Annotated in this window: 102 protein-coding genes, 2 tRNA genes, 2 pseudogenes and 1 riboswitch (2 of these 107 cut by a window edge); of the genes and pseudogenes, 64 read left to right on the top strand and 42 right to left on the bottom strand. The window is 71.2% G+C overall.

Annotated elements, in window-relative coordinates; all coding sequences use genetic code 11:
• Positions 1-1070: the 5' portion of a DEAD/DEAH box helicase gene (locus tag BT364_RS05140; RefSeq protein ID WP_072483882.1), read on the bottom strand. The gene continues 775 nt to the left of window position 1, outside the view; the window shows 1070 of its 1845 coding nt (coding positions 1-1070); the start codon lies at positions 1068-1070; the stop codon falls past the left edge of the window.
• 484 nt (positions 1071-1554) lie between these two features.
• Between BT364_RS05140 and BT364_RS05135 the strand changes: the two genes are divergently transcribed.
• The gene (locus BT364_RS05135) at positions 1555-2289 is read left to right on the top strand and encodes a ferritin-like fold-containing protein (RefSeq protein ID WP_072484186.1); all 735 of its coding nucleotides are present in this window, start codon (positions 1555-1557) and stop codon (positions 2287-2289) included.
• Positions 2290-2324: 35 nt separating this feature from the next.
• On the opposite strand, the gene BT364_RS05130 is transcribed toward BT364_RS05135, so the two are convergent.
• The 4 genes from BT364_RS05130 to BT364_RS05115 form a co-directional block, all read right to left on the bottom strand.
• Complete coding sequence (locus BT364_RS05130) at positions 2325-2582, bottom strand: hypothetical protein (RefSeq protein WP_072483881.1); 258 nt, start codon at positions 2580-2582, stop codon at positions 2325-2327.
• A 196-nt stretch (positions 2583-2778) separates the two neighbouring features.
• A complete protein-coding gene (locus BT364_RS05125) occupies positions 2779-3006 on the bottom strand; it encodes a DUF3107 domain-containing protein (protein ID WP_218105578.1) in 228 nt (75 codons plus the stop codon).
• A 141-nt stretch (positions 3007-3147) separates the two neighbouring features.
• On the bottom strand, positions 3148-3789 hold the full coding sequence (locus BT364_RS05120) for a TetR/AcrR family transcriptional regulator (RefSeq protein ID WP_018105511.1): 642 nt from the start codon (positions 3787-3789) through the stop codon (positions 3148-3150).
• A 168-nt stretch (positions 3790-3957) separates the two neighbouring features.
• Positions 3958-4173, bottom strand: coding sequence for a hypothetical protein (locus BT364_RS05115; RefSeq protein ID WP_072483879.1), 216 nt, complete (start codon positions 4171-4173; stop codon positions 3958-3960).
• Positions 4174-4282: 109 nt separating this feature from the next.
• Between BT364_RS05115 and BT364_RS05110 the strand changes: the two genes are divergently transcribed.
• From BT364_RS05110 to moeZ, 12 genes are all read left to right on the top strand, one after another.
• Positions 4283-5248, top strand: a complete 966-nt coding sequence (locus BT364_RS05110) for an alpha/beta fold hydrolase (protein WP_072483878.1) — start codon at positions 4283-4285, stop codon at positions 5246-5248.
• Between the two features lie 8 nt (positions 5249-5256).
• Complete coding sequence (locus BT364_RS05105) at positions 5257-6504, top strand: DUF3152 domain-containing protein (protein ID WP_072483877.1); 1248 nt, start codon at positions 5257-5259, stop codon at positions 6502-6504.
• Positions 6505-6672: 168 nt separating this feature from the next.
• Positions 6673-6768 (top strand): Ms4533A family Cys-rich leader peptide, encoded by a 96-nt coding sequence (locus BT364_RS44065; RefSeq protein WP_323138501.1) that lies wholly within the window; start codon positions 6673-6675, stop codon positions 6766-6768.
• Positions 6769-6995: 227 nt separating this feature from the next.
• Positions 6996-8720: an ABC transporter substrate-binding protein gene (locus BT364_RS05100; protein WP_072483876.1), complete on the top strand. Its 1725-nt coding sequence runs from the start codon at positions 6996-6998 to the stop codon at positions 8718-8720.
• 2 nt (positions 8721-8722) lie between these two features.
• A complete protein-coding gene (locus BT364_RS05095; RefSeq protein ID WP_072483875.1) occupies positions 8723-9706 on the top strand; it encodes an ABC transporter permease in 984 nt (327 codons plus the stop codon).
• The gene (locus BT364_RS05090; protein ID WP_072483874.1) at positions 9703-10692 is read left to right on the top strand and encodes an ABC transporter permease; all 990 of its coding nucleotides are present in this window, start codon (positions 9703-9705) and stop codon (positions 10690-10692) included. The genes BT364_RS05095 and BT364_RS05090 overlap by 4 nt, the downstream gene beginning before the upstream one ends.
• Entirely contained in the window at positions 10689-12272 is a 1584-nt protein-coding gene (locus BT364_RS05085; RefSeq protein WP_072483873.1) for a dipeptide ABC transporter ATP-binding protein, read from the top strand. The genes BT364_RS05090 and BT364_RS05085 overlap by 4 nt, the downstream gene beginning before the upstream one ends.
• Before the next feature lie 190 nt (positions 12273-12462).
• A complete protein-coding gene (locus BT364_RS05080) occupies positions 12463-14280 on the top strand; it encodes a glycosyltransferase (RefSeq protein ID WP_072484185.1) in 1818 nt (605 codons plus the stop codon).
• Entirely contained in the window at positions 14273-15769 is a 1497-nt protein-coding gene (locus BT364_RS05075; RefSeq protein ID WP_256259594.1) for a hypothetical protein, read from the top strand. Before BT364_RS05080 ends, BT364_RS05075 begins: the two co-directional genes overlap by 8 nt.
• 153 nt (positions 15770-15922) lie before the next feature.
• The gene (locus BT364_RS05070) at positions 15923-16888 is read left to right on the top strand and encodes an NAD-dependent epimerase/dehydratase family protein (protein WP_072483872.1); all 966 of its coding nucleotides are present in this window, start codon (positions 15923-15925) and stop codon (positions 16886-16888) included.
• The gene (locus BT364_RS05065; protein WP_072483871.1) at positions 16876-17751 is read left to right on the top strand and encodes a spherulation-specific family 4 protein; all 876 of its coding nucleotides are present in this window, start codon (positions 16876-16878) and stop codon (positions 17749-17751) included. Before BT364_RS05070 ends, BT364_RS05065 begins: the two co-directional genes overlap by 13 nt.
• A gap of 85 nt (positions 17752-17836) precedes the next feature.
• On the top strand, positions 17837-19015 hold the full coding sequence (gene moeZ, locus BT364_RS05060; RefSeq protein ID WP_072483870.1) for an adenylyltransferase/sulfurtransferase MoeZ: 1179 nt from the start codon (positions 17837-17839) through the stop codon (positions 19013-19015).
• A 69-nt stretch (positions 19016-19084) separates the two neighbouring features.
• Here moeZ and BT364_RS05055 read toward each other — a convergent pair whose 3' ends face one another.
• From BT364_RS05055 to BT364_RS05045, 3 genes are all read right to left on the bottom strand, one after another.
• The gene (locus tag BT364_RS05055) at positions 19085-20665 is read right to left on the bottom strand and encodes an alpha/beta hydrolase (protein ID WP_072483869.1); all 1581 of its coding nucleotides are present in this window, start codon (positions 20663-20665) and stop codon (positions 19085-19087) included.
• Between the two features lie 92 nt (positions 20666-20757).
• Positions 20758-22362 carry an alpha/beta hydrolase gene (locus tag BT364_RS05050; RefSeq protein ID WP_072483868.1) on the bottom strand — a complete coding sequence of 535 codons (1605 nt, stop codon included), beginning with the start codon at positions 22360-22362 and terminating at the stop codon, positions 20758-20760.
• 121 nt (positions 22363-22483) lie between these two features.
• Positions 22484-25261 carry a lysylphosphatidylglycerol synthase transmembrane domain-containing protein gene (locus tag BT364_RS05045; RefSeq protein WP_072483867.1) on the bottom strand — a complete coding sequence of 926 codons (2778 nt, stop codon included), beginning with the start codon at positions 25259-25261 and terminating at the stop codon, positions 22484-22486.
• 221 nt (positions 25262-25482) lie between these two features.
• Between BT364_RS05045 and BT364_RS05040 the strand changes: the two genes are divergently transcribed.
• From BT364_RS05040 to BT364_RS05030, 3 genes are all read left to right on the top strand, one after another.
• A complete protein-coding gene (locus BT364_RS05040; protein ID WP_305729113.1) occupies positions 25483-25902 on the top strand; it encodes an MGMT family protein in 420 nt (139 codons plus the stop codon).
• Positions 25903-26245: 343 nt separating this feature from the next.
• A complete protein-coding gene (locus BT364_RS05035) occupies positions 26246-29635 on the top strand; it encodes an ATP-dependent helicase (RefSeq protein WP_072483866.1) in 3390 nt (1129 codons plus the stop codon).
• Between the two features lie 64 nt (positions 29636-29699).
• Positions 29700-33140 carry a UvrD-helicase domain-containing protein gene (locus BT364_RS05030; protein WP_072483865.1) on the top strand — a complete coding sequence of 1147 codons (3441 nt, stop codon included), beginning with the start codon at positions 29700-29702 and terminating at the stop codon, positions 33138-33140.
• A gap of 171 nt (positions 33141-33311) precedes the next feature.
• Here the strand turns inward: BT364_RS05030 and BT364_RS05025 are convergent, their stop codons facing one another.
• Positions 33312-34073, bottom strand: a complete 762-nt coding sequence (locus BT364_RS05025; protein ID WP_072483864.1) for a hypothetical protein — start codon at positions 34071-34073, stop codon at positions 33312-33314.
• Between the two features lie 160 nt (positions 34074-34233).
• Here BT364_RS05025 and BT364_RS05020 point away from each other — a divergent pair, with 160 nt between their 5' ends.
• Together BT364_RS05020 and nudC are read left to right on the top strand one after the other, a co-directional pair.
• Positions 34234-35628, top strand: coding sequence for a dipeptidase (locus BT364_RS05020; RefSeq protein ID WP_072483863.1), 1395 nt, complete (start codon positions 34234-34236; stop codon positions 35626-35628).
• Between the two features lie 44 nt (positions 35629-35672).
• Positions 35673-36620, top strand: coding sequence for an NAD(+) diphosphatase (gene nudC, locus BT364_RS05015; protein WP_072483862.1), 948 nt, complete (start codon positions 35673-35675; stop codon positions 36618-36620).
• A 75-nt stretch (positions 36621-36695) separates the two neighbouring features.
• Here nudC and BT364_RS05010 read toward each other — a convergent pair whose 3' ends face one another.
• On the bottom strand, positions 36696-36950 hold the full coding sequence (locus BT364_RS05010) for a mycoredoxin (protein WP_072483861.1): 255 nt from the start codon (positions 36948-36950) through the stop codon (positions 36696-36698).
• A gap of 217 nt (positions 36951-37167) precedes the next feature.
• On the opposite strand from BT364_RS05010, the gene BT364_RS05005 reads away from it, so the two are divergent.
• The 5 genes from BT364_RS05005 (at position 37168) to BT364_RS04985 (ending at position 41227) form a co-directional block, all read left to right on the top strand.
• Positions 37168-39420 (top strand): ATP-dependent DNA helicase UvrD2, encoded by a 2253-nt coding sequence (locus BT364_RS05005; RefSeq protein ID WP_256259592.1) that lies wholly within the window; start codon positions 37168-37170, stop codon positions 39418-39420.
• A gap of 165 nt (positions 39421-39585) precedes the next feature.
• Positions 39586-39921: a hypothetical protein gene (locus BT364_RS05000; protein ID WP_072483859.1), complete on the top strand. Its 336-nt coding sequence runs from the start codon at positions 39586-39588 to the stop codon at positions 39919-39921.
• Positions 39922-40094: 173 nt separating this feature from the next.
• Positions 40095-40463 carry a WhiB family transcriptional regulator gene (locus BT364_RS04995; RefSeq protein WP_072483858.1) on the top strand — a complete coding sequence of 123 codons (369 nt, stop codon included), beginning with the start codon at positions 40095-40097 and terminating at the stop codon, positions 40461-40463.
• A gap of 32 nt (positions 40464-40495) precedes the next feature.
• The gene (locus tag BT364_RS04990; RefSeq protein ID WP_072484182.1) at positions 40496-40819 is read left to right on the top strand and encodes a hypothetical protein; all 324 of its coding nucleotides are present in this window, start codon (positions 40496-40498) and stop codon (positions 40817-40819) included.
• A gap of 192 nt (positions 40820-41011) precedes the next feature.
• On the top strand, positions 41012-41227 hold the full coding sequence (locus BT364_RS04985) for a hypothetical protein (protein WP_072483857.1): 216 nt from the start codon (positions 41012-41014) through the stop codon (positions 41225-41227).
• 57 nt (positions 41228-41284) lie between these two features.
• Here BT364_RS04985 and BT364_RS04980 read toward each other — a convergent pair whose 3' ends face one another.
• The gene (locus tag BT364_RS04980; protein WP_072483856.1) at positions 41285-42679 is read right to left on the bottom strand and encodes an ABC1 kinase family protein; all 1395 of its coding nucleotides are present in this window, start codon (positions 42677-42679) and stop codon (positions 41285-41287) included.
• Between the two features lie 41 nt (positions 42680-42720).
• Positions 42721-43866: a ThiF family adenylyltransferase gene (locus BT364_RS04975; protein ID WP_072483855.1), complete on the bottom strand. Its 1146-nt coding sequence runs from the start codon at positions 43864-43866 to the stop codon at positions 42721-42723.
• A 218-nt stretch (positions 43867-44084) separates the two neighbouring features.
• Here BT364_RS04975 and BT364_RS04970 point away from each other — a divergent pair, with 218 nt between their 5' ends.
• From BT364_RS04970 to BT364_RS04955, 4 genes are all read left to right on the top strand, one after another.
• Positions 44085-44708: a M48 metallopeptidase family protein gene (locus BT364_RS04970; protein WP_072483854.1), complete on the top strand. Its 624-nt coding sequence runs from the start codon at positions 44085-44087 to the stop codon at positions 44706-44708.
• A gap of 107 nt (positions 44709-44815) precedes the next feature.
• A complete protein-coding gene (locus BT364_RS04965) occupies positions 44816-46438 on the top strand; it encodes a TerD family protein (RefSeq protein WP_072483853.1) in 1623 nt (540 codons plus the stop codon).
• A gap of 11 nt (positions 46439-46449) precedes the next feature.
• Positions 46450-47130 carry an AIM24 family protein gene (locus BT364_RS04960; protein ID WP_072483852.1) on the top strand — a complete coding sequence of 227 codons (681 nt, stop codon included), beginning with the start codon at positions 46450-46452 and terminating at the stop codon, positions 47128-47130.
• Between the two features lie 19 nt (positions 47131-47149).
• On the top strand, positions 47150-47905 hold the full coding sequence (locus BT364_RS04955; RefSeq protein WP_072483851.1) for an AIM24 family protein: 756 nt from the start codon (positions 47150-47152) through the stop codon (positions 47903-47905).
• Positions 47906-47981: 76 nt separating this feature from the next.
• Here BT364_RS04955 and BT364_RS04950 read toward each other — a convergent pair whose 3' ends face one another.
• Complete coding sequence (locus BT364_RS04950) at positions 47982-48530, bottom strand: NUDIX hydrolase (protein ID WP_072483850.1); 549 nt, start codon at positions 48528-48530, stop codon at positions 47982-47984.
• Complete coding sequence (locus tag BT364_RS04945) at positions 48527-49987, bottom strand: zinc-dependent metalloprotease (RefSeq protein ID WP_072483849.1); 1461 nt, start codon at positions 49985-49987, stop codon at positions 48527-48529. The genes BT364_RS04950 and BT364_RS04945 overlap by 4 nt, the downstream gene beginning before the upstream one ends.
• A 193-nt stretch (positions 49988-50180) precedes the next feature.
• Between BT364_RS04945 and BT364_RS04940 the strand changes: the two genes are divergently transcribed.
• From BT364_RS04940 to BT364_RS04930, 4 genes are all read left to right on the top strand, one after another.
• On the top strand, positions 50181-51323 hold the full coding sequence (locus BT364_RS04940) for an SDR family oxidoreductase (RefSeq protein WP_072483848.1): 1143 nt from the start codon (positions 50181-50183) through the stop codon (positions 51321-51323).
• Between the two features lie 118 nt (positions 51324-51441).
• Complete coding sequence (locus tag BT364_RS04935) at positions 51442-51903, top strand: molybdenum cofactor biosynthesis protein MoaE (RefSeq protein WP_072484181.1); 462 nt, start codon at positions 51442-51444, stop codon at positions 51901-51903.
• Positions 51904-52031: 128 nt separating this feature from the next.
• Positions 52032-52202, top strand: a complete 171-nt coding sequence (locus BT364_RS41335) for a hypothetical protein (RefSeq protein WP_177328022.1) — start codon at positions 52032-52034, stop codon at positions 52200-52202.
• Between the two features lie 143 nt (positions 52203-52345).
• Positions 52346-53434 (top strand): YlbL family protein, encoded by a 1089-nt coding sequence (locus BT364_RS04930; RefSeq protein ID WP_072483847.1) that lies wholly within the window; start codon positions 52346-52348, stop codon positions 53432-53434.
• A gap of 28 nt (positions 53435-53462) precedes the next feature.
• On the opposite strand, the gene BT364_RS04925 is transcribed toward BT364_RS04930, so the two are convergent.
• Complete coding sequence (locus BT364_RS04925; protein ID WP_256259591.1) at positions 53463-54023, bottom strand: PPA1309 family protein; 561 nt, start codon at positions 54021-54023, stop codon at positions 53463-53465.
• A gap of 137 nt (positions 54024-54160) precedes the next feature.
• Between BT364_RS04925 and BT364_RS04920 the strand changes: the two genes are divergently transcribed.
• From BT364_RS04920 to BT364_RS04905, 4 genes are all read left to right on the top strand, one after another.
• A complete protein-coding gene (locus BT364_RS04920; RefSeq protein ID WP_107408170.1) occupies positions 54161-57136 on the top strand; it encodes a UPF0182 family membrane protein in 2976 nt (991 codons plus the stop codon).
• Between the two features lie 52 nt (positions 57137-57188).
• Positions 57189-57262, top strand: a tRNA-Met gene (locus BT364_RS04915).
• 213 nt (positions 57263-57475) lie between these two features.
• On the top strand, positions 57476-59596 hold the full coding sequence (locus BT364_RS04910) for a tetratricopeptide repeat protein (protein WP_177328021.1): 2121 nt from the start codon (positions 57476-57478) through the stop codon (positions 59594-59596).
• A 133-nt stretch (positions 59597-59729) separates the two neighbouring features.
• Positions 59730-59803: transfer RNA gene (locus tag BT364_RS04905), tRNA-Met, on the top strand.
• Between the two features lie 62 nt (positions 59804-59865).
• On the opposite strand, the gene BT364_RS04900 is transcribed toward BT364_RS04905, so the two are convergent.
• The 4 genes from BT364_RS04900 to BT364_RS04885 all read right to left on the bottom strand — a co-directional run bounded on the left by BT364_RS04900 (position 59866) and on the right by BT364_RS04885 (position 63333).
• Positions 59866-61008 (bottom strand): ABC transporter substrate-binding protein, encoded by a 1143-nt coding sequence (locus tag BT364_RS04900; RefSeq protein WP_072483844.1) that lies wholly within the window; start codon positions 61006-61008, stop codon positions 59866-59868.
• A 32-nt stretch (positions 61009-61040) separates the two neighbouring features.
• A complete protein-coding gene (locus BT364_RS04895) occupies positions 61041-61910 on the bottom strand; it encodes an ABC transporter permease (protein ID WP_072483843.1) in 870 nt (289 codons plus the stop codon).
• Complete coding sequence (locus BT364_RS04890) at positions 61907-62716, bottom strand: ABC transporter ATP-binding protein (RefSeq protein ID WP_072483842.1); 810 nt, start codon at positions 62714-62716, stop codon at positions 61907-61909. The genes BT364_RS04895 and BT364_RS04890 overlap by 4 nt, the downstream gene beginning before the upstream one ends.
• Positions 62717-62913: 197 nt before the next feature.
• Entirely contained in the window at positions 62914-63333 is a 420-nt protein-coding gene (locus tag BT364_RS04885) for a Fur family transcriptional regulator (RefSeq protein ID WP_072483841.1), read from the bottom strand.
• A 161-nt stretch (positions 63334-63494) separates the two neighbouring features.
• Between BT364_RS04885 and BT364_RS04880 the strand changes: the two genes are divergently transcribed.
• The gene (locus BT364_RS04880; protein WP_072483840.1) at positions 63495-64946 is read left to right on the top strand and encodes a catalase; all 1452 of its coding nucleotides are present in this window, start codon (positions 63495-63497) and stop codon (positions 64944-64946) included.
• Between the two features lie 75 nt (positions 64947-65021).
• Here BT364_RS04880 and BT364_RS04875 read toward each other — a convergent pair whose 3' ends face one another.
• Together BT364_RS04875 and hisN are read right to left on the bottom strand one after the other, a co-directional pair.
• On the bottom strand, positions 65022-65426 hold the full coding sequence (locus BT364_RS04875; RefSeq protein WP_072483839.1) for a CBS domain-containing protein: 405 nt from the start codon (positions 65424-65426) through the stop codon (positions 65022-65024).
• A gap of 189 nt (positions 65427-65615) precedes the next feature.
• A complete protein-coding gene (hisN, locus tag BT364_RS04870; RefSeq protein ID WP_072483838.1) occupies positions 65616-66416 on the bottom strand; it encodes a histidinol-phosphatase in 801 nt (266 codons plus the stop codon).
• A 201-nt stretch (positions 66417-66617) separates the two neighbouring features.
• Here hisN and BT364_RS40870 point away from each other — a divergent pair, with 201 nt between their 5' ends.
• Positions 66618-66905, top strand: coding sequence for a hypothetical protein (locus tag BT364_RS40870; protein WP_143166449.1), 288 nt, complete (start codon positions 66618-66620; stop codon positions 66903-66905).
• Here BT364_RS40870 and BT364_RS04865 read toward each other — a convergent pair.
• The 4 genes from BT364_RS04865 to BT364_RS04850 all read right to left on the bottom strand — a co-directional run bounded on the left by BT364_RS04865 (position 66862) and on the right by BT364_RS04850 (position 70446).
• A complete protein-coding gene (locus tag BT364_RS04865; protein WP_072483837.1) occupies positions 66862-67185 on the bottom strand; it encodes a DMT family transporter in 324 nt (107 codons plus the stop codon). The two genes, BT364_RS40870 and BT364_RS04865, sit on opposite strands and share 44 nt — an antisense overlap.
• A gap of 90 nt (positions 67186-67275) precedes the next feature.
• Complete coding sequence (gene rsgA / locus BT364_RS04860) at positions 67276-68292, bottom strand: ribosome small subunit-dependent GTPase A (RefSeq protein ID WP_072483836.1); 1017 nt, start codon at positions 68290-68292, stop codon at positions 67276-67278.
• A 3-nt stretch (positions 68293-68295) separates the two neighbouring features.
• Positions 68296-69612: a 3-phosphoshikimate 1-carboxyvinyltransferase gene (gene aroA, locus BT364_RS04855; protein ID WP_072483835.1), complete on the bottom strand. Its 1317-nt coding sequence runs from the start codon at positions 69610-69612 to the stop codon at positions 68296-68298.
• Positions 69613-69732: 120 nt separating this feature from the next.
• Positions 69733-70446, bottom strand: coding sequence for a M50 family metallopeptidase (locus tag BT364_RS04850; RefSeq protein WP_072483834.1), 714 nt, complete (start codon positions 70444-70446; stop codon positions 69733-69735).
• 77 nt (positions 70447-70523) lie between these two features.
• On the opposite strand from BT364_RS04850, the gene BT364_RS04845 reads away from it, so the two are divergent.
• The 9 genes from BT364_RS04845 (at position 70524) to BT364_RS04805 (ending at position 78915) form a co-directional block, all read left to right on the top strand.
• The gene (locus BT364_RS04845; RefSeq protein ID WP_072483833.1) at positions 70524-71339 is read left to right on the top strand and encodes an SOS response-associated peptidase; all 816 of its coding nucleotides are present in this window, start codon (positions 70524-70526) and stop codon (positions 71337-71339) included.
• A 16-nt stretch (positions 71340-71355) separates the two neighbouring features.
• The gene (locus BT364_RS04840) at positions 71356-72042 is read left to right on the top strand and encodes an alpha/beta hydrolase family protein (RefSeq protein ID WP_072483832.1); all 687 of its coding nucleotides are present in this window, start codon (positions 71356-71358) and stop codon (positions 72040-72042) included.
• A 273-nt stretch (positions 72043-72315) separates the two neighbouring features.
• The gene (locus BT364_RS04835) at positions 72316-72972 is read left to right on the top strand and encodes a sigma-70 family RNA polymerase sigma factor (RefSeq protein ID WP_189542902.1); all 657 of its coding nucleotides are present in this window, start codon (positions 72316-72318) and stop codon (positions 72970-72972) included.
• On the top strand, positions 72969-73289 hold the full coding sequence (gene rsrA / locus BT364_RS04830) for a mycothiol system anti-sigma-R factor (RefSeq protein ID WP_072483830.1): 321 nt from the start codon (positions 72969-72971) through the stop codon (positions 73287-73289). The genes BT364_RS04835 and rsrA overlap by 4 nt, the downstream gene beginning before the upstream one ends.
• 138 nt (positions 73290-73427) lie before the next feature.
• A complete protein-coding gene (locus BT364_RS04825) occupies positions 73428-74882 on the top strand; it encodes an HD-GYP domain-containing protein (protein WP_072483829.1) in 1455 nt (484 codons plus the stop codon).
• On the top strand, positions 74879-76141 hold the full coding sequence (locus BT364_RS04820; RefSeq protein ID WP_072483828.1) for an HD-GYP domain-containing protein: 1263 nt from the start codon (positions 74879-74881) through the stop codon (positions 76139-76141). The genes BT364_RS04825 and BT364_RS04820 overlap by 4 nt, the downstream gene beginning before the upstream one ends.
• Positions 76142-76232: 91 nt before the next feature.
• A complete protein-coding gene (locus BT364_RS04815) occupies positions 76233-77225 on the top strand; it encodes a tetratricopeptide repeat protein (protein ID WP_072483827.1) in 993 nt (330 codons plus the stop codon).
• A 141-nt stretch (positions 77226-77366) separates the two neighbouring features.
• Positions 77367-78005: a peptide deformylase gene (gene def / locus BT364_RS04810; protein WP_072483826.1), complete on the top strand. Its 639-nt coding sequence runs from the start codon at positions 77367-77369 to the stop codon at positions 78003-78005.
• 172 nt (positions 78006-78177) lie between these two features.
• Entirely contained in the window at positions 78178-78915 is a 738-nt protein-coding gene (locus BT364_RS04805) for a D-Ala-D-Ala carboxypeptidase family metallohydrolase (RefSeq protein WP_072483825.1), read from the top strand.
• A 63-nt stretch (positions 78916-78978) separates the two neighbouring features.
• On the opposite strand, the gene BT364_RS04800 is transcribed toward BT364_RS04805, so the two are convergent.
• Entirely contained in the window at positions 78979-79953 is a 975-nt protein-coding gene (locus tag BT364_RS04800) for a helix-turn-helix domain-containing protein (protein WP_072483824.1), read from the bottom strand.
• An 81-nt stretch (positions 79954-80034) separates the two neighbouring features.
• On the opposite strand from BT364_RS04800, the gene BT364_RS04795 reads away from it, so the two are divergent.
• Complete coding sequence (locus tag BT364_RS04795; RefSeq protein WP_072483823.1) at positions 80035-80247, top strand: hypothetical protein; 213 nt, start codon at positions 80035-80037, stop codon at positions 80245-80247.
• Here BT364_RS04795 and BT364_RS04790 read toward each other — a convergent pair.
• From BT364_RS04790 to BT364_RS04770, 5 genes are all read right to left on the bottom strand, one after another.
• On the bottom strand, positions 80244-81263 hold the full coding sequence (locus tag BT364_RS04790; protein ID WP_072483822.1) for a ribonucleotide-diphosphate reductase subunit beta: 1020 nt from the start codon (positions 81261-81263) through the stop codon (positions 80244-80246). The two genes, BT364_RS04795 and BT364_RS04790, sit on opposite strands and share 4 nt — an antisense overlap.
• Positions 81263-83674, bottom strand: coding sequence for a ribonucleoside-diphosphate reductase subunit alpha (locus tag BT364_RS04785; protein WP_072483821.1), 2412 nt, complete (start codon positions 83672-83674; stop codon positions 81263-81265). Before BT364_RS04785 ends, BT364_RS04790 begins: the two co-directional genes overlap by 1 nt.
• A 142-nt stretch (positions 83675-83816) precedes the next feature.
• Positions 83817-83952: riboswitch (cobalamin riboswitch) on the bottom strand.
• 171 nt (positions 83953-84123) lie between these two features.
• Positions 84124-85758: a monocarboxylate uptake permease MctP gene (gene mctP / locus BT364_RS04780; RefSeq protein WP_072483820.1), complete on the bottom strand. Its 1635-nt coding sequence runs from the start codon at positions 85756-85758 to the stop codon at positions 84124-84126.
• A complete protein-coding gene (locus BT364_RS04775; protein ID WP_072483819.1) occupies positions 85755-86009 on the bottom strand; it encodes a DUF3311 domain-containing protein in 255 nt (84 codons plus the stop codon). Before BT364_RS04775 ends, mctP begins: the two co-directional genes overlap by 4 nt.
• Positions 86010-86235: 226 nt before the next feature.
• On the bottom strand, positions 86236-87000 hold the full coding sequence (locus BT364_RS04770) for a GntR family transcriptional regulator (RefSeq protein ID WP_072483818.1): 765 nt from the start codon (positions 86998-87000) through the stop codon (positions 86236-86238).
• A gap of 279 nt (positions 87001-87279) precedes the next feature.
• Between BT364_RS04770 and BT364_RS04765 the strand changes: the two genes are divergently transcribed.
• The 4 genes from BT364_RS04765 to BT364_RS04750 all read left to right on the top strand — a co-directional run bounded on the left by BT364_RS04765 (position 87280) and on the right by BT364_RS04750 (position 92033).
• Positions 87280-88563, top strand: coding sequence for an extracellular solute-binding protein (locus tag BT364_RS04765; RefSeq protein WP_072483817.1), 1284 nt, complete (start codon positions 87280-87282; stop codon positions 88561-88563).
• A gap of 100 nt (positions 88564-88663) precedes the next feature.
• Entirely contained in the window at positions 88664-89656 is a 993-nt protein-coding gene (locus tag BT364_RS04760) for a carbohydrate ABC transporter permease (protein WP_072483816.1), read from the top strand.
• Positions 89653-90483, top strand: a complete 831-nt coding sequence (locus BT364_RS04755; RefSeq protein WP_072483815.1) for a carbohydrate ABC transporter permease — start codon at positions 89653-89655, stop codon at positions 90481-90483. The genes BT364_RS04760 and BT364_RS04755 overlap by 4 nt, the downstream gene beginning before the upstream one ends.
• 8 nt (positions 90484-90491) lie before the next feature.
• The gene (locus tag BT364_RS04750) at positions 90492-92033 is read left to right on the top strand and encodes a glycoside hydrolase family 3 protein (protein ID WP_072483814.1); all 1542 of its coding nucleotides are present in this window, start codon (positions 90492-90494) and stop codon (positions 92031-92033) included.
• 142 nt (positions 92034-92175) lie between these two features.
• On the opposite strand, the gene nagB is transcribed toward BT364_RS04750, so the two are convergent.
• Positions 92176-92961, bottom strand: a complete 786-nt coding sequence (gene nagB / locus BT364_RS04745; protein WP_072483813.1) for a glucosamine-6-phosphate deaminase — start codon at positions 92959-92961, stop codon at positions 92176-92178.
• A gap of 118 nt (positions 92962-93079) precedes the next feature.
• On the opposite strand from nagB, the pseudogene BT364_RS04740 reads away from it, so the two are divergent.
• Together BT364_RS04740 and BT364_RS04735 are read left to right on the top strand one after the other, a co-directional pair.
• Positions 93080-93342 (top strand): annotated as a pseudogene (locus BT364_RS04740) (SIS domain-containing protein); the annotation flags it as partial.
• 524 nt (positions 93343-93866) lie between these two features.
• The gene (locus BT364_RS04735; protein WP_072483812.1) at positions 93867-95333 is read left to right on the top strand and encodes a PAS domain-containing sensor histidine kinase; all 1467 of its coding nucleotides are present in this window, start codon (positions 93867-93869) and stop codon (positions 95331-95333) included.
• Between the two features lie 198 nt (positions 95334-95531).
• On the opposite strand, the gene BT364_RS04730 is transcribed toward BT364_RS04735, so the two are convergent.
• Together BT364_RS04730 and BT364_RS04725 are read right to left on the bottom strand one after the other, a co-directional pair.
• Entirely contained in the window at positions 95532-95789 is a 258-nt protein-coding gene (locus BT364_RS04730) for a WhiB family transcriptional regulator (RefSeq protein WP_003953983.1), read from the bottom strand.
• Between the two features lie 320 nt (positions 95790-96109).
• Positions 96110-97078, bottom strand: coding sequence for a diacylglycerol/lipid kinase family protein (locus BT364_RS04725; protein ID WP_072483811.1), 969 nt, complete (start codon positions 97076-97078; stop codon positions 96110-96112).
• Between the two features lie 186 nt (positions 97079-97264).
• Between BT364_RS04725 and BT364_RS04720 the strand changes: the two genes are divergently transcribed.
• Positions 97265-97720 (top strand): hypothetical protein, encoded by a 456-nt coding sequence (locus tag BT364_RS04720; RefSeq protein ID WP_177328020.1) that lies wholly within the window; start codon positions 97265-97267, stop codon positions 97718-97720.
• 92 nt (positions 97721-97812) lie between these two features.
• Here BT364_RS04720 and BT364_RS04715 read toward each other — a convergent pair whose 3' ends face one another.
• From BT364_RS04715 to BT364_RS04705, 3 genes are all read right to left on the bottom strand, one after another.
• Positions 97813-98766 carry an RNA polymerase sigma factor SigF gene (locus BT364_RS04715; RefSeq protein WP_371268129.1) on the bottom strand — a complete coding sequence of 318 codons (954 nt, stop codon included), beginning with the start codon at positions 98764-98766 and terminating at the stop codon, positions 97813-97815.
• Positions 98763-99176, bottom strand: coding sequence for an ATP-binding protein (locus BT364_RS04710; protein WP_072483809.1), 414 nt, complete (start codon positions 99174-99176; stop codon positions 98763-98765). Before BT364_RS04710 ends, BT364_RS04715 begins: the two co-directional genes overlap by 4 nt.
• Positions 99177-99406: 230 nt before the next feature.
• Positions 99407-99667 carry a UBP-type zinc finger domain-containing protein gene (locus tag BT364_RS04705; protein WP_072483808.1) on the bottom strand — a complete coding sequence of 87 codons (261 nt, stop codon included), beginning with the start codon at positions 99665-99667 and terminating at the stop codon, positions 99407-99409.
• 57 nt (positions 99668-99724) lie between these two features.
• On the opposite strand from BT364_RS04705, the gene BT364_RS04700 reads away from it, so the two are divergent.
• On the top strand, positions 99725-101329 hold the full coding sequence (locus BT364_RS04700; protein WP_072483807.1) for a Na+/H+ antiporter: 1605 nt from the start codon (positions 99725-99727) through the stop codon (positions 101327-101329).
• Here the strand turns inward: BT364_RS04700 and BT364_RS04695 are convergent.
• From BT364_RS04695 to BT364_RS04685, 3 genes are all read right to left on the bottom strand, one after another.
• Entirely contained in the window at positions 101302-102219 is a 918-nt protein-coding gene (locus tag BT364_RS04695) for a 1-aminocyclopropane-1-carboxylate deaminase/D-cysteine desulfhydrase (RefSeq protein WP_072484178.1), read from the bottom strand. The genes BT364_RS04700 and BT364_RS04695 overlap by 28 nt on opposite strands.
• A 205-nt stretch (positions 102220-102424) precedes the next feature.
• The gene (locus BT364_RS04690; protein ID WP_072483806.1) at positions 102425-103621 is read right to left on the bottom strand and encodes a globin domain-containing protein; all 1197 of its coding nucleotides are present in this window, start codon (positions 103619-103621) and stop codon (positions 102425-102427) included.
• A 123-nt stretch (positions 103622-103744) separates the two neighbouring features.
• Entirely contained in the window at positions 103745-104194 is a 450-nt protein-coding gene (locus BT364_RS04685; protein WP_072483805.1) for an RrF2 family transcriptional regulator, read from the bottom strand.
• Positions 104195-104371: 177 nt separating this feature from the next.
• Between BT364_RS04685 and BT364_RS04680 the strand changes: the two genes are divergently transcribed.
• From BT364_RS04680 to BT364_RS04670, 3 genes are all read left to right on the top strand, one after another.
• A complete protein-coding gene (locus BT364_RS04680) occupies positions 104372-105778 on the top strand; it encodes a family 2B encapsulin nanocompartment shell protein (RefSeq protein WP_072483804.1) in 1407 nt (468 codons plus the stop codon).
• A gap of 232 nt (positions 105779-106010) precedes the next feature.
• The gene (locus BT364_RS04675) at positions 106011-107012 is read left to right on the top strand and encodes a family 2 encapsulin nanocompartment cargo protein polyprenyl transferase (protein ID WP_072484177.1); all 1002 of its coding nucleotides are present in this window, start codon (positions 106011-106013) and stop codon (positions 107010-107012) included.
• Between the two features lie 112 nt (positions 107013-107124).
• Positions 107125-107799 carry a DUF6304 family protein gene (locus BT364_RS04670; protein WP_072483803.1) on the top strand — a complete coding sequence of 225 codons (675 nt, stop codon included), beginning with the start codon at positions 107125-107127 and terminating at the stop codon, positions 107797-107799.
• Between the two features lie 52 nt (positions 107800-107851).
• Here BT364_RS04670 and BT364_RS04665 read toward each other — a convergent pair whose 3' ends face one another.
• Positions 107852-108553: a FadR/GntR family transcriptional regulator gene (locus tag BT364_RS04665; RefSeq protein ID WP_072483802.1), complete on the bottom strand. Its 702-nt coding sequence runs from the start codon at positions 108551-108553 to the stop codon at positions 107852-107854.
• A gap of 130 nt (positions 108554-108683) precedes the next feature.
• On the opposite strand from BT364_RS04665, the gene BT364_RS04660 reads away from it, so the two are divergent.
• The gene (locus BT364_RS04660; RefSeq protein ID WP_143166448.1) at positions 108684-109967 is read left to right on the top strand and encodes an MFS transporter; all 1284 of its coding nucleotides are present in this window, start codon (positions 108684-108686) and stop codon (positions 109965-109967) included.
• A gap of 67 nt (positions 109968-110034) precedes the next feature.
• On the opposite strand, the gene snpA is transcribed toward BT364_RS04660, so the two are convergent.
• Positions 110035-110709 (bottom strand): snapalysin, encoded by a 675-nt coding sequence (snpA, locus tag BT364_RS04655; protein WP_256259590.1) that lies wholly within the window; start codon positions 110707-110709, stop codon positions 110035-110037.
• 244 nt (positions 110710-110953) lie between these two features.
• On the opposite strand from snpA, the gene BT364_RS04650 reads away from it, so the two are divergent.
• The 5 genes and pseudogenes from BT364_RS04650 to BT364_RS44060 all read left to right on the top strand — a co-directional run.
• The gene (locus BT364_RS04650) at positions 110954-111907 is read left to right on the top strand and encodes a LysR family transcriptional regulator (protein WP_072483799.1); all 954 of its coding nucleotides are present in this window, start codon (positions 110954-110956) and stop codon (positions 111905-111907) included.
• Positions 111908-111992: 85 nt separating this feature from the next.
• Positions 111993-113036 carry an NAD-dependent epimerase/dehydratase family protein gene (locus tag BT364_RS04645; protein ID WP_072483798.1) on the top strand — a complete coding sequence of 348 codons (1044 nt, stop codon included), beginning with the start codon at positions 111993-111995 and terminating at the stop codon, positions 113034-113036.
• A 9-nt stretch (positions 113037-113045) separates the two neighbouring features.
• A complete protein-coding gene (locus BT364_RS04640; RefSeq protein WP_072483797.1) occupies positions 113046-113405 on the top strand; it encodes a DUF952 domain-containing protein in 360 nt (119 codons plus the stop codon).
• Positions 113402-114328, top strand: coding sequence for an NAD(P)H-binding protein (locus BT364_RS04635; protein WP_072483796.1), 927 nt, complete (start codon positions 113402-113404; stop codon positions 114326-114328). The genes BT364_RS04640 and BT364_RS04635 overlap by 4 nt, the downstream gene beginning before the upstream one ends.
• A gap of 42 nt (positions 114329-114370) precedes the next feature.
• A pseudogene (locus BT364_RS44060) lies at positions 114371-114386 on the top strand (nucleotidyltransferase domain-containing protein); its annotated part runs 107 nt beyond the window's last position; the annotation flags it as partial.

The raw sequence follows: 114386 nt of genomic DNA, 5'->3' as shown, positions 1-114386 counted from the left end.
GAGTAGGTCTCGACCGGGTCGTTGAACTTCAGGTCGAGCGCCTTGTTGATCAGCTGCCAGCGCGGGATGTCGTCCCAGTCGACCAGCGTGATCGCGATGCCGTTGGCGCCCGCGCGGCCGGTCCGGCCGATGCGGTGGAGGTAGGTCTTCTCGTCCTCCGGCGACTGGTAGTTGATGACGTGGGTCACACCCTCGACATCGATACCGCGGGCCGCGACGTCGGTGCAGACGAGCACGTCCACCTTGCCGTTGCGGAAGGCGCGCAGCGCCTGCTCGCGGGCGCCCTGGCCGAGGTCGCCGTGGACCGCGCCGGACGCGAAGCCGCGCTTCTCCAGCTGCTCGGCGATGTCGGCCGCCGTGCGCTTGGTGCGGCAGAAGATCATCGCGAGTCCGCGGCCGTTGGCCTGCAGGATGCGGGAGACCATCTCCGGCTTGTCCATCGAGTGGGCCCGGTAGACGTGCTGCGAGATGTTCGCGACGGTCGCGCCCTCATCGTCGGGCGAGGTGGCGCGGATGTGTGTCGGCTGCGACATGTAGCGGCGCGCGAGACCGATGACGGCGCCCGGCATGGTCGCCGAGAACAGCATCGTCTGCCGCTTCGCCGGAAGCATCGTGATGATCTTCTCGACGTCGGGCAGGAAGCCCAGGTCGAGCATCTCGTCGGCCTCGTCGAGCACCAGTGCGCGGACGTGCGAGAGGTCGAGCTTGCGCTGTCCGGCCAGGTCGAGCAGCCGGCCCGGGGTGCCGACGATCACGTCGACACCCTTCTTCAGGGCCTCGACCTGCGGCTCGTACGCCCGGCCGCCGTAGATCGCGAGAACGCGGACATTGCGCACCTTGCCGGCGGTGAGCAGGTCGTTGGTGACCTGCTGGCAGAGTTCACGGGTGGGGACGACGACGAGCGCCTGCGGCGCCTCGGTCAGCTCCTCGGGCCGGGCCCGGCCCGCCTCGACGTCCGCGGGGACGGTGACGCGCTCCAGCAGCGGCAGACCGAAACCGAGGGTCTTGCCGGTGCCGGTCTTGGCCTGGCCGATGACATCGGAGCCGGAGAGCGCGACGGGGAGCGTCATCTCCTGGATGGGGAACGGGGACACAATGCCGACGGCTTCAAGGGCCTCGGCCGTCTCGGGAAGAATCCCGAGTTCACGAAACGTAGTCAGGGTGCTGCCTCTTCTGTGAGACGCGGTCCGAGGCGAACGCTGGGGGTCGTACCGTGCCGGGGTTGGTCATCCGGCCGTGGATGGGCCGGGTGGCGCGGGACCACTGCCGTCGCTCGAGCGCTCGTGCCGCTGAGGGGGCCCCTCATCTGCGGTCGTACGTGTCGTACGACCCGCGTGGAGGGCTGTCGGGTCGGAGCCGATCGGGCCACCGACCGGGCATCCTCATTCGTTTTCACCATTTTCACGCCACCGGTACGTCCAAAATACTCAGTAGGCGCAATACCACTGTACCCCGGATTCGCGCATGTGTGTTGGGCGAATTCATTGGAACGGTGTGATGCCACTGGCCGGCCAGGCCCTTCCGTCCCCCGCCGGGCGGGCTATTCTGCGCTTCATGGAGACGCCTGACAACGCCACTGAAACCCCTGAACCCACCGGTATCGCCGCCCAGGACTGGGCCACCGCGTCGGTGGAGCCGCAGTACCGGGCAGCGGTCGTGGACCTGCTGGGAGCACTCGCGTACGGGGAGCTGGCAGCCTTCGAGCGGCTCGCCGAGGACGCCAAACTCGCGCCGACGCTGGCGGACAAGGCGGAGCTGGCAAAGATGGCCTCCGCCGAATTCCATCACTTCGAGCGGCTCACCGACCGGCTGACCGCGATCGAGGTGGAGCCGACCAGTGCGATGGAGCCGTTCGCCAAGGCGCTCGACGACTTCCACCGCCAGACCGCGCCGTCGGACTGGCTGGAGGGCCTGGTCAAGGCGTACGTCGGCGACTCGATCGCCAGTGACTTCTACCGCGAGGTCGCGGTCCGGCTCGACTCGGACACCCGCTCCCTGGTCCTCGCCGTGCTCGACGACACCGGGCACGGGAACTTCGCCGTCGAGAAGGTGCGCGCCGCGATCGAGGCCGACCCGCGCGTCGGCGGCCGGCTCGCGCTGTGGGCCCGCCGGCTGATGGGCGAGGCGCTCTCCCAGGCGCAGCGGGTGGTGGCCGACCGCGACGCGCTGTCGACGATGCTCGTCGGCGGTGTGGCGGACGGCTTCGACCTGGCGGAGGTCGGGCGGATGTTCTCGCGGATCACCGAGGCGCACACCAAGCGCATGGCCGCGCTGGGACTGGCCGCGTAGCAGGCTCACCGGGGGGCCGGTCCGCCGGGCCGGCCTCAGGCCGCCGCTGATCGGCTCAGCGGGCGGACCAGCAGCGAGAGCGTCACGGACCCGATCAGCGCCGCGCCGACCAGCGTGGCCACGACATGGCCCGGACCCAGCACCGAGTGCATGAGGAATGCGCCGAACAGGGCTCCCAGGGCACCGGTGGTGAAGACGACACGGCGGGACGGGAGCCGGTGCGGCAGGGAGCGGAGCGCCGCCCAGGCGAGCGCGAGTCCGAGCACGACGGAGCCGAGTGGTTCCAGGATCACAGAAGATCACCTCGCGAGTTGCGGGGCGGGTAGGGCCTGACCTGAATCGGTCGTTAGCGGTACTACCCGCCGGTCGCGGAATGCAACCCTCCTCGGCGCAGGGTTCGCACAGGAATCACCAGGAACAGCGACGGGCAGCGGCCCGGTGGGACTTCCCACCGGGCCGCTGCCACGGTCACTGCTCGGAGCGTGCTGCCTACAGCGCGCCGAACCCCACACGACGCGTGCTGGGCTCGCCGATCTCCACGTAAGCGATCCGGTCGGCCGGCACCAGGACCTTGCGGCCCTTTTCGTCCGTGAGGCTGAGCAGCTGCGCCTTACCGGTGAGAGCCTCCGCGACGGTGCTCTCGACCTCTTCGGCGGAAAGCCCGCTCTCCAGAACGATCTCCCGGGGTGTGTGCTGCACCCCGATCTTGACCTCCACGGCTATGTCCCTCCGACGGTCAGTCCCTGCGCGGTGAGCCGCGCCGTACGCAGCACACATTAGCCCGCTGAGGGGGGCCGCCAGTGGTCGGTGGGCAACGCCCGCAGCGAACACGGACGGCGGACGCGCAGGGCGGACCGGTCAGTGCTGATCGATGCCGTGCAGCGGGAAGCCCGCGATGCCCCGCCAGGCCAGGGAGGTGAGCAGCTGGACCGCCGTGTCCCGCGGAATGGCGGACCGGCTGGAGAGCCAGTAGCGGGCGACCACCTGGGAGACACCGCCCAGGCCGACCGCGAGCAGCATGGACTCGTCCTTGGACAGTCCCGTGTCACCGGCGATGACGTCGGAGATCGCCTCCGCGCACTGCAGCGACACCCGGTCGACGCGCTCGCGCACCGCGGGCTCGTTGGTCAGGTCGGACTCGAAGACCAGCCGGAAGGCGCCGCCCTCGTCCTCGACGTACGCGAAGTACGCGTCCATCGTCGCGGCGACCCGGAGCTTGTTGTCGGTGGTCGAGGCCAGGGCCGTGCGGACCGCCTGGAGAAGCGACTCGCAGTGCTGGTCGAGAAGGGCCAGGTAGAGCTCCAGCTTTCCCGGGAAGTGCTGGTAGAGCACCGGCTTGCTGACCCCGGCCCGCTCGGCGATGTCGTCCATCGCGGCGGAGTGGTAGCCCTGCGCCACAAAGACTTCCTGCGCGGCGCCCAGCAGCTGATTGCGTCGGGCGCGGCGAGGCAGGCGAGTGCCTCGCGGGCGCGCCGCCTCGGTCTGCTCGATGGCTGTCACGCCGCCTCCCAAATTTGTGATCGGACACAGCTTTTCCGTGCACGCTGCGCCATACAGCCATCGTACTTTTGGGTAACCCGGGTGTGCGCGGCGCGGACGCAGAATTTCATGGACCGGACGGCTGCGGTAGCCACTGGTTCCTCGGCCACCGGGACAAAGCAGTTTGTATCAGCGGTAATCGTCCTCATTCTGTGTCACGACGCGGGCCTGTTCCGCCGCATCGGCCTCGTTGGCGCTGTCCCGGTCTATGTCCGTGAGCGGTTCGTCGTGCTCCTGCTGGAGATCGGCCCGCTGCTCGGCGGCGTCCGCCCGGGGCGTCTCCTGGTCCGGTTCGTCCGGCTGGATGTCCTCGAAGGTCTCCGGGTCGCTGGGGTCGACCGTCATGGTGACTCCCTTCCTTGCTTCGAGCGTAGGAGCTGCGTCCGCAGGCCGCTATGCGGTCTGTGACGGCGAACACATGAATCGGGGTGTGATCGTCTCGTAACATTGCCGCATGTCTTCGACCGAGCTGCCGGGAGTCCGTGCCGTCGCCGCCGCGGTGTCCCCGGCGGTGAGCGCCGTCCGGGTCGCGGAGGGGGAGGAGCTGCGCTCCGTCGGGCTGCCCGGGCTGACGCTGAGCGTCCGCTCCCGGCCGCCGGAGCGGACCGGGCTGCCGCCCGCGCTCTATGTGCACGGGCTCGGCGGCTCCTCGCAGAACTGGTCGGCGCTCATGCCGCTGCTCCAGGACGTGGTGGACGGCGAGGCGGTCGATCTGCCCGGCTTCGGTGACTCGCCGCCGCCGGACGACGGGAATTACTCGGTCACCGGGCACGCCCGCGCCGTGATCCGTTTCCTCGATGCCGAGGAGCGCGGTCCGGTGCACCTGTTCGGCAATTCGCTCGGCGGGGCCGTGGCCACCCGGGTCGCCGCGGTCCGCCCCGACCTGGTGCGCACCCTCACCCTCGTCTCGCCCGCGCTCCCCGAGATCCGGGTGCAGCGCTCGGCCCTGCCGACGGGGCTGCTCGCCGTGCCCGGCGTCGCCGGCCTGTTCGCCCGGATGACCAGTGACTGGTCCGCGGAGGACCGCACCTGCGGCGTGATGGCGCTCTGCTACGGCGATCCGGGGCGCGTCTCCGAGGCGGGCTTCCGCGAAGCGGTGGCCGAAATGGAGCGCCGGATGGGGCTGCCGTACTTCTGGGACGCGATGGCACGCTCGGCACGTGGCATTGTCGATGCGTACACGCTCGGCGGGCAGCACGGACTGTGGCGCCAGGCCGAGCGGGTGCTCGCACCGACCCAGCTCGTGTACGGCGGACGGGACCAGCTCGTCTCGTACCGGATGGCGCGCAAGGCGTCCGCGGCCTTCCGCGATTCACGGCTGCTGACCCTGCCCGACGCGGGGCACGTGGCGATGATGGAGTACCCGGAGGCGGTCGCCCAGGCCTTCCGGGAACTGCTCGACGAACGCGGCGGGAGCTGATCCGGGGCGTGGGACGACATAGTCGAAAGGGCCCCAAACCCTCGGGGCCCGACATCGAGACCGCCACCGCGGACGCAGGCGGCGATCGCGCGGGCGCCCGGCCGGGCCCCGGCTCCGGACGGCGCCGCAGGCAGGCGGACGCACCGGCCGGTCCCGACGGGCACACGCCCTTCCAGCAGGCCGGACACGTCCGCGGCGGCCACCCCGAACAGCACGAACCCGGCGGCGGTTGGGGAACGGGCCCGCAGCCGCAGGCGGCGCCCCGGCGGCAGCAGTCCGGCACCCGGCCGCTGATACCGGGGCCGCGGCGCGATTTCGTCGAGGCATTCGACACCCCGCCCGCACCGCGCGGGCCTTCCGTCCCGCCGGCCCGCCCCGCCGATCCGCGCGCCCCGGTCGGCGAGCGGGACGAGCAGCCGCCCGGCGGCAGCGACGGCCCGGCGCCGGGCAAGGGCGCCAAGGGCCGCACCTTCACCGGGATCGCGGCCGCCGCGGTGACCACGGTCCTCGCGGTGGTGGTGGCCGGACAGGTCACTCAGGACAACGGTGGCGGGACCACCGCCGCACAGCCCTCGGGCGTCGACCGCCGCGGCCCCGACGGCGCCTCCCGTTCGGACGACCGCCCGACCCCCGAGGCGGTGCGGGCCAAGCCGCTCTCGTACGCCCAGAAGATGGCCAAGGCCTATCCGTTTGCCCCGGAACTGAAGGCGTCCGGAAAGTTCGAGACGATCCCGGGGGCGGCGAAGGCCCCGGGCCGGGGGCACAAGTACCGCTACCGGATCGATGTCGAGAAGGGGCTCGGTCTCGACACCGCGCTCTTCGCCAGGGCCGTCCAGGAGACGCTCAACGACGACCGCAGCTGGGCGCACGACGGGGCGATGACGTTCGAGCGGGTCTCCGCCGACGACCCCGATTTCGTGATCACCCTGGCCAGCCCCGGGACGACCGGCGAATGGTGCGCGAAGTCGGGGCTGGACACGACGGTGGACAACGTCAGCTGCGACTCCGCGGCGACGGAGCGCGTGATGATCAACGCCTACCGCTGGGCCCAGGGCTCGTCGACCTTCGGACCGGACAAACTCTTCGCCTACCGCCAGATGCTGATCAACCATGAGGTCGGTCACCGGCTGGGTCACGACCATGTGAGCTGCGGCACGCGCGGGGCCCTCGCTCCGGTGATGCAGCAGCAGACCAAGTCGCTGAACGTCGGCGGAATCAAGTGCCGTCCCAACGCCTGGGTGTATCCACCCAGTTGAGTCGGAACGGGGCGGGCCCACGGGTGTGACGGGCCCGCTCCTTCGGCATGCCGGGCCCCGTGGCCGTACGTGGAACCGGCGTAGGTATGCCCATACCGTGTCCGCATGGTGAGATCACTGTCTCAATTCGCGTTGACATCCCCTGGGCGGTGATCCATATTTCTCGGCATGTCACACGGCCCCGTCCTCCCCGATCGCGCAGTCATAGAACTGGCGCTCATCGGTGTGACCGGGCACAGTGTCGCCGACATCGACTGTTGCTGACGCCTGCCCGAGCGCGCGTCCGCCCGCGGTCCGATCCCTGAGGGGCCGGGGCCGCCACGCCTGACCGCCGCGCCCGGGCGTCTTCCGTCCGCAGGCGCGGCAGTCCGGTGTTTCCGGTCGACTTCTCCCACCGTCGACCGGCTGTGTGCACTCGCTCTCGCCGCTGCCCGCGCGGAAATCCTTCCGTCTCTTTTCCCCAGGCAGTACACCCGAGAGGTCACCTTCCGATGCGTCAACCGTCCGTCATATCGCGCCGCGTGGCAGCGGCCACCGCAGTACTCGTCGTGGCCGCGGGTGCCGCGGCCTGCGGGCCCAAGGACAACAAGGGCGGCGATAGCGGCTCCGGCGCTGCGGGCAAGCCGGAGAAGGGCGGCACGCTCACCGTCCTCAACAGCAAGCCGCAGGAGGACTTCGACCCCGCGCGGCTCTACACCTCCGGCGGCGGCAACGTCCCGTCCCTGGTCTTCCGCACGCTCACCACCCGCAACCGGGAGGACGGCGCCGCCGGCGCGAAGGCCGTCCCCGACCTCGCGACCGACCTGGGCACGCCCAGCAAGAACGCCACCGTGTGGACGTACACCCTCAAGGACGGGCTGAAGTACGAGGACGGCACCGCGATCACCAGTGCCGACATCAAGTACGGCATCGAGCGCTCCTTCGCCGCCGAACTCTCCGGCGGCGCCCCCTATCTGCGCGACTGGCTGATCGGCGGCGCGGACTACCAGGGCCCGTACAAGGACAAGAAGGGCCTCGACTCGATCGAGACGCCCGACGCGAAGACGATCGTCTTCCACCTCGACAAGCCGGAGGGCGAATTCCCCTTCCTGGCCACGCAGACCCAGACCACCCCGGTGCCCAAGGCCAAGGACACCGGCACCAAGTACGAGGAGCACCCGATCTCCTCGGGCCCGTACAAGGTCGTGAAGAACGAGGGCGACGGCGAGCGCCTGATCCTGGAGCGCAACCCGCACTGGTCGGCGGCGACCGACGAGGAGCGCAAGGCCTACCCCGACCGGATCGATGTGCGCTCCGGAATCGACTCCGCCGTCATCAACCAGCGGCTGTCCGCCTCGCAGGGCGCCGACGCCGCCGCCGTCACCACCGACACCAACCTGGGCCCGGCCGAGCTCGCCAAGGTCACCGGCGACAAGAAGCTCGCCGCCCGTGTCGGCACCGGACACTTCGGCTACACCAACTACATCGCCTTCAACCCGAAGGTGAAGCCGTTCGACAACCCGAAGGTGCGTCAGGCGATCTCGTACGCCGTCGACCGCTCCTCCGTGGTCAACGCGGCCGGCGGCTCCTCGCTCGCCGAGCCCGCCACCACCTTCCTCCCCGACCAGGCGGCCTTCGGCTACACGCCGTACGACCACTTCCCGGCCGGGAAGAACGGCGACCCGGCCAAGGCGAAGGAGCTGCTGAAGGAGGCCGGCTACCCCAAGGGGCTGACCGTCACCCTCACGCACTCCAACGACAAGGACTTCGCCACCAGCCCGGAGATCGCCACCGCGCTCCAGGAGGCGCTGAAGAAGGCCGGAATCACCGTCAAGCTCCAGGGCCTGGAGTCCAACGACTACTCCGACACGGTCTACAACGTGAAGAGCGAGCCCGGCTTCTTCCTCGGCGGCTGGGGCGCCGACTGGCCGTCCGGCGGCCCGTTCTTCGCGCCGGTCTTCGACGGGCGCCAGATCGTCAAGTCCGGCTACAACTTCAACTCCGGCCAGCTGAACGACCCCGCGGTCAACAAGGAGATCGACGAGATCAACAAGCTGACCGACCTGGACTCCGCCGCGAAGCGCTGGGGTGCGCTCGACAAGAAGGTCGGTGAGCAGGCACTGACCGTGCCTCTGTTCCACCCGGTCTACAAGCGCCTGTACGGCGAGGCCGTCAAGAACGTCGTGATCAGCGACTGGACCGGCGTGCTCGACATCTCGCAGGTCGCGGTCAAGTAGCCATGGCAGAAGCAATTCCGGCCGAGGAGGCGGGGGCCGTCCTGGCCCCCGCCTCCGGGGCCAGTCCGTTCTGGCGGCGGCTGCGCGCCCGGCGCGCGGCCCTCGTGGCAGCCGCGATCGTCGCCCTGCTGGTCCTGGTCGCGCTCGCCGCACCGCTGCTCGCGGGCATCGAGGGCCAGGACCCCACCACGTACCACCCCGATCTCGTCGACTCCGCCACCGGCGGGGTGCCGGTCGGCTCCTTCGGCGGGATCAGCGCCGAGCACTGGCTCGGCGTCGAACCGCTCACCGGGCGCGACCTGTTCGCCCGCGTCGTCCACGGGGCACGGGTCTCGCTCGGCGTCGCGCTCGCCGCCACCCTGCTCCAGGTGCTCATCGGCGTCGGCATCGGGCTCGCGGCCGGGCTCGGCAACCGCTTCGTCGACCAGGCGCTCAGCCGGGTCACCGATGTCGTGGTCGCGCTGCCCGTCATGGTGATCGCGCTCGGCGCGCTCGCCGTCGTACCCACGAGCTTCCCCCGCCCGGTCCTGATCGCGGTGATCATCGGCCTGGTCGGCTGGTCCGGGATCTCGAAGATCGTGCGCGCCCAGACGCTCTCGCTGAAGTCGCGCGACCACGTCGCCGCCGCCCGGCTCAGCGGCTGGGGCTCCTGGCAGATCGCCAGGCGCGAACTGCTGCCCGCGCTGGCCGCGCCCGTCATCACCTACGCGGTGCTGCTCTTCCCGTCGAACATCGTCGTCGAGGCGGCCCTGTCCTTCCTCGGCGTGGGCATCAAGCCGCCCACGCCGTCCTGGGGACAGATGCTCAGCGACGCCGACACCTGGTACCAGGCGGCGCCCACCTATCTGCTGATCCCCGCGCTGCTGCTCTTCGTCACCGTGCTGGCGCTGACCGTCCTCGGCGAGGGCGTACGCACCGCGCTCGACCCGCGCGCCGAGTCCCGGCTGCGGATCGGCACCGGCCGCAAGAAGGAGGCCGACGCGTGAAGTGGTTCCTGCTCAGACGCCTCGGCGGGGCGGTCTTCGTGCTGCTCGCCCTCAGCGTCGTCGTCTACGCCGCCTTCTACGTCGCCCCCGGCAACGTCGCGCAGATCGCCTGCGGTCCGCGCTGCTCGCCCGCGCAGGTGGCGCAGGTCAGCGAACAGCTGCACCTGGGCGACCCGTTGTACCTGCAGTACGCGCACTTCCTCCAGGGGCTCTTCACCGGCCGCGACTACTCGACCGGGACCGGCGTGCTGCACTGCCAGGCGCCCTGCCTGGGGCTCTCGTACCAGAGCGACCAGCAGGTCACCGAGCTGATCCTGGCCAAGCTCCCGGCCACCGCCTCGCTCGCCCTCGGCGCCTTCGTGCTGTGGATGCTGCTCGGGGTCGGCACCGGGCTGCTCTCGGTGTGGCGGCGCGGCCGGCCGACCGAGCGCGTGCTCACCTGGATCACCCTGGCGGGCATGGCGACACCGGTCTTCGTCATCGGACTGCTGCTGATCATCATCCTGGTCACGGCGCTCCAGATCCTGCCGTTCCCGGACTACGTACCGCTCACCGAGGACCCGGAGCAGTGGGCCTGGAACCTGCTGCTGCCCTGGATCTCACTGGCCCTGGTGTCGGCGGCGCCGTACGCCCGGATGACCCGGGCCTCGATGCTGGAGACCCTGGCCGAGGACCATGTGCGCACCTTCAGGGCGTACGGGGTCGGCGAACGGGCGCTCGTGGGACGGCACGCGCTGCGCGGCGCTCTGGCGCCGGTGATCGCGCTCGGCGCACTGGACATCGGCTCGATGTTCGGCGGCGCCGTCCTCACCGAATCGCTCTTCGGGATTCCGGGGGTCGGCCGTGAACTCGTCGACGCCGTGAAGCACGTGGACCTTCCGGTGGTCGTCGGTCTGGTGCTCGTCACCGGATTCTTCGTCGTCCTCGCCAATGCCGTCGCCGACATCCTCCAGGCGATGGCCGACCGACGGGTGGTGCTGGCATGAGCCTGGTCGAAGTCTCGGATCTCTCGATCTCGTTCGGCGGGGTACGGGCGGTGGACGGGCTGTCGTTCTCGCTGGAGGCCGGTGGCGCGCTCGGCGTGGTCGGCGAGTCCGGCTCCGGCAAGAGCGCCTCGGCGTACGCCCTGCTCGGACTGCACCGGGGGACCGGCGCGAAGGTCGGCGGCTCGATCCGGGTCGCCGGAGTGGACGTGACGGCCGCGGACGACGCGGAACTCCGGGCCCTGCGCGGCGCGAAGGCCGCGGTGGTCTTCCAGGACCCGCTGTCCTCGCTGGACCCGTACTACGCGGTGGGCGACCAGATAGCCGAGGTGTACCGGGTGCACAACCGGGCCTCCCGCCGGGCGGCGCGGGCGCGGGCGGTGGAGGTGCTGGACCGGGTCGGCATCCCCGACGCGCTGCGGCGCTCCCGGTCCAGGCCGCACGAGTTCTCCGGCGGGATGCGGCAGCGGGCGCTGATCGCGATGGCCCTGGCCTGCGAGCCCCAGCTGCTCATCGCCGACGAGCCGACGACCGCCCTGGACGTCACCGTCCAGGCCCAGATCCTGGACCTGCTGCACGATCTGCGCCGCGAGACGGGCATGGGGCTGCTGCTGGTCACGCACGACGTGGGCGTGGCGGCGGAGTCGGTCGACGAGGTGCTGGTCATGCAGTCGGGACGGGCGGTGGAACGGGGGCCGGTGAGCGAGGTGCTCGTGGCCCCGCGCGAGCCGTACACGCGGGCGCTGCTGGCGGCGGTGCCCCGGGTGGCGGAGGCGCGGACCTCCTCGGGCGCGAAGCCGGCGGACGACACGGGCGCCCCGCTCGTCGAAGCCGTCGACGTCCGGCAGGTGTTCGGCAGGGGGAAGAGCGCGCTGGCCGCCGTCGACGGGGTCTCCCTCACCGTGCGACGCGGCGAGACCCTCGGCATCGTCGGGGAGAGCGGCAGCGGCAAGACCACCCTCGGGCGGATGCTCGTCGGACTGCTGGAACCCACCTCGGGCCGGCTCACCCGCGACGCCCGGGTCCAGATGGTCTTCCAGGACCCCGTCTCCTCGCTCAACCCGCGCCGCTCGATCGGTGAGTCGGTCGCCGACCCGCTGCGGGCCTCGGGGGAGCGCGACGAGGTGGTGATCAGGGCGCGGGTACGGGATCTGCTGACCCGGGTCGGGCTCGCCCCGGAGAGTTACGACCGCTATCCGCACGAGTTCAGCGGCGGACAGCGCCAGCGCGTCGGGATCGCCCGCGCGCTGGCCGCCGAGCCGGAGCTGATCGTCTGCGACGAGGCCGTCTCCGCGCTCGATGTGACGACCCAGGCCCAGGTGACCGCCCTGCTCGCGGAGCTCCAGCGGGAACTGGGGCTCGCCCTGGTCTTCATCGCGCACGACCTCGCCGTCGTACGGCAGGTCAGCGACCGGGTCGCCGTCATGCGGCAGGGCCGGATCGTCGAGGAGGGCGAGGTGGACGAGGTGTACGGGAACCCCCGGGACCCTTACACCAAACAGCTCCTGGCGGCCGTTCCCGCACTCGACCCGGCGCTGGCGACGGTGCGCCGCGCGGCCCGCAAGGAGCTGGCCGCTGCCTGACCCTCTGTGACCGATCGCTCCCATAGCGCGACAGAACGCTGTCGGGGCGGGAAAGTTACGACGGTTCACCCCTTTCGGTGGTGTGACGGACAACCGTCCGTCGCACCACCGGCGTATCCGCTTACGGTCGTCCCGCTGTGAGCCGCCATTCCAACGGCGGCCGCCCACAAGGGAGATCGGGGGTGTGCTCGTGCGGATCGGACTTCTCACCGACGGCGGTTATCCGTATGCGACCGGTGAGTCCAGACTCTGGTGCGACCGTCTGGTGCGCGGGCTCGCGCAGCACGAGTTCGATCTCTTCGCGCTCAGCCGCTCCGCCGAACAGGAGGCGCAGGGCTGGGTCGAGCTCCCGATGCAGGTCGGCCGGGTGCGGACGGCACCGCTGTGGACGGCCGACGAGGACGTTCTGGGCACCCGGGCCCCCAAGGGACTGCTGGCCCGGATGGTGACGGGCGGGGGCACCCGCTCGTACGGGCGGCGCGAACGGCGGCGCTTCGCGGAGCACTTCGCGGCTCTCGCGGCCTCGGTCTGCGCAGCGGGCGCGGGGAGCGGTGAGGATGCGGGGAGCGGTGAGGATGCGGGTGAAAGCGGCGAAGGGCGTACGTCCGCCGCGGACGCGCAGTTCACGGACGGCCTGTACGGACTCGCCGAACTGGCCCGCGAGCACGGCGGACTCGCCGCGGCCCTCCGCTCCGAAACCGCTGTGCGGCTGCTCGAAGCGGCCTGCCGCGCCCCGGGCACCGGGCGCACCGTCCAGACCGCCGCCGTCCCCGACCTCCTCGCCTTCGCCCGGGAGCTCGACCGGGTGCTCCGCCCGCTCTCGCTCGACTGGTACGACGAGGAGGGCCTCGGCGCGGTCGATCTCTGTCATGCGACGTCCGGCGGGCCCGCCGCTCTGCCGGGGCTGCTGGCCAAACGCTTCTTCGGGGTGCCGCTGCTGGTCACCGAGCACGGCGCGCAGCTGCGGGCGCACTACCTCGCGGCGACCGGCGCCCCGCGGAACGCGCCGGTGCGCGCCCTGCTCGCCAACTTCCACGGGCGGCTCGCCACCGAGGTGTACCGGCAGGCCGCGATCGTCACCCCCGGCAACACCCATGCCCGCCGCTGGCAGGAAAGGTGCGGCGCCGAACGCGGCAAGCTGCGCACCGTCCACCCCGGCATGGAGTCCGGCCGCTTCACGGCGCTGGGGGAGAGCGGCGACAGCGGCCCCGACGACACCCTGGTCTGGGTCGGCCGGATCGAGCCCGCCAAGGACCTGATCGCACTGCTGCATGCCTTCGCGGAGGTACGGAAGGCCGAACCGGACGCCCGGCTGAGGATCATCGGAGCCCCTGCCCCGGGCCCCGAAGGCGCCACGTATCTCGCGCACTGCCAGGCCCTCGCCGCCCAGCTCTTCCCCGACGAGGCCACGGACGCCCATGCCGTCGGCGACAACCCGGTCTCCTTCGAGGAGATCGGCGGAGCCGAGGTGGCCGATCTGCCGGACGCCTACGCGGCGGGCGGGGTCGTCGTCCTGTCCAGCGTGGTCGAGGGCTTTCCGGTCGGGCTCGTCGAGGCGATGTTCTGCGGCCGGGCCACGGTGTCGACGGACGTCGGCGCGGTCGTCGAGGTCATCGGCGGCACCGGGCTCGTGGTGCCCCCGCGCAACCCCAGGGCGCTGGCCGACGCCTGTCTCGCGCTGCTGCGGGACCCCGAGCGCCGCGCACGGCTCGGAGCGGCGGCGCGCGCCCGCGCACTCGAACTCTTCACCGTCGAACAGAACCTCGCGGCATTTCGCGGCATCTACCTGGAGCTGATTTCGCACGCCCCGGCGCGCAGGGAGGCCGAAGCGGTGGACGCCGACGGCGAACCGCGCCCGTTCGCCACCCCGCCGGAGGCGCACGTCCTGGGCCCGTGGACGGCCTCGGGCCCAGGCCCGGCGGCCACGGCCGACCGCAGGCCCAGCTGGGCCGCCGGGCCCCGGGCCGTCTGCGCGGGAGCGCGGGGAGCGGGTGGCGGAGATGCGTGAACAGGGGCACGAGACGGCCGGGCCGGGCCGGGGCGGACCGGGGCGGTCCGAGACGGCCGGCGACGATCACGGAGGAATCACCATGGGCGGCCCGACCGAGGTGTCCGACGCACCCGCCACACCGACCACCGGCGGAAGCTGGGACCTCCGCTCCCGGGCCCTGGTCTCCGAGACCTCCGGCACGCACGAGCCCTCCGAGGCGCGCGAGCCCTCCGGGGTGCGCGAGCCCTCCGGGACGAGCGGGAAGCCCGGCACCCACGAACCCTCCGGCACGCACGAGCCCTCCGGCACGCACGAGCCCTCCGGCACGCACGAGCCCTCCGGTACGCACGAGCCCTCCCGCGCCCCCGAGATCACGCGCCCCACCCCGGCGCGCCGGCCCAGTGCCGCGCGCCGGGGCCCCGCCGACCCCGTGAAATCGCTGATGCACCGGCACCGCGAGCTGTGCGAGCGGGCCGTCGATCCGCTGGAGGTCGCCGCCGGGCTCGAAGCCCATGGCGTCACCGACCGCACCGCCGCCCGCTACCGGCACCGCGACGTCTTCTCGCTCGCCGAGGAACTCTTCGCCCGGGTGCCCGGTGTGGCGGCGGACTCCGCGACAGGGCCCGACGTGCCGGAGCGTGACATCGCGACCCGCGCCGCCTGGTCGCTCCGCGCGCTGCTGCCGGGCGCCGCCTGCATCGCGACCGTCGGCGCACTCGGGCTCACCGAGGGAGCGCTCGACGGCCGGGCACGGATCGCGATCGCCCTCGCCGGGGCGCTCCTCGCGCTCATCGGGCTCCTGGTCAGCCTGCGCAGCGGCCCCCTGCACGCCGAAGGCCGCTCATCGGGCGCGGCCAAGGTGTACGGCTGCTGGCTCCTCGGCTATGTCCTGTACGGCGAACCGCTGCTCGACCAGGTGCTCAGCGGCGGCCCCGAAGGCCCCTGGGCGATCACCCCCGCACCGCTGCTGGGCCTGGCCCTCTCGCTCGCCCCGGCCACCTGGTGCGCCCACCTCTTCTCCGTACACGCCCACCGCAAACTCAACGGCAGCCGCGCACTGGAGGAGTTCGCCGCAGGGGTGCGCCCCCTGCTGTTCGGGGCCGTCGCACTCCATCTGTGCGCCCTCGCCGGACTGCTGTACCTCGCGCATCTGGGGTACGGGGGCGGCGGAGCGTTCGTGGGGGCGGCCGCGCTCGGGGTACTGCTCCTGATCGCCCGGCTGCTGACCGTGCACGGGTTCCCCGAACTCGCCGCCGGAGGGCTGGCCGTCGCCTGCGTGGTCGAGGCCCTGGCGCCCGCGCTGGTCCTCGCCGGGCGGCTGCCCGGTCTGCACTTCCTCACCCGCCCCGTCGACGCCCTCGTCATGGCGTCCGGCACCGGATCCGTACCCGCCCTCGCCTGCGGTGCCTCCGCCCTGGGACTGCTGGTCGCCGCCACCGTCGTCCTCTCCAGGGCATCCGCCCACACCACCGCCCGGCCGGGCGATGAAGGCCCGGCCGCCGCGTAACCACCACAGCCGTACCACTGCCATCGCACGCCCCGCGGAGCCGACGCCGCGGGTCATTGCCCGCAACTGCACTCACTTCCTCAAGGAGACACCGGACATGACCCCCCAATCCCCTTCACCGGCAGCTCGCCGTCGGCGCCGAGGGGGCGCGCGATGAGGGTGCTGCTGCTCGGAGCCAACGGATTCCTCGGCCGGTTCGTGGCCGACCGCCTGCTCGCCGACCCCGCCGTGCACCTCACGGCGCTCGGCCGCGGCGACGACGCCGACGTACGGTTCGACCTCGCCAGCGGCAGCCCCGGCGCGCTGACCCGCTTCCTGGACGCCGTCCACCCCGGAGTCGTCGTCAACTGCGCGGGCGCCACCCGCGGCGGGGCCCGCGATCTGACCCGTCACAACACCGTCGCCGTCGCCACGGTCTGCGAGGCGATGCGGCGCAGCGGCTGTACGGCCCGGCTCGTCCAGGTCGGCTGCTCGTCGGAGTACGGGCCCTCGCAGCCCGGCTCCTCCACCGCCGAGGACGCGATCCCACGCCCCGGAGGCCCGTACGGCGTCAGCAAGCTCGCCGCCACCGAACTCGTCCTCGGCTCGGGCCTCGACGCGGTGGTGCTGCGGGTCTTCTCCCCGGTCGGTCCGGGCACCCCGGCCGGTTCCCCGCTCGGCAGGCTCGCCGAGGCGATGCGCCGGGCCATGCAGTCCGGCGACGGCGAGCTGAAGCTCAGCGGCCTCGGTGTGCAGCGCGACTTCGTGGACGTACGCGACGTCGCGCGCGCCGTGCACGCCGCCTCGCTCTCCGCCGCCCAGGGCGTCGTCAACATCGGCACCGGCCGCGCCGTGCGGCTCCGGGACGCGGCCGCCGTCCTCGCCAGGGTCGCCGGATACGCGGGCGCACTCCACGAGCTCGACGCCCCCCCGCCCCGGCTGCCCATCGGTGCCCCGCGCACCTCGACCGAGTCGGTCATCGAACACCTCTCGGCGACCCCGTCCCCCTACCCGGACGGCTGCGGCGCCTGGCAGCAGGCCGACGTCCGCACCGCCCGGGACCGGCTCGGCTGGCGCCCCCGGATCAATCTGGAGGAGTCCCTCGCCGACATCTGGATGGAGGCGGCATGCCGTATCTGACCAGCACCGGCACGGCCCGCCGGACCAGCGGCGCCGAGCAGTTCGGCTTCGGTGTACCCGGCTACGCGCACCCGCTGCTCGCGCCGGCCGAATGGGCCGAGCTGGCCCGCCCCGGCACCCCGCTGCACTGGGCCGTCCTCAACATCGACAACGGTCCCGGCGCCCGCCCCGACCCGCACTGCCTGGAAGCCGCGGGCCGGCTCCGCAACGCGCGCGAGCGGGCCCTGCACGGCGACGATCCGCAGGACTCGGTACGGGCGGCGGGCGGCCGGCTGCTCGGCCATCTCGACCTGGCCTTCGGCAGCCGCCCCTTCGGGGAACTGATCGCCGACGCACAGTCGTTCCTCGACTGGTACCGCGTCGACGGCTTCTATCTCGGCCGCTGCCCGGCCGAGCGCGCCCACCTCCCGGCGGTGCGCCGGCTCACCAGCACCCTCACGACGCTCCTCGACGGCGACGGCGACGGCGACGGCGACGGCGACGGCGACGGCGACGGCGACGGCGACCGCCCGTACGGGGAGGGGAGCGGGCCGCTGGTGCTGGGCCTGGGCACCCATCCGTACCCCGGCTACGCCGAGGCCGCCGACCAGCTGGTCACCTTCAACGGGCCATGGACCGAATACCGCTGGTCGCAGGTGGCGGAGTGGACCGCCTCCTATCCGCCGGAGCGGTTCGCGCACTTCGTCCACGGCATTCCGCGTACCCATCTCGATGAGGCCATGCGCATAGCCCGCTGGCAGGGCGCGGGCACGATCTTCTTCACGGACCGAGACGGCCAACACGGACAAACAGACCCATTCGCGGCGCTGCCCAGGTACTGGGACGAAATTGTCTCGCGGGTCGGACCTGGTATCTCGGAATGAGAGGGGGCGTGGCAGTGTTACCGGGAGAACAACCGTACGTAGATGAAGTACGTAGAAACCGACCACCTGCATTGTTGAGGTTCCTGTGTCGCTGCCACCCCTGGTCGAGCCAGCTGCTGAGCTCACCGTCGACGAGGTCCGCAGGTACTCCCGCCACCTGATCATCCCGGATGTCGGGATGGACGGTCAGAAGCGGCTGAAGAACGCGAAGGTGCTCTGTGTCGGTGCCGGCGGTCTCGGCTCGCCGGCCCTGATGTACCTGGCCGCGGCCGGTGTCGGCACGCTCGGCATCGTGGAATTCGACGAGGTCGACGAGTCGAACCTGCAACGCCAGATCATCCACAGCCAGTCCGACATCGGGCGCTCCAAGGCCGAGTCCGCCAAGGACTCGGTGCTGGGCATCAACCCGTACGTGAACGTGGTCCTTCACGAGGAGCGGCTCGAAGCCGACAACGTGATGGACATCTTCGCCCAGTACGACCTGATCGTGGACGGCACGGACAACTTCGCCACCCGCTATCTGGTCAACGACGCGGCCGTACTGCTGAACAAGCCGTACATCTGGGGCTCGATCTACCGGTTCGACGGTCAGGCGTCCGTTTTCTGGTCCGAGCACGGCCCTTGCTACCGCTGCCTCTACCCGGAGCCGCCCCCGCCGGGCATGGTCCCCTCCTGCGCCGAGGGCGGCGTGCTCGGGGTGCTCTGCGCGTCGATCGGTTCCATCCAGGTCAACGAGGCCATCAAGCTGCTCGCCGGCATCGGTGACCCGCTGGTCGGCCGACTGATGATCTACGACGCCCTGGAGATGCAGTACCGCCAGGTCAAGATCCGCAAGGACCCCGACTGCGCGGTCTGCGGCGAGAACCCCACCGTCACCGAGCTCATCGACTACGAGGCCTTCTGCGGCGTCGTGTCCGAGGAGGCCCAGGAGGCGGCGCTCGGCTCCACGATCACTCCCAAGCAGCTCAAGGAGTGGATCGACGCGGACGAGAAGATCGAGATCATCGACGTCCGTGAGCCGAACGAGTTCGAGATCGTCTCGATCCCGGGCGCGAAGCTGATCCCGAAGAACGAGTTCCTGATGGGCAGCGCCCTCCAGGACCTCCCGCAGGACAAGCGCATCGTCCTGCACTGCAAGACGGGCGTCCGCAGCGCCGAGGTCCTCGCGGTCCTCAAGTCCGCGGGCTTCGCCGACGCGGTCCACGTGGGCGGCGGTGTGATCGGCTGGGTCAACCAGATCGAGCCCGAGAAGCCGGTGTACTGAGACACCTTGTGACACGGGGAAGGGGCCGGTCCGCACGGACCGGCCCCTTCCCCGTGTCTCCGGGCCGTCCTACGAGCAGGTCTTGCCGTCCTCCGGGACCATCCCGTCGAGGAAGTACGCGTCCACGGTCGACGTCACGCAGGTGTTCCCGCCGTACGCGCCGTGCCCCTCGCCCTTGTTGGTGAGCATGATGCCCACGCCCTTGCCCAGCTCGTCCGCCATCTTCCGGGCACCCTCGTACGGCGTCGCCGGGTCACCGGTCGTGCCGACGACCAGCACCGGACCGGCGCCCGGAGCACTCGCCTCCGGGTGGTCGTGCTCACCCTGCACCGGCCACTGCGAGCACCAGCCCGCCGTGTCCCATGCCAGGAACGGGCCGAACACCGGGGACAGCTTCCGGAACTCCGGCAGCAGCGCCCTGGCCTCGTCCGCCGTCGGCCGGAGCTTGCTGTCCGCGCAGGAGATGGCGCGCTGCGAGTGGTTCTGGGTGTCGTAGTGGCCCTTCTCGTCACGGCCGTTGTACGAGTCGGCCAGCTGGAGCAGCATGTTGCCGGTGCCGCTCTTCTCGGCCTCGTCCAGCGCTTGCGTCAGGAACGGCCAGTTGCTCTTGGAGTAGAGCGGCGTGACGATGCCGGTGACGGCCAGCGATTCGTTGAGCTCGCGGCCCGAACGGGTCGGCAGCGGCTTCTTGTCGATCCGCTCCAGCAGCTTCGCGATCCGCTGCGTGCCCGCCTTCGGGTCCTGGCCGCGGTCCTTGAGGTAGTTCTCCAGCGCACGCTGGAAGCCGGTCGCCTGGTTGCGGGCGTGCCCGATGGTGTCCGCGGTCGGGTCGACGACGGCGTCCAGCACGGTCCGCCCGACGTTCGCGGGGAAGAGGTGCGCGTAGGTGCCGCCGAGCTCGGTGCCGTACGAGATGCCGAAGTAGGTGAGCTTCTTGTCGCCGAGCACCTCGCGGATCAGGTCCATGTCCCGGGCGGCGTTCGTCGTGCCGACGTGACGCAGGACCTTGCCGGAGCGGCGCTCGCAGCCGGCGCCGAAGTCCGCGCCGTCCTTGAGGAACGCCGTCTCCTCCGCCGCCGTGTCCGGAGTCATGTCGACCTTCCGGTAGGCGGTCTCCTGCTCCTTGTCGGTGCGGCAGTTCACCCCTTCGCTGCCCGCGACCCCGCGCGGGTCGAAGCCCACCAGGTCGTAGCGGGAGTTGAGGTTGCCGTACGAGCCGGCGGCACGGGGCAGTATCGAGACCCCCGAACCACCGGGGCCGCCGAAGTTGAACAGCATCGAGCCGAGGCGCCGGCTGGTGTTCTGGGCCTTCTTGCGGATCAGTGCGATCCCGATCGTCTCGCCGTCGGGCTTCGTGTAGTCCAGCGGCACCCGGACCGTCGTGCAACGCCACTCGGAGCCGGGCGCGCTCTCGCCCGCGCGGGCCTCGCAGCCCTTCCAGTCCAGCCGCTGGGAGGTGAGGGCCGCGGGCAGCCGGGGTGTGCCCGGCTGCCCGCTCGGCGCGGTGGACGGCCCGTCGGCCGAGGACGCGGTATCGCGGTCCGCCCGGTCGTCCGGCTTGTCGTCCGTACCTCCGCCGCAGCCCGCGAGCAGCCCCGTCAGCAGAAGTGCGGCGCCGGCCAGAGCCCCGGCGCGTGCGTGTGCGACCACGTGTGCGTCCTCCCCGATGTGCCTGTACTCACGTCGTACAGAAAGTCCGCCCATGCTAAGGGGCACACCGGGTGCCGGCCGGGAATGCGCCGCTACTTGCAGACGGTTCCGGCCGCCGGGACCCTGCCGTCCAGCAGGTAGCCGCTCACGGCCTTCTGTACGCAGGCGTTGCCGCTGTTGTACGCGCCGTGCCCCTGGCCCTCGTACGTCATCTCCACGCCGACACCCTTGCCCAGCGCGTCGGCCATCGCCCTGGCGCCCCCGTACGGCGTCGCCGGATCGCCGGTGTTGCCGACGACGAGGATGGGGGCCGCGCCCGGGGCGCTGACGTCCGGGGTCTTCCAGGCGCCCGGCACCGGCCAGCTGGTGCAGCCCATCAGGGACCAGCCCAGGTAGTCACCGAAGATCTTCGAGGCGGACCGGAACTGGGGGAGCTTGGCCTCGGTCTGGTCCGCGGTGAACCGCTGCTTGGAGTCGGCGCAGTTGATGGCGGTGTTGGCGGCCATCGAGTTGTCGTACTGGCCGTTGTCGGAACGGCCGTTCAGCGAGTCGGCGAGGGCGAGGAGCAGCGCGCCGTTGCCGCCGTCGGCCTCGTCGACGCCCTGCTCCAGCAGCGGCCAGGTCTGCTCGGAGTAGAGGGCGGCCGCGATACCGGTGGTCGCCAGGGTCTCCGTCAGCCTGCGCGGGCCGAGCCCCTCGATCGGCTGCTTCTCCAGCCCGTCGAGCAGACCGGAGATCCCCTGTTCGACCTCCTTCGCATTGGCACCGGGAAGCTTGCAGGCGTCGCCGCGGTCGGCGCAGTCCTTGGTGAAGTTGTCCAGCGCGAGCTGGAAGCCCTTGGCCTGGCCGAGCGAGGCCTGCTCGGAGTCCTGCGTCGGGTCGACCACCGCGTCCAGCACCGACCTGCCGACGTTTTTCGGGAACAAGTGGGCGTAGACGCCGCCCAGTTCGGTGCCGTACGAGATGCCGAAGTAGTACAGCTTCTTGTCGCCGAGTACCTGACGCATCAGATCCATGTCGCGGGCGGCGTCGGTGGTGCCGACGTAGGGGAGCTGCCTGCCGGAGTTCTGCTCGCAGGCCGCCGCGAAGGTCTTGGTGCTTCTGACGAAGGCGTTCACCTCGCCGGGGGTGTCCGGGGTGCCGTCGATCTCGCTGCGGGCGTCGAGCTGCTTGTCGGTCTCGCACTTCACGCCGTCGCTGCGGCCCACGCCGCGCGGGTCGAAGCTGACCAGGTCGTAGCGGGCGCGGAGCTTGTCGTAGTCGGTGCCGAAGGCGGGCAGGGTCGCCACGCCGGAGGCGCCGGGGCCACCGAAGTTGAAGATGAGGGAGCCGATCCGCTTGTCCTGGTTCTTGGCCCTGGCCCGGATCAGTTCCAGCCGGATCGTCTCGCCCTCGGGCTTCGCGTAGTCGAGCGGCGCCCGCATGAACGAACACTCCCAGGGGGTGCCGCCGGGCAGCGGGGACGGCGCCTTTCCGCTTCCCTGCGCCGGGGACGGGGCGGGACAGGGCTTCCACGTCAGCTTCTGGGAAGCGAGGTCGCCGGAGGTGCCGGCCTCGGCGGCGTTCGCCGCGAGAGGCGAGCTCTGCGGCCCGTCCGGGCCTTCCTTGTTGCCGCTTTCCGAGCAGGCGGTGATGGGCAGGAGCACGGTGACGGCGGCGGCCAGGGCGGCGGCGCGCAGGGCAGGGGAGGTCCTCATGGGCCCATGGTGCGGCGGGAACCCGGTCGCTGCACGGGACACCGGTCCAAGCGGGTGGCGGGCCGCCGCGCCGTCGCCCGACTGGACTCGCGGGTGGCCCCGTATGGCGGCCGAGGGGGCGTCAGAGCTCGCCCTTGCGGGTCAGGTGGTTGAAGCAGAGCCAGCCGGGAAGCACCGGCAGCCACAGCGTCAGCAGGCGGAACAGCAGTACGGCGGGTGCCGCGACCTCCTTCGGCAGGCCGACCGCGATCAGGCCCAGCGTCAGCGCGCCCTCGACCGCACCCATACCGCCCGGTGTGGGCGCCGCCGACCCCAGCGCGTTGCCCGCCAGGAAGACCACCGCGATGCTGGCGTAGCTGAGATGCGGTACGTCCGGACCGCTGAACGCCCGGACCGAGGCGTCCAGGCACATCACGAACATGCCGGTCAGCAGCAGCATTCCGCCGATGCCGGTCAGCAGCTTCTGCGGCCGCTGCACCACGTCGAGCATGCGTGGCACGACGCCGGCGAACAGTGAGCGCACCCGCGTCACCACGAACTTCCGCAGGAACGGGACCGCCGTCACCACCAGCACCAGCACGGCGACCGTCAGCAGTCCGGCGATCACCGTCCTGGACGGGGTGAGCGAGGACGGTGTCCTCTCGGTGCCGGTCAGATAGCCGAAGGCCGCCAGCAGCAGGATGTGGCAGCCGAGACCGAACAGCTGCGAGGCGCCGACGCTCGCCACGGCGAGCCCCGGACGGACCCCGGCCCGTTGCAGGAAGCGGGTGTTCAGCGCCACACCGCCGACGGCGGCCGGGGCGACGATCTTCACGAAGGACCCGGCGACCTGCGCCAGCACCGTCTTGCCGAACGACACCCGCTCCGGCACGAAGCCCAGCAGGCTCATCGCCGCCGCCACGTAGCTGAGCGCGGAGAAGGCGACCGCGGCCGCCACCCAGCCCCACTCGGCCTGCTCGACGACCGCGCCGAAATCGGCCTGGGTGACCTGCGAGATGAGGAAGTACGCGGCGATCGCACCGGCGATGCAGCTGAGCAGGGTGCGGGCCTTGATGCGTTCGAGCCGCACCGGTTCGACCGGTGCCTGCGGCCGGATCAGCAGCACCTGCCGCCGCATCTGGGAGAGCAGGTCCTCCTCGCGGGCCCCGTCCAGGGCGTCGTCCAGGGCGCGCTTCTCGGCCTGCTTCTGGTTGCGCAGCGCCTTGCGGTCGGCTCTGCGGTCGCCGACGGCCGCCCCGTGCTCGTGCGCCCTGGCCCGCTTGGCCGCGTCCGACGCCTCCAGCACCGCCTCGCGCTCCCGCTGCGAGCGCTCCCGGGCCAGCCGGCGCAGCGCCGCCCGGGTGGAGCGGCTCAGCGCGATCGGCTGGAGCAGCGGCAGACAGTCCGCGACCGCGTCGGGGCCGAGCACCTCCAGCGCACCGGCGACGGCCCGCTCGGCGCCCACCCGCAGACCCGTCGTGGTCAGCAGCTGGGCGACGTCCATCCGCAGGACCAGATCACCGGCCGCGATCTCGCCGCCGCGCAGATCGGTGACGAACACCTTGCCGGAACGATCCACCAGGATGGCGTCGCCGGTGAGCCTGCGGTGCGCGATACGCCGGGACTGGAGCGCCTTCACCTGACGCCAGGAACCGCGCAGCAGCTCGTCGGTGATCTCCGAGTCCTCCAGCGCGTCCAGCGAACGGCCGCCGATGTGCTCGTACACCAGCATCACGGCGTCGGGTCCGAGCTCGGACGTGGCGATCAGCTTGGGCGCGTTGGCCCCGGCGGCGATCGCCGCGTAGGCGAGCAGCGCCTCCTGCTCCAGGGCCTGGCGCAGCGACTGGATGGAGCGGCGCTGGGTGATGCCGCGCAGGGTGAGCCTGCGCCACAACCGGTAGAAGAAGCCCTGGGCCTGCTGCTCGCGGTCGACGACCGTGACGTCGAGCGGCGGCCCGTCCTCCAGGGTGACCAGATAGCGGCGCCCCCGGTCGCTCTGGTCGCCCGAGTCCGGGGCGTCGTCGGCGCGCATCGCGCTGACCGGGCGGAAGCCGACATGGCGCAGACCGGCCATCAGATGCTGACCGGTCGGCCGTACGTTCGGCGAGCCGACCGCGTACAGCGTGCCGTACGCGACGGTCCAGCCGATCAGCACGGTGAGGATGATCGAGAACGGGGTCGTGTAGCCGCCGACCAGCATGGCGAACGCGTCGAGCAGCAGCACCACCCACAGCACGACCCGCCAGCGCGGCCGTCTCGCCATGCCGACCGCCGTCATATAGGCGATCACCGGCGCGAGATAGCCGTGCACGGGATCGGTGAGCGCGTCACCGGGCTGCGGCTGGGTCAGGGCGTCCTGGATGGTGCCGGGGGCGGACTTGGCGACCCACAGGTCGGCGGCGAGCGTGACGCCGTGGGCCAGTACGGCGGCGAGCACCCCGTCGGCGATCCGCAGGCCGTCGCGTTTGATCAGCCGCTCGATGGCGAAGGCGACCGGGACGAGCAGCACGGCGATGCTGGAGACCAGGCCCGCCATCTTGATCAGGATGTCGGGGGCCTGGCCGGTGCCCTTGTTGATGTCCTGTTCGAGACCGGTGGTCATGCCGTGGGCGAACGCGGCGATCGTGAACAGGACGACGATCGCCAGGACCCCGATGAGGAGCCGCATGAGGTCGGAGGGGCGGTGCACCCGGGCGGGGAGCAGCGGTTCGTCCCCCGAGACGCGCTCGGCCTGCTCCTCCGCGGCGGTCGAGAGCGTCGAGCCGGCCAGAGGTCCGGGGAGCTTTTCCCGCTCGGCACCGGGCTTCCCGGGCTCGGAGACGGGCTCCGCGGGCTCGGCGCCGGGCTTTCCGGCGGGTGCGCGGGACGCGTCCGGCTGCGGCTCGGCGTCAGGGGCGTCCGCCGCCTTCGGTGGCTGCACGCCCTGCTCCTTCGTCGCCTCTGATTGGTCTTCGTGTTCTCGTATCACCGGTCACCGCCCGCACGATGGTGGCACGGCCCGGCGACACAGCGGGGCATCAGGGTGCACTGCACGGACACGGGAAGCGCAAGATACGCCCCTCCGCTTCCGCCCGCAGGCCCTGTGACCGGACGCACACGGACCGGGCCGGGATGTCGGTGGCGTACGGCAGGATGGGGCGGATGAGCCAACACCGCACGAGCGGCGACGGGACGAGCGACGACCGCACGAGCCACGAACTGCCGGAGTACGCGGAGCGCGTGCTCGATGTCGCCGAGCTGATCCCGCCCGGCCGCGTCATGACGTACGGCGATGTCGCCGAGTGGCTGGGCGAGGGCGGTCCGCGCCAGGCCGGCCGGGTCATGTCGCTGTACGGGGCCGCGGTGCCGTGGTGGCGCGTGGTGCGCGCCGACGGGGCGCTGCTCCCGGGCCACGAGCTGCGGGCGCTGGACCACTACCGCGCGGAGGGCACCCCGCTGCGCGAGGCGTCGCGCGGCGCGGAGGGCCATCTGCCGCGCCTCGACATGAAGCGGGCACGGTGGGACGGCGTCACCGCGGACGGGGGCGCGGACCGGGACAAGGGCGGAGGTGCTCACAACTGACAGCTTCCGCCATCCGGCGGCACAGCGGGCGGCACCGGGGCCGTACGACGTACCCCCGACTTCCGGGAAGTGAACCGGAGTGCACGGAAGGTGATCGCGGGTGTGCAGAAAGTGGCCGATGGCAAGGTCTGTGGCATGTGACACGACGGGACCGTGGCCGCGCGGAGTGACGGAAACCACGGCCGGGTGCGGGACCGGGCGCGCAACGGCGTCCGCGCCCCGGAACGTGACGAGGCACGCAGCGCTCCCGCCCCGTATCGCGCTCCCGCTGGCGTAGCTTCGTAAGTTCGCGGCGCGCACCGCATTCTCATCATCAGTACACCCACCAGGACCGGCGATCCACGTGAGCTCCTCCTCCTTCACCCGGCACAGTCCGCACCGTCGGACACGGCAGCGGGCCGCGGGCGCGTACCGTCTGGTGCGCACCCCGCCGGGCTCCGTGGACCCTCCTCTCCTGGACGCGGCGCAGCGCGCGGTGGTTGAGCACCCCGGCGGCCCGCTCCTGGTGCTCGCCGGACCCGGCACCGGCAAGACGACCACGCTCGTCGAGGCGGTCGCCGCCCGCATCGCACGGGGCGGCGACCCGGCCCGCGTCCTGGTGCTCACCTTCAGCCGCAAGGCCGCCGTGGAGCTGCGCGACCGGATGGCCGCCCGCCTCGGCGCCGCCCGCGGCCCGCAGGCCACCACCTTCCACTCCTTCTGCTACGCGCTGGTCCGCGCCCACCAGGACGCCGACCTCTTCGCCGAACCGATGCGGCTGCTCTCCGGACCGGAGCAGGACGTCACCGTCCGCGAGCTGCTCGCCGGCCAGCTCGAACTGGAGCGGGACGGCTTCGCGCACATCCGGTGGCCCGACGAGCTGCGGGCCTGCCTGACCACGCGCGGCTTCGCCGACGAGGTGCGGGCGGTGCTGGCCCGCAGCCGTGAGCTGGGCCTGGGGCCGGACGCGCTGGCCGCCTTCGCCCGCCGCACCGGCCGGCCGGACTGGGGCGCCGCCGCCGAGTTCCTCGCCGAGTACCTGGACGTGCTGGACGCGCAGGGGGTGCTGGACTACGCGGAGCTGGTGCACCGGGCCGTGCTGCTCGCGGAGCGCCCCGAGGTGTCGGCGCTGCTCGCGGGGCAGTACGACGCGGTGTTCGTCGACGAGTACCAGGACACGGACCCGGCGCAGGTGCGGCTGCTGCACGCGCTGGCCGGCAACCGGGGGAGCGCCCCGGGCACCGGGGGCGGCCGGGACCTGATCGCCTTCGGCGACCCCGACCAGTCGATCTACGCGTTCCGGGGCGCCGATGTGAACGGCATCCTCGACTTCCCGGAGACGTTCAGCCGGGCGGACGGCGCCCCGGCCCCGGTCGGCGTGCTCACCACCTCGCGGCGCTCCGCCGGACAGCTGCTGGCCGCCACCCGGCTGCTCACCCGCCGGATGCCGCTGACCCGGCTGCCCGCGGCGAAGGTCCGCGCCCACCGGGAACTCACCGCGGTCCGCGAGGGCGGCAGCGTGGAGGCGTACACCTACCCGACCGCGTCCACCGAGCTCGACAACATCGCCGATCTGCTGCGCCGGGCCCATCTGGAGGACGGTGTCCCGTGGAACGAGATGGCGGTGCTGGTACGGGCCGGGGGGCGCACGATTCCCTCCCTGCGCAGGGCCCTGACGGTGGCGGGCGTCCCCCTGGAGGTCGACGGGGACGACCTCCCCCTGCGCCACGAACCGGCGGTGGCCCCGCTCCTGACAGCCCTGCGCGCGGTCGCCACGGCGGCCCTGAGCGGGGGTGCGCCGGGCGCGGAGGAGACAGCGGAGGAGACAGCGGAGGCGGCGGAGGCTTCGGCAGCGGACGAGGACGCGGCGGAGACATCCTCCTGGCTGGACACCGAGACCGCCCTGACCCTGCTCGCCTCCCCCCTCGGCTCCATGGACGCGGCCGACCTGCGCCGCCTCGGCCGGGCCCTGCGCGACGAGGAGCGGGCCGCCGGGAACCGCGTACCGGCCCCCTCCGGCGAGCTGCTGGCCCGAGCGCTCGCCGAACCCGAGCGGCTCGTGGCGCACGATCCGGCGTACGCCCGCAGCGCCCAGCGCCTCGGCGCACTCCTGCGCAAGGCCCGCGAGCTCCTCGAAGGCGGCGGCACCGCGGAGGAGGCCCTGTGGGCCCTGTGGTCCGGCACCCCGTGGCCGGGCCGGCTGGAGCGCGCCGCACTGCGCGGCGGCGCGGGCGGCCGCAACGCCGACCGCGACCTCGACGCCGTCTGCGCCCTCTTCGACACCGCGGCCCGTGCCGAGGAACGCACCGGCGGGCGCGGCGCGCTCAACTTCCTGGAAGAGGTCGACGCCCAGGACATCGCCGCCGACACCCTCTCCAGACGCGTGGTGCGCCCCGACGCCGTACGGCTGATGACCGCGCACCGCTCCAAGGGCCTGGAGTGGCGCCTCGTTGTCGTCGCGGGTGTGCAGGAGGGGCTCTGGCCGGACCTGCGCCGCCGCGGCTCGCTGCTGGAGGCGGACCGGATCGGCCACGACGGCCTGGCCGAACCGCTCACCCCCGGCGCCCTCCTCGCCGAGGAGCGCCGGCTCTTCTACGTCGCGGCGACCCGCGCCCGCGAACGGCTCGTCGTCACCGCGGTGAAGGCGCCCGCCGACGACGGCGACCAGCCCTCCCGCTTCCTCACCGAACTCGGCGCCGAGCCGCGCGATGTCACCGGCCGGCCGCGCCGCCCGCTCGCCGTCGCCGCGCTGGTCGCCGAACTCCGCGCCACCACCGTCGACCCCGAAGCCTCCGAGGCCCTGCGCGAGGAGGCCGCCCGCCGCCTCGCCCGGCTCGCCGCGCTCACCGACGACGAGGGCCAGCCGCTCGTACCCGCCGCTCACCCCTACCGCTGGTGGGGCCTGTACGAACCGACCCGCTCCGCCGTCCCGCTCCGCGACCGGGACCAGCCCGTGACCCTCTCCGGCAGCGCGCTCGACCAGCTCGCCAACACCTGCGCGCTCCAGTGGTTCCTCGGCCGCGAGGTGAAGGCGGACGCCCCGGCGTCCGCGGCCCAGGGCTTCGGCAACGTCGTCCACGTACTCGCCGACGAGGTGGCCTCCGGACGTACCCCCGCCGATCTCGCCGTCCTGATGGAGCGGCTGGACTCGGTCTGGGACGGTCTCGTCTTCGACGCCCCCTGGAAGTCCCGGCAGGAGAAGGAACAGGCACGGGCCGCCCTCGAACGCTTCCTGCGCTGGCACGTCATGGACCGGGCCGGCCGCACCCCCGTCGCGAGCGAGCACGACTTCGACGTGACGCTGGAGGCGGGGGAGTACGAGGTACGCATCCGGGGCTCGATGGACCGCGTCGAACAGGACGCCGAGGGCCGGGCCTATGTCGTCGATTTCAAGACCGGCAAGCAGTCCCCGACCAAGGACGAGGTGGCCCGCCACCCCCAGCTCGCCGTGTACCAGCTGGCCGTCCGGGAGGGCGCGGTCGACGAGGTCTTCGACGGCCGCCGCCCCGAGCCCGGCGGCGCCGAACTCGTACAACTGCGCCAGGCCGCCGCCAAGAAAGAGGGCGGCGAAGCCCATCCCAAGGTGCAGGCGCAGGAACCCCTCGCCGGTGAATGGGTCCCCGAGCTGCTGGCCACCGCCGCGGGCCGGGTCCTGGACGAACGCTTCACCCCCACGACCGGCCAGCACTGCACGCACTGCGCCTTCCGGGCCTCGTGCAGCGCACAGCCGGAGGGCCGCCACGTCCTGGAGTGAGCGGGGGTGGCCGGACATCCGGTGGCCCGCACGTTTGTCGGTGCGTCCGGTTAGCCTCTCTGGGGTGTCCTCACGTATCACCGATCCCGAGCAGCTCAAGGAGCTCCTCGGGATCCCGTTCACCCCGGAGCAGACGGCCTGCATCACCGCGCCGCCCGCCCCGCAGGTGATCGTGGCCGGAGCCGGGTCCGGGAAGACCACGGTGATGGCGGCGCGCGTGGTGTGGCTGGTGGGCACCGGCCAGGTCGCCCCCGAGCAGGTCCTCGGGCTCACCTTCACCAACAAGGCGGCCGGTGAGCTCGCCGAGCGCGTCCGCAAGGCCCTGATCGCGGCCGGGGTCACCGATCCGGATGCCATCGACCCGGACAACCCCCCGGGCGAGCCCAGCATCTCCACGTACCACGCGTTCGCGGGCCGGCTCCTCACCGAGCACGGGCTGCGCATCGGACTCGAACCCACCACCCGCCTCCTCGCCGACGCCACCCGCTACCAGCTCGCCGCCCGCGTACTGCGCGAGGCCCCCGGCCCCTACCCGGCCCTGACCAGGTCCTTCCCCACCCTCGTCAGCGATCTGCTGGCCCTGGACGCCGAGCTCGCCGAACACCTCGTACGCCCCGAGCAGCTCGCCGAGCACGACACGGAGCTGCTCCGCACCCTGGAGACCGCCAGGCTCAGCAACGCCGAGCTGCGCAGGATCCCCGAGACCGCCGAGGCCCGTGGCGAGCTGCTCCAGCTGACCCGGCGCTACCGCGAGGCCAAGAAGAGCCGCGACCTCCTCGACTTCGGCGACCAGATCGCGCTCTCCGCCGAGCTGGCCCTCACCCGTCCCGAGGTCGGCACGATTCTCCGCGAGGAGTTCCGGGTCGTGCTGCTCGACGAGTACCAGGACACCTCCGTGGCCCAGCGCCTGCTGCTCTCCGCCCTCTTCGGCGACGGCCCCGGGGGGACGACCGGACACGCCGTCACCGCCGTCGGCGACCCCTGCCAGGCGATCTACGGCTGGCGCGGCGCGTCCGTCGCCAACCTCGACGACTTCCCGCTGCACTTCCCGCACGCCGACGGCGCCCCCGCCACCCGCTACTCCCTCAGCGAGAACCGCCGCAGCGGCGGTCGGCTCCTGCATCTCGCCAACGGCCTCGCCGCACCGCTGCGCGCCATGCACGAAGGGGTCGAGGCACTGCGCCCCGCTCCCGGCGCCGAGCGCGACGGCATCGTCCGCTGTGCGCTGCTGCGCACCCATGCCGAGGAGATCGACTGGCTCGCCGACTCGATCGCCCATCTGGTGCGGACCGGCAAGGCACCCGGCGAGATCGCCGTCCTGTGCCGCACCGCGGGCGACTTCCCGGAGATCCAGGCCGCGCTGGTGGCCCGCGACATCCCGGTCGAGGTCGTCGGCCTGTCCGGGCTGCTGCATCTGCCCGAGGTCGCCGACCTCGTCGCGGTCTGCGAGGTGCTCCAGGACCCCGGCGCCAACGCCTCGCTGGTCCGTCTGCTCACCGGCCCCCGTTGGCGGATCGGCCCCCGCGACCTGGCCCTGCTCGGCCGCCGCGCCCGGCTCCTCGTCCACCGCGCGGCCCACGCCGACGACGACTTCGACCCCGACCGCCGTCTCGCCGAGGCCGTCGAGGGCATCGACCCGGCCGAGGTGATCTCGCTCGCCGACGCGCTGGACACCTTCCTCGAATCGGGCAGCGAGGAGGACGACGGGCTGCCGTTCTCCACCGAGGCCCGCATCCGCTTCGCCCGCCTCGCCGCCGAGCTGCGCGACCTGCGCCGCTCGCTGGCCGATCCGCTGATGGACGTGCTGCACCGGGTCCTCGCCACCACCGGGCTGGAGGTCGAGCTCTCCGCGTCGCCGCATGCCCTGGCCGCCCGCCGCCGCGAGACCCTCGCCAACTTCCTCGACGTCGCGGCCCGCTTCGCCGCCGTCGACGGCGAGGCCACCCTCCTCGCCTTCCTCGGCTTCCTGCGCACCGCCGTCCAGTACGAGAAGGGCCTGGACAACGCCCTGCCCGGCGGCGAGAACACCGTCAAGGTCCTCACCGCCCACAAGTCCAAGGGCCTGGAGTGGGACGTCGTCGCCGTGCCCGGCCTGGTCACCGGCCAGTTCCCCAGCGGCCAGTCCCGCGACGCCTGGACCGCCCAGTCCAAGGTCCTCCCGCACGCCCTGCGCGGGGACCGGGCGACCCTCCCCGACGTGCACTCCTGGGACGCCAAGGGGCTCAAGGCGTTCAAGGAGGAGATGAAGGAGCACCAGCACACCGAGGAGCTCCGCCTGGGATACGTCACCTTCACCAGACCCCGCACCCTGCTGCTCGGCTCCGGCCACTGGTGGGGCCCGTCCCAGAAGAAGCCGCGCGGCCCCTCCGGCTTCCTGCACGCGCTGTACGAGCACTGCGCGGCCGGGCACGGCGAGATCGAGGCCTGGGCCGGCGAACCGGCCGAGGACGAGGAGAACCCGGCGCTCGACGGGGAGACCACCGACCACGCGTGGCCGCTTCCGCTGGACGACACAGCGCTGACCCGCCGCCGGGCCGCCGCGGACACGGTGATGGCCCACCTGGAGGCCCTCGCCATGACGGGGGGTGTGCCGGACGCGTACGGGGCGGTGCCCGACGAGGCTCCGGTGCCGGACGACGGCGCCTACGACGACGCTCCGTTTCCCGACGACGAGCCGTATGCCGACGAGGCGTACTTCGACGACGCCGACGACTGGGACGCGCTGTCCACGGAGCCCCCTTCGGCCCCCGCCCCCGCGCCACACGTCCCCGCGGCCCGTACCCCCGAGCCCTCCGGGGCACACCGCCTCACCCCCGAGGAGGCCCGCACCCTCGCCTCCTGGGACCGCGACCTCGACGCCCTCACCGGCGAGCTGCGCCGCGCCCGCGCCACCGTGCGCGACGTCCTCGTACCCGCCTCGCTCTCCGCCACCCAGCTGCTGCACCTCGCCGACGACCCCGACGGCTTCGCCCAGGAGCTGGCCCGCCCGATGCCGCGGCCCCCGCAGCCGGCGGCCCGCCGGGGCACCCGCTTCCACGCCTGGGTGGAGTCCCGCTTCGAGGAGCTGCCGCTGCCCATGCTCGGCCCCGACGAGCTGCCCGGCGGTGACGAGAACGACGCCGAGATCGCCGACGAGCGCGACCTCGCCGCACTCAAGGAGGCCTTCGAACGCACCCCGTACGCCCGCCGCACCCCGTACCGTGTCGAGACGCCGTTCCAGATCACCCTGGCCGGCCGGGTGATCAGGGGCCGCATCGACGCGGTGTACCGCACCGGGGACACGTACGAGATCGTCGACTGGAAGACCACCCGCACCAACACCGCCGACCCCCTCCAGCTCGCGGTCTACCGACTGGCCTGGGCGGAACTGCACGACCTGCCGCTCACCGACGTCACCGCCACGTTCCTGTACGTACGCACCGGCGAGACCGTCCACCCCACCCGCCTCCCGGGCCGGGCGGAACTGGAACGGATCCTGCTGGACGAGCCACCGCCCAGGGCCTAGGGCGTGTTTTAGAAGTAGCGTCGTCCGCCCGGAGGGCGGGCCCGCGGGGTCTGGCGCGTGCGATCGCAAGGCGCCGGGGTGCCCTTGTAGCGGAGCTACCAGGGCATTTCGGCAACGCGGCGAGCGTGCGTGTCAGACCCCGCGAGACAGGCGGGACTTCTAAAACACGCCCTAGGACGGCGCGCCCATGTCGATCAGCAGCTGGGCGCGGGCGGTCGTGAACAGCCGCCGCTGCGTGGCGAGCTTCTCGGGGTGGGCGGCGGTGTCGAAGAGCAGCTGGTAGACCTGGCCCGCCCTGCCTGCGACAAAGACTTCGACGCGCTTGCGGGGTTCGCTCTGGCCCGCCCAGTGGTAGTCGATCTCCAGCCAGAGGGCGTCGCGGCCGTTCTGCCGTGTGATGTGCGAGACGGCCTTGACATCGGCCATCGACGACTTGGCGGTGTCGCGGTACCAGGCGAGCTGCCCGGCGGAGGCCGCCCGGGCGGTCGCCCCGTACGACGTGTCCCGTTTGACGCTCATGTCATGAGCACCATCCGGGGAGGTCCAGTTGCTCTGGATGCCGTTCCTTATCTTCCGGGTCCAGCCGTCCGGCAGGGCGAAGACCACCGTGAGGCCGGGTTCGCCGACACGGTGCCAGCCCTTGGGCATGGCCGGTGGGGAGGGCTGTGGCGGCCCCGAGGGCGCGGTGTCGGGGGCGACGGTTGCGTCCGGGGAGCCGGGGGCGCTCGTCCCCGCCGGAGGCGGCGTGGGCGAGGAAGGGGCGTGCGGGGCGCCGGCATGGCCGGCGATGGTCCGATTGACCGACGAGCCGCCGACGAGCGGGACCCCGAACACCGCCAGCAGCAGACCGACGACAGCGGTGATCGCCGAGACCCACGCCGCTGTCTCCCCGGTCCGCCGACCCGGCGGCGTTCCCTCACCTGAAGCGCTCAACTCCCTCTCCCCCCTCGCAGCAGGGCACCGGGCGCTGCCCTGCGGAGCCATTCAACTGGAGGAGGAACAACATCGACAGGTATCCGGTCACAGCTGGGCGGGGAGGGCCCCGTACCGTTGGCGGGAAGACCCCGGCAGGCGAGGCACTAGGCTCAAGGCCATGAGCGACACCCCGGACAGCGCCGTCCGTACGTACACCGAGCAGCACCGCACAGCCTTCCTGGACGACCTCGCCGCCTGGCTGCGCATCCCGTCCGTATCCGCCCAGCCGGTCCACGACGGGGACGTACGGCGCAGTGCCGAGTGGCTGTCGGCCAAGCTTGAGGAGACCGGCTTCCCGGTCACCGAGATCTGGGAGACGCCCGGCGCCCCCGCGGTCTTCGCCCACTGGCCGTCCGACGACCCGGACGCCCCGACCGTCCTCGTCTACGGGCACCACGACGTGCAGCCCGCCGCCCGCGAGGACGGCTGGGACACCGACCCGTTCGAGCCGGTGATCCGCGACGGCCGCATGTACGGGCGGGGCGCCGCAGACGACAAGGGGCAGGTGTTCTTCCACACACTCGGCGTCCGGGCCCACCTCGCCGTCACCGGCCGCACCGCCCCCGCCGTCAACCTCAAGCTCCTGATCGAGGGTGAGGAGGAGTCCGGCTCGCCGAACTTCCGCGCCCTGGTCGAGGAGCGGGCCGACCGGCTCACCGCCGACGCCGTGATCGTCTCCGACACCGGCATGTGGGACGAGTCGACCCCCACGGTCTGCACCGGCATGCGCGGCCTCGCCGAGTGCGAGATCGAGCTGCACGGCCCCGAGCAGGACATCCACTCCGGTTCGTTCGGCGGCGCGGTACCCAACCCGGCGACCGCCGTCGCCCGGCTCGTCGCCGCGCTGCACGACGCGGACGGCCGGGTCGCGATCCCTGGTTTCTACGACGGTGTGGCCGAGCTCACCGACAGCGAGCGCGCGCTCTTCGCCGAGCTGCCCTTCGACGAGGCCACCTGGCTGCGCACCGCCAAGTCCCGCTCGGCATCGGGCGAGGCCGGATACTCCACGCTGGAACGCGTCTGGGCCCGCCCCACCGCCGAGGTCAACGGCATCGGAGGCGGCTACCAGGGCGCCGGAAGCAAGACGATCATTCCGTCCTCCGCCCTGGTGAAGATCAGCTTCCGGCTGGTCGCCGGCCAGGACCCCGACCGCGTCCAGCAGGTGGTCCGGGCCTGGGCCGAGGCACAGGTCCCGGCCGGTGTCGGGCACCGGATCACCTTCGCCCCGGCCACCCGCCCCTGCCTGACCCCGCTGGACCATCCCGCCCTGCAGGCCGTGGCCCGCGCCATGGGACGGGCCTTCGGCCAGAAGATCCTCTTCACCCGCGAAGGGGGCTCGGGGCCCGCCGCCGACCTCCAGGACGTGCTGGGCGCTCCCGTCCTCTTCCTGGGCATCTCCGTACCGTCCGACGGCTGGCACGCCCCCAACGAGAAGGTCGAGCTGGACCTTCTGTTCAAGGGCGTGGAGACGACCGCGCACCTCTGGGGCGAGCTGGCCGCCGCACTCCGCTGAATCCTCTGAACACCCGATCCATCCCGGGGGAGTAGGAAGCACCTGTGAGCACCTTCGACAACGCCACCGCAGACCGGCCCATCGGTCTCACCGCGCCCAGCGGCATCGACCGCGCCGCGCACCACCGCCTCGACGAGGCATGGCTGTCCGCCGCGTGGAGCCACCCGACCACCCGCGTGTTCGTCGTCTCCGGCGGCCAGGTGCTGATCGACGACACCGCCGACGGCGGTACGGAGATCGTCATGACTCCGGCCTTCGAGGCCCCGGTCACCGAGACCCACCGCTACTTCCTCGGCACCGACGAGGACGGCGTCAGCTACTTCGCGCTCCAGAAGGACTCCCTGCCCGGCCGCATGGACCAGCCGGCCCGCCCGGCCGGCCTGCGCGAGGCCGGTCTGCTGCTGGACCCGCGCGACGCGGGCCTGATGGTGCACGCGGTGGCCCTGGAGAACTGGCAGCGCCTGCACCGCTTCTGCTCCCGCTGCGGCGAGCGCACGGTCATCGCGGCGGCCGGTCACATCCGCCGCTGCCCGGCCTGCGGCGCCGAGCACTACCCGCGCACCGACCCCGCGGTGATCATGCTGGTGACCGACGACCAGGACCGCGCCCTGCTGGGCCGTCAGGTGCACTGGCCCGAGGGCCGCTTCTCGACGCTCGCGGGCTTCGTCGAGCCGGGGGAGTCGATCGAGCAGTCCGTGGTGCGCGAGGTGTTCGAGGAGGCGGGGGTCACGGTCGGCGAGGTCGAGTACATCGCCAGCCAGCCCTGGCCGTTCCCGTCGAGCCTGATGCTCGGTTTCATGGCCCGGGCCACCTCGTCCGAGATCAATGTGGACGGCGAGGAGATCGAGGAGGCCCGCTGGTTCTCCCGCGAGGACCTGAAGGCCGCCTTCGAATCGGGCGAGATCCTGCCCCCGTACGGCATCTCGATCGCGGCGCGCCTGATCGAGCTCTGGTACGGCAAGCCGCTCCCGAAGCCGGGCACCGTCGGCTGACCCCGGATCCATGCCAGGACGCCCCCTCCGGTGCTCGACCGGAGGGGGCGTCCTCGTACCGCGGGAGAGGCGGAATCAGGCGGCGAGCGCCTGCTTCACCTGCGCCAGGGACGGGTTCGTCATGACGGCCTCGGCGCCCGTGGAGCCGACCACCAGGACGGTGGGAACGGTCTGGTTGCCCCCGTTGGCCTTCTCGACGAAGGCCGCGGACTGCGGGTCCTGCTCGATGTTGATCTCGTTGTACGCGATGCCCTCGCGGTCCATCTGGCTCTTGAGCCGACGGCAGTAGCCGCACCACGTGGTGCTGTACATCGTCACAGTGCCCGACATGTCTTCGCGCTCCTTGGTCTCGTCAGTCTTCTCAGACTCGTCTGTCGCATCCGCCTCATCCGTCACGCGGAGAAGCTGGACCGTGCGTCGCCGCACGGAAAGGGAACGTACGCGAGGCAACCACCATTCCCGCAGCCGGGCCGGGGCGGCTGGGGCGATTGCGGGATCAGCCGGGGCGCACCGGTGCGGGATCAGCCGGGCCGTATTAGTACGACGGATGCGCTTCGCCTGTGGACAACTTCCGCGCCCGCCTCTCCCGACCTGGCAGCATGGCGGGGTGACAGCAGCAACGCATTCCTCCCTTTTCCCGCAGGTCCCCGAGTCGGCCGACGCCGTGCTCGACGGCCTGGACCCCGAGCAGCGCGAGGTCGCCACGGCCCTGCACGGCCCGGTGTGTGTGCTGGCCGGAGCCGGTACGGGCAAGACGCGTGCGATCACCCATCGCATCGCGTACGGGGTGCGCGCCGGGATACTCCAGCCCACGAGTGTGCTTGCCGTCACGTTCACCAACCGGGCCGCCGGTGAGATGCGCGGACGGCTGCGCCAGCTCGGCGCCGGAGGCGTCCAGGCGCGGACCTTCCACTCCGCCGCCCTGCGCCAGCTCCAGTACTTCTGGCCGAAAGCGGTCGGCGGTGACCTGCCCCGGCTGCTGGAGCGCAAGGTCCAGCTGGTCGCCGAGGCCGCCGCCCGCTGCCGCATCCGGCTCGACCGCAACGAGCTGCGGGACGTCACCAGCGAGATCGAGTGGTCCAAGGTCACCCAGACCGTGCCCGCCGACTACCCGGCCGTGGTCGCGAAGACCCAGCGCGACGCCCCGCGCGACCCGGCCGAGATCTCCCAGATCTACGCGACGTACGAGGAGCTGAAGCGCGACCGCTCGGTGATCGACTTCGAGGACGTGCTGCTGCTCACCGTCGCCATCCTCCAGGACCGCCACGACATCGCCGACCACGTCCGCCGCCAGTACCAGCACTTCGTCGTCGACGAGTACCAGGACGTCAGCCCGCTCCAGCAGCGGCTGCTCGACCTCTGGCTCGGCGACCGGGACACCCTGTGCGTCGTCGGCGACGCGAGCCAGACGATCTACTCCTTCACCGGAGCCACCCCCGACCACCTGCTGAACTTCCGCACCCGCCATCCCCGCGCGACGGTGGTCAAGCTGGTCCGGGACTACCGCTCCACCCCCCAGGTCGTCCATCTGGCCAACGGACTGCTCGGCCAGGCCCGAGGCCGCGCCGCCGAGCACCGGCTCGAACTGGTCTCGCAGCGCGAGCCCGGCCCCGAGCCCGCCTACGCGGAGTACGCGGACGAGCCCTCGGAGGCCGAGGGCACCGCCCGCCGGATCCGCGAGCTGATCGCCGCCGGGGTCCCGGCCGGCGAGATCGCCGTGCTCTACCGGGTCAACTCCCAGTCCGAGGTGTACGAGCAGGCCCTGGCGGACGCGGGCGTGCCGTACCAGCTGCGCGGCGCGGAGCGCTTCTTCGAACGGGCGGAGGTGCGGGAGGCGGGAGTCGCCCTGCGCGGCGCCGCCCGTGCCGGGGGCAACGACTCCCTGCTCGACGACGCGGAGGGGCTGCCCGCGGAGGTGCGCGCGGTGCTTTCCACCAAGGGGTGGACCTCGGAGCCCCCCACGGGCTCGGGGGCGGTGCGCGACCGCTGGGAATCCCTGGCCGCCCTGGTCCGGCTCGCCGAGGACTTCGAACGGGCCAGGCCGGGCGCGACGCTCTCCGACCTGGTGGCGGAGCTCGACGAGCGGGCCGCCGCCCAGCACGCCCCCACGGTCCAGGGCGTCACCCTCGCCTCGCTCCACTCGGCGAAGGGACTGGAGTGGGACGCCGTGTTCCTGGTCGGCCTGACCGAGGGCATGATGCCGATCACCTACGCCAAGACCGACGAGCAGATCGAGGAGGAGCGCCGGCTGCTGTACGTCGGCGTCACCCGGGCCCGCCTCCACCTCTCGCTGTCGTGGTCGCTCTCCCGCTCGCCCGGCGGCCGCGCCGGACGGCGCCCGAGCCGCTTCCTCAGCGGGCTGCGCCCGGGCTCGGCGCCCCTCGGCGCACGCGGCACAGGCGGTGGCGGCGGGATCGAACGGGGCCCGGAGCCGGTCGCCAAGCGCGGCCGCCGGGGCCCCGCCCGGTGCCGGGTCTGCGGCAAGACCCTCACCGACGCCGGTGAGATGAAGCTGATGCGCTGCGAGGACTGCCCCTCCGACATGGACGAGGCGCTGTACGAGCGGCTGCGCGACTGGCGGGCGGTCAGGGCGAAGGAGATCGGTCAGCCCGCCTACTGCGTGTTCACGGACAAGACGCTGATGGCGATCGCCGAGGCCGTACCGGGCAGCGCGGGCGAACTGGCGGTGATCCCCGGGGTCGGCGCGCGGAAGCTGGGCCGGTTCGGGACCGCGGTTCTGGCCATTTGCGCAGGTGAGATGGTGGAAGAGGTGCTCGGCGAGGCTGCTGGCGAAGTGTGAGAAAAACTCGTCGAAAAAATAGTTTGCGCCTGCCCCAGTCATCACCATAGGTTCTTAACCACGGGAACAGCGACTTCTCTGAAGCCCTGGCCCTGTGCTGTACTTATCCGAATACGTAGGACCGGCCCGCCGGTCCGCCCGAGACGCCGAGAGGAGGCGATTGAAGTGATCAGCATCATCGAGACCAACAAAATGACCGATCTTTCGGTCGTCTCCGCCTGCTCGCTCGGCCTCTCCTGCTCTTCCGATTCCTCGCTGCGTGGCACCGGTCTGTCCGGTATTTCCGTCGCCGGCCCGCTGTCTCCGGCGAGCTTCCCCGTGCGGGAGCGCAATGAGCGACCGGCTCAGGCACCGGCAGCAGCAGTAGCGAAGGGACAGGCCCAGGCCTATGCCTTTGCGGCCGTCGGTGCGGGAGCGGAATCCGGCGCCAAGAAGCAGACGATCCAGCACCACACGATGTGGGCCTTCCGTGGGCCTGAACCCTGGAGTGATCCAGCCTGATCCACCATCAGGCCGGCGCCTTCAGGGCCGCGGAACCCCACTCGGGATCCGCGGCCCTTTTGTTTTGTCCGAACGGACGAGACAGCACGAAGGAGCCTCGGGACAAGCAACACCCGGTACCAGCCGCCACCCGGCCAACAGGCCGGAACGACCAGACGAGGACACCACCCACCGTGCAACTCGAAGCGCACGCCCCGTCCGTACCGCCTTCCGACACGATCTCGCCGCCCGGCCTCACGGAGGACTCCACCTTGATCCCCCTCACCGCGCTCACCGCGCTCGACGACGCCATCGAGAACCTCGGCGTGCCCGTCCCGTGCCGCTCCTACGACCCGGAGGTCTTCTTCGCGGAGTCGCCCGCCGACGTCGAGTACGCCAAGTCCCTCTGCCGCACCTGCCCGCTCGTCGAGGCCTGTCTCGCAGGCGCCAAGGAGCGTCGCGAGCCGTGGGGCGTCTGGGGCGGTGAGCTCTTCATCCAGGGCGTCGTCGTCGCTCGCAAGCGGCCGCGTGGCCGTCCGCGCAAGAACCCGGTCGCGGCGTGATCGCCGGACTGGGGGTCACGGCCCCCAAACCCATGAAGCGCATCGGCACCATCGACCGTCCCCACACCCACGATCCCCGAAATCAGGCAGAAATGTCCGTCCCCACCAACGAGCCCGTCGGCTCCGCAACACCGAACGTCACGATCATCGGCGCGAACGACTCGCGTCAGAACAGGACCCGCGAGATGCAACTCATCCCAGAAGCCCTGGCTCGTGCTCATATGCACGACCGCCTGAGGGAGGCCGACACGCAACGGCAGGCCGTGCGCCTGGTCAATGCGCGCCGGATGCAGCGCCGGGCCGAGCGCGCCTCGATGCGCGCCCGCCGAGCGCTGGCCATGGCGGTCATGCACTAGTCAGGCCGAACACCAGCAGTACCCGCCGCCGGGCAGCCGCTCTGCCCGTCAGCGATCAGTACCCATAGTCAGCACCCCTTCCGCGGGGCCGGTCCGAACGGGCCGGCCCCGCGGTCGTGCTGTGCGGTGATGCTGCGCCGCGGCGTTGTGTGGCGCCGCGCGGCTCGGCGGAGACGGAGTTATCGTCACGAGGTGGACGAGGAGACACAGCGCCGGATTCAGCAACCCGCGCAGAGCGACACCGCGGTCGTCACCTGCGCCTTGTGCGGCACCTCCGCCGACGGTGAGGCCGCACCGCCGGCCTGGATCTGCTCCGTGGAGAACGGCAGACACCAGTACTTCTGCGAAGAGTGCGCCCGCACCCACATCAGGGCGATCGAGAGCCGCCTCGACTCCGCCTGGTGGTGACCCCGGCGGTGAACCGCCCGGCGGGGCGGGAACGCAGTCGGCCGTGACGCTCCGGTCCTATGCCCCGGCGGGCGCGTCGCCCGCCAACTCCTGCACCACTGGGCCCTGCTCGTCCTCCGGCAGAAAACCCGGCAGCCAGGATTCGAGCTCGTCGCGCAGCCGCACCGCCGCACCCAGCTGGCACAGCACCCCGATCGTGCTCAGCGTCACCCGGTGTATCAGCAGATAGGCGGGCGGCAGATTCAGCTGCTTGCCGAGCTGGTGAGCGGGGGAGCGGGGATCCGCGATCCGTGCCGCCTGATTGCGCATCCAGCTCCGGGTGAAGGTGAACTCCTCCACCTGCGCCGGTTCGATGATCGGCAGGAGATAGTCGAGCACCGCATCCGGGTCGAGGTCGACCGAGTCCTTGACGAACCCCTCCTCGCGCAGCAGCTCGTACACCACCTCCGCCTCGCCCGCCAGCGTCAGCCGCAGGGAGTGCCCGATGGTCTGCGGCAGACCGCCCGGCAGCCGGTCCACCGTCCCGAAGTCCAGCACTCCGAGCCGCCACTGCCCGTCGTCACCGGACTCCTCGCCGGGCGGCAGCAGCCGGAAGTTGCCCGGATGCGGGTCCGCGTGCAGCAGACCGGTGCGCGCGGGCCCCGAGAAGAGGAAGCGTGCCAGCAACTGACCGGCCCGGTCCCGCTGCTCCGGCGTGCCCTCCGCGATCACCTCGGCCAGCGGAACACCGTCCATCCACTCCGTCACCAGCACCTGGTCGGACTGGTGCACCACACCGGGGATCACCACATCCGGGTCGTCCGCGAACTCCTCGGCGTGATCCCGCTGCGACCGGGCCTCCTGTTCGTAGTCCAGCTCCTCCGAGACCCGGTCGCGCAGCTCCGTGATGAGCGGTTTGATGTCCATTCCGGGGACCAACGGGCCGAGCAGGCGGGCGAATCTGCTGAGCTGCGTCAGATCCGAGAGCAGCGCCTGACCGGCACCCGGATACTGCACCTTCACCGCGACGTTCCGCCCGTCGTGCCACACCGCCCGGTGCACCTGACCGATCGAGGCGGCAGCCGACGGCCTGTCCTCGAATTCGAGGAACAACTCCCGCCAGCCCTCGCCGAGCCGCTCCTCCAGCACCGCGTGGACGGTGTCGCTGGGCATGGGCGGCGCGGCTTCCTGCAGTTTGGTGAGCGCCGCCCGGTACGGTCCGGCGACCTCCTCGGGCAGCGCGGACTCGAAGACGGACAGGGCCTGACCGAGCTTCATCGCCCCGCCCTTCAACTCGCCCAGGACCTTGAACAGCTGGTCCGCGGTGCGCTGCTGTACCTCCCGGGCGACCAACTCCGCCGATCTCCCGCCGATCCGCTTGCCCAGACCCCACGTCGCCCGGCCGGCGAAGCCCAGAGGCAGGGCGGCCAGCTTGGCGGTACGGGTGACCGCTTTCCGGGGTAGATCAGACATGAGCCCCTCCAAATCCCAGACTGCCGTACCGCGTGCGGCGGTTACCCGGCCATTGTCTCCTGCCTCGCGTCGGCCCCGGAGGAGCGCTCCCTCACAGTGTGCCCAGCCGCTCCGCAGGAACATTCGAGGTGTGGTCCCATTCGCTCGGGCCGCCAGTCCAACAGCGGCAGCGCGGCCTCCCAACGAGTCCCGGTGCTCGCGGGCAGTTCCCCGTCCAGGAAGGACAGCGCGTGGGCGGCCGCCAGCCCCGCCACCGCCGTCGCCAGTCCCAGGTCACAGGCCTGCACGGCAGTTCGCCGCCCGGACCGCCACTGGGACAGTATCCTCGTCCAGTCCTCGTCCCGGGCGGCGCGCTCCAGGGCCAGGCACCCGGCGCAGGCCGTACCCCCGGGCAGGACCAGCGGCCCGACGATTCCCGTCGCCTCCATCACTCCGGCGTAGAGGTGGGGAGTCCCCGAGGCGATCCACGATTCGGCCGACCGCGGGTCGGGGGCGTACACCGAGAGGCCGTCGCGAGGGGCCACCACGATCAGCGACAGTCCCGGCTCGCCACCGCCCGGGGAACCCGCCGTCTCCGCCGCCCGGGGAGCCGCACCCGCGGCCGATCTGCGCACCAACTGCCGGGCGGCGGTGTCCCTGCGCTCCCCGACGGCCGTCGGCGGAAGCCCGCCGGGCGAGACGTCCCACGGCTCGGTGTGCCCGCCGTCCAGAACCTCCACCCGGCCCACCCCGGACCCGGACAGCACCGCCGCGATCGCTGCGCCGACCCGGCCGGCGCCCCGCACCTGGACCCGCATCGCCCGACGGGCCGCCAGCCGCCGCATCCCGCCGCCCGGTTCGGGATGGACGACGGAGAGCGACGCCAGATCGGGGCGGTGCCGGTCCAGGGCGCCGGGCCGGTTCCGTAACACATCGGTCTCCGGGCCGGCGGCCCTGACATCGTCGATCAGTCCCGCGCCGGCCAATCGGCTCACCAGGGTGTCCACCTGATGGTCCGACAGATCCAGTGTGCGGGCCTCCTCGCGCAGCAGTGGCAGGCCGCGTGTTCCGTCGAGCAGTTCCAGAAAACTGCCCGTGGCGATATCCAGCGGGCCGAACTTCACCGCATGGGCGTGAGTCACCCCGAATTGCACGGTGCCTCCGCTGCGCCATGCGCGGCGCAGTACGGGCTTCAACATCGGATGCACGGCTACCCCCGGTCTGTGTTCCTTGATCACTGCGTGCGGGCCGCGGCCCTGATCTCCGCGAGATCCGTTGCCAGAATGCAGCCGGGCGTCGAAGTGTGCAGAAAGTTATCCACAGGCATGGGTATTTGTCGTTCAAATGGTGCATGCCGTGGAGTGGATCAGGTGTGAACCCTCCCGGAGGCGGGACTTCCCCCACTGGTACCGGGTAACGTCGTGGCGTGCCCGCCGACCAGTCACCCGGATTCGCCGGGGAGACCCCCGTGCGCAGCGCCGGAACCCAGCAGCGCGGCGCGGCGGACCGTCCGCCCCGCGCCTCGGCGACGAGCGCGGTCGAGGTCCGCCGGAGCAACCGCCGCAGCAGAACGGTCTCCGCGTACCGGGAGGGCGACCGCACCATCGTGCTCATCCCGGCCCGGATGTCGGAGGCCGAGGAGCGGCGCTGGGTCGGCGTGATGCTCGACAAGCTCGCGGCACAGGAGAGCAAACGCGTCCTCGGCGACAGCGAACTCGCTGCGCGGGCCGAGCGGTTGTCCGCCCAGTACTTCGAGGGCCGGGCCCGGCCGGCGTCGGTGCGGTGGGTGACCAACCAGAACACCCGATGGGGGTCCTGCACCCCGGCGGAGGGCAGCATCCGTCTGTCGCACCGGCTGCAGGGCATGCCCGAGTACGTCGTCGACTACGTACTGGTCCACGAGCTGGCGCACCTGCTCGTGCCCGGTCACGGCCCGCGCTTCTGGCGGCTGCTGGAGGCGTATCCCCGTACCGAGCGGGCTCGCGGTTATCTGGAGGGTGTGGTGGCGGCCGACCGGCTGCCCCAGCTGCCCGCCGCCCGCGGTGAGTGACGTCCGCAGATTCTGTACCGGGTGTGTACCGACTTGGCTCGATGTCGGCGTTTGCGGTTAGCCTGGCGCGACGCATTCACATTCGGGATGGGGGACGGTCGTTACGCATGGCCAGGGAATTCCAACGCGGCCACAAGGCCAGGATCAGTGATCTCACGGCGGGGACGGATCTGTACGTAGGTGTGCAGATCGCCGGTCCGGGACTGACCTTCGATATCAGTTGCTTCGGCCTCGATGCCAATGAGCAGCTCTCCGACGACCGTTATTTCATCTTCTTCAATCAGCCTAAATCGCCCGAGGAGTCCATTCAGCTTCTCGGCGCCCAGGCCGGCGACACCGAGTCGTTCCGCGTCACCCTGGACCGCATTCCGGCGAACATCCACAAGCTGTCGTTCACCGCGACGGTCGACGGTGCCGGGCAGATGTCCCAGATCGGTCCCGGATACATCCGGATCGTCGCAGGTGGCGAGGAAGTCGTCAGGTACGCCTTCAACGGTTCGGAGTTCACCACCGAACGTGCGGTGATGCTGGGCGACTTCTATCTGAAGGACGTCTGGCGGTTCGCCGCGGTCGGCCAGGGCTTCGACGGCGGCCTCGAAGCGCTGCTGAAGAACTTCGGCGGCGAGGTCGCCGAGGAGGAGCCTGCCGCACCTCAGCCGCAGGCGGCGGCTCCGTCGTTCGCCCCGCCCGCCCAGGCGGCCGCGCCGGCGCCCGCCCCGTCCTTCGGGGCCCCGGCCGCACCGCAGGCGCCTCAGGCCCCGCAGCCCGCCCCGTCCTTCGGTGCTCCGGCCGCCCCCGCCCCGGCCCCCACGCCGCAGCAGCAGCAGCTGCATGCCGCGCCGACGATGGCCGCGCCGCTGGCACCGCACGGTGGCACGGTACCGCCGCCCGCCCCCGCCCCGGCTCCGTACGGGCAGCCGGGCCAGCCGTCCCAGCAGCCGCAGTTCGGCCAGGTCCCCGGCCAGGCGCCCCCGCCCGCCCCGTACGGCCAGCAGGCCCCGGCCCCGTACGGGCAGCAGCCCCCCGGCATGCAGCCGCCCGGTGTGCCCCAGGGCGTGCCGCAGGCCGGTGCCGGTCTCCAGGCGGCGCTCCAGCCGTACAAGGAGACGCCCACCGGTCAGCGCTGGACCCCGCAGAACCAGCAGCTCATGAGGGTCGACCTCACCATGGGCAGTACGCCGGTGCTCGCCCGCCAGGGCAGCATGGTGATGTACCAGGGCAAGGTCGACTTCGGCTACAAGGGCGCCGGTTTCGCCGGCCGCATGGTCGGCAATGCCACCGGCCAGGAAATGCAGCTGATGCGCTGCACCGGCCGCGGGCAGGTCTTCCTCGCCGAGGACGGCTCGCATCTGCACGCCATTGAGCTGCAGGGCGACGGTATCTGTGTCTCCGCGGAGAACGTCCTCGCCTTCGACGAGTCGTTGCAGCACGAGGTCCGCAGGATCGAGGGCCACGGCATCCCCGGCGGCGCCCTGTTCACCATGCAGTTCCAGGGCACCGGCACGGTCGTCGTCAAGACCCACGGCGTCCCCGTCGTCCTGCCCGTCACGCCGACCACCTTCGCCGACTGCAACGCCGTCGTGGCCTGGTCGGCCGCGTCCCAGGTGATCATCTCCAGCCAGGTCCGGCTGCGCCGCAACGCGTACCCGGGACACAGCGGGGAGACCGTGAACCTCCAGTTCCGGGGTGCCCCCGGCAACTTCATCGTCGTCCAGCCCTACGAGGTCTGAGGGAGCCCGTCATGAACCAGCAGCTCGCGGGCTACGCCCCTACCCCCGTCACGGCCCGTATGGAGAACCACGGCCGCACGATGCTCAAGGTCGCCATGGCCACCGGCCAGGACCTCTACGCACGTACCGGCTCGATGGTCGCGTACGAGGGCTTCATCCAGTACGAACCCAACCCGCCCGCCGTCCGGCAGGTCGCCTCCCAGTGGATCACCGGCGAGGGCGCACCGATCATGAAGTGCTCCGGCGACGGACTGCTCTACCTCGCCGACTACGGCGCCGATGTGGTCGTCATCAACCTCAACAACGACTCCCTCTCGGTCAACGGCAGCAACGTCCTCGCCTTCGACGGTCATCTCACCTGGGGCGTGGAGCGGGTCAAGGGCCTCGCCAAGTTCGCGGGCCAGGGCCTGTGGAACGTCTGCATCTCGGGCACCGGCTGGGTCGCCATCACCTCGCGCGGCACACCGATCGTCGTCGACTGCGGACGCGGCGAGGACGAGACCTACGTCGACCCGGACGCCCTCGTGGCCTGGTCCCCGAACCTCAAGGTGAAGGGCAAGCGCAGCTTCAAGGCCTCCTCGCTCATAGGGCGGGGCAGCGGCGAGGCGTACCAGATGGCTTTCTCCGGCCAGGGCATCGTCGTCGTGCAGCCGAGCGAGGACAGTACGGACCGCCTGCGGGTCCGGAACTGACGGGGAGGAGAGACACACCATGCAGAGTCCGCTTTTCAGCTACACGGAACAGCAGTCCCAGGACCGGTACACCGTCCAGAACCCGCAGCTCCTGCGGGTCTCGCTGACCGGCCAAGACGACGTCCTCGCCCGCAAGGGCGCCATGGTCGCGTACCAGGGGCTGATGGAGTTCGACGGCGAGTACCAGTCGCACGGACAGCGCCGCGCCCGCGCGAACACCGGTGAGGGCCTCGACCTGATGCGCTGCTCCGGGCAGGGCACCGTCTACCTCGCCAACCTCGCGCAGTACATCCACGTCGTGGACGTCGACCACGACGGCATCACGGTGGACAGCGCCTACGTCCTGGCGCTGGACTCCTCGCTGCACACCGAGGTCATCGCGGTGGACAGCCAGTACGGCATCTCGGGCACCGGGAAGTACCAGCTCAACATCTCCGGCACCGGCAAGGTCGCTCTGATGACCTCGGGCCAGCCGCTGATGATGCAGGTCACGCCGGACAAGTACGTCAACGCCGACGCCGACGCGATCGTCGCCTGGTCCAGCTCGCTGCGGGTGCAGATGCAGGCCCAGACGCACTCCTCGGGCGTCTGGCGGCGGCGCGGGAACACCGGTGAGGGCTGGGAGCTCAGCTTCCTCGGCCAGGGCTTCGCCCTGGTGCAGCCGAGCGAGGTGCTGCCCCCGCAGAACCACGGGACCGGCCAGGGCATCCGGGCCCAGTACGGCATGGGCCAGCAGGGAGCCCACGGTCAGAACCAGAACAACTCCTGGAACTGAACCACCGCGCACCGGCACGTGGAACACGGGTGAGGGGCGGTCTCCGCGGAGACCGCCCCTCACCCGTGCCGCTCTCCTACCGGCGCTGCTCCAGCGCGGCGCGGGCGAGCTCAGTCAGCCGTACGACCGATGCGTCGGCCACCGAGGCGACCTCGTCGTACGCGAACCAGCGCAGGTCCAGCGACTCGTCGCTGATCTGCTCCGTCGCACCCGAGGGCGCCAGTGCCACGTACTGCACGTCCAGATGCCAGTGGCAGGGCGCGGGGATCGGGTGGCGGTCCAGCGTCACCGGGCCGCCCGCCAGCAGCGTCAGGCCGGTGATGCCGGACTCCTCGGTCGCCTCCCGTAGCGCCGCGGCGGCGAGCGACGCGTCCTGCGGCTCGCAGTGACCGCCCATCTGGAGCCACATCCGCAGCTTGCGGTGGAGGGTGAGCAGGACCCGGCCGCGCTCGGGGTCGACGACCAGCGCGCTGGCCGTCAGGTGGCCCGCTTCGCAGGCCTTCCACATACCGTCGGGATGCCGGGCCAGATGGTCGAGATAGACCTGGCGCAGTTCGTCCTGGCCCGGGTCCGCCGGGTTCTCGTACCCCTTCAGTACGAGAACGGCGTCGTCGTACAGGCTCACCGGTCGGTGTCGCCCTTGCCGTCGCCTTCGCGGCCCTCGGCCTCCCCGGTGCCGGGCGAGTCCTTGCCGTCCGCCTCCGCGGCGGGCTTCTGCGGGCCCTTGGCGGCCTCGCCGAGCATCTTGTCCAGCTCGGAGAAGTCCAGCTGCTCGTGGTGCACAAAGCCGTCCGGATCGTCCAGGTCCTGGGCCGTCGGCAGCATGTCGGGGTGCTCCCACAGGGCGTCGCGCCCGTCCAGACCGCGTGCGTCGGTGAGGGACGCCCACAGGCGCGAGGCGTCACGCAGCCGCCGGGGGCGCAGCTGAAGGCCGATGAGCGTGGCGAAGGTCTGCTCGGCCGGACCGCCGGAGGCGCGGCGCCTGCGCATCGTCTCGCGCAGCGCGTCCGCCGAGGTCAGACGGGACTTCGCGGCCTCGTGGACCACGGCGTCCACCCAGCCCTCGACCAGCGCGAGCGCCGTCTCCAGCCGGGCCAGGGCGGCCTTCTGCTCGGGCGTGTCCTCCGGCTGGAACATGCCCTGCTGAAGAGCGTCCTGGAGCTGCTCGGGCTGCGACGGGTCGAACTGACCGACCACGTCCTCCAGCTTGCTGGTGTCGACCTTGATGCCGCGCGCATACCCCTCGACGGCGCCGAACAGATGCGACCGCAGCCACGGGACATGGGCGAAGAGGCGCTGGTGCGCGGCCTCGCGCAGGGCGAGATACAGCCGCACCTCGTCCTGCGGCACGCTGAGGTCCTTGCCGAACCGCTCCACGTTCAGCGGCAGCAGCGCGGCCTTGCCCGCGGGGCCCAGCGGCAGGCCGATATCGGTCGAACCGACCACCTCGCCCGCCAGCACGCCGACGGCCTGCCCGATCTGCTGGCCGAACATCGCGCCGCCCATCGACCGCATCATGCCGATCAGCGGGCCGGCCATCGCCTGCATCTCCTCGGGCAGCACGTCGCCCATGGCGAGACCGACACGCTCCGCCACCGGGTCGACGAGCTTCTGCCAGGCCGGAAGGGAGGCCTCGACCCACTCCGCACGGCTCCACGCCACGGTGGAGACCGAACCGGAGGGCAGTGACGTCACGCCGTCCAGCCAGAGGTCGGCGAGACGCAGCGCCTCGTCGACCGCGGACCGCTCGGTCGGGCCGACGCTGGCGTCCTTCGTGCCGTCCGGCGTGCCCTGCGAGACCGTCTGGCGGGCGATCTGCTTGGCCATGTCCCAGTTCACGGGACCGCCCTCGTAGCTCAGCATCTGGCCGAGCTGCTGGAAGGCGGCGCCCAGGTCATTGGGGTTCATCGAGCCGAACATCGCCGCGAACGGGTTGTCCCCGCCCGCGCCGGGCCCGAAGCCGAACGGGTTCGCAGGCCCGCCCGAGCCCTGCCCACCTCCGGTGGGGTCCTTCTTCTTGCCCTCGTCGCCGTTGTCCGGCTCCTCCGGCGGAAGGCCGAATCCGAATGGGGTGTCACTCACGGGGTTTCCTCGGCTCGTAGGGCCGCCGGCTCGAACCGACGGCGACTGCCCGACATCACCATCCAGCGTAGACACCAAAAGCCCGCGCAGGGCCTCAGTGCTCCGCCGGCTCCCGGCCTGCGGCAGGATGGACGCCACCTGGTACGCACGCGTCATTCGGGTACGTACTGAAGACAACCGCTGGAGACGCCCGGTGAGTTCCCCAGATCCTCAGGTTCGCGCAGCGCGAAACCTGTCCGACCCCTCGACCGAGAACAAACCAGAAAAGAACCGCTCCCGGAGCCGCGGCCCCGTCGTCGCGGTCACCGGAGCCGCCGGCGGCGTGGGCGAGCTGCTCACCGCACGCCTCGCGGCATCCGAGGAGATCAAGCAGGTCATCGCCATCGACGAACGCCGCGGAGAGGTCTCCGAGGCGACCTGGCACATCCTCGACGTCCGCGACCCCGCCATCGCGGAGAAGCTGCGCGGCGCAGATGTCGTGGTGCATCTCGCACTCGATCTCGACCTGGAGACCGACCCCGCCGCCCGCACCGCGTACAACGTGCGCGGCACCCAGACCGTGCTGACGGCCGCCGCGGCCGTCGGCGTCCACCGGGTCGTGCTGTGCACTTCGGCAATGGTCTACGGGGCGCTGCCCGACAACGACATCCCGCTCGCCGAGGACGCCGAGCTGCGCGCCACGGCCGAGGCCACCGGCGTCGGCGACCTCCTGGAGATCGAACGGCTCGGCCGCCGGGCGCCCCGCGCCCACCCCGGACTCAATGTGACCGTGGTCCGGCCCACCGTCCTGGTCGGCGGTACGGACACCGCGCTGACCCGCTACTTCGAGTCGCCGCGCCTCCTGGTCGTCGCCGGATCGCGTCCGACCTGGCAGTTCTGCCATGTCGACGACCTGGTCACGGCCCTGGAGTACGCCGCGCTCGAAAAGATCGACGGCGAGTTCGCGGTCGGCTGCGACGGCTGGCTGGAGCAGGAGGAGGTCGAGGAGCTCAGCGGCGTCCGCCGGATGGAGCTGCCCTCCGCCGTGGCCCTGGGCGCCGCCGCCCGGCTGCACCGGATCGGCCTCACCCCGTCCCCGGCGGGCGATCTGGCGTACACGATGCACCCCTGGGTGGTCAGCGTGAGCCGGCTGCACGACGTGGGATGGCGCCCGAGCTGGACCAACGAGGAAGTGCTCGCCGCCCTCCTCGAAGAGGTCGAGGGCCGGCACACCGTCGCCGGACGCCGCCTCGGCCGCAAGGACGCCACCGCGGCGGGTGCCGCCGGTGCGACCGTGGCACTGCTCGGCACCGCCGCCCTGGTCCGCCGCGCCCGCAAGGCCCGCCGCCGCATCTGAGAGCCGCCCCGGACCACCCCCTGCCGCGGACTTCTGCAGAAGGCTCCAAGGCCAGGGGCGGCCCGCCGGTGGAAAGAGCTATTCCGCGTTGTCAGTGCCGTACGGCACCATGGGCTCCATGGCACCCACCAACGACCACCCCGGCGAGCAGGCGGCGGGCGACCCCGTCCGGCTGCTGGAGATCCGCGACACCCCGCTGTCGGTCGACGAGATCTTCCGGGCCGTCGGGGACGACGCCGCGGGCGGCACGGCGCTCTTCGTCGGCACGGTGCGCAACCACGACGGCGGCCAGGACGTCGACGCTCTCGGGTACTCCTGCCATCCCTCGGCGCAGGAGGAGATGCGCCGGGTGGCCGAGAAGGTCGTCGCCGACTTCCCGGTCCGGGCGCTGGCCGCGGTCCACCGGGTGGGTGACCTCCAAGTGGGCGATATCGCCGTGGTCGTCGCCGTCTCCTGCCCGCACCGCGCCGAGGCGTTCGCGGCCTGCCGCAAGCTCATAGACGACCTCAAGCACGAGGTCCCGATCTGGAAGCACCAGCACTTCTCGGACGGCACCGAGGAATGGGTCGGCGCCTGCTGAGCGCAAGCCGGCCAGGAGGCCGTCGGGCCCGATTTGCGTAATCCCACCCCTGCCGTGAGCGTGGGTTCTCCAGACGGTTAATCTGCTGAGCGGTCAGTTGCGGTCGCTCATGGGGTAGGGAGGTCGTAATGGCAGCACTTGCCTGGTTGCTGATTCCGCTTTTCGCTGCGCTCGGCGCTGCGATATGGGGAAGCTGGGCCACCCGTAATCGCACAGCCGGCGATGTCACCGAACTCGCCGGCTATGCCAGGTTCCGTGAGGCGATGGAGAAGTCGCACTCCGGTTCCGATGTCGTCTGACGTTTCATCGCGCGTACGCAGTCGCCAATCCGCATCGCGGTTCCGGCTGCCGACGCCCTCAGGCGCGGCCCGCGCCCGGTTCCCCGCCTCGTACGGACCGGCCCCGGCGGTGCACTTACAGGCCCTTCCCGTACTGTCGTTCCATGCCACGCCGCACCGCGACGATGCTCGCCTCCACCCTGATCCTCATCGCGCTGCTCTGCGCAGGCGTGCTGATCCCTGTGCCGTATGCGGAGATGTCCCCCGGCCCGACCGTGAACACGCTGGGCAAGGTCGGCGGCGAACCCGTCCTGCAGATTTCCGGGCACAAGACGTATCCGACGTCCGGCAACCTCAATATGACGACGGTCAGGGTCACCGGTGCCGACTACAACATGAATCTCGTCGAGTCCGTCTACGGCTGGCTGGCCCACGACAGCGTTGTCGTGCCGCACGACACGCTCTACCCCGACGGCAAGACCGAGCGTGAGTCGACGCAGGAGAACGCCGAGGAGTTCAGCCAGTCCCAGGAGAGCGCCAAGGTCGCCGCGCTGACCGAACTGGGCATCCCGGTGACGTCGCGCGTCGTGGTCTCGACGGTCGTCAAGGGCAGCCCCGCCCAGGGCAAGCTGCACGCGGGCGACGTGATCAAGCAGGTCGACGGCACCCCCGTCAAGCAGCCCGAGGACGTCGCGAAGCTCGTCACCCGCCACGACCCCGGCGAGAAGGTCACGTTCACGGTCATCCCGGCCCGGACGGCCCAGGCCGCCGAGAAGGCCGGCAAGGAGCCCGAGGGCAGCCGGAAGATCGTCATCACCACCGCGAAGGCGCCCAAGGAGAACCGCGCGATCGTCGGCATCCAGGCCGGGACCGACCACACGTTCCCGTTCCGGATCGACATCAAGCTCGCCGACGTCGGCGGCCCGAGCGCCGGTCTGATGTTCTCGCTGGGCATCATCGACAGGCTGACGCCCGGCAAGCTCACCGGCGGCAAGTTCATCGCGGGCACCGGCACGATCGACGACAAGGGCAAGGTCGGCCCGATCGGCGGCATCAACATGAAGCTGGTCGGCGCGCGCAACGCCGGCGCCAGGTACTTCCTGACACCGGACGAGAACTGCAAGGCCGCCGCCTCCGACACTCCGAGCGGACTCACGCTGGTGAAGGTGAAGACGATCGACGACGCGAAGAAGTCGCTGGAGAAGATCCGGGTGGGGGACACGGCCGGGCTGCCGAGCTGCTCGGCAGGCTGACCGCGCCCCCGCGGGGGACGCGACGGGGTCAGGCCTCGAAGGTCGCGGCCAGCGCGTCGGCCAGCCCGGGCACCAGACCGGCGCCGGTCCGCACCTCGCTCGGGGTGTCCTTCGCCCGGAGCCGGACGGCCGACTCACGCGTACCGTCCCGCAGGACCGCCACGGTCATCCGCACCTCCTGGCGCTCCGGGTGCTTGGCGACCCACTTGGTCAGCTGCGCGTCGTCGAGCCCCTCGGGCACCGAGGCCTCGGCGGACGGCGGCAGCATCAGCCGCTCCACCGTCAGCGCGCACCCGATCACCGCGTCGGGCCAGGCGATCGTGGCGAGGAACTCGTCCAGGGCGGTCCCCGGCGGCAGCTCGTCCTGCTCGATGGGGGTCAGTGAGGCGGACGGGGAATCGGCGCTGTCCAGACCGAGCTGGGCGGCGAGGCCGGGCTCCTGGACCCGCAGCTTGGCGGTGTCGACCAGGGCGAAGAGCCGGGCCGGCTGGTCCCAGCCGAGGCCGGAGATGTACTCGTCGATTTCGAGCACCGCGACGGTGAGCGGGCTCGCGGCCATCGGAGGGCCTGAGGGGGAAACGTTGGGCATGGTCGATATCCTGCCTCCTTCCGCCCCGGGAACGGGAACTAGGTAAAGCCTCAGTAAGTTGCATAGATGGGCTCTACGATCGCTGGGCCCGCTTCACACGACCCGCGAACTTCGAGGTGCGCACGTTGGCTTTCCAGATGCCGGACCGCGGCGGAGGCCCGACCGGGCCACGGATCAGAGTCGGCCGCCCGTCCCGGCGTGCCCGTACCCTGCTCATGACACTGGGCGTCCTGGCGGTTCTCGCCATGGCGTTCGTCATGTTCGCCGGGTTCTGGACGGACTGGCTCTGGTACCGGTCGGTCGCGTATTCGTCCGTCTTCACCACCACCCTGTGGACCAAGATCGGCTTGTTCCTGGTCTTCGGCCTGCTGATGGCAGTCGCCGTCGGCCTGAACATCTGGCTCGCGCACCGGCTCCGGCCGCCGCTGAGCGCGATGTCTCTGGAACAGCAGAGCCTGGACCGCTACCGGATGAGCCTCGCCCCGTACAAGAAGTGGGTGCTGCTCGCGATCACCGCGCTCGTCGGGCTGATCGCCGGAGCATCCGCCTCCGGCCAGTGGCGTACCTGGCTGATGTATGTGAACGGCGTGGCGTTCGGGCAGAAGGACCCCCAGTTCCATCTGGACGTGTCCTTCTACGCCTTCGACCTGCCCTGGTACCGCTTCCTGCTGGGCTTCGGCTTCGCGGCCACGGTGCTCTCGCTGATCGCCGCCGCGATGACCCACTATCTGTACGGCGGGCTGCGCGTCACCAGCCCCGGCGCGCGGGCGACCGGCGCGGCCACCGGCCATCTGTCGGTGCTGCTCGGCGTCTTCGTCTCGCTGAAGGCCGTGGCGTACTGGCTCGACCGGTACGGCCTGGCCGTGAAGTCCAGCGACTTCAAGGCCACGGACAACTGGACGGGCCTGCGGTACGTCGACGCCAACGCCTATCTGCCGGCGAAGACCATCCTGTTCTGCATCGCCGCGATCTGCGCCGTGCTGTTCTTCGCGACGCTCTGGCGCCGCACCTGGCAGCTCCCGGTGATCGGCTTCGGCCTGATGGTGCTCTCGGCGATCCTGATCGGCGGGCTGTACCCGGCGATCGTGCAGAAGTTCCAGGTCCAGCCGAACGAGCAGGCCAAGGAAGCCCCGTTCATCCGGAAGAACATCGAAGCGACGCGTGACGCGTACGACATCGACAACGCGCAGGTCGACGACTACTCGGGCAAGAGCACGACGGACGACGACGCCAAGCTGCGCGCCAGCGCGAACGACGCCGCCAGCTACCGGGTGATGGACCCCAACGTCGTCTCCCCGGCCTTCCAGCAGCTCCAGCAGAAGAGGAACTACTACCAGTTCCCCAAGACGCTGGACGTCGACCGCTACAAGGACGCCGCCGGCAAGGACCAGGACACGGTCATCGGTCTGCGCGAGCTCAACCTCGACGGCATCCCCAAGCGCAACTGGATCAACGACCACTTCACCTACACCCACGGCTACGGCGCCATTGCGGCCAAGGGCACGACGACCGGCAAGAACCCGAAGGGTTCCCCGGACTTCACCGAGTCCGGTCTGCCGACGAGCGGCGAGTTCCCCAAGTACGAGCAGCGGATCTACTACGGCGAGAAGACCGAGCAGTACTCCATTGTCGGCGGGCCCCAGAAGGAGCTCGACTACGAGGAGGACGGCGAGAAGACCACCAGCTACCAGGGCGACAGCGGGGTCAGCCTCTCCAACGCCTTCAACCGTGCCGCGTACGCGGTGGCGTTCAGCGAGCCGCAGATCCTCTACTCGGGAGCCATCGGCGACGGTTCGCGGGTTCTCTACAACCGCACGCCCAAGGAGCGCGTCGAGGCGGTCGCCCCGTGGCTGACCATCGACGGCGACGCCTACCCGGCGGTGGTGAACGGCCGCATCCAGTGGGTCGTCGACGCGTACACCACCACCAACGGCTACCCGTACGCCTCGCGCACGACGCTCGGTGACACCACGGCCGACTCGCTGACCACCAACCAGCGCGCGGTCGTCGCCCAGCAGAACCAGGTCAACTACATCCGCAACTCGGTGAAGGCCACCGTCGACGCGTACGACGGCAAGGTCAAGCTCTACGAGTGGGACACCGAGGACCCGGTCCTCAAGACCTGGCGCAAGGCGTTCCCGGGGACCGTGGAGCCCAGGGCGGACATCCCGCAGGAGCTCGTGGACCACCTGCGGTACCCGCAGGACCTGTTCAAGGTGCAGCGCGAACTGCTCACCCGCTACCACGTCACCAACCCCGCGCAGTTCTACAGCGGCAGTGACGCGTGGCAGGTCCCGGACGACCCGACCAACAAGGAGTCCGGTGCCGTCCCGCCGTACTACCTGAGCATAAAGATGCCGGATCAGACGGCTCAGAAGTTCTCGCTGACGACGACGTTCACCCCGAAGGGGCGGCCCGACCTCGGGGCGTTCATGGCGGTGGACGCGGACGCGGCCAGCAAGGACTACGGCACGATAAGGCTGCTGAGAGTCACCACCACGGTGAAGGGTCCCGGTCAGGTACAGAGCGAGCTCAACGGCAACGACGACGTCGCCGAGTTCGTGAGAAACCTGAAGGGAACCGACTCCGACATCGAGTACGGCAACCTGCTGACCGTGCCGCTGGAGGGCGGCTTCCTCTACATCGAGCCGGTGTACACGCGCGGTGGCACGCAGAACTATCCGCTGCTGCGCAAGGTCGCCGCCTCGTACGGGTCGAAGACCGTCTTCGAGAACAGCCTCGGGGAGGCGCTCAACGCGGTCTTCGGGGTGACGGACTCCGGCACGACCCCGCCGGACACCACCAGACCCCCGGGCACCACGGAGCCGCCGGCCACCGGTGACGCGGCGCTGAAGAAGGCGATCGCGGATGCGCAGAAGGCCTACTCGGAGGGCGAAGCGGCCCTGAAGGAGCAGGACTGGGCCGCCTACGGCAAGGCCCAGGCGGATCTGCAGGATGCCTTGCAGCGTGCGGCGGCCGCCCAGCCCAAGTCGGGCAGTGCGAACGGCGCGGGCGGTGCGAAGGACAGCGCGAAGGACGGTGCGAAGGCCACGGACAGCGCGACCGGCTCGGACGAGAAGGGCAAACCGGCCGGCACTGACACCAGTGGCTGAGTAACCCGGTAAAGGCTCACCCCCGCGTCGTGGTACGGTTTCCACACAACGACGCGGGGTGGAGCAGCTCGGTAGCTCGCTGGGCTCATAACCCAGAGGTCGCAGGTTCAAATCCTGTCCCCGCTACTGAAAGACGAAGGCCCGGATCCTTTCGAGGATCCGGGCCTTCGTCGTGCCGTGGCGACTTTCTTGTGCAAGGTGCGTGAAGTGCGGTTCGCGGGGCACGAGTTGGGTCCGGACATGTTTGACTTATCTCTCTGTGGGCATGTCGACAAAACGCTGAAGTGACCTCACTGGCCGCGATATACCAGGTGTACGCGGGTTGCAGGTGGTGCGACGATGGTATTTATGGGGGACAGGGCAACTCTGTTGGAGACAGGGCGGTTTGTGCAACGTCGCGTTGATCGGCCGGACAACGCGATGAATGCGGCTTTTGGTGGTGCTGCCGCGGAGAACAACGAGACCACTGACACACCTGAGACACCCGATATACCTGAGATCATCAAGGCGACCGAGACTGCCGAGACTGCGGGGTGTGCCGCGACCGTCGAGAGCACGGAGTTCACAGAGAGCACGGGAAGCGCTGGGGCCGACGGGAGCACCGGGACCGTAGGGGTCGCGGCGCCTTCCAGGAGTGCCGAGAGCGAGGAGAGCGCCGAGAGCGAGGCGCGTCACCGTCGCGCCGCCGACGCCGGGGACACCGCATCGATGAGTGTCCTCGGCGCCCTGCTGCTGCGCCAGGGCGACCTGGACGGCGCCGAACCCTACCTGCGCGGGGCCACCGCGGACGGCGACCGGGCCGCGGCCAACAACCTGGGCGTCCTCCTCCACCAGCGCGGATACGTCGACGACGCGGCCGGCTGGTGGCGCATCGCCGCCGTCGCGGGCTCCGCAGCCGCCGCGCACGCGCTGGGCCGCCACTACCGCGAGCGCGGCGACGAGCCCGGTGCCGAGTACTGGCTGCGGCAGTCCGCCGAGCAGGGCCATGCACTGGGCGCGTACGCCCTCGCCGACCTGCTGGAACACCGCAGCGACGTCGGCGCGGAACGCTGGCTGCGGGCCGCCGCCGAGCAGGGGCACCGGGAAGCCGCGTACCGCCTCGCGCGGATGCTGGACCGCAACGCCGGCGACGACCCGCACGACGCCTTCGGCCGCCCGGGGCTGGGCCCCGGCGCGGGCGAGCGGCCCGGTGCGCCCGGCCGTTCCGTGGTGCGCAGGGACGACGGCCCGGTGGCGGGCCCGGCGACCGGGCGCGTGGGCGAGGCCGAGCAGTGGTACCGGCAGGCCGCCGCGCGTGGCCACCGGCGGGCCGCCCTGCACCTCGGTGCCATCCTCGAACAGCGCGGCGAGCCCAAGGAGGCCGGCCGCTGGTACCTCATCTCCGCGAAGGCGGGCGAGGCGCGGGCCGCCTGCGCGCTCGGCTTCCTGCTGCGTGATGCGGGCGACGAGGAGAGCGCCGCCGTGTGGTGGCTGCGCGCCGCCCAGGACGGCGACGGCAACGCCGCCAACGCCCTGGGCGCCCTGCACGCGGCCAGGGGCGAGCAGCAGACCGCCGAACGCTGGTACCGCGCCGCCATGGACGCGGGCGATGTCAACGGCGCCTACAACCTCGGCCTGCTCTGCGCGGCCCAGGACCGTACGCCGCAGGCCGAGCAGTGGTACCGCCACGCCGCGTACGCCGGCCACCGCGAGGCGGCCAACGCGCTGGCCGTGCTCCTGCTCCAGGCGGGCGACGCGACCGGCGCCGAGCCCTGGTTCTCCAAGGCGGCCGAGGCGGGCAGCGTCGACGCGGCCTTCAACCTCGGCATCCTGTACGCCGGGCGCGACGAGGACCGTGCGGCACTGGTCTGGTACGAGCGTGCCGCGGCGGCCGGCCACACCGAGGCCGCCCTCCAGGTCGGCATGGCCCTGCTGCACCGGGGCGAGGAGCAGGAGGCGGAGCGCCATCTGCGCTGCGCGGCGGGCGGCGGCAGCGCGGAGGCCGCCTTCCGGCTGGCCGGGGTGCTGGACTCGCGGCAGCCGCCGCCCGGCCCGCCCGCCCTCGGCGAGCCGATGCCGGAGAAGACCGAGTGCGAGGAGTGGTACGAGCGGGCCGCCGAGCAGGGGCACCGCCGCGCCCAGGTGCGGGTCGGGATGCTCGCGGCCGCCCGGGGCGACGTGGACAGCGCCGCCCGCTGGTACCGCGAGGCCGCCGAGTCGGGCAGCCGCAACGGCGCCTTCAACCTCGGGCTGCTGCTCGCCCGCGAGGGAAGCGAGCGCGAGGCCGCGCTGTGGTGGAGCCGGGCCGCGAACGACGGGCACGGGAGGGCCGCCCTGCGCCTCGCCCTGCTGGCCGCCCGCCGCGGCGAGCTCACCGAGGGGCAGCGCTGGTGTGCCCGGGCGGTGGAGCTGGGCCCGGCGGAGGTGGCGGAGCGGGCGGCCCGGCTGCGGGAGGCCCTGCACCAGGAGCTGACCGCGTAGGGCCCATAGGGCCGCGCAGGGGTGGATGGGGCTGCGTGGGGCCATGTATGGCCGCGCGCGGCCCGCCCGCTCGGGGAGCCGGAACGGATTTGCGCTGGTCGGCAGCGGTGACGTACAGTTCTAAACACAACGACGCGGGGTGGAGCAGCTCGGTAGCTCGCTGGGCTCATAACCCAGAGGTCGCAGGTTCAAATCCTGTCCCCGCTACTGAAGACAGAAGGCCGGATCCTTTTGAGGATCCGGCCTTCTGTGCATGCGCTGCGTGTGAGTCAGAGCTTGTGTCCCACCGCCTCCGAGTACATTGCCCGGTCGACGGCCTTCGTTTCCGGTACCGAGGTGCCCCTCGACACTCCCGAGTCGGCGTACGCCTCCTGCAGCCGGTCCGTCGTGCCCTTCCGTATCTCCCAGTCCATCCGCATCGACGGGGTCGACCGCAGCGTGGCCTCGTCGGTCTTCATCAGCTTCGCCAGCTCGGTGACGAAGCCGGGATCGGACTTGTAGTCGCCGGCGAAGTAGGTGTTCACGGTCCGGATGTAGGCGCGGAGGAAAGCGACCCCCGCGTCCGGGTCCTTGTTCAGGAGCGTCGGGCCGAAGAGCAGGCCGCCGAGCGGTTCACCGACGGGCTGGCCTCCCAGGAACGCGTACCTCTTGTCGCCGTCCACCTTGCGCCAGATCGGGTCGAGCAGCCAGGCGGAGTCCACGCCGCCGTTCTGCAGCGCGGTCAGCACATCCGCGGAACCGAGCTGCTGGAAACTGATCCTGTCGAGGCCGCCGCCGTGCTTCTTCAGGGAGGTGTCCATCGGGTACGCGATGACCGAACCCTTGCCGATCATGGTGCCCAGCTTCCGGCCCGCCATCTCGACGTGATCGGCGCTCTCGCCGTCCTTGAGACGCACCCACAGGCCGCTCTTCGAGGTGGGGTCGGGGGAGAAGTTCCCCGCGACCCACTTGATGTCGAAGCCGCCGTTGATGCCGTTCATCACGGCTGCCTCGGGAGCCGCCCACTGGGCGTCCACATCGCCCTTGGCGAGCAGCGGCAGGGCGTCCGGGGTGGGCAGCACTTTCAGTTCGACGTCCAGCCCCTCCTTCGCGAACTCGCCCTTCGCCACCGCGACCTGGAGCGGAGCGACGTACTCCGCGCTCAGGGTGCCGGTGGCGACGGTGATCTCCCGTCTCTTCGCCAGGGGCTGGGCCGCCGGGGCGCCCTTGTCGCAGCGGGCCGCCTTCCGGGCGGGGTCGAGTTCGGCCGGGTCGGTCCAGCTGCCGGCGCCACAGCCCGCGACGGGCCTGACGGTGCGCGGCGCGGCAGCGGCAGCGTCGCCGCCGGAGTCGGGCCCGGCGCAGCCCGCCGCGCCGAGCAGGGATGCCGTGACGAGCACGACGGTGCAGGTGAAGGGGGTGTGTGTACGCACAGTGCCTCCGTACGAAGAGCGTGGGGAGCTGTTCAGGAACGGCCGGGGCCGCGGTCGCGCGGGGCCCACGGCGTGAGCAGCCGCCCGGCGATCCGCACCACTTCGGAGAAGACGACACCGAGGACCGCCACACACACGATGCCGACGAACATCACGTCGTTCTGGAACAGCGCCCGGGAGTCGAAGATCAGATGGCCGAGACCATCGGCCGCGGCAATCTGCTCGGAGGCCACGATGACGAGCACGGCCACTCCTGCCGCGATCCGTGCCCCGACCAGGACCGCGGGCAGCGACGCGGGCAGCAGCACATGGCGGAACATCTGCCAGGTCGAGGCGCCGAAGACCTGACCGGCATCACGGTGGCCGGCCGGGACGGCGAGCACGGCCGCCATGGTGGAGATCCAGACGAAGAAGAAGACGGTCGCGGCGACCAGGGCGATCTGCGGGCCTTCACCGAGGCCGAACATATTGAGGAAGACCGGCAGCAGGGCCAGCTTCGGTACGACGTACAGGGCGTCGAGCAACGGCTCCAGCGCCGCCCGTACGAGGGAGAGAGAGCCCATCAGCAGGCCGAGCGCGTATCCCGCGACGGTGCCGATCGCATAGCCGCCGAGGACCCGCTTGAGCGTGGCCCATACGTCCGGCCACAGCTCACCGGCGCCCGCCCGGTCCCAGCCGTCCGCCAGGATGGTGGAGGGGGCGGGGTAGACCCGGGCGTCGATCCAGGACTGTGCGGCGGCCAGCTGCCAGAGCAGCACGAGGAGCAGCGGTACGGCGACGGCGAGCGCGATCTCCAGGGCGCGGCGCCTGCGGTGGGTGCGTGCCGGATGCAGCTCCTGCGGGCCCGGTCTGCGGACCAGGACGCCCTCGTCGGGCTTCGTGGCGTTCACGGTGACGGTCATGCCGGGACCGCCTCCCTGTGCACCTCGCCACGCAGAAGTTCCCACAACTCGCTCTTCAACGTGGTGAATTCGGGTGCCGACCGGACCGTGCCGGTGCGTGGCCGGCCGAACGGCGGGCGGCGCTCGGCGATGATCCGCCCCGGTCTGGCGGACATCACCAGCACCCTGTCCCCGAGCACGATCGCCTCTTCGAGGCTGTGGGTGATGAAGAGGGTGGTGGTACGGGTGGTCTGGGTGAGGTCGAGCAGTTCGTCCTGAAGGATGGTGCGCAGCTGGGCGTCGAGCGCCGCGAACGGCTCGTCCATCAGCAGTATCTCGGGTTCGACGGCGAGGGCGCGGGCGATCGCGACCCGTTGCCGCATTCCGCCGGAGAGGGCGGCCGGATACGCCCCCGCGAAGTCGGAGAGTCCCATCCGGGCCAGCCAGTCGCGCGCCCTGGCGTCGGCCTCCTTGCGTGGTACGCGCTGGATGTCCAGGCCGAACCGGACGTTGGCGAGCACGGTCTTCCAGTCGTAGATGCCGTAGTCCTGGAAGATCATCGCCGCCGGACGGGACGCGGCCGTACGGATGGACAGCTCGCCGGAGCTGGGGCGGAGCAGTCCGGCGGCGATCCTGAGCAGGGTGGACTTGCCGCAGCCGGACGGGCCGACGACGCAGGTGAACTCGCCCGGTGCGACGGAGAGATCGAGCGGGCCGAGGGCGGGCAGGGCCTTGGCGCCGCGTCCGAACGAGCGGGTGAGCGCGTCGGCGCGGAGTTTGGGACTGGTGGCTGCGGTGGCGGGTGGGGTCGGGTGCGGATCTCCCACGGGTCTCTCCTCGCGCGTATCGAGGTGCGGATCCGCCGCGGGGCGGACGTGATCGCCGCAGACGATATGACTACCCGTCAGATTCGGGAAGGGGGTGCGCAGGTGCCGGTGGCGGGGCGGGGTGTTGTCCGCTGCGGGGATTCACGCGGAAGGCCCCGGTGCGGATGATGCTCGCACCGGGGCCCTCGTCGTTCGAATCAGCTTGTCGCCGCGCAGTTGGGGCAGATACCTCGGTAGGTGACCTCGACATCGGACACCGTGAAGCCGAAGCGTTCGTCGCTCGGCAGGTCCGCCATCGGGTCGCCGGCCGGGTGCACGTCACGGATCGTGCCGCAGACCGCGCAGACGAGGTGGTGATGGGGACGGTGTGCGTTCGGGTCGTAGCGCTTGGCGCGGCGGTCCGTGGAGACCTCGATGACCTCGCCGAGCGACACCATCTCGCCCAGCGTGTTGTAGACGGTGGCGCGGGAGATCTCGGGCAGCTTGGCCACGGCTCGCGCGTGGACCTCGTCGGCCGTCAGGTGCACATGGTCCCCGTCGAGGACCTCGGCCACGACGCGTCGCTGCGCAGTCATGCGCCAGCCGCGTCCGCGAAGTCGTTCCAACAGGTCACTCATGGAAACAAGCCTAACAGTGAAGGGACCAGGTCCCGAACGGGTGTGACTTTGGATGTTCACTTGACTTGGACTTAGTCCATTGTAGGATCGGCACCGGCATACGCCAAGGGACAGGCTGTGCAGGACAAGACGAATGTGCAGGAACGACGCAGGAGGCGCACGTGACGCAGGGACCGCTCACCACGGAGGCCGGCGCGCCGGTCGCCGACAACCAGAACAGCCAGACCGCGGGCGTCGGCGGTCCCGTCCTGGTGCAGGACCAGTCGCTGCTGGAGAAGCTCGCGCACTTCAACCGCGAGCGCATCCCGGAGCGCATCGTGCACGCCCGCGGCGCCGGCGCGTACGGCACGTTCACGCTGACCCGCGATGTCTCGCAGTGGACCCGGGCGAAGTTCCTCTCCGAGGTCGGCAAGCAGACCGAGACCTTCCTGCGCTTCTCGACCGTGGCCGGCAACCTCGGCTCGGCCGACGCGGTGCGCGACCCCCGCGGTTTCGCGCTGAAGTTCTACACCGAGGAGGGCAACTACGACCTCGTCGGCAACAACACCCCGGTGTTCTTCATCAAGGACGCCATCAAGTTCCCGGACTTCATCCACACCCAGAAGCGCGACCCGTACACCGGCTCGCAGGAGGCGGACAACGTCTGGGACTTCTGGGGTCTGTCGCCCGAGTCCACCCACCAGGTGACCTGGCTCTTCGGCGACCGGGGCATCCCGGCCACGCTGCGCCACATGAACGGCTACGGCTCGCACACCTACCAGTGGAGCAACGAGGCCGGCGAGGTCTTCTGGGTCAAGTACCACTTCAAGACCGACCAGGGCATCAAGAACCTGACCCAGGACGAGGCCAACAAGCTCGCCGGTGAGGACCCGGACAGCCATCAGCGCGATCTGCGCGAGGCGATCGAGCGCGGCGACTTCCCGTCCTGGACGGTGCAGGTCCAGATCATGCCGGCGGCCGAGGCGGCCACGTACCGCTTCAACCCGTTCGACCTCACCAAGGTGTGGCCGCACGCGGACTACCCGCCGACCGAGATCGGGAAGCTGGAGCTCAACCGCAACCCGGAGAACATCTTCGCCGAGGTCGAGCAGTCGATCTTCAGCCCCGCGCACTTCGTGCCGGGCATCGGTCCGTCCCCCGACAAGATGCTCCAGGGCCGCCTCTTCGCCTACGGCGATGCCCACCGCTACCGCGTCGGCATCAACGCCGACCACCTGCCGGTGAACCGTCCGCACGCCACCGAGGCGCGCACCAACAGCCGGGACGGCTACCTGTACGACGGCCGCCACAAGGGCGCGAAGAACTACGAGCCGAACAGCTTCGGCGGTCCGGCCCAGACCGACCGCCCGCTGTGGGAGGCCACCACCATCTCCGGTGAGGTCGCCACGCACGTGGCCCCGAGCCACGCCGAGGACAACGACTTCGTGCAGGCCGGAAACCTCTACCGGCTCTACTCCGAGGACGAGAAGGCCCGGCTGATCGGCAACCTCGCCGGGTTCATCGCCAAGGTGTCGCGCGACGACATCGCCGAGCGCGCGATCAACAACTTCCGCCAGGCGGACGGCGACTTCGGCAAGCGTCTGGAGGCCGCGGTCCAGGCCCTTCGCGGCTGATCCGGACGACTGTCGTCGGCGGTGGGCCGGTCTCCCCTCCGGGGGAGACCGGCCCACCGGTCGTTCACCTGGGGCTCAGCCGATGAGCTCCGCGTGGTGGCGGCGCCTGGTGGGCGCCCAGCAGCGCAGGATGTCGCGGACGGAGACGATGCCCACGGGCCCGTGGTCGTCCAGCACGATCAGGTGCCGGAACCCGCCGTGTGTCATGGCCTCCGCGGCCTCGGCCAGGGTCCAGGTGGGCGCGGCGAAGACCACGTCGGTGGTGGTGTGGGTGGCTGCGGTCTCGACATCCGGGTCCTGGCCGGAGCCGACCGCGTTGAGTATGTCGCGTTCGGTGAGGATGCCGAGCCCGCTGTTGTCCTTGTCGAGGACGACCGCGGCCCCGATGTGGCGGACCGACATAAGCCGGGCGGCCTGGCGGAGCGTATGGGCGGGCCCGATGGTGAGGACCAGTGTGCTCATGGCGTCTCGGACGAGCATGAAGGGAGCCACCTCCTTGGCGAAAGGGCGCGTGAGCCGATTCACAAATTCACAAGCGGGGGGACTCCCAGAGTTGCACCGATGTGTGGACGGAACAAGAGGGGCGAACCGCCCGAAGGGTGTGCGCCGGTGCGCGACGCCCTTCGGTGACGGGGGTACGGCCGGGTGGGCCGGTTCAGTGGCGCCGGTTCAGTAACGCTGGTTCAGATAACCGAGCAGCTCGTGGTGGAGCAGCCCGTTCGAGGCCGCGGCGTTGCCGCCGCCCGGACCGGAGACCCCGTCCAGGCTGGTGAACCTCCCGCCCGCCTCCTGGACGATGATCGCGTTGGCGGCCATGTCCCAGAGCGAGAGCTCCGGCTCCGCGCAGATGTCCACCGAACCCTCGGCGACCATCATGTACGGCCAGAAGTCCCCGTACCCACGCGTGCGCCAGCAGGCCCTGGTCAGATCCAGGAACCCGTCGAGCCGGCCCTGCTCCTCCCAGCCGCTCAGCGACGCGTACGCGAACGAGGAGTCCGCGATCCGCTCCACCTTCGACACCTGCAGCCGGGTCGCGGAGGTCAGGCTGCGGCCGGAGAACGCGCCCGCCCCCTTCGCCGCCCACCAGCGCCGGTTCAGCGCGGGCGCGGAGACCACGCCGACCACCGGCTGGAAGCCGTCCTCCCCGGCCTCCATCAGTGAGATCAGCGTCGCCCAGACCGGCACGCCGCGTACGTAGTTCTTGGTGCCGTCGATCGGGTCGACGACCCAGCGCCGGGGGCCGGTGCCCTCGATCCCGAATTCCTCGCCCAGAATCGCGTCGCGCGGGCGGGCCCGATGGAGATGGCCGCGGATCAGTTCCTCGGCGGCCTTGTCGGCCTCGCTCACCGGCGTCATGTCCGGCTTGGTCTCGACCTTGAGATCGAGAGCCTTGAACCGGTCCATCGTCGCCGCGTCGGCGGCGTCCGCCAGCACATGGGCAAGGCGCAGATCATCGTGGTAATCGGGCATGCCGTCACAGTATCGACCGCAGGTGAACAGGGCCACAGGACCCCGGGGCCGCGCGGACCGTTGACAGTCCCCGGCTGGCCGCCACCGCCGACTGGACCGTCCGGGCCGTGCGTACGAACGCGCTGGTCAGGGCCTTGCTCACCGGATGCTGGAGCGAACGGTTACCTCGCCCCGCACCCTGCGGCCGGGGGCGCGTCCCCGGTGCCCGGCCGGCGCCGCGCCGATCCCGGGCCGCCGACCCCCACCGAGCTGCTCCGCCGGGCCGGTGAACGCGCGATGGCCGCCCTCGACGGGGAAGGCCGGCCGCGCGACCCGGAGACCCTGGCCGTGACCTGCGAGATCGCGCTGCGGCTCGCCCTGAGCTACGCGCTGGTGCCCGCACCCGAGGCGGAAGGAGAGGCGGCACCACTGGTGCGCCTCGTGGCGGGGCGGACGGCGGACGCGGTCAGTGGGACGAGCCCGAGAGCTGGAGCCCGATCACCCCGATGATCACCAGGGAGATCGAGATCAGCTTGAGGGTGGAGACCACGTCGTCGAGGAAGACCATGCCGTAGATCGCGGTGCCCGCCGCACCGATGCCCGTCCACACCGCGTAGGCGGGTCCCACGTCGAGCTTCTTCAGCGACATCGTCAGCAGGCCGAAGGAGCCGAGCGCGAAGACGCAGAACGCGATGGTCGGCCAGAGCCGGGTGAAGCCGTGCGAGAGTTTCAGACAGACGGCGAAGCCGGTCTCCAGAAGTCCTGCGACCACGACCAGCAGCCACGCCATCGTCAGTGCCCTCCCACGTCGGTGACCGCCTTGCCACACTGAGTGTGATTATGCATTTACCTGCGACGGTAGATCGCAAACGTGCCCCGGTCAGTCGCCTTCGCGCCGCTCCCGCGTGGACAGCAGCCGGTGCAGCGAGTCCAGCCGGGCCGGATCGGCCTGGCCGTCCGCCACCCAGGCGACCAGGGCGCATTCCGGTTCATTGCTGTCGTGGGTGCAGCCGCGCGGGCAGTCCTCGGTGCCGGGCTCCAGGTCGGGGAAGGCGTGGATCACCCGGGACGGGTCGATGTGGTTGAGTCCGAAGGAGCGGACACCGGGGGTGTCGATCACCCAGCCGCGGTAGTCCGGCAGCGGCAGCGCCAGCGCCGATGTGGTGGTGTGCCGGCCCCGGCCGGTGACGGCGTTGACCACTCCCGTCGTACGCCGCCGGTCCTTCGGCACCAGCGCGTTGACCAGCGTGGTCTTGCCGACACCGGAGTGCCCGACGAAGGCGGTGACCCGGTCGTGCAGCTGCTCGCGGACCCGCTCGGCCGCGTCGCCGTTCTCCAGCTCCTCGCGGCTGGTCACGATGAACGGGACGCCCAGCGGGGTGTACGCCTCCAGCAGCTTGTCCGGGGAGGCCAGATCCGACTTGGTGAGGACCAGGAGCGGGGAGAGCCCGCCGTCGTACGCGGCGACCAGACAGCGGTCGATCATCCGCGGCCGGGGTTCCGGATCGGCCAGCGCGGTGACGATCGCCAGCTGGTCGGCGTTGGCGACGACCACCCGCTCGAACGGATCGTCGTCGTCCGCGGTCCGGCGCAGCACCGAGCGGCGCTCACCGATGCGGACGATGCGGGCGAGGGTGTCCTTGTCACCGGAGAGATCACCGACGAGGGAGACGGTGTCGCCCACGACGGCGGCCTTCCGGCCCAGCTCACGGGCCTTCATCGCCATGACCGTACGACCGTCGACGAGACAGGTGAGACGGCCCCGGTCGACGGTGAGGACCATGCCCTCCTCGGCGTCCTCGTGCTTCGGGCGGGTATGCGTGCGAGGCCGGTTGCCCTTCGGGTTGGGGCGGACCCGGATGTCGTCCTCGTCGGGGTTCTTGCCGTAGCGGCGCATGTCTCAGGCCCCGAGCATTCCGGTCCACATCTGCGGGAAGTCCGGCAAGGTCTTGGCGGTTGTCGCCACGTTCTCGATCTCCACTCCGGGGACGGCAAGGCCGATGATCGACCCCGCGGTTGCCATCCGGTGGTCGTCGTACGTATGGAAGGTATCGCCGTGCAGAGGCCGGGGCCGGATGTGGAGGCCGTCGGCGGTCTCGGTGACATCGCCGCCCAGCTCGTTGATCTCCTTGGTGAGCGCGGCCAGCCGGTCCGTCTCGTGCAGCCGCAGGTGGGCGACACCGCTCAGGGTGGACGGGGAATCGGCCAGCGCCGCGACCGCCGCGATGCCCGGGGTCAGCTCGCCGACCTCGCCGAGGTCGACATCGATGCCGTGGATACGGCCCGAACCGGTGAAGGTGAGGCCGCGCTCGGTCAGCTCGCAGCTGCCGCCCATCGCCGTGAAGATCTCCCGCAGCGCGTCGCCCGGCTGGGTGGTGCGCTCGGGCCAGTCGGGGATCGTGACCCGGCCGCCGGTGACCAGCGCGGCCGCGAGGAACGGCTGGGCGTTGGAGAGATCGGGCTCGATGGTCAGATCACGGCCGAGCAGGGCGGAGTGGGAGACCCGCCAGACATTCGGCTCGCCGCCCGTCTCCGGCTCGTCTACCTGCGCGCCGACCGCCCGCAGCATGTCGACGGTCATCCGGATGTGCGGCATGGAGGGGAGCCTGGCGCCGGTGTGGCGCACCTCCACCCCCTGGTTGAAGCGCGGCGCCGACAGCAGCAGCGCCGAGACGAACTGGGAGGACGAGGAGGCGTCGATCGCCACCGGTCCGCCGTCCAGCGCACCGCCGCCGTGCACCGTCATCGGCAGCGAGCCGCGCCCCTCGTCGTCGATCCGGGCGCCGAGCACCCGCAGCGCGTCGATCACACCGGTCAGCGGGCGCTCGTACGAACGCGGGTCGCCGTCGAAGCGGATCGGGCCGTCGGCGAGCGCCGCGACCGGCGGCAGGAAGCGCATGACCGTGCCCGCGTTGCCGACGTCGACCGTGGTCGGGCCGTGCAGACCGGCCGGGATGACCCGCCAGGCCTCGCCGGAGCCGTCCGGGCCCACGCCCTCCTCGATGCCGACGCCCATCGCGCGCAGCGCCTCGGCCATCAGCAGGGTGTCGCGGGAACGCAGCGGGCGGCGCAGCCAGCCGGGCTCGGCGGCGAGGGCGGCGAGGACGAGCGCGCGGTTGGTGACCGACTTCGATCCGGGCACGGTGACCGTCGCGTCGACGGCCCCGGTCGCATGCGGGGCGGGCCAGAGGGCGGGGTGCACGGAACTTTCGGTCATGGCCCTTACTTTAGTGGCTCACCGCAAACCCGAATCTCGATCATATGGGTCGAAACAGGGGCGTAGCGCAAGCGTGGTAGAAGCCATCGGCCGGTACCGGCGCTCCCGTGCCGCCGGCCCTCACATGCCGAGCAGCCAGCGCCCGCCGCCGATCAGTGAGCAGAGCGACACCGCGTGGAAGAGGAAGAGCCAGAGCGCGGCCGGTACGTCCGTCAGCCGCGACAGCTGGTCCGCGTCCGAATCCGGCGCACCGCCGTACCGCCGCTTGGACTGGAGCTCGAAGGGCGGGCGCACGCCGCCGAGCAGCAGGAACCAGACCACGGTGTACGCGAACAGCGACTGCCAGGCGGGTGAGGCCAGCCAGGACACCAGCAGGAAGGCCGAGCCGGTGAGGATCACCGTCAGCGCCCCGTACACATTGCGGATCATCACCAGCATCACCGCGAGCAGCGCGGTGGCCACCCACAGCAGCAGGGTGATCCTGCCGTCGACCAGCAGCCACGCGCCGCCCAGGCCCAGCAGCGGCGCGGCGGTGTAGCCGGCGGCCGCGGTGAGGATCATGCCGATCCCGGTCGGCCTGCCGCGGCTGACGGTCAGGCCGCTGGTGTCCGAGTGCAGCCGGATGCCGGACAGCTTCCGTCCGGTGAGCAGGGCGATCAGCCCGTGCCCGCCCTCGTGCGCGATGGTGATCGCGTTCCGGGTCAGCCGCCATATCGGGTTCGGTACGACGGCGATCAGCGCGAGTGTGCCGGTCACCACCACGAGCCACTGCTCGGGGGCGGGCTGGGTACCGAACACGCGGTCCCACAGATTGCCCAGATCGGTGCTGTTCATGACGTGGGCGGCTCCTTGCGGTTCGGCTTGCGGTATCGGCGTCCGGTCGGCGTGGCGGTCGTGGCAGTCTGGCACTTATGTGCGGACGGTATGCAGCGAGTCGGCGGCCCGAGGACCTGACCGGACTCTTCCGGGTCGAGAAGTGGGAACCGGCGGAAACCCTGGCGCCCGACTGGAACGTGGCGCCCACCAAGGAGGTCTACGCCGTACTGGAGCGTCCTGTGAAAGACGCAGACGACCCGCGTCCGGTTCGCCAGATGCGCGCGCTGAAGTGGGGACTCGTACCGTCCTGGGCGAAGTCCCCGGAGGGCGCCGCGCGGATGATCAACGCCCGTGCGGAGACCGTCCATGAGAAGCCGTCCTTCCGCCGCCCCTTCGTCTCCCGGCGCTGCATCCTGCCCGCCGACGGCTACTACGAGTGGGTCACCGGCGCGGACGAACGGCAGCTGGAGGAGAAGGGGAGGAAGAAGCGCCCACGCAAGCAGCCGTACTTCGTGACACCCGCCGACGGATCGGTCTTCGCGATGGCCGGCCTGTACGAGTTCTGGCGCGACCGGACGCTGCCGGACGACCACCCGATGGCCTGGTGGGTGACCTGCTCGGTGATCACGACCGAGGCGGAGACCACTCCGCTCGCCGTAGCCCCCGCCGACGGCCCCGCCACGCTCGCCGGCATCCACCCCCGGATGCCGCTGATGCTGACCCCGGACCGCTGGGACGCCTGGCTCGACCCCTCGCGCACCGACGTCGAGGAGCTGAAGGCGCTGCTCGCACCGCCGCCGGGCGGGCTGATGCGGGCCTATCCGGTGGCCACGGCCGTCAGCAACGTCCGCAACAACGGCCCCGAACTGCTGGAAGAGCTGGCCGCGCCGGAGGTGGGCACACTCTTCTGAGCCTCCGGCGGGGAGGATGGGACACGTGAGTACTACAGAGACAGGCTGCCGGCCCGAGGCGGCCGAAACGGTCGACACCGATGCCGGGCCGGCCAGGATCAGCTGGTTCCCCGCGACGGGCACGAAGGAGACCGGGAGCGCGCGGCTGGTGCTGGCCCTCGGCCATGGCGCGGGCGGCGGCATCGAGGCCCGCGACCTCCAGGCCCTGGCCGCCGCGCTGCCCGCCCACGGGGTGACCGTGGCCCTGGTGGAGCAGCCGTGGCGGGTCGCCGGGAAGCGGCTCGCGCCCGCCCCGAAGACCCTGGACACCGGGTGGCGGGGGCTGTGGCCCGCGCTCGCCGCCGCCGGGGCGCCCGTCGTCGCGGGCGGGCGGAGCGCCGGGGCCCGGGTGGCCTGCCGGACCGCCGCGGAGCTCGGTGCCCACGCCGTTCTCGCGCTCAGCTTCCCGCTGCATCCCCCGGGCAAGCCCGAGAAGTCCCGCGAGGACGAGCTCCTCGGCGCCGGCGTACCCACGCTCGTCGTGCAGGGCGGCCACGACCCGTTCGGGCGGCCCGCCGAATTCCCGCCGGGGGAGTACGAGATCGCCGAAGTGCCGTACGGCGACCACGGGTTCGCCGTGCCGAAGAAGGCCGGTCCGGGCCAGGACGAGGCGATGGGCGTCCTGACCGCCGCCGTGACCGGCTGGCTGGCCGCCCTCGTGTGACGTACGCCCCGGGAATGTTGCGCGGGGGGCCGCTGTTGTCGGTGTCATCGGTACATCAATGTCGTACGTGGAGAGGGAGTCCGTCGCATGGGTTCGACCATCTGCCCGCGCCGCTCGAACGCCGCTGACCTGGAGTGGACGGTGCTGCATGCGGCCAAGACCACTTCCGAGCGGGCACTGGGCGGATCGGAACGACAGCCCGTCTCGAAGCAAGGTCGACTATTCTCCGATTCGAGCGGGTCCGGTTTCGGCTCCGCCACAGCGTTGGAGGAGGTGGGTCCGGTCACTGGGACCGACACAGGGACCGACGACGGCCGCGCACAGGAGACGCCCGCCGAGCGCAACGCGCGCTTCGAGCGGGACGCGCTCGGTTACCTCGACCAGATGTACTCGGCCGCGCTGCGCATGACGCGCAACCCCGCGGACGCCGAGGACCTGGTCCAGGAGACGTATGCCAAGGCGTACGGCTCCTTCCACCAGTTCCGTGAGGGCACCAATCTCAAGGCGTGGATGTACCGCATCCTCACCAACACGTTCATCAACTCGTACCGCAAGAAGCAGCGCGAACCCCAGCGCAGCGCCGCCGAGGAGATCGAGGACTGGCAGCTGGCGCGTGCCGAGTCGCACATGTCGACCGGTCTGCGCTCCGCGGAGTCGCAGGCGCTCGACCACCTGCCCGACTCCGACGTGAAGTCCGCACTGCAGGCGATCCCCGAGGAGTTCCGCATCGCCGTGTATCTCGCCGATGTCGAGGGCTTTGCCTACAAGGAGATCGCGGACATCATGGGGACTCCCATCGGTACGGTGATGTCCCGACTGCACCGGGGCCGCCGCCAGCTGCGCGGCATGCTGGAGGACTACGCCCGTGAGCGCGGGCTCGTCCCGGCCGGTGCCGGAGAGTCGGACGATCGGAAAGGCTCGGGCTCATGAGCTGCGGAGAGCCGCACGAGACGGACTGCTCGGAAGTCCTCGATCATCTCTATGAGTTCCTCGACCACGAGATGCCCGACAGCGACTGCACCAAGTTCGAGGTGCACTTCGAGGAGTGCTCCCCGTGCCTGGAGAAGTACGGCCTGGAGCAGGCGGTCAAGAAGCTGGTGAAGCGCTGCTGCGGCCAGGACGACGTGCCCAGCGATCTGCGGTCCAAGGTCATGGGCCGGATCGATCTGATCCGCTCGGGGCAGGCCGTGCCCGAGCAGGACGTGACGGCCGCGGCGAGCGAACAGCCGACCGCCGCCAAGGAGTGACACCCGGCGGCCGGGCCGTACCGGCCGCCGCCACAGGATCACCCGAATGTGCTAATCGGGCTCATTGAAGCTCGACGGGTCGCACAACTCGCTAGCGTGGCGCCTCCATTGACCATGTTGGGGGGGCGGGCCGAGCGGGTGAGAGCCACACGCGGGGCGGCGCGCGCGTACATTCCGGCGGTCGCGGTGGGCGCCCTGTGGTGCGTGCTCCCCGCCCTGCGCACCGGCGCGGGGACCCCGTGGGTCACCGTCGCACTGCTCACCGGGCTCTATCTGGTCTGTGAACTCCCCGGCCGCTGCCCCTTCTTCGGCAGCTCCGTGCCGATCCGTGCCGGATCGTTCTTTCCGCTGCTGCTCGCCGCCGCCTTCCTGCTGCCGCCCGCAGCCGCAGCCCTCGTCGCCGTGCCCGGCTCGCTCGTCGGCCGGGTGGAACAGCCGCCCGCCACCGCACGGCGCGTCTGGCGGGCCGCGCAGCTCACCGTCACGGTCTGGGCGGCCTCGTCCGTCCACGGACTCCTCGGCGGCACCGCCACGCTCGGCGGCTCCGGCCGGCTCCCCGACCTGCCCTACGCGATCCTGCCCGCCTGCGCCGCCGCCCTGGCCTTCAGCCTCGTGCTGACCGCGCTGGACGGCTCCATCCTGGTCGCGGCCGAACGGCTGCCCCTGCGGCGGGCCTGGAGCGGGCTGCTGCCCCGCTCGCTGGGAGCGCACCTGGTGCACGGACTGGCCGGGCTGATGATGGCGGTCCTGTGGCGCGGCCCGCACGGTCCGCTCTCCGCGCTGATCGTCCTGCTGCCGATGTACATCTCCTGCTGGGTCTTCGCCCAGTACCACCGCGAGCACGCCGCCCACCGCGCCACCATCAGGGCGCTGGTGCAGGCCGTCGACATCAAGGACACGTACACCCGCGGCCACAGCGAACGGGTCGGGCGGGCCTCCGTCCTCATCGCCCGTGAACTGGGCATGGACCCGGACCGCCTGGAGGTCGTCCGCTTCGCCGGCATCCTGCACGACGTCGGCAAGCTCGGTGTCCCCACCCGGGTGCTCCGCAAGGACGGGCCGCTCACGCCGGAGGAGCGACAGGTGATCGAACTGCATCCGGAGTACGGGCACGAGATCGTCCGCGGCATCGGCTTCCTCGGCGAGGCGCGGGCCGCGATCCTGCACCACCACGAACGGCTCGACGGCAGCGGCTATCCGTACGGGCTCAGCGGGCGCGAGATCCCGGAGTTCGCCCGGGTCGTCGCGGTGGCGGACGCCTTCGACGCGATGACGTCGACCCGGTCGTACCGGCGGGGGAGACCGGTGCCGGCCGCGCTGGAGGAGCTGAAGCGGTGCGCGGGCACGCAGTTCGACCCGCAGATGGTCAGGGCGCTGGTGCGCGGTCTCGAACGGCACGGCTGGTCGGCGGTGACGACGGCCGTGACGGCGGACGAGCCGGGGATCCCGGGGCCCCGGAGCGAGAGCGGGAAGGCCGTCCCGGGCCGCCCCCGGCCGTCCGGCGGACTCGACCGCGTACCCCCTCCGCAGCCACCGGCGGACGGGCTCGGCGCGGTGCCCGGTCCGCAGTCGGCCGCGGACCGTCGCGGATGACCCGGGCCAGGGCCGGGACACAGCCGCCCGCCGTCCTCACCGTCCGCGCCGCCGCGGCCCTGCTCGCCGCCGCCGGGCTCGCCCACACCCTCTGGTACGGCCTCCACGACCCCGGCCACGCCCTCGCCTTCGGGGTGCTCATCACGGTGGGCGAACTGGCCCGCTGGGGCGCGCTGCCCGGGGAGCGGGAGCCCGCACCGCTCGGAGCCGCCGGAGCGCTCGCGTACGCCCTGCTCGGCCGCAGCGGCGGCGGACCGACCTCGCACGGCGTCCTCCAGGTGATCGCCGTGCTCGTCGCGGCGCAGCTGGTCGCCTGCGTGCCCCATGTGGCGCGCGGCGCCGGACCGGCACTCGACCGGGTGGCCCGCCGCATCCTGACCGTCGCCTTCGCCGCCGTGTGCTTCCAGCCCCTGTACAACAGCGGCCGCGCCGGGAGCCGGTTCGGCGAGGGCCCGTCCTATGTGCTCGTGCTGCTCCTGATCCTCGTCCTGACCGCGCTGTGCGACGCCGTGCTCGCGGCCCTGCTGCTGCGCTCGCGCACCCGCCACCCCTACCCGCCGCTCCTGCGGGACGAGCTGCGCGGTCTCATCGGCATCGGGTCGGCGGTCTGCGCGACCGGGGTCGTGATGGCCCTCGGGGTGGCCGTCGCCGGGCTGTGGGCGCTGCCCGTCCTGTGCGTACCGCTGCTGCTGACCCAGCTCTCGTTCCGCCGGTTCGTCGCCGTGCGCACCACCTACCGGCAGACCATCGCCTCGCTCGCCAGGTCCACCGAGATCGCCGGGTACACCCCGCACGGGCACGCCCGCAGGGTCGCGGTGCTCTGCCGGGCCGTCGGCCGTGAGCTGGGGCTCTCCGGGAGCCGGCTGACCGTGCTGGAGCACGCCGCCCTGATGCACGACATCGGCCAGCTCTCGCTGGTCGACCCGGTCCCGGACGGGGCGACGGCCACCCTGCCCGCCGCCGAGCAGCGCCGCATCGCGCTGCTCGGCGGGGCCGTGGTCCGGCAGACCGGGGTGGACACCGAGATTGCCGTCGTCGTCGAACGGCAGGCCGACCCCTATCGCGAGCAGCCGTTGTCCGCCAGGATCGTCAGGGTCGTCAACGCATACGACGACCTGTGCGGGGAAAGTCTCATCGGGCCGCTGGGCGCACTGGAACAACTCAGGCTCGGGACCGCCCACGACTATCAGCCCGAAGTCGTGGAATCACTGGCCAGGGTCCTGGCCCGGGGCGGTCCGGCCCCGGTCCTGCCCGGGTAACCCATGGGTAATGAGCGGGCGTCCGGCCCGGCATGGTTGGATGCGAAGAAGAGCGGAAAACGAGGGTGTCCAGTCGGGACGGGCGGGAATCGTGAGGATCTTCGGGAAGGTACGGCATCGGCCCTCCGCCTCTTGGCGGCAGGCCACGGACCGCGCGTTCACGCTGATCGGCGACGGCCGGTACGAGGACGCGGGCGCACTGCTGACACGTGCGGCGGACCTGGAACCCTGGCTCTCGGAGTCGTGGTTCAACCTGGCGCTGCTGCACAAGTTCCGGCATGACTGGGAACAGGCGAGAGCCGCCGGCCTGCGGGCCGTCGCGCTGCTCGACAAGGAATCCGGCGCTCCCGACTGGTGGAACGTCGGGATCGCCGCCACCGCGCTGCAGGACTGGCCGCTGGCCCGCCGGGCCTGGCAGGCGTACGGCCTGAAGGTGCCGGGCGCCGGCCAGCACACCTCGGCGGCCAACAGCGAGCCGGTCGGCATGGAGCTGGGCAGCGCCGCGGTACGGCTGTCGCCGGAGGGCGAGGCCGAGGTGGTCTGGGGCCGCAGGCTCGATCCGGCCCGGATGGAGGTGCTCTCCATTCCGCTGCCGTCGTCCGGCCGCCGCTGGGGCGAGGTCGTCCTGCACGACGGGGTGCCGCACGGCGAGCGGGTCACCGCGGCCGGGCCTTCGTACCCCGTCTTCGACGAGATCGAGCTGTGGGCGCCGTCCCCCGTGCCGACCTGGGTGGTGCTGCTCGAAGCGGCCACCGAGGCGGACCGGGACGCGCTGGAGCAGCTGGCGTCCGACGCCGGGTTCGCCGCCGAGGACTGGTCGTCCTCCGTGCGGCTGCTCTGCCGGGCCTGCTCGGAGAGCCGGATGGAGAGCGACGAGGGCGACGGCGAGCACCTCGACCCGCACGACCACAGCGAGCCGGGGCATCCGGGCCCGCTGGGCCACCGCACCGCCGGTGAGCTGTGGGTGCCCGAGCGGGAGTGCGGGATAGCGGCGCCGGCCGGGCTGGTGCGCGGTCTGCTGGACGGCTGGGTGGCGGACAGCCCGGACAGCCGCGAGTGGCGGGATCTCGAAGAAGTCTGCTGACCGGTGCCCGTAGGCTGTACGGGCACCGGTCGCGGTGCTCGGGTGCCCGGGCCCCGCAACAGTCGGACGGCCGGGTTTCAGGTAGGGCCGGGCTTCAGGTCCAGGGCCCGGTTTCAGGTTTGAGGAAGGCGTACGGCGGACATGGCGCAGCAGGAGACGGACGAGCAGATCAGCGTCGACGACGAGGGTTTCGTCGTGGACACCGAGGACTGTGAGGCGCGCGAGGCGGCGCATCGCGAGCGCGGCACCTCCCGTCCGATCACGGTCGTGGGCAACCCGGTGCTCCACAGGGAGTGCAAGGACGTCACCGAGTTCGACGACGAGCTGGCCCGGCTGATCGACGACATGTTCGCGAGCCAGCGGACGGCGGAGGGCGTGGGCCTGGCCGCCAACCAGATCGGTGTCGACCTCAAGGTCTTCGTCTACGACTGCCCGGACGACGAGGGCGTGCGGCACGTGGGCGCGGTCTGCAACCCGGTGCTGGAGGAGCTGGCGCCCGAGGACCGGGTCCTGGACGACTCCAACGAGGGCTGCCTCTCCGTCCCGACGGCGTACGCCTCGCTGGCCCGCCCGGACTACGCGGTGGTCCGTGGACAGGACGCCAAGGGCAACCCGGTCAAGGTCCGGGGCAGCGGCTACTTCGCCCGCTGCCTCCAGCACGAGACGGACCATCTGTACGGCTACCTGTACATCGACCGGCTCTCGAAGCGGGACCGCAAGGACGCGCTGCGGCAGATGGCGGAGAACACCCCGCGCTACGAGACCGTGCCGAACGACTGAGCGCACACTTGGCTGTCGCCGACGGGCCCGGTCCTTCCCGCGAGGGGGACCGGGCCCGTCGGGCTTTGCTCCCGAGCGGCTGTCAACTGCCGTTTGTACGTGGGCAGTTGACGCGCGTCGACTCGTCCGACAGGCTCTCTCCCCATACCTCCTCACGGCAGGGAGCCCCCTCATGCTCAGACGTACCGCACGACTCCTGCTCGGGCTTGTCATGACCATGGCTTTCGCCTTGGGTGGTGCCGTGGTGACCGCCGGCACCGCACAGGCCGACGGCTGCTACACCTGGACCCGCACCATGTCCCCCGGCGCCACCGGCAACGACGTCGTCCAGCTCCAGATCCGGGTGGCCGGCTACCCCGGCTACAACTCCGTGCTCGCCATCGACGGCTCCTACGGGCCGGCCACCACCGCCGCCGTCAAGCGCTTCCAGGCCGCCTACGGCCTCGCCGCCGACGGCATCGCGGGCCCGGCCACCCAGGCCAAGATCTACGAGCTCCAGGACAACGACTGCACCCCGGCGCACTTCACCTACGCCGAGCACAACCAGTGCAACTCGACCTGGGCCGGTGGTGCCGTCGCGGCGGGCACGGCGAAGGCCAACGCGCTGAGCACCATGTGGAAGCTGGAGGCACTGCGGCACGCGCTCGGTGACCAGCCCATCCGGATCACCAGCGGCTTCCGCTCCGTGTCCTGCAACAGCGCGGTCGGCGGTGCGTCCAACAGCCGCCACATGTACGGCGACGCGGCCGACCTCGGCGCCGGACCGCACTCCCTGTGCACCCTCGCCAAGCAGGCCCGCAACCACGGCTTCAACGGGATCCTCGGCCCGGGCTACCCGGGCCACGGTGACCACGTCCACGTCAACCAGGGCCCCAGCCACTACTGGTCGGCGCCGAACTGCGGCGTCTGACGCGCACCGCACACGGCGAAGGGCCCCTGGAATCCGCCCGGAACAGGGGCCTTTCCTCGCGTCTCAGGCCACTTCGGCCATCGCGCCCGGGCCGCGGAAGGTGCGGCGGTACGCGTTCGGCGTGGTGCCCAGGGAGCGTACGAACTGGTGGCGCAGTGCGGCGGCGGTCCCGAAACCGGTGCGCCCGGCGATCGAGTCCACCGTGTCATCGGACGTCTCCAGCAGATGCTGGGCCAGCAGCACCCGCTGGCGCAGCAGCCAGCGGTACGGAGTGGTGCCCGTCTCCTGCTGGAAGCGGCGGGCGAAGGTGCGCGGCGACATGTGCGCCTGGGCGGCGAGCTGCTCGACGGTCATTTCTTGGTCGAGGTGGCGCTCCATCCAGACGAGCGTCTCGCCGACGGTGTCGCAGGGGGTGCGGGGCAGTGGCCGCTCGATGTACTGCGCCTGGCCGCCGTCCCGGTGCGGCGGTACCACCATGCGGCGGGCGATCGCGTTGGCGGCATCGGGGCCGTACGCCTGCCGGACCAGGTGCAGGCAGGCGTCGATCCCGGCCGCCGTGCCCGCCGAGGTGATGACCTGACCCTCGTCCACGTACAGCACATCGGGCTCGACGACGGCCCGCGGGAAGCGGCGGGCCAGCTCCGCGGCGTGGCGCCAGTGGGTGGTGCAGCGGCGCCCGTCCAGCAGTCCGGCCGCGCCGAGGACGTACGCGCCGGAGCAGACGCTCATCACCCGGGCGCCCCGGTCCACCGCCCGGCGCAGCGCGTCGAGGACCTCCTCGGGGTACTCCCGGTCCACGAAGTGGCTGCCGGCCGGCACGGCGATGAGGTCGGCCTCCTCCAGGCGGTCGAGGCCGTACGGCGTACTGATGGTGAAGCCGGCGTGGGTCCGGAGCACCGGGCCCTCGGCGGAGACCACGGCGAAGTCGTGGACCGGCAGGCCCTGGTCGCTGCGGTCGAGTCCGAAGACCTCGCACAGCACGCCCAGTTCGAAGGGGTGGACCTCGTCGAGCAGCAGAGCGGCGACATTTTTCAGCATGACGCCAGTGTGGCAGTAATTCGATGTTCCATGACAGTCCTGCCACTGCCGCGATCCGTCCGCACGGACGAGAGTAGAGCCATGAACACATTCCAGAACGTCCTGGGCATAGCCGCACTTATCGCTCTCGTCCTGCTGCCCGCCCTCGCCGGGCTCGCCCGCGAGCGCCGCATCGACCGCGAGCTGCGCGCCGCGGAACGGGCCCGGAGCGACGGGCCCCCGGAAACGGCGGGCGCCGCGCGGCCGGTCACGGCTGCGCGGCGCCCCTACCTCAGAAGCTGGGCCAGGATCTAGAAGTCGTCGTCGAAGGCGACCGAGCCCTCCACCGCCACCTGGTACGCGGACGGTCGGCGCTCGAAGAAGTTCGTCAGCTCCTGCACGCCCTGGAGTTCCATGAACGAGAACGGGTTCTCGGAGCCGTAGACCGCCGGGAAGCCCAGCCGGGTGAGCCGCTGGTCGGCGACGCACTCCAGGTACTGCCGCATCGACTCGGTGTTCATGCCGGGCAGCCCGTCGCCGCACAGATCACGGCCGAACTGCAGCTCCGCGGCCACGGCCTCCTTCAGCATGTCGGTGACCTGCTGCTGGAGCTCGTCGTCGAAGAGGTCCGGCTCCTCCTTGCGGACGGTGTCCACGACCTCGAACGCGAAGTTCATGTGCATCGTCTCGTCACGGAACACCCAGTTGGTGCCCGTGGCGAGACCGTGCAGCAGGCCCCGCGAGCGGAACCAGTAGACGTACGCGAACGCGCCGTAGAAGAACAACCCCTCGATGCACGCCGCGAAGCAGATCAGGTTCAGCAGGAACCGGCGGCGGTCGGCCTTCGTCTCCAGGCGCTCGATCTTCTCGACCGAGTCCATCCACTTGAAGCAGAACTGCGCCTTCTCCCGGATCGAGGGAATCTCCTCGACCGCGTCGAACGCCGCCGCACGGTCCTCCGGGTCGGGCAGGTACGTGTCCAGCAGCGTCAGATAGAACTGGACGTGCACGGCCTCCTCGAAGAGCTGCCGCGACAGGTACAGCCGCGCCTCGGGGGAGTTGATGTGCTTGTACAGCGTCAGCACGAGGTTGTTGGAGACGATCGAGTCCCCCGTCGCGAAGAACGCGACCAGCCGGCCGATCATGTGCTGCTCGCCGGGGGACAGCTTGGCGAGGTCGGCGACGTCGGAGTGCAGGTCGACCTCCTCCACCGTCCAGGTGTTCTTGATCGCGTCGCGGTAGCGCTCGTAGAAGTCCGGGTAGCGCATGGGCCGCAGGGTCAGTTCGAAGCCCGGGTCGAGCAGGTTCTTCTCGGAGTTGGTGGAGCTCATTACTGGCAGGCCTCGCAGGACTCGGGGTTTTCGAGGGAGCAGGCGATCGCGTCCGCGTCGGGCGCCGAAGCCTGCTGTACGGGAATGGGGGCGGCGGCCGCGGCCTGGCCGGAGGCGGCACGGGCGATCCGGGTCGCCGGGCGCGAGCGCAGGTAGTACGTCGTCTTCAGCCCCTGCTTCCAGGCGTACGCGTACATCGAGGAGAGCTTGCCGATCGTCGGCGTCTCCAGGAACAGGTTCAGCGACTGGCTCTGGTCCAGGAACGGCGTACGGGCCGCCGCCATGTCGATCAGACCGCGCTGCGGGATCTCCCACGCCGTGCGGTACAGCGCCCGCACCTCCTCCGGGATCCAGGCGAAGCCCTGCACCGAGCCACTGGCCTCGCGCAGCGCCTCACGGGTGCGCGCGTCCCACACCCCGAGCTGCTTCAGCTCATCCACCAGGTACGCGTTGACCTGGAGGAACTCGCCGCTGAGCGTCTCGCGCTTGAAGAGGTTGGAGACCTGCGGCTCGATGCACTCGTAGACCCCCGCGATCGAGGCGATCGTCGCCGTCGGCGCGATGGCGAGCAGCAGCGAGTTGCGCATCCCGCTCTTCGCGACGCGGGCGCGCAGCGCCTCCCACCGCTCGGGCCAGTTCAGCTCGGTGTCGTAGTGGTCGGGGTGCAGCACACCGCGCGCAGCCCGCGTCTGCGACCAGGCGGGCAGCGGTCCGGACCGTTCGGCGAGCTCGCAGGACGACTCGTACGCGGCGAGCATGATCCGCTCGGAGATCTTCGTGGAGAGCGCGCGGGCCTCGGGGGAGTCGAACGGCAGCCGCAGCTTGAAGAAGACGTCCTGGAGGCCCATGGCGCCCAGGCCCACCGGGCGCCACTTCGCGTTGGAGCGGCCGGCCTGCTCGGTCGGGTAGAAGTTGATGTCGACGACCCGGTCCAGGAAGGTCACGGCGGTGCGGACGGTGGCGTCCAGCCGCTCCCAGTCGATGGAGCCGTCGGCGACGAACGCGCCGAGGTTGACCGAGCCCAGGTTGCAGACCGCCGTCTCGCCGTCGTCGGTGACTTCGAGGATCTCGGTGCACAGGTTCGACGAGTGGACGACGGTGCCCGGCTCGGCGGTCTGGTTCGCGGTCCGGTTGGAGGCGTCCTTGAACGTCATCCAGCCCTGGCCGGTCTGTGCGAGGGTGCGCATCATCCGGCCGTACAGCTCGCGGGCCGGGATCGACTTGCGGGCCAGCCCCCGGGCCTCGGCGGCCCGGTACGCGGCGTCGAACTCGTCGCCCCACAGGTCGACGAGGCCGGGTACGTCGGCGGGCGAGAACAGCGACCAGTCGCCGTCCGCGTCGACCCGGCGCATGAACTCGTCCGGGATCCAGTGCGCCAGGTTGAGGTTGTGCGTACGCCGCTGGTCCTCGCCCGTGTTGTCGCGCAGCTCCAGGAACTCCTCGATGTCCGCGTGCCAGGTCTCCAGGTAGACGGCGGCGGCGCCCTTGCGGCGGCCCCCCTGGTTGACCGCGGCGACGGAGGCGTCCAGCGTCTTCAGGAACGGCACGATGCCGTTGGAGTGCCCGTTGGTGCCGCGGATCAGCGAACCGCGGGAGCGGATGCGGGAGTACGAAAGACCGATGCCGCCCGCGTGCTTGGAGAGCCGGGCCACCTGGTGGTAGCGGTCGTAGATCGAGTCGAGCTCGTCCAGCGGGGAGTCCAGCAGATAGCAGGAGGACATCTGCGGGTGCCGGGTGCCGGAGTTGAAGAGCGTGGGGGAGGAGGGGAGGTAGTCGAGCCGGCTCATCAGCCCGTACAGCGCCGCCACTTCGTCCACGGCGCGCTGCGAGTCGTCCTCGGCGAGCCCTGACGCGACCCGCAGCATGAAGTGCTGGGGCGTCTCGATGACCTGGCGGGTGTGCGGGTGGCGCAGCAGATAGCGGCTGTGCAGGGTCCGCAGCCCGAAGTAGCCGAAGCGGTCGTCCGCGCCGTCCGCGAGCGAACGCTCCACCAGCGCGTCGAGGGCGGCCGCGTGGCGGGCGACGAACTCGGCGGTACGGTCCGCGATCAGGCCCTCGCGGTGCCCGACGGCGACCGAGGCGGAGAAGGAGACCGCGCCCTGGCCGGCCGCCTCGTCCGCGATGGTGAGGGTCAGGAGCCGGGCGGCGAGCCGGGAGTAGGCGGGGTCCTCGGAGATCAGGCCCGCGGCGGCCTCGGTGGCCAGCGAACGCAGCTCCGCCTCGTCCGCCCGGGCGCTGCGGCCGCGCAGCGCGGCGGCGGCGACCCGGCCGGGGTCGGTGTCGGGCAGATCGGCGGTGAGGTCGGTCAGGGTCCGCAGCAGCGCGGTCCCCGGTCCGTCCTGTGCGGCTGCCTCGGACTCGGCTGCTGCGGACGCGGCGACTGAAGCCGGATCGGCTGGCGCGATGGTCACGTGGTGCTCTCCCTCGCTCGGCTCGGGGCCGGCGGGGAACGGGGCAGCCCTGCGGACGCGCAGACCCGGGGCAGGGCAGCGCTCCGCACGGCGTCCACCGGCCCAACCGCGAGGCCCGGACGTCTGGGCATCCGGTTCGGTCGAGCCGGATGCGCTGCCGGCAGGTCATCGGACTGACTCGGGGGTGCACAAAAGCGCACTGAATACACCGTTGCGGGACAGTTCCGGATTCTCACCGGATTCCCCTGCGGCGACAGCGAGGAAGAGCATACATGTGGGGGCTGCCCGATGAGGCAGCCCCCACATGTTGTGTCGCGCCGACCGGGCCGGGCCCACAGAATGAGCCGTACGGCCCTTTCCCGGGGCGGCTGGCCCGATCCACGCCGACGGCCCGCCGCGCCCCGCTGGAGGGGGCCAGGGCCTCTCGCCGGGCCGTGGGTGCGGGGTCGTCAGTGACCGCCCGGTGCCCCCGCCGTGGCCGGCGGGAGTTCCGTCTTGACGCCCGGGTCGCCCGCGTCGGCGGTGTAGTCGGCCGGGGAGGTCTCGTCGATCCCGGCGGGCGCCTTCACGGCGTTCAGGACGAAGGTGAGCACCACTGTCACGACCACGTTCAGCACGAACGCGGTGAGGCCGATGTAGCCGATCTCGCCGATGCCGGGGATCTCCGCGGACGAGCCGCCGAAGTGCTTCTGCGTCGGCGAGGCGACCCCGTACGCGGCCACCGTCCCGTACACCATGCCGACCGCCCAGCCCGCGAGCAGCGCCCAGCGGTGGAACCAGCGGGTGAACAGGCCGCCGACCAGGGCCGGCATCGTCTGGAGGATCCAGATGCCGCCGAGCAGCTGGAAGTTGATCGCGACCGTCTTGTCCATCGTGAGGACGAAGGCGAGCGCGCCGACCTTGACCAGCAGCGACACCAGCTTGGAGACCTTGGTCTCCTGCTCCGGGGTCGCGTCCGGCTTCAGGAAGTCCTTGTAGATGTTGCGGGTGAAGAGGTTCGCCGCGGCGATCGACATGATCGCGGCGGGCACCAGCGCGCCGATGCCGATGGCGGCGAACGCGACGCCCGCGAACCAGTCCGGGAACATGTTCTCGAACAGCTGCGGGATGGCCAGCTGCCCGTTGTCGACCTTGATTCCGGCGGCGATGGCCATGAAGCCGAGCAGTGCCAGCAGGCCCAGCATCAGTGAGTACAGCGGCAGGATCGTGGTGTTGCGCCGGATCACATTGCGGCTGCGGCTGGAGAGCGTCGCCGTGATCGAGTGCGGATACATGAACAGCGCCAGCGCCGAGCCCAGCGCCAGGGTGGCGTACCCCCACTGGCCCGCCTCGCCCGGTGCGAGCGCGCCGCGCGGCTTGCCGGTGGCCGGGTTGGTCTGCGAGAACGCCTCGCCCGCCTTGGCGAAGATGTCGTCGAAACCGCCCAGCTTGATCGGGATGTAGATGATCGCCACCGCGATGACCAGGTAGATCAGCCCGTCCTTGACGAAGGCGATCAGCGCGGGTGCCCTCAGCCCGGAGGAGTAGGTGTACGCGGCGAGCACCGCGAACGCGATCAGCAGCGGCAGGTCCTTGACGAACCAGTGGGTGGTCTCGCCGCCGCCGACGCCCATCACGTCCAGCACCGCCTGGATGCCGACGAGTTGGAGTGCGATGTACGGCATCGTGGCGAGGATGCCCGTGATGGCGACCGCCAGCGACAGGCCCTTCGAGCCGAAGCGCCCGCGCACGAAGTCCGAGGTGGTGACGTACCCGTGCTTGTGCGAGACCGACCAGAGCCGCGGCAGGAAGGTGAAGATCAGCGGGTACACCAGGATGGTGTACGGCACGGCGAAGAAGCCCGCCGCGCCCGCCGCGTAGATCGCCGCCGGCACGGCGACGAAGGTGTACGCGGTGTACAGGTCGCCGCCGAGCAGGAACCAGGTGACCCAGGTGCCGAACGACCGTCCGCCCAGGCCCCATTCGTCGAGGCTGGCCTCGTTCTCGGCCTTGCGCCAGCGCGCCGCCAGGAAGCCCATGACCGTGACGGCCGCGAAGAAGAAGATGAAGACGCCGAGCGCGACGCCGTTCACACCGTCCTTCATGCCGACCCACCTCCCTTGCGGGCGCGCTGGTCACGCTGCCACAGCTTGTACGCGATCATCGTGAGCGCGGTGGAGATCAGCACCCAGAGCATCTGGTACCAGTAGAAGAACGGGATGCCGATGAAGGTGGGGTCCACCTTCGCGTACGAACTCACCCAGAGCATCGCCACGAACGGCGCGACGAGGCAGAGGGCGATGAACACCCGCACCGGTGTGACGGTGGGCGGTTTTCCTTCTGGGCCTGCTGGCATGCGGCGACTCCGTCCCCTCGCTGATCACCTTGTAATGCGCAGGAAATCTAGGGGAGGCTTCCGGTCACCGTCACCCCCTGTCCGTATTGCGGTCCGGCAACGGCCCGCTGAGCGGGTACTTCTGTTCGTAATTCCGCCAAACGTACGGCAGTTGGTCCGTATCAGGGTGCGCGAAGGGCCCTCGCGGAGTGATGCGTTCCACGGGGGCCCGGGCGGTGTTCCGGGCTCAGTCGGTGGGCCGCTTCAGGCGTGCCACGAACTTGTACCGGTCGCCCCGGTAGACCGAGCGCACCCACTCCACCGGCTCGCCCTGTCCGTCGAGCGAGTGCCGGGAGAGCATCAGCATCGGAAGACCCACGTCCGTACCGAGCAGGCCGGCCTCGCGCGGGGTGGCCAGCGAGGTCTCGATGGTCTCCTCGGCCTCGGCCAGCCGTACGTCGTACACCTCCGCCAGTGCGGTGTAGAGGGAGGTGTACTTCACCAGCGAGCGGCGCAGCGCGGGGAAGCGTTTGGCCGAAAGGTGCGTGGTCTCGATCGCCATCGGCTCGCCGCTGGCGAGCCGCAGCCGCTCGATCCGCAGCACCCGGCCGCCGGTGGTGATGTCGAGCAGCCCCGCGAGCGTGTCGTCGGCCGTCACATAGCCGATGTCCAGCAGCTGGGAGGTCGGTTCGAGGCCCTGGGCGCGCATGTCCTCGGTGTACGAGGTGAGTTGCAGGGCCTGCGAGACCTTCGGCTTGGCGACGAAGGTGCCCTTGCCCTGGATGCGCTCCAGCCGGCCCTCGACGACCAGCTCCTGGAGCGCCTGGCGCACGGTGGTGCGCGAGGTGTCGAACTCGGCGGCCAGGGTCCGCTCCGGCGGCACGGGGGTGCCCGGCGGCATGGTGTCCGTCATGTCGAGCAGATGTCGCTTCAGCCGGTAGTACTTCGGGACGCGCGCCGTCCGCGTGGCCGCGCCCGTCTCGTTCTCCGTACTGCCCCCGTCGGCACCCATGGTCCGCCTTCCCGACGCTTGCGTTGCTGCCGTCACCGGCTCCTCCGTCTGTCGCGGCTCACATGGTGGCACGGTCCGGTCACGGCTGGTCGCCCTCTCTCAGGTGTCGGTCCTGTAACGGACGCGAGTGCACTTCTTATACACCCTTGACACCCCTAAAGGTCTAGGCCAAGCTCCCGGTGCTGGTCTAAACCATTAAAGACCAGGTCCAGCCCCAGCAGTACTCGTCGAATGTCTTCGCGGTGGGCGGGGTTGCAGTATCCCTGAGGAGGGTTTGGCGTGAAGCGCAAGCTCATCGCGGCGATCGGCGTCGCGGGCATGATGATCGGCCTCGCGGCGTGTGGGTCCGACGACGGCGGTGACAGCGGCAAGAAGGCCGGTCCGGACGCGTACAAGGGCCAGACCCTGACCGTGTGGACGATGTCCGGCTCGAACCCGGACGGGTGGACCAAGACGGTCACCGAGGAGTTCGAGAAGAAGACCAAGGCCAAGCTGAAGATCGAAGTCCAGGACTGGAACGGCATTCAGCAGAAGGTCACCACCGCCCTCTCCGAGTCCAACCCGCCGGACGTCCTGGAGATCGGAAACACCCAGACCCCGGCGTACGCCAAGACCGGCGGTCTCGCCGACCTCGGTGACCTGAAGAAGGAGATCGGCTCCGCCTGGGCCGACGGCGTCAACCAGCCCTCCATCTACGACGGCAAGCAGTACGCCCTGCCGTGGTACGTGGGCAACCGCGTCGTCATGTACAACAAGAAGGTCTTCAAGGACGCCGGTATCACCGAGACGCCGAAGACCCGTGCCGACCTCTTCAAGGCGTTCGAGGCCATCGAGAAGAAGGGCGACGCCGAGCCGATCTACCTGCCCGGCCAGAACTGGTACTTCTTCGACGGCCTGCTCGTCGGCAAGGACGTCTCGCCGGTGAAGAAGGAAGGCGACAAGTACGTCTCCAACCTGGCCGACCCGAAGGTCGCCGAGGCCATGGACGTCTACAAGCAGTACCAGGCCTTCTCCAAGGCCCCCAAGGACAAGGACGAGGCCACCCCGCAGCAGGCCGAGGTCTTCGCCAAGGGCAAGACCGGCGCCGTCATCGCGATGGGCTACGAGGCCGGCACCGCCATCAAGGCCAACCCGGAGATCAAGGACGACATCGGCTTCTTCACCATCCCCGGTGAGACGGCCGACAAGCCCGAGGGCGTCTTCCTCGGCGGCTCCAACCTCGCCGTGGCCGCGGGCAGCAAGAAGCAGGACCTGGCCAAGGAGTTCCTGAAGATCGCGCTCTCCGAGCAGAACGACGGCGCGCTCATCAAGGAGGCCGGCTGGTCCCCGAAGAACGACGCCATGCAGAAGTACACGGTCGGCCAGCCCGCCGCCGAGGCGGCCGGTCCGGCCGCCGCCAAGTCCGGTGGCACCACGCCGCTGATCCCGGAGTGGGCGCCGGTCGAGAACCCGCCGAACCCGATCAAGACCTACATGACGCTGGTTCTCCAGGGCAAGTCGCCCGCCGAGGCCGCCAAGCAGGTCGAGGGCGAGCTCAACAAGCGCCTCAGCCAGCAGCAGTAGTCGCAAGTAGCGCGTCCTGCGCCGGGGCGGCGGGTCCCGACCCGCCGCCCCGGTCGTACGCACCGTTCCGTGTAGGGCTTTGTTGGAAGAGATGGCGAGCATGGCAGTGCAGACCGAACCCTCGGATGTGGCCAAGACGGCCGCAGTCCGCGGCCAGGACGGGAAACCACCCGTCGGGCAGCACGGGGGAAACAAGCGGAAGCCGGGTATCGGCGCGGCGCCGTACCTGTTGATGATTCCCGCACTCGCGGTGACGGCGCTCCTTCTCGGGTACCCCCTGGTGAAGAACGTCATGCTGTCGTTCCAGAACCTCAATATGGGACAGCTGATCCAGCATGTCACCGAGTGGAACGGCTTCAAGAACTACCAGGAGATCCTCACCGGTGAGGACTTCTGGAGAGTCACGCTCCGCACGATCGTCTTCACCGGCGTCAACGTCGTCCTGACCATGGTCCTCGGCACCCTGATCGGACTGCTGCTCGCCCGCCTCGGCAAGAGAATGCGGTTCACCCTGATGGTCGGCCTGGTGCTCGCCTGGGCGATGCCGGTCGTGGCCGCGTCCACCGTGTTCCAGTGGCTGTTCGCCTCGCGCTTCGGCGTGGTCAACTACGTGCTGGACAAGCTCGGCTGGCACTCGATGGCCGAATTCAACTGGACCGGATCGCAGTTCTCCACCTTCTTCGTGGTCACCCTGCTGATCGTCTGGCAGTCCATCCCGTTCGTGGCGATCAACCTCTACGCGGCGACCACGACGATCGCCAAGGAGCTGTACGAGGCCGCCTCGCTCGACGGTGCCGGCGTCTGGAAGAGCTTCACCTCGGTGACGTTCCCGTTCCTGCGGCCCTTCCTCTACGCCACGACCTTCCTCGAAGTCATCTGGATCTTCAAGGCCTTCCCGCAGATCTTCACCATCAGTGAGGGCGGCCCCAACCGCCTCACCGAGACCCTGCCGGTCTACGCCTTCGTCGAGGGCGTCGGCAACCAGCACTACGGCATGGGCGCGGCGATCTCGCTGCTGACCATCCTGATCATGCTGGGGCTGACCTCCTACTACCTCCGCATCGTTCTCAAGCAAGAGGAGGACGAGCTGTGAAGCGCTCACTGTTCGGCCGCATCTGGCCCAACGCGACGGCGATCGTCCTCTTCGCCGCACTGGTCTTCCCCGTCTACTGGATGTTCAGCACGGCGTTCAAGCCGACCGGCGACATCATCACCGAGACGCCGGTCTGGTTCCCCACCGACGTCACCTTCGAGCACTTCAAGACCGCGTACCACGCACCGAACTTCCTGACCCTGGTCAGGAATTCGCTCACCGTCACCCTGCTCGCCGTGGCCTTCTCGCTGATCATCGCGCTCTTCGCGTCGTTCGCGCTGGCCCGGATGCGGTTCAAGGGCCGCAAGGGCATGATCCTGGTCTTCATGATCGCCCAGATGGCGCCGTGGGAAGTCATGGTCATCGCGATCTACATGCTGGTCCGCGACGCGGACATGCTCAACAGCCTGGTCCCGCTGACGCTCTTCTACATGGTGATGGTGCTCCCCTTCACGATCCTCACGCTGCGCGGCTACGTTGCCGCGGTGCCCAAGGAACTGGAGGAGTCCGCCATGGTCGACGGCTGCACCCGCCCGCAGGCCTTCGTCAAGGTGATCCTGCCGCTGCTCGCCCCCGGCCTGATGGCCACCTCGCTCTTCGGCTTCATCACCGCCTGGAACGAATTCCCGCTGGTCCTGATCCTCAACAAGGACCCCGAGGCCAAGACGCTCCCGCTCTGGCTCTCCCAGTTCCAGAGCCAGTTCGGCGACGACTGGGGCGCCACCATGGCGGCGGCCTCGATCTTCGCCATTCCGATCCTCATCCTGTTCGTCTTCCTGCAGCGCAAGGCCGTCAGCGGCCTCACCGACGGTGCCGTGAAGGGATAACGCCGCCCATGACCACCCTGATATCCGCCACGGACACCGTCACCCGCGACGCGCTCGCCGTCCTGCAGCCCGGATTCACCGGCACCGCCGCCCCGGACTGGGTGCTGCGCAGGGTCGACGAAGGCCTCGCCTCCGTCGCCCTGTTCGGCCGCAACATCCGCACGCCCGAGCAGGTCACCGCGCTCACCGCCCAGCTCAGGGCCGGGCGCGAGGACCTCCTCGTCGCGATCGACGAGGAGGGCGGTGACGTCACCCGCCTGGAGGTGCGCACCGGTTCCTCGTTCCCCGGCAACCTCGCCCTCGGCCACGTCGACGACCTCGACCTGACCCGCGCGGTCGCCCAGGAGCTCGGCCGCCGGCTCGCCGAGTGCGGCGTCAACCTCAACTGGGCGCCGTCCGCGGACGTCAACTCCAACCCGGGCAACCCGGTCATCGGCGTACGGTCCTTCGGCGCCGACACCCGGCTCGTGGCCCGGCACACCGCCGCGTACGTCGAGGGCCTCCAGGCCGCCGGGGTCGCCGCCTGCACCAAGCACTTCCCGGGGCACGGCGACACCGCGATCGACTCGCACCACGCGATGCCGCGCATCGACGTGGACCTGGAGACCCTGTACGCCCGTGAGCTGGTGCCCTTCCGGGCGGCCATCGCGGCGGGCACCAAGTGCGTGATGAGCGCGCACATCCTGCTGCCGGCGCTCGATCCGGACCGCCCCGCCACGGTGAGCCCGCGGATCCTCACCGGTCTGCTCCGCGAGGAGCTGGGCTACGACGGCCTGATCGTCACCGACGCCGTGGAGATGCAGGCCATTGCCGCGACATACGGCATCGAGCGTGGCTCCGTCCTCGCGATCGCCGCCGGGGCCGACGCGCTGTGCGTCGGTGGCGGCCTGGAGGACGACGGCACGGTGCTCCGGCTGCGCGACGCGCTGGTCAGGGCCGTGCGCAGCGGTGAACTCGCCGAGGAGCGGCTCGCGGACGCGGCCGCACGGGTACGTGCCCTCGCGTCCTGGACGCAGGGGGCCAAGAAGGCCGGTTCGGGGCCGGGCGCGGCAGGGCAGGAGGGGACCGAGCCCGGCACCGGAACCGGTTCCGGCATCGGCCTGGTCGCCGCTCGCCGGGCGGTGCGGGCGACCGGCTCCGCCGCCCCGCTGACCGAGCCCGCGTACGTCGCCGCGTTCGCCTCCGCGTCGAACATCGCCGTCGGTGACGAGACCCCGTGGGGCGTCGCCGCCGAGCTGGGCCGGCTGCTGCCGGGCACGGAGACCGGCACGTACAGCAGCGAGACCGAGGCACCCGTCGTCGCGGTGCTGCGGGCGGCGGGGGAGCGGCGCATCGTCGTGGTCGTCCGCGACGTCCACCGCCACGCCTGGATGGGCGAGGCGCTCGACGCCCTGGTGGCCGAACGCCCCGACACGGTCGTGGTCGAGATGGGCGTCCCGCAGGCGGCCCCCAGGGGCGGCCTGCACATCGCCACCCACGGCGCGGCCCGCGTCTGCGGCCTCGCGGCGGCGGAGCTCGTCGTCAGGGGCACGGACGGCCCGACGGACTGAGTACCGGGCGTGATGCGGGGCCGGGGGCCGCATCACGCCCGATCGGGCCCGCGACACACAGGAACCGGGCCCGCGACGGCACAAGAGAGGGCCGGGACACCCAGCGTGGGTGTCCCGGCCCTCTCGTACGTGCCCGGGAGTGCTACAGCCCCTGCCACGCCGGCTTCGCCGCGTACGTGGCGCGGAAGTAGTCCGCCAGCTTCAGCTTCGACGCGGCGGCCTCGTCCACCACCACCGTCGCGTGCGGGTGCAGCTGGAGCGCCGAGGCGGGCACGACCGAGGCGACCGGCCCCTCCACCGTCTGCGCCACGGCGTCCGCCTTGCCCTCGCCGGTGGCGAGCAGGATCGGGTGGCGGGACTCCAGGATGGTGCCGATGCCCTGGGTGATCACGTGGTGCGGCACCTGCGTGATGTCGTCGTCGAAGAAGCGCGCGTTGTCGATCCGGGTCTGCTCGGTGAGCGTCTTGATCCGGGTGCGGGAGGCGAGCGAGGAGCACGGCTCGTTGAAGCCGATGTGCCCGTCGGTGCCGATGCCGAGGAGCTGCAGGTCCACCCCGCCGGCCTCGGCGAGCGCCTTGTCGTACGCCAGGCAGGCCGCCTGGACGTCCTCGGCGGAGCCGTCGGGGCCCATGAAGGACGCCTCGGACAGGCCGAGCGGTTCGACGACCTCGCGCAGCACCACGGAGCGGTAGGACTCCGGGTGGCCCGCGGGCAGCCCGACGTACTCGTCGAGCTGGCAGATGCGGGCGCGCGAGGCGTCGACGGCACCGGAGCGGACCTTGGCCGCCAGCGCCTGGTAGATGGGCAGCGGGGTCGAGCCGGTGGCAACGCCGAGAAGGGCGTCGGGCTTGCGGCTCAGGAGGGCGCCGATGGCCTCCGCGATGAGTTCGCCGCCTGCCTTGGCGTCCGGGACGATGACAACTTCCACGCGGGGCCTGCCGATCTGAAGAGTTGAGTCAGGTGGTATAGACCAATCGGTCTCCAATCTAGCAGACCCTGGCAACGCGGGCACGGGGGATGCGCCCGTCCCGGACGCGGTCCGCTGCACCGACGGCCGGGGCGGCGAGGCCCTCCAGCCCGTCCTGGACCGGCTGCGCGGCCGCGGCGCCGATCTCTTCGTGGTCGGCGCGAAGGCCCAGGTCGAGGCGGCGCCCGCGGGGTTCGTGCTGCCGACGGCCGGGGTCGCCGAGGAGGTCCAGCAGGCCTGGAGATTCTGCCGCTGCGGATGCTCGCGTACGAGGTGACGATCGCCCGCGGCCAGGACCCGGACGTGCCCCGCGCCCTGGCCAGGGTCACCGAGACCCGCTGAGTGCGGGAACTGCCCCGGGAACACCCGCGGGCCACGGCGCCGGGACGGGACCCTCAGCCCGTCCGGCACCGCAGCCCGGAGTAAGACCGACCGGCAATAGGGGGCGGCGTCGCGGGGCTGGGCACGCACATCTGCCGCGTTGTCGTCAATCAACAACGCTCCGCGTTGCCTCAATCCTCCGCCTTGCAGCTGCACGCACCCAGCCCCGCTCCTTCACCCACCCCCCAATTGCCGGTCGGTCTGAGACCGGCCATCACGGACGGTCTGTTCGGCCGGCGGTGTGCGGTGCCCCCGGCCGGGGAGAGGTGCCTGCGCGGTCAGGGCAGAGAGCGCGGGTACCTCGATCCACTCTCCTGTGCGGGGAGAGCGGAAGCTCTGTCCATAGCATTGTGGACTAGACCATTCGCCTGTGTCCATCCATACGGCAGCCGCAATTTTCCGGCCACCTCCCCTTGCACGCACGGTCCGGTCGTTCGGTTCGGAACCATTGACCCTCCGCGGGTACGCTCGCACACGTGCCCTCCATGAACGACCTCGTCCGCCAGCACACAGCCCTCAGTGACACCGACCTGGAGTGGCTGCATCTGCTGGTCTCGGAGTGGCAGCTGCTCTCCGACCTCTCCTTCGCCGACCTCGTGCTCTGGGTCCCCACGCGCGACGGCACCCGCTATGTCTCCGTGGCGCAGATGCGCCCCAACACCGGCCCCACCTCCTACCAGGACGACATGGTCGGGCACCTGGTGCCGCGCGGCCGCCGTCCGCTGCTGGACGCGGCGCTGGACGAGGGCCGGATCGTGCGCGAGGGCGACCCGGAGTGGCGCGAGGAGGTGCCGGTACGGGTCGAGTCGATCCCCGTACGCAGGGAGGGCCGGGTCCTCGGGGTCATCGCCCGCAACACCAACCTCCTCACTGTCCGGACCCCGTCCAGGCTGGAGCTCACCTACCTCCAGTCGGCCTCGGACCTGGCCCAGATGATCGCCGCCGGGTCCTTCCCCTTCCCCGGTCAGCAGGTCGACATGGACGCCTCGCCGCGCGTCGGCGACGGGCTGATCCGGCTCGATGCCGACGGGGTCGTCCAGTACGCCAGCCCCAACGGCCTCTCCGCGTATCACCGGCTCGGCCTCGCCTCCGATCTGGTCGGCCAGCACCTGGGCTGCATCACCGCCGAACTCGCCCCCTCCCGGGGCCCGGTGGACGAAGCCCTGGTCAAACTGGCCAGCGGCTACGCGCCCCGGGAGTTCGAGGTCGAGTGCGCGGGCGGGGTGATCCAGCTCCGGGCGATCCCGCTCAAGCCCAAGGGCGTCCGCATCGGCTCCCTGGTCCTGCTCCGGGACGTCACCGAACTCCGCCGTCGCGAACGCGAGTTGATCACCAAGGACGCCACCATCCGGGAGATCCATCACCGGGTGAAGAACAACCTCCAGACCGTTGCCGCCCTGTTGCGGCTTCAGGCCCGGCGGATGGACTCCGTACGGGGCCGCGAGGCGCTCAACGAGGCGGTACGGCGCGTCGGTTCGATCGCCATCGTCCATGAGACGCTGTCCCAGAATCTGGACGAGCGGGTGGAGTTCGACGAGATCGCCGACCGCGTCATCGCGATGGTCGCCGAGATCTCGCCGGGCAAGGTCACCTGCCGAAGGACGGGACGCTTCGGCATCCTCGACGCCGAAGTGGCCACGCCCCTGGCGATGGTGCTCACGGAGGTCCTGCAGAACGCCCTGGAACACGCCTTCACACTCGCTGAGTCCGGCACGGTGGAGGTGTCCGCGGTGCGCGGCGGTTCCTCCGCCGGAGCGCGGTTGCTGATCACGGTCCAGGACGACGGGTGCGGACTGCCCGAGGGATTCGACCCGCAGCGTGCCGGCAATCTGGGTCTGCAGATCGTCCGGACGCTGGTGGAGGGCGAGTTGGGCGGAACCTTCGGCATGGTCCCGGCGCCCGAGCGCGGCACCCAGGTCGTGCTCGACATCCCCGTCCGGCCCCAGAAGTAGCCCCGTCGGCCCACCCGTTCATCGGAGTGGACCGGTGGCGGGCGTACGGACACAGCAGTGAGCCCGGACCGTTGTCACGGTCCGGGCTCACTGTTCATGCATGCGCTTCGGGGGTACTGCGCGCTGCGACTCGGGGGGCGGGGTTGTGCGTACGCTCTGTACGCGCCGCCTGGCTGAGGCTCGTAGCGGTGGCGTCGGTCAGGCGCTGGCGTTGCGCGCCCGGTTGCGAGCGGCGCGGCGCTTCATCGCGCGGCGCTCGTCCTCGCTGAGGCCACCCCAGACGCCGGAGTCCTGGCCGGACTCGAGCGCCCACTGCAGGCACTGCTCCATGACGGGGCAGCGACGGCAGACGGCCTTGGCTTCCTCGATCTGCAGCAGCGCAGGACCGGTGTTGCCGATGGGGAAGAACAGCTCGGGGTCTTCCTCACGACAAACGGCGTTGTGACGCCAGTCCATGGCTGCTACCTCTCCTTGGTATTACATACTGGTGCTTGTGAATGTGAACGCTTTCACGAATCCCCCCGCGGGTGACGGGCCGACGCCCAGATGAACTGGTTGTGGTCCTGTGCAGGTGAGGAGGGGTTCTGGCTCTCAGTGGAGGCCGGTGTTGCGGGCCGTCCCGATCGCCATGTAGAGATTCGCAAACCTCAGCGGCGGATACAACCCCTTCTGGAAACTTTTTTTTGATTCCTCGGTGTCGACTAGGTCACAGCCGTACTTCTATGGGGTGGAATCCAGTCCAAACGTTCGAGTTGAAGGACTTTGGTCCCTTCCACTCACACAATCACACGCAGTGCACGGCGTACGCCTGTGAACGTCACACTTGTGCGCACTCCCAGGTGGTCGCCGTCCATCTGGAAGGGCAGCGGCACCTTTGAATGCAAGGTGAAGTCCGTGAGGTCATGAAGTGAAACAGCATGCTTTCCGGACGGGCCCTTCTCCGGGCTCGAAGTGAGCAGCTGAGTGCCGTAACGGGCGACCGCCGGAGTGGAGAGCCGCTTCAGTCCGAGCACGTCCAGGCCGGTGTCGAAAGTGGCCTTCGGGGACGCGTACAGAGGACGATTGCCCAGGTAGGACCAGGGGGCGGTGTTGGAGATTATGGACAGCGCCAGATCGGTGACCGGTTCCTGCCCGGGGGTCTCCAGGGTCATCACGCCCTGCCTGCGGTGCGGCTCGTCGATGAACTGCCGGACCACCTGGCGTACGTAGAGCGCGTGCGTGGAGCGCTTGCCGCGTTCGCGTTGCTGTTCGACCCGGCCGACCACGCCTGCGTCGAAACCGAGCCCGGCGCAGAAGGTGAACCAGCGTTCCGGGACGGATTCGTCCTCGGTGCCGGGGGTGCCGGCCGCCAGTCCGAGGCCGACCGTGCGTTCGGTCCGGTTGGCGAGTGCGTCCAGGATCGCTCCGGTCGCCTCCACCGCGTCGTTGGGCAGGCCCAGGGCGCGCGCGAACACATTGGTGGAGCCGCCGGGAACCACCGCGAGGCGCGGGAGGCTGTCCAGGTCGGGGCCGTTGTGGAGGAGACCGTTGACGACCTCGTTGACCGTGCCGTCGCCGCCCAGGGCGACCACCAGATCGATGTCGTCGCTGTCCGCGGCCCGCCGCCCCAGGTCCCGGGCGTGGCCCCGGTATTCCGTGGTCACGGCCTCCAGCTTCATCTCGCTGGCCAGCGCATGGATGAGCACGTCACGGGTCCGCGCACTGGTGGTGGTAGCAGCTGGATTGACCACGAGGAGTGCGCGCATGACCGCCAGACTACCTACCGCGCGGTATCACTCTGAAGTCCCACCCCCTGGCCTTCACGCTCGGTGACGGCGCGGATGCTGCGGGGCGGACCAGCCGTCCGTCCCCGTACCGATCCCGACATCTGTTCCGGCACCGGTTCCGACCCCGGCTTCGCTTTCGCGGCCCCGGGATGCCAACCTGCAAGGGTGAGTACTCAGCAGAACACGCCCGCCTCGTCACCCTCGCCGAGGCTCGAACCGGCGAAGCCGAGCAGGATCACTCTCGTTGCCGGACTCACCGCCCTGGAAGGGGCGGCGCTGGCCATCGGCGGGATCTACATGCTGGTCATGGGGCTGCTCGGACATCCCGAGAGCCCGCAGCAGGCGGAGATGGGCGGTCTGACGCTGATCGCGCTCGCACTGATCCCGCTGTTCGCCGCCCGCGGTCTGCTGCGGCGGCGCAGCTGGAGCCGCGGTCCCGCGCTCATCACGCAGATCATCGCGCTCCCGGTGGCCTGGACGCTGCTGCGGTCGCACGGCGTGCTGATCCCGGCCGGGATCGTCCTCGCCGCGGTGACCCTGACGGCGCTCTACCAGCTGGTCAGGCCGACGACGGTCGAGGCGCTCGGCATCCGCCGGCCGGGCACCACCCCGGACAACTGAATCCGCCCCGCCCGGCGACTGGGCGGGGCGGACCGGCGGCACCGGGCGGCCGCGGGCACGGGAAGGACCGCGCCTGCGTGCGGCCCTGCCCGCTACTCCTCGACGAGCAGCCGCTCGCGCAGCTGCGCGAGCGTGCGGGCCAGCAGCCGCGAGACATGCATCTGCGAGATGCCGACCTCCTGCGCGATCTGCGACTGGGTCATGTTGCCGAAGAAGCGCAGCAGCAGGATCCGCTTCTCGCGCGGCGGCAGGTCCTCCAGCAGCGGCTTGAGCGACTCCCGGTACTCGACGCCCTCCAGCGCCTCGTCCTCGGAGCCCAGCGTGTCCGCGACGGCGGGGGACTCGTCGTCCGTGTCCGGCACGTCCAGCGAGAGCGTGCTGTACGCGTTGGCCGATTCCAGGCCCTCCAGGACCTCTTCCTCGGAGATGCCCAGCCGCTCCGCCAGCTCGTGGACCGTGGGCGAGCGCCCGTGCTGCTGGGAGAGCTCGGCGGTGGCCGTGGTCAGCGAGAGCCGCAGCTCCTGGAGCCGGCGCGGCACCCGGACCGCCCAGCCCTTGTCACGGAAGTGGCGCTTGATCTCGCCCACGACCGTCGGGGTCGCGTACGTCGAGAACTCGACGCCGCGGTCCGGGTCGAACCGGTCGACCGACTTGATCAGGCCGATCGTGGCGACCTGGGTCAGGTCGTCCAGCGGCTCGCCGCGGTTGCGGAACCGGCGGGCCAGATGCTCCACGAGCGGCAGATGCATCCGCACCAGCCGATTGCGCAGCTCCGCCTTCTCGGGCGACCCGTCGGGAAGCGCGCGCAGTTCGACGAAGAGCGCCCGCGCCCCGCTGCGGTCGTGTGGATCGTGGTGCCCGTGCTCGCTCATCTGGCCCGCCCGCTTCGCCTGCGACTGCTCCACCGCGACCGTACGGCCCGCCGGCCCGTCCGCCCCGTCCACCGGATGGGGCAGGGCCTGCTGTTCCGGGATGCCTGCTGCGCGCACCACCCCTGGTCGCATCGTTTCGTCCCGCACAGGACCGTCCCCGTTCCCGCTGCTCACGCCGGCCCGGGTCCCGCGCCGCGCTGTTTGTAGAGGCTGATGCTGACCGTACGGTCGTCGGCCACCGAGGAGTCGACCTTCCCGGCCAGTGCGGAGAGCACCGTCCAGGCGAAGGTGTCGCGCTCCGGTGCCCGGCCGTCCGTCGTGGGGGCGGCCACCGTGACCTCGAGAGAATCCTCGACGAGCCGGAAGACGCAGCTGAGGACGGAGCCCGGCACGGCCTGCTGAAGCAGGATCGCGCAGGCCTCGTCGACCGCGATGCGAAGATCCTCGATCTCGTCGAGAGTGAAGTCCAAGCGCGCTGCGAGACCGGCCGTGGCCGTACGCAGCACTGACAGGTAGGCACCCGCAGCGGGCAGCCGGACCTCTACGAAGTCCTGATTCCCGGGCTCGCCTGCGATCTGGGACACCCTCACCTCCAAGGTGGCACAAACTCTTTCGAGGATCCGGGAAGGGTGCCCCGGAGCCATGTGGTACGTCTTCGGTTCTGGTCCGCGACGCTATCGCGACCCATGATGCCGTGTCGCCAGAGCCCCAGCCCATGGCTGTCACTCATGGTAAGCCCATGAGTACACACAGTGGGTAGTGGTCTGCGGCGGTCAATTGCGAACAACCGGCGCCGGTTTGACGTACCCAGGCCTCAGACGATCGAACCGTCCTCGAAGCACCAGCGCCAGCTCTCGCCCGGCTCGAAGCTCCGCATCACCGGATGACCGGTCTCCTTGAAGTGCCCCGTGGCGTGCTGCAGGGGCGACGAATCGCAGCAGCCGACATGGCCGCAGACCAGGCAGAGCCGCAGCTGCACGGGGTGGGTGCCCGCCGCGAGGCAGCCGGGGCACGTCGCACTGAGCGGGGCCGGTTCGGGGCGCGGCAGTGCGGACACGTGAGGGCAGTCACTCATGATTGTCAGGTTACGACGGATACGTGGACCGTGAACTGCGGATGCGAGGACCGTGGAATGGACGTATTGCCGCTGGTGGGACTGGTCGCGGCCAGTGCGGCGGTCGCGGGTGCGGCCCGCCGCACCCCCGTGCCGGCCCCGCTGCTGCTCGTCACCGTGGGCCTGATCGCCTCCTATCTGCCCGGGGTGCCCACATACACCCTGGACGCGCACATCGTGCTGCCGCTCCTGCTGCCGCCGTTGCTCTACACGGCGGCCGTCGACAGCTCCTACCTCGACCTGCGGGCCAATCTCCGGCCGGTCGCGCTGCTGTCGGTCGGTTACGTCCTGTTCGCGACCGTCGCGGTCGGCTGGCTGGCGTACCGCCTCGTGCCCGACCTGCCGCTCACCGCCGCGCTGGTGCTCGGCGCGGTCGTCGCCCCGCCGGACGCGGTCACGGCCGCCGCGATCGCGCGCCGGGTCGGGCTGCCCGGCCGGGTCACGACGGTCCTGCAGGGCGAGTCCCTGGTGAACGACGCCACGGCCATCACCGCCTACAAGGTGGCGATCGCGGCCGCCGTGGGCGAGGGGATGAGCTGGGGCGCGGGGATCGAGGAGTTCCTCCTCGCCGCGGTCGGCGGCGTCGTGGTCGGCCTGGCGCTGATGGTGCCGCTGCACTGGCTGCGCACCCACCTCAAGGAAGCGCTGCTGCAGAACACGCTGTCGCTGCTGATCCCCTTCGTGGCGTACGCGGCGGCCGAACGCGTACACGCCTCCGGAGTGCTCGCCGTGGTCGTGGTGGCGCTCTATCTGGGGCACCGGTCCTGGCAGGTCGACTTCGCGACCCGGCTCCAGGAGGCGGCCGTCTGGAAGATGGTCGCGTTCATTCTGGAGTCCGCGGTCTTCGCGCTGATCGGGCTCCAGCTGCCCTTCGTGCTGAAGGGGCTCGGCGCGTACGCCGTGGGCGACGCGGTCCGGTACGCGGTCGCCGTCTTTCTCGCCGTGGTCGTGGTCCGCTTCATCTGGGTCTACCCGGCGACGTATCTGCCCCGGTGGCTGTCGAGACGGATCAGGGAACGCGAGCCCGACACCGACTGGACGGCGCCGCTGATCGTCGGCTGGGCCGGGATGCGCGGTGTCGTCTCGCTCGCCATCGCCTTCTCCATCCCGTTCGCCATGTCCGACGGGAGCCCCTTCCCGGCCCGCAACCTGGTGCTGTTCCTGACCTTCACCACCGTGATCGGCACCCTGGTCGTCCAGGGGCTCAGCCTGCCGCTGCTGGTGCGGGTCCTGAAGCTCCCGGGGCGCGACGCCAAGGCCGAGACACTGGCCGAGGCGCAGGCCCAGAGCGAGGCCTCCGCGGCCGCCGAGGCGCGGCTGGACGAACTGCTCGCCGATCGCCGCAACCAGCTGCCGGGACCCCTCGCCGACCGGCTGCGCACCGTGCTGGAACGCCGCCGCAACGCCGTGTGGGAGCGGCTGGGCGCGGCCAATCCGCTGACCGGGGAGTCGGCGGACGACACCTACCGGCGCCTGGCCAGGGAGATGATCGACGCCGAGCGCGCGGTCTTCGTGACGCTGCGGGACGAGCGGCGGATCGACGACGAGATGCTGCGGACGCTGCTCAGACGGCTCGACCTGGAGGAGGCGGCGGCCTACCGGGAGGAGTCGGGCGCACCCTGAGGGCTGCCCGTGACGACCGCCGCGACCGTGGTTCCCGGAGGGAACGCACCCTCCCCGGCCAGTTCGGTGAGCGCGTACAGCAGCTTGGCCACGTAGAGCCGCTCGACGGGCAGGCCGTGCCGCTGCTCGAAGTCGTCGGCGAAGGCGTGCAGGGCCGGGGTCGTACGCGCGTAGCCGCCGAAGTGGAAGCGCTCGTCCAGGGACCAGGACCCGGCCGGGCCGCCGAAGGCCTCCTGCTGCAGTTCCCGCACCGCGTCCCCGAGGAAACCGCCGCGCAGCACCGGGACGCCGAGGACGCGCTGCCCGGGCGCGAGGCCGGCGGCGAGACCGGCGAGGGTGCCCCCGGTGCCGCAGGCCACCGCGACCGCGTCGGCCCGGCCGCGCAGCTCGCGCCCCAGCTCTGTACAGCCCTGTGCCGCCAGGGCGTTGCTGCCGCCCTCCGGGATGACACAGCACTCCCCGAAGGCGCTCAGCAGCCCCGCCAGGACCTCTGGATCGCCCTTCGCGCGGTAGGACGCGCGGTCCATGAAGTGCAGGGTCATCCCGTCGGCGGCGCACTGGGCCAGCGAGGGGTTCAGCGGCCGGCCGGCCAGTTCGTCACCGCGCACCACCCCGATGGTGCGGAAGCCGAGCAGCCGCCCGGCGGCGGCGGTGGCCCGCAGGTGGTTGGAGTACGCGCCGCCGAAGGTCAGCACGGTGCGCCCGGCGGCGGCCCGCAGATTGAGGGAGAGCTTCCGCCATTTGTTGCCGGGGAGATCCGGGTGGATCAGATCGTCACGCTTGAGCAGCAGCCGTACGCCGTGGCGCGCGAAGCGCTCGTCCTCGACCGGCTGCAGGGGCGAGGGGAGCACCGGCTGCAGCCGGGAGAGGTCGAGCGCTTCGGAGGACATGCCGCAATTGTCGCCGGGGAGACGCTTCTCGGCGACGACGGCGCGCAGTACGTCGTCGTCGCCGAGCCCGGCACGGTTGGCGCGGCCGCAGCCGACCGGGTGGCCCCGGCCGTCCTTGGCGATCACGCCGTGGCAGAGCGGGCCGGGCAGATCCGGGTGGCCGTCACGGGCGGACGGTGGAGTCGGCGCGAGCAGTGGGCCGGATTCAGTCCTGTGTCAGCCACATGTCGGGGCCGAACACCTCGTAGTGGATGTCGGCCGCCGGGACGCCCTTGGCCAGCAGCTGGGTGCGCACGGCGCGCATGAAGGGCAGGGGACCGCAGAGATAGGCGTGGGTGCCGGGGGCGACGGCGAGGCCGCTCAGATCGACCTGGCCGGTGCGGTCGGCGGGGTGGCCGGGCTCGGGGTCCTCGTACCAGAAGTGGGCGGTGGCGTCGGGGAGCTTGGCGGTGAGCTGGGCGTGGTCGGTGCGCATGACGTGGGTGGCGGGGGAGCGGTCGCCGTGCACGACGGTGACCGGGGCCTGGTGGCCGGTCGCCGCGAGGTGGTCCAGCATCGAGAGCATCGGGGTGCAGCCGATGCCCGCGGAGGCGAGCAGGAGCGGTGCGTCGGTGGAGTCCAGCACGAGATCGCCGTACGGGGCGGAGACCCGCAGCAGGTCGCCGGCCTCCACCTCGGTGTGCAGATGGCGCGAGACCTCACCGTCCGGCGAGCCGCCGCCGTGCACCCGCTTGACGGTGATCGAGCGGAGCCGCGAGCCGGGGGCGCAGGAGAGGCTGTACTGGCGTATCTGGCGGGCCCCGTCGGGGAGTTCCACCTGTACGGAGACGTACTGGCCGGGCCGGAAGGCGGGTGCGGGGGCGCCGTCGGCCGGGCGGAGCTGGAAGGTGGCGACGTCGGCGGTCTCCTCGATCCGGGCGGCCACCTCCCACTCGCGCCACACGTCGCCGGCGACGACGCCCTGCTGCGCGTACAGCCGCTCCTCGATCGAGATCAGGGCGCCGGCCATCAGCCAGTAGACCTCGTCCCAGGCGGCGGCGACCTCCGGGGTCACCGCGTCGCCGAGCACCTCGGCGATCGCGGCGAACAGATGGGTGTGCACGATGTCGTACTGGGCGGCGGTGACGCCGAGCGAGGCGTGCTTGTGGGCGATCCGGCCGAGCATCACGTCGGGGCGGGTGTCCGGGTGCTCGATCAGATGGGTCGCGAAGGCGGCGATGGAGCCCGCGAGGGCCTGCCGCTGGGCGCCGGACGACTGGTTGCCGCGGTTGAAGAGGTTGCGCAGCAGCTCGGGGTGGGCGTCGAAGAGCTTGCGGTAGAAGAGATCGGCGATGTCTCCGATGGCCGCGCCCACGGCGGGGAGGGTGGCACGGACGGTGGCGGTCGACGTCTCGGAGAGCATCGGGACTCCTCGCATGTGAATTGGTATTTGAGATTCGTATTTTTGAGCAGTGTGAAACCGGACAGCGCGAAGCCGGGCAGCACGGGATCGGGCGGTGGGGCCCGTGGTGTGGTGTGCGGCGGCTCAGCCGGTGTCCGGGCGGGTGCTGCTGATGCCGATCAGCAGCGGACCGGTGGGGGATGCGACCAGTTCGGTGACGGTGAGTGGATCGAGTGAGGCGTAGAAGGCATCTTCCGCACGGCGCAGGGCGCCGCGCAGCCGGCAGGCCGAGCGCAGGGGGCAGGGAGTGGCGCCCTCGCATTCGACGACGTCGCCGGGGCCTTCCAGTTCCCGGACAAGTTCGCCGATCGAGGCGGAGTGACCCGCTCCGGTGAGGCTGAGCCCTCCGCCGCGGCCCCGTCGTGCCTCGATCAGCCCGAGGTGCTGGAGCTTGGCGACGACCTTCGCGGCGTGGGTGTACGGCACCTGCATGGTGGCCGCCACCTCCCGGGTGGTCGGCGGATCCTCGTTCTCCGCGACGGCGAGGCGCATCAGTACGCGCAGCGCCACGTCGGTGAATTTCGTCAGCCGCATGACAGCAACCCTAGATAAGTTGCATCGAAGATGCAACTTAAGTCGGTCCGCGGACATCGCTGAGCGTTGTGCCCAGCCCAAAGCCGATTAGTCACACTCTTTTGTGTAATGGCGTGACCGCTCTCCGTGCTGAAAGGCTTCTTCTCGCAGGTCAGCCGAAGATGGAGAGGACGTCAGATGTCCGTTGGTGAAGAGGTTCAGAACGCGTCGTTGCCGCCGCAGCAGAGTCTGGGGACGGCGGCGGCGCGGAACCTCGCGACGACCACCAAGTCCGCCCCGCAGATGCAGGAGATCACCTCGCGGTGGCTGCTGAAGATGCTGCCGTGGGTGCAGGTGCAAGGTGGTACCTACCGGGTGAACCGCAGGCTGAGCTACTCGGTCGGGGACGGCAGGGTGACCTTTGTGCAGACCGGTGGCCGGGTCGCGGTCATCCCCGCCGAGCTCGGAGAGCTCCCCGCCCTGCGGGACTTCGGCGACGAAGAAGTGCTGGGCGAGCTCGCCCGGCGGTGCGAGCAGCGAGAGATCGCGGCGGGGCAGGTGCTGGCCGCGTCGGGGGACGCGGCGGACAGCGTCTATCTGCTGGCACACGGCAAGGTCGAGAAGGTCGGCACCGGTCCGTACGGGGACGAGACGGTGCTCGGGGTCCACGCCGACGGGGCCTACTTCGGGGACCAGGCCCTGGTCGACGGCGACGCCGTCTGGCAGTACACGGCCCGTGCCGTCACCGCCTGCACGGTGCTGACGCTGAGCCGGGCGGACGTGCTGAACCTCGCCGAGCGCGCGGACTCGCTCCGCGACCACCTCGCCGCACTGCTCAGCATCCCGGAGCAGCGCACCAACAAGTACGGCGAGGCCGCGATCGATCTCTCCGCCGGCCATGTCGGCGAGGCCGTCGTTCCGCACACCTACGTCGACTACGACGCGTCCCCCCGCGAGTACGAGCTGAGCGTCGCCCAGACCGTGCTGAAGGTCCACAGCCGGGTCGCCGACCTCTACAACCAGCCGATGAACCAGACCGAGCAGCAGTTGCGGCTCACGGTCGAGGCGCTGCGCGAGCGCCAGGAGCACGAGCTGATCAACAACCGCGAGTTCGGGCTGCTCAACAACTGCGACTACGGGCAGCGCCTCCAGCCGCACGACGGCGCGCCCAGCCCCGACGACATGGACGAGCTGCTCTCCCGCCGCCGCGGCTCGAAGCTCTTCCTCGCCCACCCGAGGGCCATCGCCGCATTCGGCCGCGAGTGCAACAAGCGCGGTCTGGTGCCGGAGAGCGTCGACGTCGGCGGACACCATGTGCCGGCCTGGCGAGGGGTGCCGATCTTCCCGTGCAACAAGATCCCGGTCACCGACGCCCGGACCACGTCGATCATCTGCATGAGGACGGGTGAGGCCGAGCAGGGCGTCATCGGTCTCCAGCAGTCCGGCATCCCCGACGAGATCGAGCCCAGCCTCTCGGTCCGCTTCATGGGGATCGACGAGCAGGCAATCATCTCCTATCTGGTGACGGCCTACTACTCCGCGGCCATCCTCGTGCCGGACGCCCTGGGCGTACTGGAAAACGTCGAGGTCAGCCGCTGGCGGTAGCCCCTCGGGGGTCCGGACGGCGATGTCCGGATCCCCGTCAACCTCCGCCACCGGGCAGCCGTGCCCGGGGCGGTCCCAGGAGGACGCCCCAGTGAAGACCCATTACGTACCCCAACCACCCACTCCCCGGAACCCGGGCGACGACGCCCCGCCCGGCAGTGCCCCGCCCGTCCCCGTGGCGCAGAGCGCCGACGACCCGCCCGCCACCGCGACGCAGGGGCAGGAGGCCGAGATGCTCCTGGAGCGGACCCGGGCCCTCGTCGATCCCCGACTGCGCGCCGCCGTCGAGTCGTTGCCCGGATCGATCCGCCGCGTCGCGATGTACCACTTCGGCTGGCAGGAGGCCGACGGCAGCCCGTCCTCGGGGCCGGCCGGCAAGGCGATCAGACCCGCACTGGTTCTCGCCGCCGCCCGCGCGCTGGGCGGCGACCAGGAACAGGCGGTACGGGCGGCCGTCGCCGTGGAGCTGGCCCACAACTTCACCCTGCTGCACGACGACGTCATCGACGAGGACCGGACGCGCCGTCACCGGCCCACCGCCTGGGCGGTCTTCGGCATCCCGGACGCGGTCATCGCGGGCGACGCCATGCTCGCCCTCGCCCAGCGGCTGCTCGCCGAGGACTCGTCCCCGGCCGGGGCCCGCGCCTCGGCGCGCCTGTCGACCTGCGTCATCGAGCTGTGCGCGGGCCAGCAGGCCGACTGCGCCTTCGAGGACCGGGGCCCCGACGAGGTCACGCTGGACGAGTGCCTGACCATGGCCACCGCCAAGACCGGCGCCCTGCTCGGCTGCGCCTGCGCGCTGGGGGCGCTGTACGCGGGCGCGGGGGAGCGGGCGGTCGGCGCGATGGACGGATTCGGCCGGGAGGCGGGCCTCGCCTTCCAGCTCATCGACGACCTGATCGGCATCTGGGGGGACCCGGCGCGGACCGGGAAGCCGGTCGGGGCGGATCTCGTCGCCCACAAGAAGTCCCTGCCCGTCGTCGCCGCACTGACCTCCGGCACCCCGGCGGCGGCCGAACTCGCCACGCTGTACCGGGGATCGATGAACACGCCCGGCGAGGTGAGCCGCGCCGCCGACGCCGTCGACCGGGCCGGCGGCCGCGACTGGGCGCAGATCGCCGCGGCGGACCGGATGGCCCGCGCGGTCCATCACCTCTCCCGGGCGGTCCCCGACCTGGCCCGCGCGGGCGACCTCCTGACCCTGGCGGAGTTCGTCACCCGACGGACCCACTGACCACGGAGCGGAGGAAGGAGAACGGGAACAAGGCGCCGAGGTCACAAGGCCCGTGAGAGGAAACGGAGGGCGAGCGGGCGACTGTCATGGGCACGGGCTACAGTCCGTGCCCATGACAGATGAGTCATGGGCAGGGTGGTACCGGGACCGACAGGGTTCCGACGCCGTCGTCCTCACCACCGATGGACAGCAACTACGCCTCCGGACAAGGGGCATCGACTTCGAGGGCACGAGCTTCGACGGCCTCACCCCGGCCGTCGGCACGCCACCGGCCGACGACCGGTTCACCCTGGTGGACGGTGCGCTGAGCGACTGCGTCCTGGAGTGGGACCTACCGCTCCCGGTCATCTGGGACGGAGCTGTCCACCAGGCCACGCTCAGCTGCCTGTTGTCGCTGCGCCGCCCCGATTCGTACCTCGGTCTGGAGCTGCAGTTCGGCGGTGCGGCCTACACGTCCCATCGCGCCGAGAGCGACTTCGCGTCCGCCCTCGCCACGATCCAGCGCGCCCTGCCGCCCGGAGTACGTCTCCAGACCTGCATCGCCTGCGCCTTCTCGGACTACTTCCCGGCCCCGGCCGCGGTGCGCGGACTGTCCGGCGGCCTCGCATGCTTCCGGGGTGCCAAGGACGCCTACCGAGGGGCGGCCGGTGAGGGTGATGTCCGGGATCTGTGGGACCGGCGCACCGGGTTCGTCCAGGAGATCTGGAGCTGCCGCGAGTTCGAGCCCCGCCCGGAGCAGGGAGCCGGTACGGGGCACCGGGGCGCCTTCCCGCTGGAACTCGCCTGATCGTCCGGCCCCGGCCGGATCCCGCGCCGGGTCCGTCGGCCGGCCCCTGTGCTCAGTCCCGTCCGGGCCGGGCGGACGGCGTGGTGGCGTGCCAGTCGCAGGTGGCGTCGATGTTGGAGGTGGCGCTGCGCGCCGCGCGAACGGCGTCACCGGCGCGCAGGGCGTCGAGCAGTTCCTCGTGCCCCCGGGGGTCCGCGCCGTCGAAGCCCCGGTCCTCCCAGTGGGCCGCCATGGAGCGGCGCAGGGCCGGGCCGAGGGCGGCGTACAGGTTGTTCAACAGGCTGTTGCCGCCGCCGGCGGCGACGGCCTGGTGGAAGGCGTGATCGGCCTCGATCCACGCGTCGCGGTCGCGCTGCCGCCAGGCGGTGGCGCGCCGGGTCAGCAGTGCGTCGAGGCAGTCCAGTGCCTCGGGCGTGATGCGGGCTGCGGCCAGCCGGGCGGCCTGGGCGTCCAGCCCCTGGCGGACTTCGAGGACCTCGTCCAGCTCGCTGTCGAGGCGCTGGATGGCGCCGGACAGCTCGTTGGTGGCGCGCACATAGGTGCCGTCGCCCTGCCGTGCCTGCAACAGCCCCGCGTGGATGAGTGCGCGCGTGGCCTCGCGGAGCGTCCCCCGCGCGACGCCGAGCTGTTCGATGAGCGCCGTCTCGGTCGGGATGCGGGCCCCCATCGGCCATCTGCCCGAGGTGATCTCGTCGCGCAGTCGCTGGATGACGTCGTCGACCAGCACCGAGCGGCGGACGGAGGGGAGAGCCACGGCGGGTCCTTCCTGGTCGAGTGAGCGGGCCCGACCGTGGGGTGAGTGGGCCCGAGCGGAGTGAACGGGTGCGGAGACCATCGTACTCCAAAGGTTGGACGTTAAAGGTCAGACGTTTTATGTTTCTGTCATGCCGCTCATTCGCCGCCCCCCGAACACTGCCCCCGCCCCGAGGGCCGCCCCCGCCCCGAACACCGTCCCCCACCCGGACACAGGCTCCCGCCCGGCCCCCGCCCCGCCGATGTCCCGTGCCGCCACGGCCTGGCTGACCGCCGTCGGCATCGTCCTGATCGCACTCAATCTGCGGCTCGGCATCAGCAGCACGTCCGCGCTGCTGGAACAGCTCCGCACCCAGCTGGGCTTCGGACCCTTCGTCGCCTCCCTGGTCCCGACGCTGCCGACGCTGTGCTTCGCGGCGGTCGGCGCGACCAGTGCCATGCTGGCCCGGCGCGTGGGCACCGAGCGTGCCGTCCTGCTGGCCCTGGCGGTGCTGTCCGTGGGGCTCGCCGTGCGCGCGGTGACCGGCACCGGGGCGTTGCTGGCCGGCACGCTGCTGGGCGCGGCGGGACTGGCCCTGTGCAACGTCCTGCTGCCCGCGGTGGTCAAGGCGCACTTCCCCGCCCGTGTAGCGCTGCTGACCGGGGTGTACACCACCACGATGGCGCTCGGCTCGGCCGTCGCCGCGGCCGCCGCGGTCCCGGTCGCCGATCTGGCGGGGAACCCCTCGCTGGGGCTGGCGGCCTGGGCCCTGCCCGCCGTGCTCGCCCTGGCGGTGTGGGGGCTGCGGCCGGGATCCTGGAAGTCCGCCGCATGGCGTGCGGACGGCGGTACGGTCTCGGCCTGGAGCGCCGGACGCACCCGCTTCGGGCTGCTGGTGACCGCGTTCTTCGCGCTGCAGTCCCTCAACAGCTACGCGGTCATCGGCTGGCTGCCGACCGTCCTGTCCGACCACGGGATGAGTGCCGACCGGGCCGGGGTCATGCTCGGTCTGGCGCTGATCGTGGGGGTACCCTCGACCTTCGCCCTGATGCCGCTCACCAGGACGGCGGCGCGGCTGCGCCTGGCGTTCGTCATGGTCGGCGCCGCGCTGATGGCCGGCTGTCTCGGCCTGCTCTGCGCCCCGTTGGCCCTGCCCGTGCTCTGGGCCGTGCTGACCGGCTTCGGCCTCGGGGCGTTTCCGCTGGTCCTGGCCATCATCGGGGCGAGCGGCCGGAGCGCGCAGGAGACCGCCGCGCTGTCGACCTTCTCCCAGAGCACCGGCTATCTCCTCGCCTCGGTGGGCCCGTTCGGGATCGGGCTGCTGCGCTCGGTCACCGGCGGCTGGGCGCTGCCCCTGGCCGTACTGCTCGCGCTCGCCGCGCTCCAGCTGTTCGTCGGACTGCGCCTGACCCGTACCGCACCGCAGGACCGGTAGGCGGCAGCGGGGCCACCCCGTCCTGCGAGGTGGCCCCGGTGGAGCGACGGCGTCCGGACCGGGACGGTCAGGAGGCGCTGCGCGCGAGAGAAGCCGCGAAGCCGTACTGCCACAGGTAGTTGACCTGGCTGCGCTCGTTCGTATTGGGGTACGGGTTGGTGCAGGACGGGCCGGGGCCGCCGCCCGACATCAGTTCGCTGCACGGGCCGGAGTAGTGGTCCGGCAGGCCGAGCACATGCCCGGTCTCGTGCGCGGTGACGCGGGTCGAGTCGTACTGCTGGTTCTGTGCGTAGTCCAGGAAGATGTACCCGTTGCCGTGCCCGTCGGTGCTCGCGTACGAGCCCCGGGAGTCATTGCCCTCGTAGTAGGTGAAGTCGGCGTTCGAGCCTTCCTGCAGGCGGACGCTGGAGACGGAGCTGTTCCAGATCTGCGCGCTGTTGGCTATCTGGGTACGGAAGCTGGGCGCGTTGGAGGTGCTGTAGACGACGGTGACCGACTGGGCGCCGGGGTTCGCCGCCCGCTTCTTCGCCACGGACTTGGCGACCGCCTCGAAGAACGCCTTGTTCGCGGCGGCGTTCTCGTGCGACCCGGCGTAGGCGGTGTAGCCGGCGCGGGCGTCCGACGTGGTGGTGGGTGCTGCGGCGGGGGCCGAGGAGGCGATCGCCGGTGCCGTGCCCAGCGCGGCCGCTAGGCCGAAGCCGAGGCCGACCACGGCCGACATGACGGTCCTGGGGTGTCTCATGGGGGGTCTCCTACCGTTACCGGTCCGATGAACCCGTCCGATGATCGGACTCGGACGGGTGCGGTACGGAGAGAGTGTCGGCGAGCGGGAGCCGCGGCGGATGATGTCAACCGGCGATAGCACCGGGCTATCGCCAACCCCGGTACCGCCGCCGAAGAGTCCGCCAACTCCGGGTGAATTAAAGGGCTTTGATGCGATTGGGGAGTCTGGTGCGACCGTCGCCCGCCGCCCTACGCTCGACCGTATGGAGCTTGAGGTGAGACACCTCAGGGCGCTGTGCGCCATCGCGGACACGGGCAGCCTGCACCAAGCCGCCCGCAGACTGGGCGTGAGCCAGCCCTCCCTGACCACCCAGCTGCGCCGGATCGAGAACACCCTGGGCGCCGAGCTGTTCCGCCGCGAACGGACCGGCTGCCGGCCGACGTTGCTCGGCCGCTCCGTCCTCAGCCGGGCCCGCCCCCTGGTCGACGGAATGACCGCCCTGGTCAGCGACGCGAAGGCGGAGGCCGACGCGGTCCGGGCCTCCGGGCCCCGGCTGCGCATCGGCTGCACGGCGAGCCGGGTCATCGGCGGCTGGCTGCGCAGGCTGCGGCTCCGGCTCCCCGGCACGGACATCTCGCTGCGGGTCGACGTATCGGCCCGCGCGCTGCTCCGCGATGTCGGGGCGGGCGGGCTCGACGTCGCCTTCGTGCACGAGGTCGAGGGCTGCCCGCTGGCCGTCCCCGACGGCCTGGAACAGCGCGTACTCCTGGACCGTGAACCGCAGTTCATCTCCATGGCCAGGGACCACCCGGCCGCCGGCCGGCCCGTGGTCGACCTCGTCGACCTGGCCGCCGACCGGTGGATGGTCGACCCCACGGTGGACGGCGAATGGGACGGGCTGCGCCGGGTGTTCGACGAGGCCGGTCTCGCGCCGACCGTGCTGCACGGCGACTACCTCACCGCCGCCTCCCTCATCGTGCTCGGCGAAGCGGTCGCCCCCTGCCAGCCCACCTCCGGACCGCGCGACGACATGGCGATCCGCCCGCTGCGCGACGACCCCCTCGCCGTACGGCTGTTGCTGGTGTCCCGGCCGGGCGTCGACACGGCGACGGTGTACGGGGAGCTGGAGGCGGCCTACCGGGAGGCGGCCCGGCGCGCGGCCGGGTACCACCAGTGGCTGCTGCGCAACCGCAGCCCGCTCGCCCGGACGCCGTGAAGCACGGGTTCCCGATTCCGCCGAGAGCGAGGACCGGTTCCCACCGGGCCGCCCGGCGGGCAGAGTCGGTGCCATGAGGCTTCTGATGCTGGGCGGTACGGAATTCGTCGGGCGCGCCGTCACCGAGGCGGCGCTGGCGCGGGGCTGGGACGTCACGGTGTTCCACCGAGGCCGGCACGAACCCCCGCCGGGCGTGACGGAGCTCCTGGGCGACCGCACCACCGAGGACGGCCTCGCCGCCCTGGCCGGACCGGGCGACGGCCCCGACGGCGGGTACGCCTGGGACCTGGTCGTCGACACCTGGAGCGGCGCCCCCTCGGCGGTACGGGACGCGGCCCGTCTGCTGGCCGGCCGGGCCGCCCGGTACGCCTACGTCTCCAGCCGTTCCGTGTACGACTACCCGGCCCCGGCCGGCCTGCCGGAGGAGGGTCCGCTGGTGGCCGGTGCCTCGCCCGACGCGGGCGGGGACGTCTCGTACCCCCTGGCCAAGCGCGGCGGCGAACTGGCCGCGCTCGACGCCTTCGGCGACCGGGCCCTCCTCGCCCGCGCGGGACTGATCCTGGGTCCCTGGGAGAACATCGGCAGACTGCCCTGGTGGCTGCGGCGGATCGCTCGCGGCGGGCCCGTACTGGCCCCGGGCACACCGGATCTGAGGCTTCAGTACATCGACGCCCGCGACCTCGCGAACTGGCTGCTGGACGCCGCCCGCGGCGGTCTGCACGGACCGTACAACCTGGTCAGCCGCCCGGGCCACGCCACCATGGGGCAACTGCTGGAGGCCTGTGTGCGTGTCACCGGCTCCGACGCGGCACTGCGCTGGACGTCCGCGGAGAAGATTCTCGCGGCGGGCGTGGAGCCGTGGAGCGATCTGCCGGTCTGGCTGCCGCCGGGCGAGCTGTACGACACCCTGCACTGCGGAGACGTCAGCAAGGCGTACGCGACCGGCCTGCGCTGCCGCCCGGTCGAGGAGACGGTCGCCGACACCTGGAAGTGGCTGGAGGAGCTGGGCGGAGAGGCCCCGCAGCGCCCGGACCGGCCCGCGGTCGGCCTGGACCCGGGCGTGGAGGCCGAACTCCTGGCGGACACGGCGGCCGCGCTGATGGCCCGGAGGGCGCGTCGACGCGGCTAGTTTTGGCCCATGGCCGAACTGCTGCTGCACCTCACCGAAGGCCCCCTGTGGGAGGCGGCCCGCGGGATCGGGACGTACGAGATGTCCACCCGCGGCCGCACCCTGCACGAAGAGGGCTTCATCCACTGCTCGCTGCCGCACCAGCTCGCCGGCGTGGTCGAGATGCTGTACGGCGCCGGGAGCGGGGCCGGGACCGGCGACCAGGAACTCGTGGTCCTGGTCATCGATCCCGACCGGCTCCCGGTGCCCGTACGGTACGAGTCCATCGTGCCCGGCGGCGAGGAGTTCCCGCACATCTACGGTCCCGTCCCGGTGGACGCGGTCGTGGAGGTGCGGCCCTGGCCACGCAAGGAAGGCGCCCCCGCATGAACAACCCACCCCCCACCGGCCCGGAGAACCCGGGCGCACCCATCGTCGCCGTCACCGGCGCGGGCGGAGCCGTCGGCGGCCGTGTCGCGCGGCGTCTGGCGCGTGCCGGCGTGCCCGTGCGGCTCCTCGGGCGCGACCCGTCCCGGCTGCCCGAACTGCCCGGCGCCGTCGCCGCGCCGCCCGCCCCGTACGGCGACGGGGAGGCCATGCGCCGCGCCCTGGCCGGGGCGCACACGCTGTTCCTCGTCTCGGCGCACGAGAGCCCGTACCGGGTGCGCGAGCACACGACGGCCGTGGACGCGGCGGTCGCCGTGGGCGTCGAGCGCATCGTGTACGTCTCCTTCCTGGGCGCGGCGCCGGACGCCACGTTCACCTTCGCCCGGGACCACTGGCACACCGAGGCGCACATCCGGGCCGCCGATGTCCGCTACACCTTCCTGCGCGACAGTCTGTACCTGGCCGGGATCCCGGCCATGACCGGCGCCGACGGGGTGCTGCGCGGCCCGGCCGGGGACGGCCGGGTGGCGGCGGTGGCGCACGACGACATCGCGGACGTCGCGGTCGCCGTCCTGCTGGCCGACACCGAGAGCGACGACACCCGCTACGACGCGATCACCTACGACCTCACGGGCCCGGAGGCGTTCACCCTCGCCGAGGCGGCCGAGGAGCTCAGCAGGGTCACCGGCCGGACCGTCACCTACCTGCCGGAGACCCGCGAGGAGGCCTACGCCTCCCGGGCGCAGTACGGTGCCGAGGACTGGGAGGTGGCCGGCTGGGTGACGTCGTACGAGGCCATCGCCACCGGCGAGATGGCCACGGTCTCGGAAGCGGTGCCGGACCTCACCGGGCATCCGGCGACGAGCCTGGCCGCCTTCCTGCGGGAGCATCCGGACAGCTACCGGCATCTGCTGAAGACGGACTGACCCCGCGGCGGGCGGTGCCGGAGAGGAAAGGGACCCGAGGCCATGCGCACGGAGACCC

Origin of the sequence: Streptomyces atratus (assembly GCF_900119365.1) — a bacterium.
Taxonomy (GTDB): Bacteria; Actinomycetota; Actinomycetes; order Streptomycetales; family Streptomycetaceae; genus Streptomyces; species Streptomyces atratus_B.
The sequence above is the reverse complement of the archived record's forward strand: the minus strand, read 5'-3'. Positions and strand labels throughout refer to the sequence as shown.

Bases quoted from the DNA above. Each gene is read 5' to 3' on its own strand.
- BT364_RS05135 (WP_072484186.1), top strand. From the start codon at position 1,555: ATGGAGACGCCTGACAACGCCACTGAAACCCCTGAACCCACCGGTATC.
- BT364_RS05115 (WP_072483879.1), bottom strand. From the start codon at position 4,173: ATGACGGTCGACCCCAGCGACCCGGAGACCTTCGAGGACATCCAGCCG.
- BT364_RS05110 (WP_072483878.1), top strand. From the start codon at position 4,283: ATGTCTTCGACCGAGCTGCCGGGAGTCCGTGCCGTCGCCGCCGCGGTG.
- BT364_RS44065 (WP_323138501.1), top strand. From the start codon at position 6,673: ATGTCACACGGCCCCGTCCTCCCCGATCGCGCAGTCATAGAACTGGCG.
- BT364_RS05100 (WP_072483876.1), top strand. From the start codon at position 6,996: ATGCGTCAACCGTCCGTCATATCGCGCCGCGTGGCAGCGGCCACCGCA.
- BT364_RS05095 (WP_072483875.1), top strand. From the start codon at position 8,723: ATGGCAGAAGCAATTCCGGCCGAGGAGGCGGGGGCCGTCCTGGCCCCC.
- BT364_RS05085 (WP_072483873.1), top strand. From the start codon at position 10,689: ATGAGCCTGGTCGAAGTCTCGGATCTCTCGATCTCGTTCGGCGGGGTA.
- BT364_RS05075 (WP_256259594.1), top strand. From the start codon at position 14,273: ATGCGTGAACAGGGGCACGAGACGGCCGGGCCGGGCCGGGGCGGACCG.
- BT364_RS05070 (WP_072483872.1), top strand. From the start codon at position 15,923: ATGAGGGTGCTGCTGCTCGGAGCCAACGGATTCCTCGGCCGGTTCGTG.
- BT364_RS05065 (WP_072483871.1), top strand. From the start codon at position 16,876: ATGCCGTATCTGACCAGCACCGGCACGGCCCGCCGGACCAGCGGCGCC.
- BT364_RS05050 (WP_072483868.1), bottom strand. From the start codon at position 22,362: ATGAGGACCTCCCCTGCCCTGCGCGCCGCCGCCCTGGCCGCCGCCGTC.
- BT364_RS05040 (WP_305729113.1), top strand. From the start codon at position 25,483: ATGAGCCAACACCGCACGAGCGGCGACGGGACGAGCGACGACCGCACG.
- BT364_RS05020 (WP_072483863.1), top strand. From the start codon at position 34,234: ATGAGCGACACCCCGGACAGCGCCGTCCGTACGTACACCGAGCAGCAC.
- BT364_RS05010 (WP_072483861.1), bottom strand. From the start codon at position 36,950: ATGTCGGGCACTGTGACGATGTACAGCACCACGTGGTGCGGCTACTGC.
- BT364_RS05005 (WP_256259592.1), top strand. From the start codon at position 37,168: ATGCGCTTCGCCTGTGGACAACTTCCGCGCCCGCCTCTCCCGACCTGG.
- BT364_RS04990 (WP_072484182.1), top strand. From the start codon at position 40,496: ATGAAGCGCATCGGCACCATCGACCGTCCCCACACCCACGATCCCCGA.
- BT364_RS04980 (WP_072483856.1), bottom strand. From the start codon at position 42,679: ATGTCTGATCTACCCCGGAAAGCGGTCACCCGTACCGCCAAGCTGGCC.
- BT364_RS04965 (WP_072483853.1), top strand. From the start codon at position 44,816: ATGGCCAGGGAATTCCAACGCGGCCACAAGGCCAGGATCAGTGATCTC.
- BT364_RS04960 (WP_072483852.1), top strand. From the start codon at position 46,450: ATGAACCAGCAGCTCGCGGGCTACGCCCCTACCCCCGTCACGGCCCGT.
- BT364_RS04955 (WP_072483851.1), top strand. From the start codon at position 47,150: ATGCAGAGTCCGCTTTTCAGCTACACGGAACAGCAGTCCCAGGACCGG.
- BT364_RS04935 (WP_072484181.1), top strand. From the start codon at position 51,442: ATGGCACCCACCAACGACCACCCCGGCGAGCAGGCGGCGGGCGACCCC.
- BT364_RS41335 (WP_177328022.1), top strand. From the start codon at position 52,032: ATGGCAGCACTTGCCTGGTTGCTGATTCCGCTTTTCGCTGCGCTCGGC.
- BT364_RS04930 (WP_072483847.1), top strand. From the start codon at position 52,346: ATGCCACGCCGCACCGCGACGATGCTCGCCTCCACCCTGATCCTCATC.
- BT364_RS04925 (WP_256259591.1), bottom strand. From the start codon at position 54,023: ATGCCCAACGTTTCCCCCTCAGGCCCTCCGATGGCCGCGAGCCCGCTC.
- BT364_RS04920 (WP_107408170.1), top strand. From the start codon at position 54,161: ATGCCGGACCGCGGCGGAGGCCCGACCGGGCCACGGATCAGAGTCGGC.
- BT364_RS04910 (WP_177328021.1), top strand. From the start codon at position 57,476: ATGGTATTTATGGGGGACAGGGCAACTCTGTTGGAGACAGGGCGGTTT.
- BT364_RS04895 (WP_072483843.1), bottom strand. From the start codon at position 61,910: ATGACCGTCACCGTGAACGCCACGAAGCCCGACGAGGGCGTCCTGGTC.
- BT364_RS04885 (WP_072483841.1), bottom strand. From the start codon at position 63,333: ATGAGTGACCTGTTGGAACGACTTCGCGGACGCGGCTGGCGCATGACT.
- BT364_RS04875 (WP_072483839.1), bottom strand. From the start codon at position 65,426: ATGCTCGTCCGAGACGCCATGAGCACACTGGTCCTCACCATCGGGCCC.
- hisN (WP_072483838.1), bottom strand. From the start codon at position 66,416: ATGCCCGATTACCACGATGATCTGCGCCTTGCCCATGTGCTGGCGGAC.
- BT364_RS04865 (WP_072483837.1), bottom strand. From the start codon at position 67,185: ATGGCGTGGCTGCTGGTCGTGGTCGCAGGACTTCTGGAGACCGGCTTC.
- rsgA (WP_072483836.1), bottom strand. From the start codon at position 68,292: ATGCGCCGCTACGGCAAGAACCCCGACGAGGACGACATCCGGGTCCGC.
- aroA (WP_072483835.1), bottom strand. From the start codon at position 69,612: ATGACCGAAAGTTCCGTGCACCCCGCCCTCTGGCCCGCCCCGCATGCG.
- BT364_RS04850 (WP_072483834.1), bottom strand. From the start codon at position 70,446: ATGAACAGCACCGATCTGGGCAATCTGTGGGACCGCGTGTTCGGTACC.
- BT364_RS04845 (WP_072483833.1), top strand. From the start codon at position 70,524: ATGTGCGGACGGTATGCAGCGAGTCGGCGGCCCGAGGACCTGACCGGA.
- BT364_RS04840 (WP_072483832.1), top strand. From the start codon at position 71,356: ATGGGACACGTGAGTACTACAGAGACAGGCTGCCGGCCCGAGGCGGCC.
- rsrA (WP_072483830.1), top strand. From the start codon at position 72,969: ATGAGCTGCGGAGAGCCGCACGAGACGGACTGCTCGGAAGTCCTCGAT.
- BT364_RS04820 (WP_072483828.1), top strand. From the start codon at position 74,879: ATGACCCGGGCCAGGGCCGGGACACAGCCGCCCGCCGTCCTCACCGTC.
- def (WP_072483826.1), top strand. From the start codon at position 77,367: ATGGCGCAGCAGGAGACGGACGAGCAGATCAGCGTCGACGACGAGGGT.
- BT364_RS04805 (WP_072483825.1), top strand. From the start codon at position 78,178: ATGCTCAGACGTACCGCACGACTCCTGCTCGGGCTTGTCATGACCATG.
- BT364_RS04800 (WP_072483824.1), bottom strand. From the start codon at position 79,953: ATGCTGAAAAATGTCGCCGCTCTGCTGCTCGACGAGGTCCACCCCTTC.
- BT364_RS04795 (WP_072483823.1), top strand. From the start codon at position 80,035: ATGAACACATTCCAGAACGTCCTGGGCATAGCCGCACTTATCGCTCTC.
- BT364_RS04790 (WP_072483822.1), bottom strand. From the start codon at position 81,263: ATGAGCTCCACCAACTCCGAGAAGAACCTGCTCGACCCGGGCTTCGAA.
- mctP (WP_072483820.1), bottom strand. From the start codon at position 85,758: ATGAAGGACGGTGTGAACGGCGTCGCGCTCGGCGTCTTCATCTTCTTC.
- BT364_RS04775 (WP_072483819.1), bottom strand. From the start codon at position 86,009: ATGCCAGCAGGCCCAGAAGGAAAACCGCCCACCGTCACACCGGTGCGG.
- BT364_RS04770 (WP_072483818.1), bottom strand. From the start codon at position 87,000: ATGGGTGCCGACGGGGGCAGTACGGAGAACGAGACGGGCGCGGCCACG.
- BT364_RS04760 (WP_072483816.1), top strand. From the start codon at position 88,664: ATGGCAGTGCAGACCGAACCCTCGGATGTGGCCAAGACGGCCGCAGTC.
- BT364_RS04750 (WP_072483814.1), top strand. From the start codon at position 90,492: ATGACCACCCTGATATCCGCCACGGACACCGTCACCCGCGACGCGCTC.
- BT364_RS04735 (WP_072483812.1), top strand. From the start codon at position 93,867: ATGAACGACCTCGTCCGCCAGCACACAGCCCTCAGTGACACCGACCTG.
- BT364_RS04730 (WP_003953983.1), bottom strand. From the start codon at position 95,789: ATGGACTGGCGTCACAACGCCGTTTGTCGTGAGGAAGACCCCGAGCTG.
- BT364_RS04725 (WP_072483811.1), bottom strand. From the start codon at position 97,078: ATGCGCGCACTCCTCGTGGTCAATCCAGCTGCTACCACCACCAGTGCG.
- BT364_RS04705 (WP_072483808.1), bottom strand. From the start codon at position 99,667: ATGAGTGACTGCCCTCACGTGTCCGCACTGCCGCGCCCCGAACCGGCC.
- BT364_RS04700 (WP_072483807.1), top strand. From the start codon at position 99,725: ATGGACGTATTGCCGCTGGTGGGACTGGTCGCGGCCAGTGCGGCGGTC.
- BT364_RS04695 (WP_072484178.1), bottom strand. From the start codon at position 102,219: ATGTCCTCCGAAGCGCTCGACCTCTCCCGGCTGCAGCCGGTGCTCCCC.
- BT364_RS04690 (WP_072483806.1), bottom strand. From the start codon at position 103,621: ATGCTCTCCGAGACGTCGACCGCCACCGTCCGTGCCACCCTCCCCGCC.
- BT364_RS04685 (WP_072483805.1), bottom strand. From the start codon at position 104,194: ATGCGGCTGACGAAATTCACCGACGTGGCGCTGCGCGTACTGATGCGC.
- BT364_RS04680 (WP_072483804.1), top strand. From the start codon at position 104,372: ATGTCCGTTGGTGAAGAGGTTCAGAACGCGTCGTTGCCGCCGCAGCAG.
- BT364_RS04675 (WP_072484177.1), top strand. From the start codon at position 106,011: ATGCTCCTGGAGCGGACCCGGGCCCTCGTCGATCCCCGACTGCGCGCC.
- BT364_RS04670 (WP_072483803.1), top strand. From the start codon at position 107,125: ATGACAGATGAGTCATGGGCAGGGTGGTACCGGGACCGACAGGGTTCC.
- BT364_RS04660 (WP_143166448.1), top strand. From the start codon at position 108,684: ATGCCGCTCATTCGCCGCCCCCCGAACACTGCCCCCGCCCCGAGGGCC.
- snpA (WP_256259590.1), bottom strand. From the start codon at position 110,709: ATGAGACACCCCAGGACCGTCATGTCGGCCGTGGTCGGCCTCGGCTTC.
- BT364_RS04650 (WP_072483799.1), top strand. From the start codon at position 110,954: ATGGAGCTTGAGGTGAGACACCTCAGGGCGCTGTGCGCCATCGCGGAC.
- BT364_RS04645 (WP_072483798.1), top strand. From the start codon at position 111,993: ATGCTGGGCGGTACGGAATTCGTCGGGCGCGCCGTCACCGAGGCGGCG.
- BT364_RS04640 (WP_072483797.1), top strand. From the start codon at position 113,046: ATGGCCGAACTGCTGCTGCACCTCACCGAAGGCCCCCTGTGGGAGGCG.
- BT364_RS04635 (WP_072483796.1), top strand. From the start codon at position 113,402: ATGAACAACCCACCCCCCACCGGCCCGGAGAACCCGGGCGCACCCATC.